The sequence below is a fragment of the Kitasatospora sp. NPDC052868 genome, from assembly GCF_044547105.1.
GTDB lineage: Bacteria > Actinomycetota > Actinomycetes > Streptomycetales > Streptomycetaceae > Kitasatospora.
On record NZ_JBITZW010000007.1, the window covers coordinates 223,308 to 338,650 of the forward strand.

The following is a 115,343-nucleotide window of genomic DNA, read 5'->3' on the forward strand; positions in this document are numbered from 1 at the left end:
GCGGGGGGGCCCTCCGGGCCCGGCGCCCCCCGCCCCCCCCCCGGCCCCGCCCCCCCCCCCCCCGCCCCCCCCCCCCCCCCCCCCCCCCGGGGGGGGGGCGCCGCGGCCGTCGACGGGGCAGGTCCGCGGTCGACGCGGTGACCGGAGGTGCCGAAGCCCGATCATCGTGGAGGCGATGGAGCCGGCCCGGGTGCTCGGGCTGGACTGACCGGGCCCTGGCCCTCTACGGCGCGTCCGCGGGGTCGGCCGCGCTGACCGGGACGTCCGGGTGCCTGAACCAGGATCCCTGCACCGCCCACTGGACGAGCATCAGCACGACGCCGAGGAGCAGCGCGCCGATCCCGATCACGGTGACGCCGCCGGTCTCGCCGAAGATCGGCAGGTCGATGGAGGTGGAGCCGTAGTCGGGGTCGGCGTAGACGTCGAAGGCGCCGTAGCAGAAGAAGTACAGCAGCATCAGGCCGCCGAGCAGCGGTGCGAGGCCCTTGAAGACGAAGTCGCGGACGCTGCGGGTCAGCACCTTGCGGTAGTACCAGACGCAGGCGAAGCCGGTCAGGCCGTAGTAGAAGGCGATGGCCAGGCCCACCGAGGCGATCGAGTCGGCGAGCACGTTGCCGCTGATCGCGGTGAGCAGCACGTAGAAGGCGATGGAGGCCAGCCCCATGGCGACCGTCGACCAGGTCGGGGTGCGGTGCCGGGGGTGCACCCGGGCGAACTGGGTCGGGATGGCCTTGTGCGCGGCCATCGAGAAGGTGGTCCGGGCGGTCGGCAGGATGGTGGTCTGGGTGGAGGCCGCGGAGGAGGTCAGCACCATGAAGATCAGCAGTTTGGTGAGGAACCAGCCCAGACCGGTACTGCCGAAGACGGCGCCGCCCAGGGCGGACAGCACGTCCCCGGAGTTCTCCTCGTTGCCGAGCCCGATGCCCTCGGTGCCGATGCCCGCGAAGGCCTGCGAGGAGACGGTGACCAGCGCGTAGATGAGCAGCAGCAGGACGGTGGAGATGACGGCCGCGCGGCCGGGGGTGCGGGCCGCGTCGGCGGTCTCCTCGTTGACCGAGACCGCGGTGTCCCAGCCCCAGTAGATGAAGACGGCGGCCAGGACGCCGGCGGTGAAGGCGGTGCTGGAGGCGATCTCGAACGGGTTGAACCACGAGGCGGCGACGTGGATCGCGGTGTCGGGCGGATGGTCGCCGTAGACCTTGACCAGCGCGGTCACCGACAGCAGCACCAGCATCACGACCTCGACGCAGAGCAGCCAGCGCTGCAGGGCGGCCGAGATCTCGATGCCGACGTAGCAGATCGCGGTCATCACGATGATCCACAGCACGCCGGCCACGGTGGTCCACGCGGTGCTCTCGGCGAGGCCGTCGAAGCCGAACAACCGGAAGCCGTACACGCCGGCGATCTGCGCCAGGTTGGCCATCACGATGATGTCGGCGACCACGATGCCCCAGCCGCCCAGCCAGCCGGTGCGCGGCCCGAAGGCGCGGGCGCCCCAGGTGAAGGTGGTGCCGCAGTCCGGGTCGGAGGCGTTGAGCTCCTTGTAGGCGTAGGCGATCAGCAGCATCGGGATGAACGCCAGGACGGTGATGATCGGGGCCTGTAGGCCCACGCCGGCCACGATGATGCCGAGGGTGGCGGCCAGGCTGTAGGCGGGCGCGGTGGAGGCCAGGCCGATGGCGACCGAGGAGACCAGGCCGAGGGCACCGGTCTTCAGGCCTTTTTCACCTGCCCGGGAGCTGACCACGGTGGGTGCGGAGGGCGGAGGCGGCGTGTGGCGTCCAGGAGGGCCACTCATCGTTCCCACCTCCTCATCTTGTGCGCGGAGGTACGGACGGGGGCCGGACCTCAGCGTAAGCCCGGGGCCGGACCATCTCAGCGTACGCCCGGGGCCCGTGGGTTTCCTGGGGGGGTGAGGGGCGGCGCGGAACCGGGCCGGGGCGGCTCCCCCCGAAGGAGGAACCGCCCCGGCCGGTGCGCGGTCGCTCAGGCGGCGATGCCGCAGTACTGCTGCTGCTTGCCGATCGCGCGGTACATGCAGTCGGCCGTCTCCACCAGCCGCAGCACGGCCTCTCGGTTGCGGCTGGTCTCACGCCCGATCACCTCGTCGGGCGGGTAGAAGCCGCTGCTGCCGTTCGGGCCGGGGTACATCTCGAAGGTGTAGGCGAACACCCGCTGCGCGCCCCACAGCCAGTCGTCGATCGCGCCGTCGGTGATGTACAGGTCGCTGGACTGTTCGGGGGTGTAGCCGTTGGTGCCGGCCATGGTCCGGCCGAAGGTCGCGAAGGTGTTGTACTCGTCGGCGGTCATCCCGGTGGCGGTGTTGGCGGTGGTCCAGCCGAACGGCCAGAGCACCAGCTGACTGTAGGTGTGGAAGTCGATGGCGGCGGTGATCTGCTGCTTGCCGCCGACCACGCGGGTGCGGACGAAGTCGGCGACCACCTTGGTCTCCTTGGCGGACTCGGGGGCGCCGCCGCGGTAGGTCTCGCTGGAGGTGGAGCCGGAGGAGCCGCCGCAGCAGCCCCACTTGTAGTCCCAGTTGCGGTTGAGGTCGGTGCCGGTGCTGCCGCCGCTGTTGGGCTGGCGGTCCTTGCGCCAGCTGCGGTAGCGGCCGGTGGCGATGTCGTACTCCCCGCCGTCCGGGTTGAGGTCGGGGACCACCCAGATCTCGCGGCTGTTGACGGCGTTGGCGATCCGGCTGTCGGTGGCGTACTTGTCGCCGAACTCGTGCAGCAGGTAGAGGGCCATCTCGACGGTCAGGTGCTCCCGGGCGTGCTGGTGGGCGGTGAAGAGCACCTCGGGTTCGTTCTCGTCGGTGCCGACGTTGTCGCTGATCTTGACGGCGACGATCGGGCGGCCCTCGTAGGAGGTGCCGATGACGCGCTTGCTCATGATGTCGGGGTGCGCCGCGACGACGGCGTCGATGTCGGCGGTGGCCTCGGCGTAGTTGTGGTACCCGGAGTCGGCGCTCGGGAAGTCGTACACCGCGGCGCCGAGCGACTCCTCGCCGGCGGCGGCGCCCTGGACCGGCAGCGGGGTGGGGAGCCAGCCGAGGGCGCGCAGCCGGGCGAGCTCGGCGGGGGTGGCGGTGACCACCACCGAGTCGGTCCGGACGGCGTCCACGGAGGCGCCGGTGGCGGCGACGGCGGTGCGTTCGGCGACGGTGCGGGGGCCGTCGAGGAGGTACTGCCGGGCGGTGTCGGCGGTGACGGCCGTGTCGGTGGGGACCGGGTGCGCGGAGACCTGGGCGGTGAGCGGGGAGGCGAGTGCGAGGGCCAGCAGGACCGCGGTGACCGCGGCAGGCCGCCCTCGGCGGGGCAGTCGCATGACTGTCCTCCTGTGGGGGGTCCGTAGGGACGGAACAGGGGAGGAACTGAGGCGCGCGCCAGCATGATGGTCCGTCAGTGTCATGGATTCGTCAATGTGTTCGGCAGGCTCTTCCCGTCGCCCCGGCCCGGGGGTTCTGCCGCCTGGTCGCCCGAGGCCCGAGGCCGCGCCCGGCGCCCGGGGATGCCCCGGTCGGCGCCGGATTCCGCGAGGCGGCTGCGAGGTGACCGCGAGGTGGTCGGGGGCTCGGGACCGGGGCGGATGGGCGCCGGATCGATGCGAGGTAGCGCAACGTGGATGTGGCATGTACGCTGCGTGTCGCTGGGAGAACATTATGCGGGCCTGGTCGCTACTCCGTGGGGGAAGTCACGTCCAGGCCCGGCCGCCAGCCAGGGGCCCGGTTGCGCTCGTGGGGGAGCTTCAGCCGGGCCCATCGGCGGGTACTGAGGGTATGCCCGGTCTGACGCCGTTTCAGTCATGACAACTGCTCAAGAAAAGGGCGGACCCGGTCGCGGTCCAACGGTGACGGTCTTTCGGGTCGGCTCTGCGGGTGCGACGACGACGGCCCCGCCGGTCGACGGGGCCGCGTGTGGTCTGCGTGTTCTGCCCGCCGGACCGACCTGGTGCCCGGCATTGTGAGACACGGTCAGGCGCTGTCAGGCGCGTTGCCGGAGCGCCGGACCGGTAGGCCGGCGAGCGGGGCGGCGGGTCGAGCGGATCAGCAGGTCACCGGGACATCGGTGGTGATCGGGGTGCTGTACCGGCCGAAGGACGAGACCGAGAACGAGGCGTGCGCGGTCGAACCGCACGCCACTGCGCCGCCCACGGCGCCGACCTCCACCGGCTGGCTCTGGAAGGTGACGGTCCGCTGCAGCGTCCCCAGCGCGGCGTCGGCGCCGGCGTCGGCGGTCAGGACCACGCTGAGCTGCTGCTGCTGGGGGAACGGGCTGCCGGGGCTCGGCGGGCCGGCCAGGCCGATGTGGCCGGTGAACTGGACGGTGCCCCCGCTCACCGTGGTGCACAGCTTGGTCGCCAGACCGACCTGCAGGCGGTAGGTGCAGGTGGTCGTGGGGGTGTCGGCCGGGTCGGAGGCCGCCGTGGCTGCACCGGCCGGGGCCGCGACGATCAGGGCCGTCCCGAGCGCGCCGAGGGCGGTGGTCGTCGTGAGCATCCTGTGGATCATGAGGTCCTCTTCCTGGGGTGTGCGGAGGCCGCCTGGACCCTCCAGGGAGCCATTGCAATGTGATATTGCACTATGGACTGTAGCTGAGTCATCGTCAGATTGAAAATCGGGCGGCGAGTTGGCGTGGGACTGCGGCGCTGTCGGCCGTGCCGTGTGGCACGAGTACAACTCATGGGCGCGGAGTAGGAGTTCACCGGGGGCGGCGCGCTCGCGGCCCCCCCGGGGGGGGGGGCTGTCGGCGAGGCGGGGAAGGCCCGGGGGGCTCCTCGTGCCCGCGGGGACGGCCCCGGTGGTGGGCCGTCGGCTGTGCGGCCCACCACCGGTGCGTTCCGGCGGCTCAGTAGAGGACTGCGGAGAGCCGCGCGGGGCCGGTCTCGGTGGTGGTGTCGCAGAAGTAGACGATGGCCTGGTGGCTGTTCACATACGCCTGGCCGGCCGCGTGGCAGGCGGCGGCGGTCGGGTAGATGCCGATGTAGGTGTAGGTGGACGCCTGGGCGGCCGGGGCGGCGATCAGGGCGCCGCCGGCCACGAGCCCGGCCACGGCCGCGGCGGAGAATGCCTTGCGAAGCGACATGAGTGGTCTTCCTCCCATTGGTGAGCGCCGGGGTTGGTGTCCCTGCGCTTCGTCGAGGAGCCTCCTCCGAATGTGAAGGCGGTGCAATGGTCGAGACCAATTCCGACCGGAAGCGATGTGGTGTTTCTGTGACGGTGCAGGTCAATGGCTCGCCTGACGGGCTGACGATCATCTTCCGGACAGTTCTTGCAGTGGCAGGAACCTGACAGTCCATCAGTGACGACGACTCCCCGTGGATCCCGGCGCGCCGACCGGGGGCGGTGGCGACCGCCCGCCGCCGGATCGCATCCGGCCGACCCCGCCGACGCGGGGGGCCGGTGGCGGCATGGCGAACGGCTGTGGCCGCCGGTTTGAATGTGGTCCTCATCACGTGGAACTGTGCGCCCGTGACTGGCGGAGATGGGTATGGATCCAGGATTTCGGGCCCGTATACGGGCAGGTGACGAGGGCGCCTTCAGCGTGCTGTTCCGCCGGCACGGCAAGGCCGTGTACAACCACTGCTTCCGGTTGACCGGTGACTGGGCAGGGGCGGAGGACTGCGCCTCGCTGGTGTTCCTCGAGGCGTGGCGGTTACGGGAGAAGGCCGAACCGAGCGGCGGAAGTCTCCTGCCGTGGTTGCTGGGGATCGCGACCTTCGTGGTGCACCGGCGCCGCAGGGTGGCGCGCCGGCACCAGGCGCTGATGGAGCGGATGCCCCGGCCCGGGCTGCTGCCCGACTTCGCGGACGAGGTGGTCGGGCGCTTGGAGGACCGGGAGCGCATCGCGGCGGTGCGGCAGGTTCTCGACCGTCTTTCCCGGTCCGACCGCGAGGTGCTGGCCCTGTGCGTGTGGGCGGGGCTGGACTACGCGGCGGCCGCCCACGCACTCGGAGTGCCGGTGGGCACGGTCCGTTCCCGCCTGTCGCGTGCTCGGCGTCGGCTGGACAAGCTCGCTCGGAAGAATCTTGGTCTGACCATGGAACCCGCAGCCGCAGGCTGGCAGCCAACAGATGACCGCACCAATGCGGTCGGGCCGCAGGAGAGGAAAGCGTGATGAACCGGGACCAGGACGACGACCTGCAGACGCTGCGTCGGATGCTGCCGGTGCCCGCGGAGCGCGAATTTCCGGCCGGCCGCCGACACCAGCGTGAGGAACACCTGATGACCAGTTGGCTGACCATGTCCCGCCGCAACGACAAGCGCCGGAATCCGGCTGTACGCATCGCACTGCCGGCAGGTCTGGCCGCCGCCGCCGCGGCTGTCGCCCTGACCGCGCTGCCGGCCCAGACCGCGGCCGCCTACACCCTGCAGACCGCCGATGACGGCACCGTCAAGCTCACCATCGTCAACCCGGCGGGCCGGATCGACCTGGACGGGCTGCAGAAGGACCTGGACCGGCTCGGTGTCCGCAGCCGCATCTATGCCGGTGACCCCGACTGCCAGGCCGCGCTGCCCGGCCAGGCGGATCCCTCGCCGTCCGCCTCGGCCGGCGCCGCACCCGAGGCCTCCCCTTCGGCCTCCGCGAGCCCCTCCCCCGGGGCCGGGGATCAGGGCTGGGGGATCGACAGGGAGGACGGCAGGCTCGTCCTGTCGGTCAGCCCCGGCAAGATGCCCGCGGGCAAGCAGCTGCGGATCGTCTTCCCGCTGGCGAAGACCGACCCCGCCCACGCCGCCGGCATCCTCACCGGGCAGCTGGCGGACGGCCCGGGCCCCGACTGCGTGCCTGCCCCGCCGGCCGGCTCCGTCGTCTTCCCGGGTCAGCAGAAGCGGTGACCTGGCCCGGGCAGGGACGGCCGTCGCGGGTGTAGGTGGACCATTGGTCCCGTCGGGGGACCTGCCTGCCGATCCGGTCCACGGAGTCCGCGCCACCGCCCCCGCCCCCGCCGTCGGCCGACGGCGGCGGGGGCGCCAGGGTCAGGGCTTCGGCCAGGCGTCGGTGTAGTAGCCGAACAGGTCGGCGATGACGTCGGTGCTGCCGACGTGGTTGTAGATGTCGACGCTGCCGTTCGCGCCGACCGGGGTGGTGACGTGGTTGGGCACGGTCTGGCCGGCCAGCAGGTTGAGGTTGCTGGTGCCGGGACGCGGGGCGCCGTGGGCGTGGACGGTGAGGTAGCTGTCCTCGGTGGTGTTGGTGGACGTCACGTTGAGGACGGCCGCCCGGGCGCCGGCGGGGATGCCGGTGACGGTGGTGGTGCTGTCCGGGCCGGGCTTGGCGAACGGGGTGGTGCGGGTGTCGGTCAGACGCACCGGCACGGTGGGCGTGTACTTGGCCTGTCCGTTGGGGGAGTAGTACCCGAAGACGTCGAGGATCACGTGGGTGGAACCGTTGTGGTTGTACACGTTGACGGTGCCGTCCGGGCCGACCGGGACGACGACCTGGTTGGACTTGTCCTTGCCGGGCTCCGGGTTCAGGTTGGAGCTGACCGGCTTGGTCCCGCCGCCCGCGTACACCTTCAGGTGGGTGTCCACGGCGGTCTCGGTACTGGTCAGGTTGAGCACCACGGAGGTCGCGTCCGCCGGGACGCCGCCGACGCCCGCGACCTTCACCGCACGGGTCTCGCCCGACCCGAGCTTGCCGCTGTCGCGGGTGTCCGCCAGTCGGCTCGGCGACAGCGGGGTGAAGAGGTGGCCGCCGTTGGGCCGGTAGAAGCCGACGACGTCGACGATGACCTCGGCGCGGCCGGCGTTGAGCAGGGTGCTGATCCGCTTGGCGTCGCCGATCGGCACGGTGACCAGGTTGGACGAGGTGTGGCCGGCGGCCACGTTCACGTTCGAGGTGATCGGGCGGGCCTGGCCGGTCGGCCAGACGGTGAGGTGGGTGTCCTCGGTGGCGCCGGTGACGGTCACGTTCAGGACGACCGTGGTGACGTTCCCCGGCACGCCGTTCGCCCCGGGCGCGGTGCCGGTCGGGAGCGTGAAGGGCACCTCGCGCCCGCCCGCGAGGTCCAGGTTCGGGTCCTCCCGGGTGTCGGCGAGCCGGTACGGCTCCGTGCGCAGGAACCCGGTCGGGGCGTACGCGGCCCGGAAGGGGTACGCGGCGGTGCTGGTGCGGCCGGCGGTGTCGGTGACGGTCACCGTGACGGTGTAGTCGCCCGGCGAGGCGTACCCGTGGACGGTCGCGTCCAGGGTGTTCCGGGTGACGGCGGGGGAGCCGTCGCCGTAGTCCACCACGACGGTGGAGACCGGCCACGGAGAGGAGGTCGCCGACGGGTCGAGCTTCACACCCAGCGGCGGGGCGTCGGCCGTGTCGAACTGGTCCGGGACGACCTGCTGGACGGTGGCGCGGGCGGTCAGCGGCCCCGGGGTCGTGCTCTGCACCTGCACCGCGTACCGGCCGGTGAACGGCTGGCCGCCGCCGGTGTCCACGGTGACGTTCGCGTAGAAGGTGCCCGCCTTGGCGTAGGTGTGCTTGACGACCCGGGAACCGGACGTGACCTGCGGGGTGCCGTCGCCGAAGTCGTAGCGGTAGGACATCACGGAGGTCGGCCAGTGCGCCGAATCGGAGCCGGTGGTCGCCGTCATCGTGACCTCGGTGCCGTACGGGGCCTGCTGGTGGTCGACCGTCAGCTGGGCCACCGTTATCGGCTCCTGGCGCTCGCTCGCCCCACGGTCGTGGTAGCCCAGACCGGTGCCGAGGTTGGGCCGCGACGGGTCGTCGGCCGGATGCGCGGCAGGCACGAAGCCCGGCGCGGTCTCGTCGGCGGAGTCGACGACCTCGCTGTTCGCCGCGTTGCCGGGCACCCAGCGCGCCACCACGTAGTCGTGCCCGCCCGCCCGGCCGTCCGTCGCGGCCGCCAGTGACCCGGGCGTCTCGTGCCGGGTACCGGCCCAGAGGTACGGCGTACCGTTGCTGAAGTTCGTCCAGTACGGCGCGACGGTGTTCGAGCCGGCCCGGGTGTCCTTCGCCGAGAGGGTGGAGACCGCGATCTCCGCGCCCGCGGGGTCGGGGCAGGAGTACGGCGCGGTGGGCGAGAAGTGGTTGCCCACCACGTTGTTGAAGATGTTCGAACCCGAGGAGTCGCCGGCCAGCTCGATGCCGGCGGTGCAGCCGTCGGTCACCGTGTTGTTGGTGAGGGTCGTGCCCGGGGAGTCGGTGACCTTGATCCCCGAGGCCTCGGTGCGCACCACGGTGACCCGGCTGGAGCCGGTGATCTGCACCTCCCGTGCGTCCATCGACTCCACGACGACGTCGTGCACACCGGACAGCCGCACATCGCCGCCGACCGCGGTGCCGGCCGCGGTGCCGGCCGCGCCCCGGATGGTGAGGGGCCGGCCGGGCTCGCCCGACTTCGTGATCACGGTGTCGGAGCCGAACGCGCCCCGGGCCACCTCGACGGTCTGACCCGGCAGGGCCGCCGCGGTGGCCGCGTTGACGGAGCAGAACGGCTTCGCGGCCGTGCCAGTCCCGGAGTCCGAGCACGCCGGGTCCCAGCCGTCGACCCGCAACACCCCGCTCGCCTCGTCGGTGGGGCCGGTGGTGGTGGCGGAAGCCGTGGTGGCGGTGGGGAGGCCGCCGAGCACGGTGACGAGGCCTGCGGCGAGCAGGCCCTTGGCGCGATGGGGACGCACGGTGCGGTCCTTCGGGGTGGGGACAGGGGGTCGACCCGGCGGGCGGGGCCCGGTCGGGCGGGTCGGCCCGCCAGGAGCGCGGGCACAACGATTATCGCGAGGCCCTTCCGACGGCTGCGATCGCCCCCCCACCTGCGGTGACGCGTCTGCGGGCACGCGCTCGGGCCCGGGGCGCAGGGCACTGGCCGCGCTCGGGCGGAGGGCAGCGCTCAGGCCCAGGGCAGCGCGGCCCGGGTGCGCCAGTAGGCCTCGGCGGGCCCGGCGAGCGGGGCGAGCGCGGCCAGGTCCGCGGGGGAGGGGTGGAGGCCCGCGGCGGTGAGGTTGGAGGCCAGCTGCGCGGAGGTGGCCGCGCCGGAGAGCACGACGTCCGCCCAGGGCTGGGCGGCGGCCGCGGCCAGGGCCAGCGCGTCGCAGGAGGTGTCGGCCCGGTCGGCGGCGGCGCGCAGCGCGGCCGTGTCGGGACCGGTGGCGTTGCGGTCGGCGAGCCGGCCGTTGGCCATGCCCTCCTTCACCACCACCAGCCACCCCGCCGCGTGCGCCTCGGCCAGCGCCGGTCCGGCGGACGGCTCCAGCAGGTTCCAGGTGGACTGGACGGCGGTGAAAAGCGGTCGGCCCGCCACCGTCACCTCCAGCGCCGCCCGGACGGTGGCCGCCTGCGCCGGACCGCTGGTGGACAGGCCGACCCGGACGCCCTCGGCGGCCAGCTCCGCCAGCCGGGCGTGCAGCGCCGGGTCGGTCAGCGCCGGGCTGTCCGGGGTGACGGAGTGCACCAGGTACACGTGCAGCCGCGGGCCCAGCAGCGCCCTGGTCTCCTTGATCTGGCGGTCGAACACCGCCGTCGAGTGCTCCTTGACCTCGTGCACGGGCACCCCGGAGGCGCGCCAGTCGGCGGTGTAGGTGTAGCCCCACTTGCTGCCGACCACCACGTCGGCCGCGCACTCCGGCCGGGCGGCGAGCCACGCGCCGAGGAACTCCTCGGCCCGGCCGTACGACCGGGCGGTGTCGAAGTACCGCACCCCCGCCGCGTAGGCGGCGTCGAGCAGGGCGTGGGTGCGGGCCTGCATCGCCTCGACGGTGCGCTCGGCCGGCAGGTCGAGGTCCCGCCCGAGCGTGATGTACCCGGGTCGCCCGACCGCGGCCGTGCCCAGGCCGAACCGCGCGAGCGTCGGGTCGGTGGCGGGTCCGGTGGCGGGTGCGGTCGGCATGGCGGAGGTCCCTTCGAGAGCTGCGGTGGGCGGCGGCCGGGGGCCCCGCCCGTACCCGACCCTATCCGCCGCCCGTCCGCGGACCTGCCCTGACCTGCCCTGACCTGCTCCGACCGGCCCTGACCTGCTCCGACCGGCCCTCACCTGCGCCGATCCGGAACAGTCTGCTCCGGATGCGGGCCGCCGGAGGGCGGTGGGTAGGTTGGTGGCCATCGACCGAGGAGACCCGCCGTGCCCACCCGCCCCAGCGTGCTGTTCGTGACCGATCTCGCCTACCAGGCCCGCGGCCGGCGGTACTGCGACGAGGACATCGAGCTGTCCTCCCGCCTCCGCGCGGACTTCGACATCGCCCTGTGCCACCCGCTGGAGGCGGCCGCGCTGATGGACGCCTTCGACGCCGTGGTGGTCCGCAACAGCGGTCCGGTGCTGCACTACCAGGAGCAGTACGAGGCCTTCCGCGAGCAGGCCGCGGCGCGCGGCACCCGGGTCTACAACCCGCTGTCCGGCCGGGGCGACATGGCGGGCAAGCAGTACCTGCTGGACCTGACCGCCGCCGGGTACCCGGTCATCCCCACCGTCGACCGGCCCGAGGACCTCGGGCTTCTCGCCGGGACGGGCCGGTACGTGGTGAAGCCGAAGGCGGGGGCGGACTCCATCGGCCTGCGCTTCGTCGGGGAGGACGAGCTGGCCGCCCTCGCGTACGGCGACGTGCTGGTCCAGCCGCACGTCGACTTCCGCTACGAGGTGTCGTTCTACTTCGTCGACGACGCCTTCCAGTACGCCCTGCACGCCCCCGACCCGGACCGGCGCTGGGTCCTCGAACCCTACGAGCCCAGCGAGGCGGACCTCGTCTTCGCCCGCCGCTTCGTCGAGTGGAACACCCTCGACCACGGCATCCAGCGGGTGGACGCCTGCCGTAGCCGGGAGGGCGAACTCCTCCTGGTCGAGCTGGAGGACCTCAACCCCTACCTGTCCCTGGACCGCGTCCCCGAGCCGGTCCGCGACGCCTTCGTCATCGCCCTGACGGCCTCGCTCCACCGCTTCCTGGGCACCCCGAAGACGGCCTAGAGCCAGGCCCGCAGACCGGCCGGGCGGCGGACTCCGCGTCCGCCGCCGGGCCGGATCGGTTCGGCGCCGGGGGTCCGGCGCCGAGGGTTCAGCACTGCGGCCGCCTGCCGTGGTTGGCTGCGTGCTTCCGGCGGCCCTTCTTCTTCCTGCGTCGCTTCGACGACATGGCCACTCCTCCCTGCTACGCCCCCCGTCCAACGTCTCACACCGGCGCCCGGCCGTCGCGCCGACGAGGGCGGTCCACGCCGTCCGCACCCGGCGGGCGCCGTTACCGACCGCAGGCCCGGCAGCGGCCCCGGGCGGACCGGTCGTGGCGGGCCCGCGACACCGGTTACCCGCAGGTCGGAGGTGGTGGGGAGGCTCGGGCCGGAAGTTCTGCCCGAAGGTGCCGTGGAGGTTGCCCCGGGTGACCAACCGTCAGAATTCGTCACATTCGGGAGATAGGATCCTGGTCCGCGCGGGGTCGCCGCGTGAGGTGACGAGGTAACAGGAACAGGGGTCCAGCGGCATGGTGAAGACCGGGTTTGTGCGTTCGGCGGCGGTCGCGGTGGTCGGCGCACTGCTGGTGGCCGGCGCCGGGGCGGGGAGCGCCGCCGCCGAGCAGGTGACGGCCGCGGCGCCCACGCCGGACCGGACCGCGGTGCGTGCGGCGCTGCAGAACACCCTGAACGCGGGCGCGCCGGGCGCGTTCGCCGTGGTCCGGGACCACGGCAACCCCGAGCTCGGCTGGTCGCTCAGCCTCGGCAAGGCCGACCTCGACGGGACGCCGATGAACGCCGACTGGCGGTTCCGGGTCGGCAGCAACAGCAAGATGTTCGGCGCGGTCCTGGTGATGCGGCTCGTCGAGCAGGGCCGGATCGACCTGGACAAGCCGCTGCGCGACTACCTCCCGGAGGGCACGCTGCCGGCCGACTGGACGATGACCGTCCGCCAGGTCATGCAGCACCGCGCGGGGATCTACGACCACACCAACGACCTCCTCGAGCAGTCCGGCGAGGAGACCACCAGCGCCTTCGAGGCGCGCATCCGCAACAACGTCTACACGCCCCAGGAGCTGGTGGCCGACTCGGTCCGGCACGGGGTCCAGTACACGCCGGGCAGCCGGTACTCGTACTCGAACACCGACTTCGTGCTGCTGGGCATCGCGGTCGAGCACCTCACCGGCCGCCCCTACGCCGACGTGCTGCGCGACGAGGTGATCGAGCCGCTGAACCTGCGCCGGACGTCCTTCGTCGTCCCGGACAAGGGCATCTCCGGCTCGCACATCACCGGCTACCTCACCAACGACGACCGCGCCAAGCCGCTGCTGGACTCCACCGAGCAGACCGCGTCCTGGCTGTGGAGCGCCGGTGCGGTCATCTCCTCCGCGGGCGACATGGACCGGTTCCTGACCGCGCTGCTGGCCGGCAGCGCCGGCGGGCTCGTCACGGACGCGTCGCTGCAGCAGATGACCAGCGCGCTCCCCACGCCCACGGCGACGATCGGCTACGGGCTCGGCCTGCGCCGGATCACGCTCTCCTGCGGCACGGTCTTCGGCCACGGCGGCATCGTCCAGGGCTACCAGACCCAGAGCTTCGCCACCCCGGACGGCAGGCGCAGCGTCGTCGTGTTCGCCAACGCCTCCAACAACGGCGCGGTGACGCAGGGGCTGATGGGCGCGCTGGAGCCCGCCTTCTGCGGAAAGAAGCCGGCCGCCGCCGCGCCCCGCAGCGCCCTGACCGCGCCCGGGTCGGGTGCGCAGCAGGACGGCGCGGGCGCGGCGAACGGCGTCCCGGTGGTGGAGGACACCCGGATCTGACCGCAAGGGCCCTCGGGGTCGCCTCGGGAACGACTCCGAGGCGACCCCGGGGCGATTGCGGGGGGACTTCGGGGCGACCCCATCGGCTCAGGGCCTCAGCGGGGCGCTCCGTGGCCACAGCGGAACAGCGGCTCGCGGGTGTCGAAGGGGACGTCCTCGCGGGCGGCCTCGACGGCGGCCATCGAGGACGGCAGGTCGAAGGGGAGCACGCCGGGGAGGCCGGCGCGGCCGAGCGCGGCGTCCAGTACCACCTCGTCCGAGGCCCCGAACTCCCCGACGAGCAGGGCGGCGTGGGGCGCCAGCGGGGTCAGCACGGCCGGCCGGTCGAGGTGGACGACGAACGCGGTGGGGACGGCGGCGGCGATCGCGAGCAGCCGCTCGGCCTCCGCGGGCGGGTACTCCAGCGAGCCGCTGTGGAAGTAGGGCTCCAGGAAGCCCTCGCGCGGCTCGTAGGGTGCGGCGATCCGGACGACGGCGGCGTCGGCGTCCTCGGGCCGGTCGACGAGGGTGCCGTAGGCCGCGGCGGTCGCGGCGTCGACCCCCTCGACGTAGAGGCGCGGTCCGGTCACCGGCGCTCCGGCGAGGTGGACCAGGGAGCGCTGCTGCATCCGGCGGCCGAGGGCGCGTCCGGCCGGGGTGCCGACCGTCTCGGCGGCGGCGTCCGGGTCGACGTACGGGTCGTCGAAGAGGCCGAGGCGGAACTTGTCGCGCAGGATGCGCCGGGCGGACCGGTCGATCCGGTCCTCGCCCACCGCGCCGGAGCGGACGGCGGCCAGGATCAGCTCCGGGTCGGTCTCCCCGCCGAGCTGGTCGGCGCCGGCGTCCAGGGTGAGGACCACCTGCTCGGCCACCGAGAGCTGCTCGACGCCCCAGTGGCGCGGGGGCAGCGTGACGATGCCGGGGACCTCCATGCCGGTGATGGCGTTGAAGTCGGTGCAGACCACGCCGTCGAAGCCGTAGCGACCGCGCAGCAGACCGGTGATGACGTCCCGGTTGAAGTTGGCGCCGACCTCGGCCATACCGGTCCTGGACGGGATCGCGTAGGCGGGCATGATCTGGGCGGTGCCGGCCGCGAAGGCCGCCTCGAAGGAGCGCAGGTGGTGCTCGAACGCGCCGCCCGGGTAGACGAGTCGGCGGCCGACGGCGAAGTGCGAGTCCTCGCCGCCCTCCTGCGGGCCGCCGCCGGGGAAGTGCTTGGTCATGCAGGCGATGCTGTCCGGGCCGATCCGCTCGCCCTGGAGGCCGCGGATGTAGGCGGCGATCATGCGGGAGGCCCGGTCGGCGTCCTCGCCGAAGGTGCCGCTGATCCGGGCCCAGCGCGGTTCGGTGGCGAGGTCGGCCATCGGGTGGATGGCGAGCCGGATGCCGACGGCGCGCAGCTCGCGGCCGATCAGGGCGGCGTACTCCTCGACCAGGGCGGGGTCGTCGGTGGCGGCGAGGCCGATCGGCTCCGGCCCGGCGCTGAAACCGCCGCCGGTGAAGGCGGTGGCGGGGTTGGTGGTGAAGCCGTGCCGGGGGTCGGAGGCGAGCGTGACCGGGATGCCCAGGCGCTCGGCGGCGGCGAGGTCCTGGACGTGGTTGTTCCAGTCGGCCATGGTGCGGGCGTCGGGGACGGCCATCATGGCGAAGGCGGTGAGGCCTCGGTCGCCGATCAGGGCGGAGCCGGAGGGGAACGGGCCCTGATCGCCGGGGAGCATCCGGGCGTGGCACATCAGGGCGGCCTTCTCGGCGAGGGTCATCCGGCCGAGCAGGTCGTCGACGCGCTCCTCGACGGGCAGCCGGTGGTCCTCGTAGGGCTCCATGGTGCCGTTGTGGTTGAGGTCGCGGAACGGGGTGCCGTCGTGGTGGCGCAGGGTGGTCAGCATGCGACGGCCTCCGCGGCGGCCTTGGCACGGAAGGCGTCCAGGGTGGCGGGGGCGACCCCGCAGGCGGCGAGGAAGGCGGCGGAGCCGCCGTGCCGGGTGCGGACGAGGTCGAGGAAGACGGCCATCGCCTCGGCGGGGGCCTCCAGCAGCGGGGCGGGCACGTGGAACTCCCGGCCGTCGTTGAGGGCGGCCCGGTGGCGCGCGGCCAGGCCCGCGAAGATCTGCGGCAGCGCCTCGGCGGTGCGGGCGTAGTCGGCGACGATCCGCTCGGCGGGCACGTCGAGGAGGTCGAGCAGCAGGGCGGTGAGCAGGCCGGTGCGGTCCTTGCCGGCGGCGCAGTGCAGCAGGACCCCGCCGGGGCGGGCGGCCGCCTCGACGGCGGCGGCGAGGGACGCGGGGGCGGACTCGGCCAGCAGCAGGTAGAAGGCGCCGAGGTCGGCGGCGGTGGTCATGCCGCGCATGGCGGCGTCGAGGGCGTCGTTGGTCGGCTCGACCCGGGCGGCGACGACGGTGAGGCCGGCGGCCTCGGCGGCGGCCCAATCGGCGGTCTCGCACTCGGCGGCGCCGCGCAGGTCCACGATGGTGCGGATGCCGGCGGTGTGCAGCTGCTCGACGACGGCCTCGTCCGCGGCCGGGAAGGGCTGGGCGGAGCGGTAGAGCGCACCGGGGCGGATCCGCAGGCCGTCGGGGTCGGTGAGGACGGCGGGGTCGCGGAAGTTGACCAGGGACATGCGGGACCTCTCGGTGGAGCGGGCGCGGGCGAGCGGTTCTCGCGTCGCGGGGCGGGGCCGGTTCACTCGCGGTGTGGCGGCCGACGAATGGGGGGCGGCCAACGGGGGACCGGCGCAGTGGGCGACCGGCGCAGCGGGGGCCGGTGAGCAGGGACGCACGGCCCGGACGGGCCGGCGGGGCCCGGGGCGGTTTTCGCCGCCGTTGGCAGCGAATCACGCCCGGTCAGGGCCGTTCAAGCCGCGTGCCAAGTCTTCGATGGCCCGTCACCCGAAGTTTGCACAACTGCCTTTTGGCAGTACTGCCACTTCTGGAGCGAGGCTGCGACCAGGGGACGAAACGGTCGGCCGCAGGTGCGAAAACGCCACCGCCGCACCGGTGCAGACCGCCCGTCGGGCGCCGGTGCGGCGGTGGGTCCTACGGCTTGTCAGGCGGGCCCGGCAGCGTCCCGGGCGCAGCGGAAGCCGGTGTGGCCGCTGGAGCTGTCGGGAGTGTTGGCGCTGCGGGCGGCGACCCGGTACCGGTTGCAGTAGGACTTGTGGCACATGTGCGAGCCGCCGCGGATGACCTTGGCCGAACCGGTCGCCGGGCCGGTGGGGCCGGGCAGCGGCCGCTGCGCCGGGTGCTCGGTGGTCCACCAGTCGGCGCACCACTCCCAGACGTTGCCGGACACGTTGTACAGGCCGAAGCCGTTCGGCTCGAACGCGTCGACGGGGGCGGTGCCGCGGTAGCCGTCCGCGGCGGTGTTCCTGGTGGGGAAGGTGCCGCGCCAGATGTTGCAGCGGTAGGTGTCGTCCGGGTTCAGTTCGTCGCCCCACGGGTAGCGGGCCTGTTCGAGGCCGCCGCGCGCCGCGTACTCCCACTCCGCCTCGGTGGGCAGGCGCTTGCCGGCCCAGGAGGCGTAGGCGTGGGCGTCGTTCCAGGAGACGTGGACGACCGGGTGGTCGCCGCGGTCCGCCACGGAGCTCCCCGGCCCCTCCGGCCGGTCCCAGGCGGCGCCGTTCACCGCGCACCACCAGGGGGTGCGCTCCACCCGCGCTGCCGCGCGGCGGTGCGCGGCGGGGAGGAAGCCGGCGAAGACGTAGGACCAGCCGATCTGTTCGGTCTCGGTCCGGTAGCCGGTGTCGGCGACGAACGCGGCGAACCGGTCGTTGGTGACCGCGCAGGTGTCGATCAGGAACGGGTCCAGCCGGACGCGGCGCACGGGGCCCTCGCCGTCGTCCGGGAAGCCCTCGCGGTCGTCGGTGCCCATCAGGAACTCGCCGCCGGGCAGCAGGACCATGCCGTCCGGGGAGCCCCCGGTGCGGACGGGGGCGACGTCGAGCAGGCGGATCGGACCGCCGCCTCGCGAGGGCGTGCAGCAGGACGCCGGGAGCGGGGACGAAGGCATGGGCTACTCCGGAGGTCGGCCCGGCCGGCCGCGGTACGGCCGGCCGGGATCGGGGCGGGCGGGGCGGGTGCGGGCGGGGCGGCCCTGGATCAGAGCGCGGCGAGCTCCTCGGCCACCAGGCGCAGCGCGGACACGTCCGTCAGGCCGCCGGCCATTGCGGCGACGTCGATCAGCGGCGTCGGGCCGAGGAACTGGAGGAACTCGGAGTCGGCGATGCCGGGCAGGTGCCTGCGCATCACCTCGACGGCGGCCGGGTCGGAGAGCAGGGCGAACAGCGGGGTCCGCAGCGAGAGGCGCCCGGCGGGGTAGTCCTCGGGGCTGGGCAGCGGTTCGGCGGCCTTGCGGGCCTGCTCCTGCTGGGCGCGTACCAGCAGGTGCTGCTCGCCGACCGGTCCCTCGGGCGGCAGGCCGAGCCGCTCGTACTGGCTCGGCGGGGCGTCGCCCGCCCGCAGCAGCTCCACCAGCAGGGTCGCCATCCGCAACTCGACCGCGTCGTCGGCGATCGGGGTGCGCTGCTCGGGGTCGGTCTCCAGGTCGAACAGGAGCGTGCCGTGCTGGTGGGGGTTGATGAACGTGCGGCCCTTCAGCCGCAGTGTGCGCACGCCCTTGGTGAAGGTGAACGGCTCGGCGAGCTCCAGGTCCGCCAGCTCGGCGGGGGTGAAGCGGCCGCGCATGTGGGTGGGCATCAGGGTGTGCTCCAGCAGCGGCGCGTTGTCCGGGGAGGCCGGGGCACGCATGTAGACGTACCGCCCGTCGGTGGCGTTGACGTGGCCGCCGTGGACGCCGAACAGCGCCGCCTCGCGCACCGCGGTGTCGGCGGCGACCGGCAGCGGGCTCCCCTGGACGTCCGCCGGCCGGTCGACGCCGAAGTACTCCAGGAGCGTCGGCGCGAGGTCGATCGTCTGGACCAGGGCCTTCCGGCGCTCGCCGGCGGCACCGGCCCGCGGGTCCCAGACGAACAGCGGGAGATGGACGAGTTCGTTGTACCAGGGCTGGACGTTCTTGCCCCACCAGCCCTTCTCGCCGAGCAGCAGGCCGTGGTCGGTGTTGACGATCAGCAGCGTGTCGTCCCAGAGGCCCTGCTCGTCCATCAGGTCGAGGACCCGGCCCAGTGACCGGTCGCACATCGACAGCAGCGCCGCGTACTCCAGGCGGGCGTGTTCGACCTGGCCGGGGGTCTCCACCACGCGCTTGTAGTCGGGCCAGTCGAAGTGCGGCCCGTCGTAGTCGTGCGGGTAGAGGTCCTTGTAGCGCTGGTGGCTGAAGAACGGCTCGTGGGGGTCGAAGGTCTCGATCTGGACGAACCACCGGTCCGCGTCCCGGTTGGTGCGGATGAACTCCAGGCCGGCGTCGAAGGTCAGCGTCTGCGGGTGCCGGTCCTCCGTGGTCAGGTACGAGCGGTTCACCCAGTCCTGCCGGTAGACCTCGTGGCGCAGCTTCTTCAGGTCCTCGGGGACTTCGGGATCGGCCACGTGCCCCTTCCAGGCGTCGCCCTCCTGGCCGCGGAAGAACTCCCAGGTGTTGTAGCGGCCGTGGTACGTGGCGCCGCCGTCCTCCCAGTAGTGCGGGTGGTCGCTGACCAGGTGGGTGTACACGCCGTTCTGCTTGAGCAGTTCGGGCATGGAGTCGTCGAACGGCTCCAGCGGGCCCCAGCTGCGGTGCAGGAAGTTGTACCGGCCGGTGTGGATCTCGCGGCGGGCCGGCATGCAGGGCATCGAGCCCGCGTAGGCGTTGTCGAAGGTGACGGACCGCTCGGCGAGACGGGCGAAGTTCGGGGCGTGCGTCCAGTCCCCTCCGTACGGCGGCAGCATGTGCCGGTTGAGGCTGTCGAACATGACCATGATCGCCTTCATCGGGCGTTCTCCTCTCCAGCCGGCGTGGCGTTCGCCTCCGGCTGTCGGTGCTCAAGAGCGGGGGAGCGGGTGCTCCGGCCGGTCGACCCGGGCGTCCTGGTCGACCCGGGAGTCCACCGGCGGGCCGGGCGTCCACCGGGCGTTCCGGGCAGGCCGGATCGCCGCCTCGCGGTTCGGCGACGAGGGCGAAGGTCATCCGGTGCCCAGTGTTCTGGCCGCAGGCCGGGGGCCGTCAACGGCTGCGGCGTTCATTTATCAGGCCGTTCACCGGGCGAAACAGGCTGCCGCCCGGTGGGGTGGTGCGAGGTGCCCTGGTGGAGCCGGGGGCGCAGGGCTACGGCGCGGTCAGCTCGCGGAGCGCCGCCGTCCAGGCGGCCAGCAGCCCCTCCTCGCTGCCGACCATGATGTGCCGGCGGATCAGCCCGCCGAGTGCGGTGCCGAGCACCTGCGGCCGCAGGTCGGTCGCCGGGTCCACGCCCAGCCGCCGGCCGGCGATCACCGCGGCGCGCTGGGCGAAGGTGTCCACCAGGATCAGGGCGTGGTCGTGGACGGTGCGGATGCCGAGGAAGCGCAGGCGCAGCGCGCGCCGGCGGGCGGTGTGCTCGGCGGGTTCCTCCATCCGCCCGCCGGTGGCGGTGAGGGCGTGTTCGAGCGCGGCCCAGGGGGTGAGGCCGGCGGGGGCGGCGGCGAAGGCGTCGAGGATGACGTTGCCGAAGTCCAGGCCGAAGAGGAGGGACTCCTTGTTGGCGTAGTAGCGGAAGAAGGTGCGGTGGGCGACGTCGGCGCGGCGGCAGATCTGGTCCACCGTGGTGCCCTCGAAGCCCTGCTCCTCGAAGAGGTCGAGTGCGGCCGTGCGGATCGTCTCCCGGGTCCGTGCCTTCTTGCGGTCGCGCAGCCCGGTCTCCGCCGCGCTGTCCGTCCCCTGCCCCTGCATGCGTGGTCGCTCCTTCTGCCGCTGTCTGCTGCTGTCTGCCACTGTCGGTCGTCGCCGGAACGCCGGCCGTTCCGGGTCGGACCAGGTCGGGCGAGGTCGCCCAACTGTCCGCACCCTTAAGGAATCACGGTTGGCGAGGCGCGCTCAAGGCGAGTGCCGATTCTTCGACAGCTCGTCATTCGAAGTTTGCACAACTGCCTTTTGGCAGCTGTGCCACTTCCCAAAGGTGTTCCACGACGGCGGCCGAGCACCGCCGTCCCACCCCCCGATCCGAGGAACCCCGAGGAACCATGAAGCGGCACAAGCACGTTCTGGCAGCGGCCGTCTGTACTGCGGCCATCACCCTCACCTCCTGCTCGGCCTCCGACGACGCCGTGTCCGGCGGCGCCGCCGCGGCCTCCGCCGCGAAGGACGGCCCGGCGGCCGACGGCGGCACGCTGAAGGTCGGACTGGACCGCCCGTTCGCCAAGCTCGACCCGGCCGACACCGGGCTGACCGCGATGCCGATGATGATCCTGGCCAACGCGCTGTACGACCCGCTGATGGTCAACGGTGACAACGGGACCGTCCAGCCCTACCTGGCCAAGGCGTTCACCCCGAACGCCGACGCCACCGCCTGGACCCTCGAACTGCGCGAGGGCGTGACCTTCAGCGACGGCAAGCCGCTGGACGGGCAGGCCGTCGCCGACCACGTCGCCCGCCTCGCCAAGCCGGAGAGCAAGTGCTCCTGCGCCGCCGACGCGGCCGCCATCGGCGGCGTCACGGTGAACGGCCCCACCTCCGTCGCCTTCACCCTCAAGGCGCCGAACGCGGCGTTCCCCAACCTGTTCACCCGCTCCCTCGGCTACGTCTCCGAGGCCCCGGTCGGTGACGCCCCGGCGGTCGGCTCCGGCCCGTACACCGTGGAGAGCGTCCAGCCGGGCGTCTCGGTGACCGTCACCCGCAACGCCTCCTACTGGGGGGCCAAGGGCCACGCCGACAAGGTCGTCTACCGGGTGCTGCCGGACGCCGACAGCCGCTACCAGTCGCTGCGCTCCGGCGACGCCGACGTGGTCTGGGGCGAGACCCCCTCCCAGCTGAAGCAGGCCGCCGCGGACGGGCTGCGCACCGCCACCGGCCCCGGCTCCACCTCCACCGTCCTGTTCAACACAAAGGCCGCGCCCTTCGACGACCCCCGGGTCCGCCAGGCCCTCCAGTACGCGATCGACCGGGAGGCCGTCGAGAAGGTCGTCTACCTCGGCCAGGGCAAGGTCTCGGACGGCCCGGTCAACTCCGCCTCCCCGTACCGCGCCGCAGGCGCGAACGGCTACCCGGCGCACGACCCGGCCAGGGCCCGCGCCCTGCTCGCCGAGGCCGGGCACCCGGACCTCGCCTTCGAGTACCAGGTCGACAACCGCCCCGAAGGCCAGCAGCGCGCCACCGTCCTCCAGCAGATGCTCGGCGAGGCCGGCGTCAGGATGACCGTCAAGCCGCTCGACCCGGCCGGCCTGGGCACCGCCCTGATCCAGCGCAAGTTCCAGGTGATGGACTTCGTCACCAGCATGTTCGGCGACACCGACACCGCGCTGAGCAACCTGTACAGCACCAACGCCCCGTACAACTTCACCGGTTGGAGCAGCCCGAAGGCCGACCAGGCGATCGCCGCCGGGCGGGCCTCGGTGGACACCGCCCAGCGGGCCGCCGCCTACAACGAGGCCGCCAAGGCCGTCGTCGAGCAGGCCCCGATGCTGTTCCTCACCGAGAACCCGGCCGGCTTCATCGCCTCCGCCAAGGTCGGCGGCCTGCCCGACCTCTCCAAGCGGACCGTCATCAACGTCTCCCCGGCCGCGCTGTGGGTGAAACCGTGACACCGCGGATCACCGACCTCGCCGGACGGGCCGGCCGCGCCGCCGCCGTCCTGCTGCTGGTCACCGTCGCCGCGCTCGCCCTGCCGCACCTGATGCCCGGCTCCCCGGCGGCCGCCGCCCTCGGCGCCACCGCCACCCCCGAGCAGATCGCCGCCTACGAGGCCGGACTCGGCCTGGACGACAACGTGCTCACGGCCACCTGGCGGTGGCTGGCCGCCGCCCTGCACGGCGACCTCGGGCACTCGCTCGCCAACGGCGCGGCCGTCACCACCGAACTCGCCCACCGGATCCCCGTCACCCTCGAACTCTTCGTCGCCGCCCAGCTGGTGGCGCTCTGCATCGCCGTCCCGGTCGCCCTGCTCTCGGCCTGGCGCCCGGGCGGCGCGGTGGACCGGATCGCCACCGCCGGCGCCTTCGTCTGGCTCGCCGTCCCCGGCTTCGTGCTCGGACTGCTGCTGATCTGGATCGCCGCCGTCCAGCTGAAGGTGCTGCCCGCCACCGGCTGGGTGCCGTTCACCGAGGACCCGGTGGAGAACCTGCGCCACCTCGTGCTGCCCGCGCTCACCCTCGGCCTCACCGAGGCCGCGGTCTTCACCCGCACCCTGCGCGGCCAGTTGCTGGAGACCCTCGACCAGACCTACGTCGCCGCCGCCCGCAGCCGCGGCATGGGCGCCGCCCGGCTCCTGCTGCGGCGCGCCCTGCGGCCGTCCTCGCTGCCGCTGGTCACCCTGATCGGCATCGGAGTGGGCACCTCGCTCGGCGGCTCGGTCCTGGTCGAGACCCTCTTCGCGGTGCCCGGCGTCGGCAACCTGGCCTCCACCGCCATCGCCGGCCGTGACTTCCCCGTGGTGCAGGCCGTCGTGGTGGTCAGCGCCGTCGGAGTCGTCGCGGCCACCCTCGCGGTGGACCTGCTGTACCGCACGATCGACCCGAGGATCGCCCATGACCACCGTTGACACCGTTGACACCGCCCTGGCCAAGCCGGCCGCCCCCGCCCGCGCGAGCCGGCGCCGGCCCCCGTCCGGCGTGCTCGCCGCGACCGGTTGGCTGGCCGTGGTCGCCCTCGCGGCGCTGCTGCTCCCGCTGCTGCCCGGCTTCGACCCGCTGCACGGCGACTTCGCCCACCCCTCCGCGGCCCCCGGCCCCGGCCACTGGCTGGGCACCGACGCCTCCGGGCGGGACGTCCTGCAGCGGACCGTCGCCGGCGCCCGGGCCTCCTTCGCGGTGGCCGCCCTGACCATCGCGGTCGGCCTGCTCGGCGGGGGCGCGCTCGGCGTCGCCGCCGGGTGGTTCCGCGGACCGGTCGACAAGGCCATCGGCTTCGTCACCGACCTGCTGATGTCCGTACCCACCCTGATCCTGGTGATGATCGTGGTCGCCCTGCGCGGCCCGAGCCTGCCCGTGATCGGCGCCCTGATCGGCCTGTTCACCGTCCCGCACTTCACCCGGGTGGTACGGGCGGTGGTGCTCTCGCTCACCGAACGCGGCTTCGTCCTGGCCGCCCGGATGATCGGCACCGCGCCGCTGCGCATCCTGCGCCGCGAGATCGTCCCGCACGTCGCGCCGATCGCGCTGACCTTCGCCTTCACCGCCACCACCGTCGCCATCGTCGCCGAGGGCTCGCTCAGCTTCCTCGGCTTCGGCCTCCGCCCGCCGGAGCCGTCCTGGGGCGGCATCATCGCCGAGGGCCGCACCACCCTCGGCAGCGCGCCGTGGATCTCGCTGGCCCCCGCCGCCGTGCTGTGCGCGACCGTCCTCGCCCTCAACTACCTCGGCGAACACCTGCGTTCGCCGTCCCCCGCGTCCGCACCGAAGGGAGCGTCGAAGTGACCACCCCGGTCCTGGAGATCCGCTCGCTGAACACCGCCCTGGTCGCCCCCGACGGCCGGGCCGTGCAGATCCTGCACGACATCGACCTCTCGATCGGCGCCGGCGAGTGCCTCGGCGTGGTCGGCGAGTCCGGCTCCGGCAAGTCCGTGCTCGCCCGCACCGTCCTCGGGGTGCACCCCCGCACCACCCGGGCGCGGTCCACCGGGCAGGTGCTGCTGCACGGCGAGGACCTGCTCGGCGCCACCCCCGCCCGGCGCACCGAACTGCTCGGCACCGGCATCGCCATGGTCCACCAGGACCCGATGACCTCGCTCAACCCGGTGGTCCGGATCGCCGACCAGGTCACCGAGTCGCTCACCAACCGCCGCCGGCTCGGCCGCCGGGCCCGGCTGGAGACCGCCGCCGAACTGCTCGCCGCCGTCGACGTCCCCGACCCCGCCCGGCGCGCCCGCGCCTACCCGCACGAGCTCTCCGGCGGACTGCGCCAGCGCGTCGGAATCGCCGCCGCCCTCGCCGGCAGCCCCGCCCTGCTGCTCGCCGACGAACCCACCACCGCCCTCGACGTCACCGTCCAGCGCACCGTCCTCGACCTGCTCGACCGCCACCGCGAGACCCGCGGCCTGGCCACCCTGCTGATCACCCACGACATCGGCCTGCTGTACGGGCGGGCCCGGCGGATCGCCGTCATGTACGGCGGCCGGGTCGTCGAGACCGGCCCCACCGAGGCCGTCACCGAACGGCCCGCCCACCCCTACACCGCCGCGCTGCTGCGCTCGGTGCCGCGGGTCACCGGTCCGCTGCGGCGCACCCTGCCGGCCATCCCCGGCTCGGCGCCCGACCTCTCCCGCCCGACCGCCGGCTGCCCGTTCGCGCCGCGCTGCGAACGCGCCGAGTCGGTCTGCGGCACGACGGCCCCGCCCGTCCACCGGGCCGGCCCCGGGCACACGGCCGCCTGCCACCTCCCGCTCACCGCCGCCCCCACCCCGTCTCCAGGCCCCTCCCTCACCCCGTCGGAGCACCCCGCATGACCGCCGTCCTGCACGCCACCGGGCTCTCGGTGGTCCACCGCACCCGCTCCGGGCCGCTGCACGCCGTCAGCGACGTCGACCTGACCCTGCGCGCGGGCCGCACCCTCGCCCTGGTCGGCGAGTCCGGCTCCGGCAAGAGCAGCATCGCCAAGGCCCTGCTCCGGCTGCCCCCGCCCACCGCCGGTACCGTCACCCTGGACGGCACCGACCTCGCCGCGCTCACCCCCCGCGCGCTGCGGGCGCTCCGGCCGCGGATGCAGATGGTCTTCCAGGACCCGCTCTCCTCGCTCAACCCGCGCCGCCGGGTCCGCGACCTGGTCGCCGAAGCGCTCGACGCCCACCCCGACCCGGCGCGCGACCGCGAGGCCTTCGCGGCCGAGCAGCTGGACGCCGTCGGCCTGCCGCCCGCCCTGTTCGCCGACCGGCGGCCCGGCCAGCTCTCCGGCGGCCAGGCCCAGCGGGTCGCCATCGCCCGGGCGCTCGCCGCCGAACCCCGGGTGCTGATCGCCGACGAGGCCGTCTCCGCACTGGACGTCTCCGCCCAGGCCACCGTGCTCAACCTGCTCCGCCGGCTCACCGAGGAGCGCGGCCTGGCGAGCCTGTTCATCTCGCACGACCTGGGCGTGGTCCGGGCCGTCAGCGACGACGTCGCCGTCCTGCAGCTCGGCCGGCTCTGCGAGCAGGGCCCCACCGAGGAGGTGCTGGCCGCCCCCGCCCACCCGTACACCGCCGCCCTGCTCGCCGCCGTCCCCGAGCCAGGCCGCCCGCTCGGCGACACCGGCCTGCTGCCCGCCGACCCGCCGTCCCCGCTCGACCCGCCCTCCGGCTGCCGCTTCCGCACCCGCTGCCCGCTCGCCGACGCCCGCTGCGCCACCGAGACCCCCGCCCTGCGGGAGGTCGCCCCGGGCCGGACGGCGGCCTGCCACCGGCCGCTGCCCACCGGCCCCTGAGGCGCGGCGCCGACCCGTCCGACCTGCCCTTTGAGGCAGCGCTGTGCCGGACGCCCGGGCGCTTACCGGGCGTGGATGTTGACCGCGGGTCAGCCGGGCCGGGAGTCTTGCGGAAGGGGAGTCCTGCGGAAGAGCCCGTTCCGCCGGAACCGCCGCCTCCAGTGCCCGGCCGGCAGCCGCCCGCCGGTCCGGCGCCCCACAGACCAGGCAGGCCCCGCCACCTCCTCCCCCGGGGTGGCGGGGCCCAGCCGGTCTTCCACACCCGGGCGGCTCCAGCGCCGCCATCGCGCACCGGCGCCGACCGGGCGTTGACGTCGCGTCAACAGCGGGTGTCGGCACCGGACGGCCTTCGGTAGGAGGGTGCCCTCCGCACCCGAACGGCGTAGTGTGGAGGCAGAACACTTCGTCCGGAGCGTCGCCCATTCGTGCCCTCCGGATCTTGGTACCCCGTGTGAGTGGCGCACCCCGTCGCGCCGGCCCGACCCACGCCCCGGCCCGATCCGGGACGCGGTTCGTCGGCTCGGGGCGGTACGCCCTCGCGAGAGTCCGTGACGTGCGCTGGAAGCGACATGACCGGTTTCTCCGATCAGCTGATGATCCGCTATCTGGACCCCGCCCGGGTCGCCCGACTGCTGGAACCCGAGGACGATCCGGACCGCACCCGGCTGCGGTCCTTACTGGCGGCCGTCTACGAACCGCGCCTGCTGGAGGTCCGGTCCGTGGACTCGGTCGCCGTCACCGCGACCCACTTCCAGGTCCCGGTGAGCGCGCCGCTGACCGCCAGGGGCAGCTGGGAGAAGCTGCTGCCGGACACCGCCCAGGCCAGGGCCGTCGTGGACGTCCCGGCCCTCGCGCCGCCGCAGTGGATCGACCTGTCCCTGGAGACCGTCGTCACGGCGCGGGTCGCGCTCACCGAGGGCGCCCTCGACGCCTTCGCCTCCGAGGACCTCCCCCGCCTCTCCGAGGAGGAGTTCGCCGCCCGTTTCGCCTTCCTCGACCTCGCGGAGCTGAAGCGCCGGACCGGGGTCGCCGACCTCCGGGAGCTGCAGGAGCAGTTCCCCCGGCTGTACCGGCTGCACTACGCGCAGCCGCCCCCGTTCGACCCGGCCGCGCCCGGGCGCGCCTACCGGCTGCGCGTCTCGGTGCTGGCCTTCCCCGAACTGGACCTCGGCGCCGCACTGCGCCGGCTGGTCCGGTGCCGGCGGGCGCTGGACGACTCGTGCCCGCGGCCCGACGAGTACGACGGCGGGGACCTGCTCGCCGCCAGTGCGTGGCTGGCGGTCTTCCCCGCCGCCGCGCTGGTGTCCCCCTCCGCCCCCGGAACCGCCCGGCAGGTGTCCGACCTGCTGGCCGCCGAGGGCTTCACGACCGCGTTCGAGGACCCGATATGAGCCGGGGCCCGGGCATCGGAAGGAGCTGACGCAGCGTCCGGCCGAACGGCCCGCGCCGACCGGCCGTCACAGCCCACCACAGTCACACCCCATCACAGTCGCGCCGCGGCGCATCCGCCCCGCGGGTCATCCCGTATCACGTAAGGAGCGGTCGATGGCGGTCAAGTACATCGATGTCACCGCCACCAGCGACCTGTTCGCCCCAGCCGTCCGGGCGTACGGGGACATCGCGATCATCGGCAGGGGCGGCGGCTTCGCGGTCACCGACGCGCGGCCCAAGGATCTCAGCAGCCCGGCGGGCACCGCCACGGCCTTCCCGCCCGGTGCGACGGTGCTGACCGCGCCCTCGGCCGACACCGCGGCCGCCGGCACGGTCAGGGTCGACGCGCAGGTGCACCCGGGCACCGTCCTGAGCATCGGCACGGACGACTCCGCGGAGGTCCGCACCGTGACGGCCACGGGGGCGGGCGGAGGCGACTTCCAGCTCACCCTGGACCACCCCCTGGGGGCGGAGCACCCGGCCGGGACGGACGTCCGGGAGGTCCCCGGCGGGGACGACGAGCTCGTCCGGGCGGTGCGGATCGCCTTCCGCCAGTCGCCGCCCCCGACGAAGGTCTGGGGTGTCCCGGTGGACCGGGAGAGCCCGCAGTGGCAGACGGCGCTGGACGAGGTGGGCAAGCTCGACGTGCAGCTCGTGGTGCTGGCCGACACTCCGCTCAACACCGCCAACAGCGCGGTGATCGGCGCCCTCGCGGGCCACGTCGCCGGCGATCTCGGCGACGGCAAGGAGCGCATCGGCGTCGCCATGTTCGACCGCACCCTCGGCGCGGCCGCCGCGGTGCAGCTGATCACCGGGCCGATCAGGAGCGACCGGATGGTGCTGGTCGCCCACAAGTCCGACGAGGACGTGGCGGCGGCGACCGCCGGGGTCATCGCCGGGTACCGCCCGCACATCTCGATGCTGCTCAAACCGATCAGCATCGCCATGACCGAGGCGTTCTCCGACTCGGAGATCGACGTGTACGACCGCCACCTGGTCAACTGGATCACCAGCCCGGTCCTGCTGCCCGGACAGGCGCTGTACCTGGGCGAGGGCTACACGGCGGACGCCGGCGGCGGGAAGAAGTACATCGACATCGTGCGGACGCTCGACGACGTCGACTTCCGTATCAAGGCCGTGCTGATCGAGGCGATCGGCACGCTCCGGATCTCCCGGGTGGGGCTGCGCTCGGTCGCGACCCTGGTGCAGTCCGTGCTCTCGCCGCTGGTGGCGCAGGAGGTGCTCGAGGACTTCACCATCGTGATCCCGCTGCTGACCCTGCTCGACAAGACGGACCGGCTTCCGTCGGAGGACCACCAGATCGCGGCCGCCCGCGCCGCGCGCTCGGTCGACATGACGGTCCAGGTGGTCTACGCCGGAGCCATCCACCGGCTGAAGATCGACCTCGTCTTCACGGGCTGACCGAAGCCGAGTCAGAGGGAGTGAGAGACCATGCCCGAGGCCCTGAAATGGGACACCCGACTGACGGTGATGCTGAACGGCGCCCCGGTGACGCCCATCGACTCGTTCAATCCGACCTTCAACGTCCCGGTCCAGCCGCTGCACTCGCTGGAGGCCGACAACGTCGCCTACATCGTCCAGCCCAAGGCGTTCACCTTCACCATGGCGGTCAAGGCGATCGGCGCGACGGTGGCCACCCTGACCGCGCTGGCGATCGCCCACACCAGCTTCACCATCGCGGTCCAGCAGGCGAAGGGCACGGACTGGGCGTTCCAGGGCATCGCCTTCAACAGCTGCTACATCACGTCCGTCGCCAGCACCATCGTGATCGACGGCGTGCCCACCACGACCTTCAACTGCATCTGCCTGGAGGTCCTCCCGGAGGGCAAGGGCGGTGGCTGACCCGATGGACGGAGGAGCCGTGTCGCAACCGGACCAGGAGGTCCCGCAGTCCGTCGAGGGCCCCGGACTGATCGCGGTGCACGAGGGCGACCGGATCGTCCCGGCGCCGGGATCGGAGGCGGCCGTGTCGGCCCGCTCCGGCGCCGAGGTCCACTACTACTTCCCGATCCACGTGGTGCTGACCGGGGACATCGGACCGGAGGCCAGACAGGCCATCGAGGAAGGGATCTGGGAGCAGCTGTACCAGGCGTTCCGCTGAACGGGCGGCCCGCCGCGTGGGCGTCCCACCGGGCCTGTACCGCCCGGGGGACGCGTCGCCCCCGAGGAATCCGAGGAACGGGAATGCCGCGGATATCGTGCCACTTCCCGATCACGGTGTCGGTCGTCGGACAGCCGTCGGCAGCGGATCTGGAGGAGCTCGGACGAGTCGTCGAGGAGGCGCTCGCCGATCGGTTCAGACTGGCCCGGCGCCGGCTGGAGGCGGTCGCCGGCCAGGAGCCGGCCCACCCCGTCGAGGCCGCGGAACCCCTGCGCCCCGACCGGCTCGGCGCCACCGGACGGGTCTACCGGGTGCCCTCGTACGACGGCGGCGGCGCGCTCAGCCCCGTCAGGCTGGAGACCGCGCAGCCGCAACCGGGCGACCCGGCCCTCCTCTCGGACGCCGAGCTGGAGGCCGAGCACGGACACGCCCGCGACTGGCTGCTCGGCCACCCCGCGACGGACCCGGCCTACGCCGGCACCAAGGCGTACCTGGAGGCCCTGGAGGAGGAACTGGGGCGCCGGGCGGCGGCCGCCGCGCCGCCCAAGGGCGGCACCCCCGCCGGGAAGGCTCCGCCCGCCGCCACCGTGACCGCCCCGCCGAAGGCGCCGCTGGGGGTGTCGTCGGCCGTGCGGGCCGCGGGACCGCCACCGCCGCCGCCACCGAACGACCGGGCCCGCCGGATCACCGCCGCGCACGCCGGCGGCGCCTACGGCGAGCACGACCTGGCCTTCCTGCTCGGCGAACGCGGCTTCCGCCTCGTGGTCACGGCCTCCGGCCCCGGCGCGCACCGGCTCACCGGCCGCGGCATCGACGCGATCGCCGTCCACCCCAAGACCCGCGTGATCTGGCTGATCGACAACAAGGCCTCCGGATCCCTTGGTGCGGCCAAGGGGGAGTCGGCGACGGCACTGGGCGTCAACCTGCGCCCCAGCCTGGAGGAGGCCGTCGAGAAGATCCGCGCCATGCCCGCCTTCGAGGACAAGGCCCAGGTGCTGAGTCGGATGGAGGCCGCGCTGGCGTCCGTCCGCGCGGGCCACGGGATCCCGGCCGCGCTCGACGTCAAGCTGAAGGTGACCAACGCCGGCGGCTTCGCGCCCGATGCGGCGAGGCTGCCGCCGGGGGTGGAGTTCGAGGACCTGGTCGGTCCGGGCGTCCGGGCCGCCCGGGAGGCGGACGTCGCCAAGGCCGAGGCGGCCGGAGCGGCCACCGGGCGCCCGGCCGACCACGCCAGGACGGAGGCCATGCGCCGCCGGGTCGGCGGGGCGATGTCCCGGCAGCCGTTGAAGGTACCGGTCAGGGTGCGGATCGCGCGGGGGCTGCGCAGCGGCGGGATCGGCCTGGCGAAGCTCGTCGGGGCGCTGATCTGGGCGACCGTCGCGGCCAGGATCCGTCAGGAGTACGAGACCCGGAAGATCCGGGAGTGGACCGAGCCGAAGCTGGCGGCGATGGAACCGGAGATCCAGGCCCGGATCGAGGACCGGATCGAGGAGCTGGTGGACCTTCAGCTGGCCCGGCCGGGCACACCGCTGTACGCCGTCGTGGGCCTGCTCACCACGGTCTACCGCCGCGGCGGGGGCCAGGCGCTGATGGACGCCTCGGTCGAGCTGACCTCGGTGACCGTCTCGGCGGAGCGGGTCGAGCGGGTCGAGGAGTCGCGGGTGACCGGCGGCAGCCGCTGGTGGAGCGGGGAGTGGCAGCACGACCTGACCCGGACGACCTACGCGGTCGAGCTCGAACCCTTCGACAAGGCGGAGCTCGCGGCCGTCCTGCACGCGCGGATCGGCGCCGAGGAGGCGTGGACGGCCGAGAGCTCGATCAGTGCGGAGCAACTGCTCGACTCGCAGCGCCGACGGGACCGGCTGCTGCGTCAGCTGGCCGGGTTGGGGACGTCATGAGCCCGGCCGGAGACCTCCTCAACATCCGGCCGCACCTGCCGGACGCCGACTCGGTGACGTTCGAGGGGACGCCCGTCGGGGAGGCCGGGCAGGACCGGCAGCGGGAGCTGGCGCAGGTGCTGCTCCGCGCGGTCGCCCGGGCGGTGGAGGGGCTGCAGCCCGCCGATCTGCAGGCGCTCGGCGCCCTGCCGCCGGCCGGTCCCGCGCGGAGCGCGGCGCGGGCGGTGGACGGGGGCGGGCTCGGGGGCGGTGCCCGGTCGGCCTTCCTGTCGGCGGACCTCGCGGACGCCGCGGACGCCGCGGACGCCGCGAACGCTCCGGATTCTGCGGACGGTGGGGACACCTGCGAGGTCACCGGCCTGACCGACGTCACCGGCCCCACCGACCTCACCGGCTTCGCCGATACGGCGGATGCGTCGGCCGCACCCGCCCCGGCCGGCCCGCCGGCACCCGCATCCGTCGCTGCACCTGCTGCCATACCCGCTCCCGCACCCGCACCCGCCCCCGCGGCACACCCGGAGCCGTCGGACCAGCAGCAGCCGGAGCCCCCCGAGTACCCCGAGGAGCCGGTCGACGAGGTGGTCGAGGGCCTCAGCGGCCTGGAGGGCCGGGCGGTGCTGATCCTGCCCGGCACCAGGATCGTCGTCGTCGGCGGCCCGGCCCGGTACGTCCTGGCGGCCAACCTCACCCGGGCCCTCCAACTGGGCCGGGCGGTGTTCGGCACCACGTCGTTCGCGCTCCTGGAGGGCCCGGTGGGGTCGCAGGACAGCCGGATCCGGGTGGTCGGCACGGATCCCCCCGTCGCCAACCAGGACCTGGACGTGGCCGGCGGCCGCCTGCCCACGGGCCAGGAGACCCGTGGCGTCCAGGGCTTCTTCCCGCGGGCCGTCACCGATCCGGCCGGGCACCGCTACGACATCCTCGCGGTGCTCTCGAAGGAGCGGAACCCGCTCACCGCGGACCGCGAGGCCGCCCGCCGGTTCTCCGAACGGGTCCAGGACGGCGGGACGCAGCTGCCGCAGGAGGAGGTCCGCGCGCTGGTCTTCGACGAGCTCGACCGGCTGGTCGCCCTCGCCCTCGCGGGCGACGAGGACCGGCTCCAGCAGGCCGCGGACCGGCTGGCGGAGCTGAGCGCGGAGGCGTTCCGCCTCGTCGACTGGCCGACCAAGGCCTGCTACCTGGAGGTTCTGATCAGGGCCTGGACCTGGGCGGAGCAGGAACGCGCGATCGTCGAGATCATGTGCTCGCTGGAGAGCCTGGCCCAGCTGCGACTGGTCCGGGCGAGGCTGGCCGACGCCGGGGTCGCCACCCGGCTGTTCGAGGACATCGGGGACAACCTCTGGGACCTGGCCGTCACGGTGGGAGCCCGCTTCGGCACGAAGGAGGAGCTGACCGCCGCCGCCGTCAGGAGGCTGATCGAGGAGTCCGTCGCACTGCCGCCGAAGACCCGGGAGGCCATCCGAAGGAGCGTGCTCGCGGGGACGGCCGGACTCCTGGCCGACGAGGTGTGGGTGGAGGCCACCGCGGCCGCCGGCGCACTGGCGGGCCTGGTCGAAGGGATGCTCGACGGCGTGAAGCTGATGCTGACACGGCCCGAGCAGGTGATCGCGGGCCTCGGCGAACTCGCGCGGATGCTGGTGGCGTTCGAACTCGCCGGCTGGGGCTACGCCCCCGCGCAGGAGGAGTGCGAGCTGGTGGTCCGGCAGATCGGCCCGAAGCTGGCGGACGGTCTGCGCGGCGCGGCCATCCTGAACATCGGCGAGCGGGCCGTCTCCAAGATCAGGTGGGCCGTCGCGGTCGAGGTGGCGTCCTGGTTCGTCGGCTTCGGCGAGATCAAGGCGGCCGCCGAGGCCCTCGGCCTGACCGAGAAGCTGGCACTGCTGGCCCGCCTGCTCGGCCTGGCCGGCGAGGTCGCGAAGGCGGCCGAGGGCGAGGCGGCGCTCGCCCGGCTGAGCCGGGTGGTCCGGGCGATGCACGCCGGCAGCGCCGTGCTCCGCGAGGTCGCCGGCGAGACCGAGGTACTGAGACTGCTGGACCACCTCCCGGCCGAGGACGGCGCGGCGCTCGCCGCGGTGGTGAGGCGCGTCGAGGTCGCCGAGGGCAGCACGCTGGCCGAGCTGGCCGCGCACCCGGAGCTCGGCCCGGTGGTCGGGCGTGCGGTGCGCCGCGCGGAGATCCTGCAGACCTTCGCCGCGAAGTCCGGGGGCCTGATCGAGGAGTTGGGGCCCGCGTTCCGGCGGCTGATCGGACCGGGCGGCTTCGAGGAGCAGGAGGTGTTCGCGATGGCGCAGGCGCTCGCGCCCGGCGAGGGCGGGGCCTTCCTGGCCACCCTGGAGCGGATCGGCTGGCACCGGATCGGCCCGGGGGCGGAGGCCGGCGCGGTGTTCCTCACCGCGCTCGCCGCGAGCCCCCGGGCGATGGACGGCGTACGGGTGGTCGGCGTGCGGGTGGTGCGGGCGGCGTTCCGCCGCTCCGGCGGCGACGCCGCGCTGTTCGAGGCACTCCTGCTGGACATCACCCGCGCGGAGGACATGGCCCGGCAGACCGACAGGTACGCCGACTTCGCCACCCTGCTGGAGCGGCTGGAGAACGGTGACAACCTGGCCTGGAACGTGGTCTCCGGCGGCAAGGCGCTGGCCGCGGTCGAGCGGACGGCCGTCCTGGAGCGGATCGCGGCGATCCGCAGTCGCTACGGGCCGCTGTCGGTGCGACGGGACGCGATGAACCGGCAGCTGGACCGCCTCCGCGACCTCTCCAGGACGGACCCGGACCGCGCGATGCAGGCCCTGGAGCTGTTCGAGGGCCGCCGCCCCGACCGGGCCGGCGCACTCAGCATGGAACAGGAGCTCGCCGAGGCCTTCGAGGAGGCCGGGCTCTGGGCCGGCCGCGACGACCGGCTGCTGCTCTCCCTGCCGGGCGAGATCCCCCCGGACGCCCTGGTGGTGGTCGAGACACCGCACCGGCGGCTCGGCCGTGCCCGCCCCACCGAGGCGATGGAGCGCGGGATGCCGGGGGCCCGCCCGCCCGGCCACCCGCTCCACCACATCATCGAGGCCGGCGACCCGCGCTCGGCGCTGGTCCGGCAGATCCTGGACGAGGCCGGGATCGACGCCCGCGAGGCCGCGGCGAACGGCATCTACCTGCCGCAGACCACGATGGATCCGGCCACCGTCCCCGAGGCGCTGACCCGCCACCCGCCGCTGCACACCAAGGGCTACCGCAAGGAGCAGGTCCGCCGGCTGGTCGAGGCCCGGCGCAACGGCATGGTCGACACCGAACTCGCGCGGTTCAAGCGGGAGATCTCCGAGGGACGGTTCTTCCACATCGAGTCCGCCGCGGACCGGCGGGAGAGCATGGTGGACTGGCTGCTGCGCAACCGGGAGGAGTTCGACTTCGTCCCGGACGACGAGTTCGACGAGATGGTGGAGTCGCTGCGCCGCCGGCCCCGCGCGCCCGCTGCGCCCGCGACGCCTGCCGCGCCCGCCGCGCCGGGGACGGAAGGGTAGGGCCCCGCCATGGCCGCCGGATACAACGTCCCCGTCCTGATCGGCGCGGTGCCGCTGTTCACCGTCACCAGCCTGACCCTGAACGAGGGTTACCAGGTGGCGCGGATCGCCGGCAGCCGGCTGGCCCAGCTGGTCTCGCCGACCGCCCGGACGATCTCGGTCGAGGCGGTGCTGGTCGGGCGGACCAGGCTGATCTACAAGAAGGGCCTGGAGGCGATGGCCCTGACCTCGCGGATGCTGGCGCCGGCGGCCGCCCCCGCGATGAACTTCGCCGGGCTCCCGGTGGTCTGCGGGATGACCATCAGCCTCGACATGCAGATCACCAGCCTGAAGTTCACCCAGTCCAACCAGAAGCGCGACGCCATCGACGTCAGCATCACGCTGGAGTACGTCCCGCGCTCCAGCGTCACCGCCGTCCTCGGGGAGGCCATGGACCTGCTGCTGGCCGCCGGCCTGGCGGCGACGCCGAGCGTCAGCGAGATGGTGCCGGTCTCGCGCCAGTTGGGAGGCAAGCTGTGAGTACGCTCGAATTCCGCCGGCTGCCGGTGGAGCCGGACGAGGGCCTTCCGCAGGCGTTCAACTGCCCGATCGGCGGCATCGGTTACGACTTCGGCCTGTACGCCGCAGTCCGCACCGGCGCCGACGATCCGCCGCAGACCCTCTACGACCTCGCCGCACCCGCCCGGCCCGGCGGGGAGAGCGGACCGCCGGGCTACCTGGTCCTGCGGGTGGTCGGCCCCGGACCGCAGGGCCCCCGGGTGGTGTTCCTGCGCAAGCTGGTCGCCGAACCGGACCTCGTCCACTACGCGGACCGGCTGGCGATCCGGCTGCTGGAGGCGAGACTGGCCCGCGGCAACCTCAACGGCGGCGGCCACTTCGGCAGCAGCATCGTGATCGGGGTGGCGCTGCGATGGGCGTGATCCTCTGGTACCAGGTCGACTTCCCCGAGCTCGGGCTGAAGGTCTCCAACGACGCCTCGAACGAGGTGGTGCTCAGTGACGCGGAGATCACCGTCGGCTACGGCTTCGGGCAGCCGGGGGAGTTCCAACTCCACCTGGCGGCCCTGCCGTTGGCGGCGCACCGGAAGCTCGGCAGCGCGCTCAAGGGTGAGCGCGGCGACCAGCAGGGCGGTGTCGCGGTGGAGATCGGCCTCGGCTACCTGGAGTCGCGGGCCTCCCACCGGACCGTCCTGCGCGGCCGGGTCGACTCGATGACCGCCTCCCGGCGGTTCCCGCCGCTGGGCGTGCGCCTGAGCGGCTACGAGGAGGCCGCGTTCAAACTGCTGACCACCCGGAAGGTCGACGACGAGGGCGCCCGGCCGGAGATGGCCAGGGCCGCGGGGAAGGACACCACGCCCGCGGCGATGGCCGAGCACATCCTGGAGAAGGCCGGCGTCGCGCTGGCCGGCGAGGCGACCCCGACCAGCCCGGAGCACGCCGGCATCAACGCCGACGCGCAGAACGCCTTCGGACTGCTGGAGGAGATCGCGCGCCGGTACGGCGCCGAGCTGCTGGTCCAGGAGGACGCCGTGCAGTTCGGCACCGCCGTCACCTACCCGCCGACGACCGGGCTCCCCGCGCTGCCCGACCCGGCCGCCGTGCTCGCCCTGCTCAGCGGCGAGGACAGCCTGATCGTGCCCCGGCGCATGACCAGTACCCGGCTGGCGGAGTTCCAGCCGATCCAGGTCGGCGCCACCGGGAAGCAGCGGGTGGTCACCGACCTGCCGACGCAGAGCTCGGTGTCCGCCTTCGACTTCACCGTGCTCGGCCTGCCCGAACTGCGGGCCGGCGAGCGGGTGGCGGCGAGCGTGGACGGCTACCAGAACCCGCTGGAGGGCTTCCGGATCCTGCAGCTCACCCACTCCTTCTCGCCCACCACCGGCTACGTCTGCACCGGGCGGGCCGCCGCCTTCAAGGAGGGCGGCGGCAACCGGCCCGACACCGAGGCCGCCCGCAAGGCCGGTCCGCCGGCGATCGCCGACGCGATCGCCGGGAGGATCCGCGACGAGCGCAGGCTCGCCCCCTCGGTGGACGTGGGCCAGGTGCGCGGTGCCAAGCCCGCCGAGCGGCTGGCGAGCCTGGGCTACGGGCAGGCCCAGACGGAGACGGTGGCCTCGCCGAGTACCGGCCTGCCGATCACGGCCGGCGGCCCGGTCCTCGGCGACAAGCCGCTGGCCTCGCCGTTCGCCTGGCACCGCGTCGGCCTGTCCGTCCCCGTCTACGAGGGCATGCGGGCACTGCTCAACCAGGTCCGCGACGCCCGCGAGGACGCCGTGGTCACCGGGTTCCTGTGGGCCGACGACGCGGCGATGGACCGCCCCGAGGCGGAGGCCGGCGACTGGTGGCTCTGCCTGCCGACCGGGCTGTCGCCGGGCGCCGACCCGCGCCCGACCGGCAAGGGCGTCAACGACCTCACCGGCGCCGACGGCCGCCGGGTGGTGGAGGCGATCGGACTGAAGCTGTCGGTCGGCAGGTCCGGGTGCTCCGAGGTCGGCGCACGACCCCGGGAGGGTCCCGCGGAGGAGTTCCTGCTGAGCCACGCCTCGGGCGCCCTGGTGCGGATCGACGACGGCGGGAACGTCACGGTCAAGGCCGCCCCCGGCAAGGCGGTGACCGTCGGCGCCGGCCAGGCCGGCGTCACCGTCGGGGACGGCAAGGCGACGCTCACCGACGGCCTGGTCACCCTGGTCGTCGGGGACGGAAAGGTGGCGATCAAGTGATGCCCCTCGTACTCGTGGAGGGCGCGCTCCTCCGCTGCTCGCACGGCGGGCAGAGCAGACTGCTCGGGGGCGACCAGCGGGTCACCGTCCGCGGCCTCGGCGTGCTCACGGGCGGCGCGGAGACCGGCTTCGTGTTCGGCGGCACCGACCCCCCGCCGCCACCGAACATGGTCACCCCCTGTCCGATCAGGACGCCCGACGGCAGCAAGGCGGTGCCCTGCACGATCGCCGTCCCGGCGGCGCCGCCCGGCCTCGCCCGGACACTCACGGTCGGCGGCACACCCGTCCTGCTGGCCGCCGCCGGCGGGCCCACCGTCAGCGTCCCGGTGCCCGGCACCTGGAGCGTCGCCGACCCCGGGCAGACCGTCCTGGAGGCGAGCTGATGACCGACCTCGGCACCGACCTGCCCGGCATCCCCGACTTCCGGCTGCCCGAGGGACCGGACGCCGCCGGTCCGGGCGCGCCCAGCCTCGGCCGCAGCCTCGCGGTCGACGCCGGCGACCTGGTCGTCGACACCCGGACCGGCGGCCCGGCGCTGGTCGAAGGCCTGGACGCACTCGCCCAGGCGCTGGTCCTGACCATCGAGACCCAGCTGGGCAGCGACCGGATCAACACCGGCTTCGGCTTCGACCGCCTCGCCGTCGGCCGCTACGCACTCGGCGTCCACGCGCGCAAGGAGTACATCCGGATGCAGCTGGTCCGCTGCCTCGGCGCCGACCGCCGGGTCGCCGACGTCCGGGAGGTCTTCTTCGAGGACGACCCCCGGTACTTCGAACTCCGGCCGGGGCTCGACGAGGCCGCCCGCGAGCGGATCGTCGGGTCGGCCCGGGCCCGCCGCGGCTACACCGCCTACGCGATCATCGAAACCGTCGCCGGCTCCACGCTGACCCTCGAGTCAGGAGGACGCCTTGAGTGAGCACGCCCCGACCGACCGCGCCCTGCCCGACCAGGCGCCGGACGGCCACGACCAGTACGGCGTGACCGCGGACGGCTTCGTCATCAAGGGCATCGACCGCGTCATCGCCGACCAGCACGCCCGCGCCAGGGCCATGTTCGGCAGCGACGTCGACCTCACCTCCGGAAGCGCCCTGCGCAAGGTGCTGGACGCCGCCGCCCTCCACGTGCACGAGCTCTGGCGCGGCCTGGAGGACCAGTACTACGCCAACTACGCCACCACCGCGCAGGGCCCGAGCCTGGACCTGCTCGGCACCGACCTCGGGGTGGAGCGGCGGCTGCTCCAGGCCACCGGAGAGGTCGCCCTGACCCTGACCGGCTTCGAGGCCGAGCGCCCGTTCGTGCTGCCGCAGGGCACCGTCATCGAGACCGTCGACCCGCCCAGGACCAGCCTGCGGACCACCGCCGCCGTCCGCCTCCAGGTCGACGCGCCCCCCGTGGCGGTCGGCGTCCAGGCGGTCCTGCGCGGCCCCGACGGCGACGTGCCGGCCGGTGCGCAGCTTCGGCTGGAGCCCACCTGGGCCCGCGTCCACCTCAACCTCGGCCCCGCGACCGTCGCGGTGGCCAACCGCGAGGCGGTCCTCGGCGGCAGGCTCGCCGAACCCGACGACGTCTACCGGGCCCGGCTGCTGGGCGTGCCCCGCACCCTGTGGACCCAGGACGCCGTCCTGGCCAGGATCCTCGACCTCCCCGGGGTGCGGGACGCGGCGATCTTCGACCCGCTCGGCGGCGTGGACGCCTCCCGCAGCCGCTTCACCACCTACCGGTTCGGCCAGCGGCCCTTCTCCGCCGAGCCGCCGACCGGCTCGCCGTACTACTTCGACGTGGTCGTGGCGGTCGAACCGGGCTGGCCCTGGGACACGGCGGACGGCGACATCCCGCCCGTCCACGACGCCGTGGTGGAGGTCGTCCGGCAGTGGCGGCCGGTCTCCGTCTTCCCCGACATCAAACCGGCCAACCAGGTCGACGTCGGATTCCGGGCCACCCTGGTGGTCCAGGCCGGCCACGACCCGGACGCCATCCGCGGCGAGATCCTCGCCGCCGTCCACTCCGGGGTGGACGGCCTGCGGATGGGCCGCGGCGTCCTGCACTCGGACCTCGTGCTGACCGCCCGGTCGATCGCCGGGGTGGCCGACGTGCAGAACCTGCGCCTGCGCCGCTGCGCCCCCGCCTTCGGCGAGGTCGGCTTCGGCGGCGCCGGCTACGGCAGCGCCGAGGAGCTGTCCGTCGGCGAGAACCTCCGGCTCGCGCCCGACGAGATCGCCCGCTTCGCCATCGACGGCCCGCTGATCGACGTCCAGGTGTCGGTCCGATGAGCGCCGACTTCCTGGACGTCATGCGGGGCGGGCTCACCGCGGCCTACGACCGGGGCATGGAGCGGCTCCCCATCGGCCTGGCGCCGGACCCGGACCAGACGCTGCACGCCGTTCACGACGCCGGCTTCCAGGCCTATCTGGACCGCTACGGACGGCTCCCGGACTCCCCGCGCTACCTGCTCGCGCCGCGCGCCCGGACCACCGGACCGCTCGTCGTCAGGGTCTGGTTCGCCCGGACCGCCGGGCCGGCCGAGGAGTCCGTCGAGGTGCGCTTCCCCGCCGGCTGGCCGGCCGGCCGGGACCAGGCGGTGGAACTGCCCGGCACCGCGGCCGGGCTGACCCACCGCGTCCGGTTGACCCGGGTCGAGCCGCTCGCCCCGGCCCCCCGGACGGCGGCGGACTGGGAGGTCACCGCGCTGCTCGGCAACCTCGCCAAACTCCTCTGGGTGATCGGCCGGGACTACGAGGAGCTGACCGGCCGGCTCGCCGAGGTCTCCGCCCAGCGCCACGCCTCCACCGCCCGCGGCATCAGCCTCGACCTGCTCGGTGAGGACCTCGGCGCCCCGCGCTTCCCGCCCAGGCCCTACGCCTGGGACGAGCAGACGCTGGCGCTGTACCACCTGGACGACCGGGCCGGGCCCGGCGGCGAGCCCGCGGACGTCGCCGACGCCGCGGCCCTGTTCGGCGCCACCGACCATCCGGGCCACAACGCGGGCGCGCTCAGCGGGCGCACCGGCCGGTTCTCGGCCGCCTTCGAGTTCGCCGGCACCGGAAGTATCACCATCGACCCGGATCCGGTCCTCGACACCGGGCCGGACGCCCCGCTCACCGTCGAGGCCGTCGTCCGGCCGGCCCGCGCGGACGCCCCGGTCGGGGCCGCCACGCCGCCGGGGGCGGTCGTCGCCAAGCGCGCGCTGCTGAACTCCGCCGACTCACCGGGCTGGTCACTGACCGTCGGACCGTTCCGCGGACTCGAACGCAACCTGCGGCTGTCACTCGCCGACGACCGCGGCCACTCGATTGACCTCTTCGCGGACCGGGACCTCGGCGACGGCCTCTTCCACCACGTCGCCCTGGTGGTCGAACGCCTGCCCCGTGCCCCCGGCGAGCCCTCCGGGCTGCGGCCCGCCGCCGTCCGGCTCCACCTCGACGGCGCCGAGGCGGCCCGCGGCTGGCTGGAGCACCTGGGCTCGCTCGCCGGCCCGGAGGGGATCGTGCTCGGCCTGGGCCGGGAGCAGACCGCCGACGGCCCGGTCGACGCCCAGTACTCCGGCCTGATGCAGGAGGTCCGGATCTCGCGTGCCGCCCGGACCGGCTTCGAACCGGTGACCGGAGAGGGCGACGCGCACTACCGGATGCGGCTGGCGCTCTTCCAGAGCTGGCTGGTGCCCACCGTGGACGCGCTGCGCCGGGCGCTCAACGGCCCGGGCCCGGACGGGACCGCCCAGGCCCCGATCGAGATCGTCGAGGCGGCCGAGACACCGGCGACCGGCACGCTGCACCTGCGGGTCCTGCCCGGCCCGCTCGTCCGGGGCCAGAGCATCACGGCCGACGGCGACCAGCGCGCGGGGGAGGCCGACACGGTCGGCTCCCCGGACGACGAACCCGACTTCGACCCGGGCTGGCTCTGCGCGTACGAGGGGAAGGACGCCCGCGGCCCCGACCCGGGCGGGGCCGCGGGCGGCCCGGTCCTGATGCAACTCGGCGTCAAAGTGGCCCTGGAGGCGCTGCTGGACCGGCTCGCGGCGCAGCCCGGGGCGCTGCACGTCCTGCGGGCCCACGACCCGGCCGCCACCGACCTGCACAAGGTCGGACGGGCCCTGCTGCTGCGCCACGACGCCGTCCCGCCCGGCGAACTCGCCGTCCACGCCCACGCCGTCGGCTTCGGCTGGGTCCAGCACACCGGCGAGGGCCTGGTCCACGTCGCCCAACCGCGCGGCCCGGCCTTCCGCATCCTGGTCGACCCGCCCGGCCACCGGGTGCGGGCGGGCGAGTCGGTGTCCCTCGGGCTGGAGCCGAGCCCGGCCCGGTCGGCCGGAGCCGACATCCGCTGGTCGGTCACCCGCTGCGGGCCGGGCCGGGCCACCGTCGGCCAGGGCGTCCCCGCCACCCTGACCGCCGAGGCCGCCGGGGAGGTGACCGTCCAGGTGGAGGTCGCCCGGGCCGGACACGTCCGCGGCGGCAGCCTCGTGGTGCGGATCTCCCCGGCCGTCGGCGGGCCGGCCGTCGGGGAGTCGATCAGCCGAGCCGGACTGGCCGGGGCCACCGAGGAGCAGGCCGCCGGCCCGCGCTCCGCGGACTTCCACCCGGACTACCTGCTGACCCGCACCGACGATCTGACCGGCGGCCCGGGCCCCGCCGTCGACTACGGCACCGACCCGGCCGACCGCCGGATGCAGTGCGTCACCTCCCGCGCCCTGGACCGGCTGCTCGCCCTGCTGCCCGCGGCCGGCACCCTGTCCGTGTCCGGGGCCTTCGACCCGGCCGCGCCCGGGCTGCGCGCCCAGGGCCGGGCGCTGGTACTGCGCCACTCCGCGCTGGCCGCCGGCGCGCTGGCCGCGCTGGCCTTCGACGCCGGCTTCGACTTCGTCAAGGTCGCCCGGCCGCCCGCGTCGGCGGACCCGCCGCAGGTCGAGGCCGCGGTGGCCGCGGGTGAGCGGATCGAGGTGCGCGGCCCGTCCGAGCTCGCCGTCGGCGAACAGGCGAAGGTGACCGTGGAACCGCACGCCGCGCCGGTCGACGCCTGCTTCACCCCGGACGGGGCCCGGGCACTCCTCGCCGACCGGGGCAGCCACCGGGTGGCCGCCTTCACGGTGGCCGCGGACGAGGCCGACGCCTTTCCCCGGCTCCGGTTCGACCGGGCGGCACCGGTCGCGCCCTTCCCCGGCCCGCTCGCCCTGGCGGGCGGCCGGCTGTACGTGGCGCACGAGCTCGCCGGCTCCGTCTCGGTGCTCGACCCGGTCACCCTGGCCGCCGTCGCCCCCGCCATCACCGGCCCCCGCCCGGTCGCCGTGGGCACCGACGGCAACCGGCTCTTCGTCGCGTACGCGGGGGAGCCGAGCCTGCGCGCCTACGATCCGCAGACCCAGCAGCAGGCCGGAGCAGCCCTGCCCCTCCCGGGCGTTCCGCTCGGTCTCGCCGTCAGCGCGAACAGCCCCGCCCTGGTCGTTCTGCTGGACGGCGGCCGGTTCTGCCGGGTGGTCAGATCCACCCTGAAGGTCCAGGGCGCCCCCGTCGGTACGGGCACGGGAACCGACCCCGGCACCACCGACACCGCCCTCGCCGCCGCGTTCACCCCGGACGGGGCCAAGCTGTACGTGGCCCGTCTGACCAGGGGCCCGGCCGGCCGGGCCGCCGCCTCCGTGCTGGTCTACCCGGCGGGCGCCACGACGGCGGCCGTGACCATCGGAGGCTTCCCCGGCTCCACCGCGCTGCTGCTGCTGCGGCCCGCGCCGGACGGGCGGCACCTGTACGCGGCGACCGCGGGCTCCGGCCCGGTGGCCGGGCGGCTGCACGTGATCGACACGGCCGGTGACACCCTGCTGCCGCGCGCCGCCGCACTCGGCGGCGACTGCCGGGCCCTCGCCGTCAGCCCGGCGGCGGCCCCGTACCCGCCGTGCCTGCTGGCCGCACCCGAGGGCACGGCCGAGGTGCTGCTCGCCGACCCGGCGCCGCTCGGCGAATCCCCGCCCCGGCCGCCGCGGCCGGTCTCCCGCCGGGTGCTGGGCCCCGGGGGCGCCCGGGAGCTCTCCTGGTCGGTCACCCCGTCCTCCTACGGCCGGGTGGTGCCCGACTCGCAGACCGCACCGGTCAACCGGATCGAGGGCAGGGCCCCCGGCGTCGTCCCGGTCCGGGCGAGCTACCTGCCGAGCGGGGGGCTGCGGCCCTACCAGTGCGAGGTCCGGCTCGCGGCGGACCTCGACGGCGACCGCGACGTCCTGATCAGCAAGGACCGCTACGACCTGGTGCTCAACATCCTCAACTGGTTCCACCCGATCGGCGTCGAGTTCCGCACCGACCGCCTGCGCGCCCACGTACGGGAGCTGTCGGGGGACGCGGCCGACACCGACCTGCTGCCGGCCTACACCTTCCCCACCTACCACCGCTCGGACGAGCTCCCGTCCCGTTCCCCCGCCCGATTCCCCGCCCGATTCCCCCGCCCGGACAAGGACGACCAGCCATGATCAACGAATACGTCCCGAAGTTCTCCCACACCGACTGGATCGACAACGAGGACCGGGTGCAGGCAGGCGGGGAGAAGGGCATCAACATCCGGTTCCACGACCTGGAGGACGAGTTCAAGTCCCTCGCGGACAAGCACCTCAACCCGCTGATCAGGGCGACGGTCCGGGAGGAGTCGTTCCTCTCGCTCGTGCCGATCCTCACCCCGACCAAGGTGCCCGACTCCGGCACGCAGCCGCCGCTGCCCTGGCTGCTGGCGACCGACGTGGCGCAGAAGGCGCCGGGGGCCGAGGAGGCGCACGGCCTGATGAACGTCGTCCTGCCGGAGGGCGCCGAACTCAAGTCGTTCCTGGTGCGCGGCACGAGGCCGAGCGACACCAGCATCATCACGGTGACCCTCTTCCGGAAGGACTTCTCCGGCGCGGGGGCAGACCCTCTCTTCAGGGTCGGCACGCTCGGCACGGCAGCCGACCCACTGGTCCCGGGGGCGACTGTCACCAACCGGACGCACCGGTACTTCATCACGGCGGACCTCACCAAGGCGGCCACCGCGGTCGGTGCGGACTCGGTGAAGCTGTCCTGCTTCCAGATCTCCTACCAGTGACCGGGGCCGACCATCGGAAGGAGGTGGCGGGATGCCGCTCGGACCGCCGCAGACGCAGGGAGGGATCCCCAGTTCCTTCGACCCGGGACAGGAGGATCCGCCGATCAGCTTCGGCGTGCACGGGGACAACGGGTCCGGTCCGGGGGTCGTCGGAAGCAGCAGCACTTCGGCCACCACCGCTTCCGACGCCGCCGAGAGCGCAATCGAAAGCGGGGCGGGTGTCCTCGGCATCAACATCGCCGTCCGGGGCATCGGCGTCCACGGAGGATCGCCGCGATCCGGGAGGCGTCGATGCAGCGCACGCACCGGACGGAGGGCGACCGGTAGGAGTGAACCCGGGAGACCGAGAAGGGGCCGGGAAGGGACCGGGAAGGGACCGAGAAGGGACCGAGAAGGGACCGAGAAGGGAAGAGGCCATGCCCATCAGACCGCCCGAATCACAGGACGTGCCCAGTAGTTTCGACCCGGCGCAGGAGGATCCGCCGATCAGGTTCGGGGTGTTCGGGGACAGCAACGTCGGCCCGGGAGTGCTCGGGTGCAGCGGACAGGCCGGTGGCGACGGCGTGCTCCGGAGCGGGGCCGGCGTCCTGGGCCTGAACATCGCCACGCAGGGCGTGGGGGTGCGCGGTGTCTGCCGCCTCGGCACGGGGGTCTCCGGGAAGGGCGGCGGCTCGGGCGCCGGCGTCGAGGGCGAGGCGGGCGCAGGCCCGGGGGTGTCCGGCACCAGCGCCCTCGGTGTCGGCGTGACAGGACTGAGCAACGGCGCGGAGGCGGGTGTATCCGGCACGAGTGCGCAGGGCGTCGGGGTCAGCGGGACGGGTGGCGCCAACGGCGCGGGAGTGGCCGGGACGGGGGTCAACGCTCCCGGGGTGTTCGGCGAGAGCGAGAAGGGCGCCGGGGTGGCCGGTACCGGTCACCAGGGCGCGGGCGTGCTGGGGCAGGGGCGCGGGTCCGGCCCCGCGGTGCTCGGTGAGGCCGGGGACGGACCAGGGGTGAAGGGCGTCAGCAGCCGGAACACCGGCGTGCAGGGCGTGGCGGAGGCCGGCGACGGGGTGTCCGGCACCTCGACCGGCGGGACCGGGGTGTCCGGGTCGTCGGCGATCGGGACGGGGGTGTCCGGCGCGAGCACCCAGGGCATCGGTGTCGAGGGCAGGGGCGGCCCGACCCAGGCCGGGGTGGTGGGGACGAGCGACGAGACGACCCCCGATGCGGAGGGGGCGACCGGGATCGGTACCGGGGTCCTCGGCAGCGTCGAGGTGGGCACCGGCGTGGCCGGGACCTCCGTCGAGGGGCAAGGCGTGTCGGGCTTCTCCGTCGATGGACCGGGCGTGAGCGGGACCAGCAGGACGCGTGTCGGGGTGTGGGGCGAGAGCGGCGACGACGGCTTCGAGCTCAGTCTCGGGATTCCCTTCGGGGCCATCGGGGTGGCCGCGGTGGGAGACGTGGGCCTGGTCGCCAGCGGGGTCACCCGGGCGGCCGACTTCATGGGCGATGTCAACGTCTCCGGCAGCATCAACAAGTCCGCGTGCAGCTTCCGGATCGACCACCCCCTCGACCCGGCGCACCGCGTCCTCTCGCACTGCTCCGTCGAGTCCTCGGAGCGGAAGAACGTCTACGACGGCACGGTGACCCTTGACGCGCAGGGCCGGGCGACGGTCGAACTGCCGGACTGGTTCGAGGCGTTGAACGAGGACTTCCGCTACCAGTTGACCGCGCTGGGGGCTCCGGCGCCGGAGCTGCACGTGAGTCGCGAGGTCGGCGACCACAGCTTCGCGGTGGCGGGCGGCGGCCCGGGGCAGCGGGTGAGCTGGCAGGTGACCGGCGTCCGGGCCGACGCCTGGGCGCGGGGCCACCCGCTGGTCACGGAGGAGGAGAAGCCGCCGGCCGAGCAGGGCTACTTCCTGCATCCCGGTGAGCACGGGGAGCCGCCCGAGCGGGGGATCGTCGCGGCGCGTCGGCAGGTGCCGCTGCGCCAGGTGAGTTGGAGGTGAGGGCGGTGGTGATCAAACCGCCGGCGTCGCAGGACGTGCCCAGCGGTTTCGATCCGGTGCTGGAGAACCCGCCGATCAGGTTCGGGGTGTTCGGGGACAGCAACGTCGGTCCGGGGGTGCTGGGGTGCAGCGGTCGGACGGCCGGTGACGGGGAGACCCGAAGCGGTGCGGGCGTCCTGGGGGTGAACATCGCGGTGCAGGGCGTCGGCGTCGAGGGCGTCTGCCAGAACGGCACCGGCGTCCTGGGCGAGGGCGGCGCCGACGGGGCCGGGGTGTCCGGCACGGCCGACCGGGGGCCCGGGGTGTCGGGGCGTAGCGCGCGGGGGCCGGGGGTGTCGGGGACGGGGGTGACCGGTCCCGGGGTGTCCGGCGCGAGCCGGAACGGCGTGGGAGTGGAGGGGGTGAGCGACTCCTCCTTCGGCGTGCGGGGTGTCGCCGGGAGCGGCGAGGTGGGTAGCTGGCTCACGGAGGCTGACGTCCTCGCGGTGTTCGGTCAGGGCAGGGGAGCCGCCCACGGGGTACTGGGCACCTCGGGCTCGGGGGTGGGCGCGGCGGGCGCCAGCCTGACCGGAGTCGGGATCGTCGCCAGGGGGGCCATCGGAATCGTCGCCCAGGGGGACCAGACAGCCGGGGAGTTCAACGGCGACGTCCAGGTGAACGGCACCATGACCACGACCGGCGGGGGTTTCCGGATCGACCATCCGACCCATCCGGAGGAGCGGTTCCTCGCGCATTCGCTGGTCGAGTCGCCGGAGCGGAAGAACCTCTACGACGGCACGGCGACCCTGGACGACAAGGGCGAGGCGACCGTCACCCTGCCGGACTGGTTCGCGGCGCTGAACAGCGGGCTCTGCTACCAGTTGACGCCGCTGGACGGCCCGGCTCCGAACCTGCACGTGGTCCGCCACCCCGGCGGCGACGGTTTCACCATCCGGGGCGGCGTGCCGCAGGGGGAGGTCTGCTGGCTGGTCACCGGTGTGCGCGAGGACGCCTGGGCGAAGGCCAACCCGCTGGTCGTCGAGGTGGAGAAGGCACCCGGGGAGCGCGGCCGCCTCCTGCACCCCGAGGCCTACGGGCGCCCGCCCGAACAGGGCATCCCCGCGCTGCGCCAGGCGAACGGTGCACTGCCGGGCCGGGACGGGACCCGGTAGGCGGCAGCCTGAACCGCGTCCATCCCCGCGACGCGGTTCAGGCTATGAGCAGGCGGAGGCCGAGATCCGCCGCGTCGAGGTCGGCGAGGTCGCTGTTGCGCTCGGCCCAGCGGCCGGAGTCGAGGTCGTCGCCGAGGCTTCGTACCGCCCGCTGCTCGGCCTCCGGCCCGACCCTCGTCCACACGGACATCGCACGGCGCACGTGCTCCTCCAGATACGCCCCCGGTCGGCGCCAGTACGCCTCGAACAGGCCGTCGGCGCAGTCCCACGGGATGGGGACAGGCTCAGCGCGGGCGCCGATCGCGTCGGCCATTGCGGCAAGCGAGGGGAACTCCGTGAGGACGGTGGCGAACTCGGGCAGGTAGTCGCGGGTCAGCCAGAACCGGTCCTGCCATCCGGGCTCGTCGGTGTCGAACGTGAGCACCACCACGCGGCGGGCCACGCGCCGCATCTCGCGCAGCCCCGCTATCGGGTCCCCCCAGTGGTGGACGGTGGAGACCGCCATCGCGACGTCGAAGGAGTGGTCCTCGAACGGCAGGCTCTCCGCGGCGGCGGCCATGCACGGCGCGGCGCCGGCAGGCCGCTGTCCCCGCATGACCGCCGATGGCTCCACAGCGGTCACGTCGCGATCGGCAGGCTCGTAGGAGCCGGTACCGGCCCCGACGTTCAGCACCGTCCGGGCGTCCCCGATCGCGTCCCAGATCTGCGCGGCGATCCGCGGCTCGGTACGCCGTGTCGCGGTGTAGGCGCCGCCGATCGTGTCGTACAGCCGTGCACCGAGCATCTCCAGCTGTTCCTCCGGTGTCACCTTCAGTCCCTTCGCCCGTGCCTTGAGTTCCCTGTCGATGGCCGCCACCATGGCGTCGGCCCGATCACGCCGTTCCAGCAACAGGGCGCGCAGCCGACCCAGGTGTGCGACCGCGTCGGTGGCCGGGTCGCCGACCAGTTCCGCGACCTCCCGCAGGCCGAAGCCCAGACGCCGGTAGGCCAGCACCTCCCGCAGCCGCTCCACGTCGTCCGCCGAGTAGGCCCGGTACCCGCCCGCGGTTCGCGCCGACGGACACACGAGCCCGATCCCGTCGTAGTGATGCAGCGTGCGTACGCTCACATCGGCAAGCTCTGCCACGCGCCCCACGGTCCAGTGATCGTTCACGGCACCGACTATGCAGCCTGACGCCACGTGAGGGTCAAGCGCCGATGTGACCGGAACCGGGGGTCGGCCTCCCGCGCCGCGCACGGGACGGCACCGGCTCGACGACCGGGTGCGCGGAATCCGGTTGACCCGGGGGTGAAGGATGAGACCGTGATCTCCAAGGAACGAGCGGTCGAGCTGGTCGAGTCCCTGCTGGCGCGGGACCGGCCGACCTGGGGGTGGGCGAGGCTGATCCCGGCGCTGGCGGTCTACGCCGTCGAGGAGCGGTCGGTCGGGTGGCTCTGCTACTGGACCTCGGCGGAGGGGGCCCGTGACCCCGCTCTGCGCGGGAACCTCCTCGGTGGCCCTTACCTGGTCGACCGGGAGGACGGGAGCATCCACTTCGTTCCCGGCAGCCGCTGGACCGACGACTGGGAGGAGGACTACCTCTGGCAGGTCAAGGGCATCAGGGCGCCCGACCCCCTCGCCGCGGCCGTCCGCCACCTCGCGGACTCCGTCGGGACCGCCGCCGCCATGCAGCACCTGCGCAGGCAGGCCCCGCGGATGGGCCTGCGGGAGGCCAGGGCCTACGTGGCGATCGTCAGGGACGGGAGTGAACCGCCCGAGGAGCTGGCGAGCCTCACCCGCAAGCCCGATCCGGACCTGGGCCCGATCGAGACGCTGGCCGGCCAGGTCCGGTAACAGTCCGGGCTGCACGGCCGGTCGGGCCCGCTTCACCTGTGGCTGTGGCCAACTCCGGCTACGGGGCTCGGGTTGAAACAAGCAGGCATGATTGCTTTTTTCCCGGGCCGGTGCCACGCTGCTGCCCGACGGCAAGCGTTGGGCCACCGGTTGGGGAGGCGCTCCTGTGGGGTCGCGTTCGGTACTGCGGATCGGCAATGCCTCGGGTTTCTACGGTGACCGCTTCGCGGCCGTCCGGGAGATGCTGACGGGCGGGCCGCTGGATGTCCTGACCGGTGACTACCTCGCCGAGTTGACCATGCTCATCCTGGCCAGGGACCGGCTGAAGGATCCTTCGCTCGGCTATGCCAGGACCTTCCTGCGGCAGTTGGAGGAGTGCCTCGGCCTGGCGCTGGAGCGCGGGGTGCGGATCGTGGTCAACGCGGGCGGCCTCAATCCGGCCCGACTCGCTAACCAAATCAGGGAACTGGCGAAGAGTCAGGGACTGGAACCGGCGGTCGCCCACGTCGAGGGGGACGACCTGCTGCCCCGCCGGGCCGAACTCGGGCTGCCGGATGGATTGTTGGCGGCCAATGCCTACCTCGGGGCCTTCGGCATCGCCGAGTGCCTGGCCGCCGGAGCCGACCTGGTGGTCACCGGGCGGGTCACCGACGCGGCCCTGGTCGCCGGGCCCGCCATCGCCCACTTCGGTTGGGGCGCGGGGGACTTCGACGAGCTTGCCGGGGCGGTGGTCGCCGGGCACGTGCTGGAGTGCGGAGCGCAGGCCACCGGCGGCAACTACGCGTTCTTCCGGGAGCACGACGTCACCCGCCCCGGCTTCCCGCTCGCCGAGCTGCACGCCGACGGCTCCAGCGTCATCACCAAGCACCCGGGCACCGGAGGTGCCGTCACCACCGGTACCGTCACCGCCCAACTGCTGTACGAGACGGGCGGAGCGCGCTACCTCGGCCCGGACGTGACCGCCCGGCTGGACACCGTCCGGCTCACCCAGGACGGCCCGGACCGGGTGCGGATCGACGGCGTCCGCGGCGAGGCGCCGCCGCCGACCCTGAAGGCCGGGTTGAGCCGGCTCGGCGGCCACCGCAACGAGGTGGTGTTCGTCCTCACCGGGCTCGACATCGAGGCCAAGGCCGCCCTCGTGCGGCGACAGTTGGAGGAGTCGCTCGCCCCGCGGGACCGCCCGGCCGAACTCCGCTGGACCCTCGCCCGCACCGACCACCCCGACGCGGACACCGAGGAGGCGGCCTCCGCGCTGCTGCGGCTCACCGCCCGCGACCGCGACCCGGCCCGGGTCGGCCGCGAACTCGGCCGCGCCGCCGTGGAGCTGGGCCTCGCCGGCTACCCGGGCTTCCACCTCACCGCGGTGCCCGGCGCGGGTGCGCCGTACGGGGTGTTCACCGCCGCCTACGTCGACCCCAAGGCGGTCGAGCACACGGCCGTCGTCCCGGACGGCCGCCGGGTCGCCGTCCCGCCCGCGCCCGTCACCCGTGCGGTGGAGGACGTCCCCGCGCCCGCGCTGCCCGAGCCGCTGCCGCCGGGCCCGACCCGGCGCGCCCCGCTCGGCCTGGTGGCCGGGGCCCGCAGCGGGGACAAGGGCGGCGATGCCAACCTCGGCGTCTGGGCCCGGACCGAGGACGCCTGGCGCTGGCTCGCCCACACCCTCACCATCCCAAAGCTCCGCGAACTCCTCCCCGAGGCATCGGAGTTGGAGATCACCCGGCATCTGCTCCCCAACCTCCGCGCGGTCAACTTCACCGTCACCGGCCTGCTCGGCGAGGGCGTCGCCGCCCAGGAGCGGTTCGACCCGCAGGCCAAGGCCCTGGGGGAGTGGCTGCGCTCCCGCCACCTCGACATCCCGGAGGCGCTGCTGTGACCGTCCTGCCCACCCGCCTCGACCCGGCCGGCGCCGACCACGCCGAACACCGCGCCGCGATGCTCGGCAAACTCGCCGACCTGGCCGCCGAGCACGCCAAGGCGCTGGCCGGCGGCGGCCCCAAGTACGTCGAACGCCACCGCTCCCGGGGCAAGTTGCTGCCGCGCGAGCGGATCGAGCTGCTGGTCGACCCGGACTCGCCGTTCCTCGAACTCTCCCCGCTCGCCGCCTGGGGCAGCGACTACCCGGTCGGCGCGGCCCTGGTCACCGGCATCGGCGTGATCGAGGGCGTCGAGTGCGTCATCACCGCCAACGACGCCACCGTGCGCGGCGGCGCCAGCAACCCCTGGACCCTGCGCAAGGCCCTGCGCGCCAACGAGATCGCCCTGAACAACCGCCTCCCGCTGGTCAACCTGGTCGAGTCCGGCGGAGCCGACCTGCCCAGCCAGAAGGAGATCTTCATCCCCGGCGGGGCGCTGTTCCGCGACCTCACCCGGCTCTCGGCGGCCGGGATCCCCACCGTGGCCGTGGTGTTCGGCAACTCGACGGCCGGCGGCGCCTATGTGCCGGGGATGTCCGACCACGTGGTCATGGTCAAGGAGCGCGCCAAGGTCTTCCTCGGGGGCCCGCCGCTGGTGAAGATGGCCACCGGCGAGGAGTCCGACGACGAGTCGCTGGGCGGCGCCGAGATGCACGCCCGCACCTCCGGCCTCGCCGACCACTTCGCCGTGGACGAGCCCGACGCGCTGCGCCTGGCCCGCCGGATCGTCGCCCGTCTGGACCACCGCCGCCACGGCCCCGCGCCGGACCCGGACGCCGAGCCGCCGAAGTACGCCGAGGAGGAGCTGCTCGGGATCGTCCCCGGCGACCTCAAGGTGCCCTTCGACCCGCGCGAGGTGATCGCCCGGATCGTCGACGGCTCGGACTTCGACGAGTTCAAGCCGCTGTACGGGACCAGCCTCGCCACCGGCTGGGCCCGGCTGCACGGCTACCCGGTCGGCATCCTCGCCAACGCGCAGGGCGTGCTGTTCAGCGCGGAGTCGCAGAAGGCCGCGCAGTTCATCCAACTCGCCAACCAGCGCGACATCCCGCTGCTGTTCCTGCACAACACCACCGGCTACATGGTCGGCCGGGCCTACGAGCAGGGCGGCATCATCAAGCACGGCGCGATGATGATCAACGCGGTGTCCAACTCCCGGGTCCCGCACCTGTCCGTGCTGATGGGCGCCTCCTACGGGGCCGGGCACTACGGCATGTGCGGCCGGGCGTACGAGCCGCGCTTCCTGTTCTCCTGGCCCAGCGCCAAGTCGGCGGTGATGGGGCCGCAACAGCTCGCGGGCGTGCTGTCGATCGTCGCCCGGCAGTCGGCGGCGGCGAAGGGGCAGCCGTACGACGAGGACGCCGACGCGGCGGTCCGGGCGATGGTGGAGCAGCAGATCGAGGCGGAGTCGCTGCCGGTCTTCCTCTCCGGGCGGCTCTACGACGACGGGGTGATCGACCCGCGCGACACCCGGACGGTACTCGGCCTCTGCCTCTCCGCGATCCACAACGCGCCCGTCGAAGGCGCGCGCGGCTACGGCGTCTTCCGGATGTGAGGGGTACCACCGTGCTGACCACCAACCTGCCGACCACCGCGGCCTCGATTACCGCGGCCTCGACCACCGAGACCGCTACCACCCACGCCTCGACCACCCGGGCCGCTACCGCTACCGCCACCGCAGCCGCGCCGACCACCGGCCCGCTGATCACCAACCTGCTGGTCGCCAACCGCGGCGAGATCGCCCGCCGGGTCTTCCGCACCTGCCGGCGGCTCGGCATCGCCACCACCGCCGTCTACTCCGACCCGGACGCCGACGCCCCGCACACCCGGGAGGCCGACTCCGCCGTCCGCCTCCCCGGCGCCGCACCCGCCGACACCTACCTGCGCGGCGACCTGCTCATCCGGGCCGCGCTCGCCGCCGGCGCCGACGCCGTCCACCCGGGCTACGGCTTCCTCTCCGAGAACGCGGAGTTCGCCCAGGCCGTCCTGGACGCCGGCCTGCTCTGGGTCGGCCCGCCGCCGGCGGCCATCGCCGCGATGGGCTCCAAGACCGAGGCCAAACGCCGGATGGCCGCCGCCGGCGTCCCCGTCCTGGCCGCCGTCACCGCACCCACCGAGGCCGACCTGCCCCTGCTGGTCAAGGCGGCGGCCGGCGGCGGCGGGCGCGGCATGCGGGTGGTCCACCGCCTCGCGGACCTGGCGCAGGAACTCGACGCGGCCCGTGCGGAGGCCGCCAAGGCCTTCGGCTCCGACGAGGTGTTCTGCGAGCGCTACCTCCCGACCGGCCGGCACATCGAGGTCCAGCTGCTCGCCGACACCCACGGCACGGTGTGGGCGGTCGGCGAGCGCGACTGCTCGCTCCAGCGCCGCCACCAGAAGGTGATCGAGGAGGCCCCCGCCCCCGGCTTGGACGAGGCGCTGCGCACCGCGCTGCACGCGGCCGCCGTCGCCGCCGCACGCGCGATCGGCTACACCGGCGCCGGCACCGCCGAGTTCCTGCTCGGCCCCGACGGCCGCTTCCACTTCCTGGAGATGAACACCCGGCTCCAGGTCGAGCACCCCGTCACCGAGTGCGTCACCGGCCTCGACCTGGTCGCCCTCCAACTGCGCGTCGCCGAGGGCGAACCGCTGCCCGCCCCGCAGCCGCCCGCCCCGCGCGGCCACGCCATCGAGGCTCGGCTGTACGCCGAGGACCCGGCGCACGGCTGGCAGCCCCAGACCGGCACCCTGCACCGCCTCGAACTGCCGGACACCACTGTCGAGTTCGGTACCGCCCCGGGCGACACCGGGCTCCGGCTGGACTCCGGCGTCGAGCCCGGCAGCACCATCGGCATCCACTACGACCCGATGCTCGCCAAGGTCATCGCCTGGGCGCCCACCCGGGCCGCCGCCGCCCGCCGCCTGGCCGATGCCCTGACCCGCGCGCGGATCCACGGGCCGGTCACCAACCGGGAGTTGCTCACCGCCGCGCTGCGCCACCCGGCCTTCCTCTCCGGCCGGGTGCACACCGCCTTCCTCTCCGAACACGCCGCCGACCTGCTGCCCGCCCCCAAGCCCGATCCGCTGCCCGCCCTCGCCGCCGCACTGGCCGACGCCGCCGCCCGCCGCGCCGGCCTGCCGCTCCCCTCCGGCTGGCGCAACCTGCCGTCCCAGCCGCAGGTCAAGCGGTACACCGACCTGCACGGCACCGAGTACGAAGTCCGCTACCGGCTCACCCGGGACGGCCTGGCGGCCGAGGCGCACCCCGGCACCGCCCTGGTCCTCGCCACGCCCGAGCAGGTCGTCCTGGACGTCGACGGACGGCGGCTCGGGTACCGCCTCGCGGTCCACGGCGCCCAGGTGCACATCGACAGTCCCACCGGGGCCACCGTGCTCACCGCACTGGACCGCTTCCCCGATCCCGCCGCCCACACCGACCCCGGCGCGCTGCTCGCCCCGATGCCCGGCACCGTCGTGCGCACCGCGGCCGCCGCCGGGGACGTCGTCACCGCGGGCCAGCCGCTGCTCTGGCTGGAGGCGATGAAGATGGAGCACCGCGTCACCGCACCCGCCGACGGCGTCCTCGCCGAACTGCGGGTGGCCCCCGGCCAGCAGGTCGAGCTCGGCACCCTGCTCGCCGTCATCCAGCCGGCCGCCCGGCCCACCACCTGACGACCGGCACCCGCCTGACACCACCACCCGGCCGTCCACCCGACGCCCGAAACCCCCGCCCGGAAGGACCCCAGGATGTCCGCACCGCGCACCACCGCCCCCGGCAGCCCGCTGATCGAGACCCCCGAACGCCAGGCCCTGCGCCGCGCGGTGGCCGACCTCGGCCGCCGCTACGGCTCCGACTACTACCTCGCCAAGGCCCGCGCGGGCCGGCCCGCCGACGAACTCTGGTCCGAGGCGGGCAAGTCCGGCTACCTCGGCGTCAACCTGCCCGCCGAGTACGGCGGCGGGGGCGGCGGCATCACCGACCTCGCCATCGTGCTGGAGGAACTCGGCACCGCCGGCTGCCCGTTGCTGCTGCTGATCGTCTCCCCGGCGATCTGCGGCACGGTGATCGCCCGCTACGGCACCGAGCAGCAGAAGCGCCAGTGGCTGCCCGGACTCTCCGACGGCACCCGGAGGATGGCCTTCGGCATCACCGAGCCGGACGCGGGCTCCAACTCGCACCGGATCACCACCGTCGCCCGCCGTGACGGCGAGGACTGGCTGCTGACCGGCCGCAAGGTCTTCATCTCCGGCATCGACCACGCGGACGCCGTGCTGTTCGTCGCCCGCACCGAGGACGCCAGGACCGGCAAGCTGAAGCCCGCACTGTTCATCGTCCCGCGCGACACCCCCGGCTTCGAGTACCGCCCGATCCCGATGGAACTGATCGCCCCCGAGAAGCAGTTCCAGGTCTTCCTGGACGACGTCCGGCTGCCCGCCGAGGCCCTGGTCGGCGACGAGAACGCCGGACTGCTGCAGTTGTTCGCCGGCCTCAACCCCGAGCGCATCATGACCGCCGCCTTCTCGCTCGGCCTCGCCCGCCAGGCACTGGGCAAGGCCGTCGAGTACGCCCGCACCCGGACGGTGTGGGACACCCCGATCGGCGCGCACCAGGGCCTCGCCCACCCGCTCGCCCAGTGCGCGGTGGAGATCGAGCTCGCCCGGCTGATGACCCAGAAGGCCGGACTGCTCTACGACGCGGGCGAGGACCTCGCGGCCGGCGAGGCCGCCAACATGGCCAAGTACGCGGCCGGCGAGGCCGCCGCCCGGACGGTCGACCAGGCGGTGCAGACCCTCGGCGGCAACGGCCTCACCCAGGAGTACGGGCTCGGCGCCCTGCTCACCGCCACCAGGGTCGGCCGGGTCGCCCCGGTCAGCCGGGAGATGGTGCTCAACTACGTCGCCCAGCACACTCTCGGCCTGCCCAAGTCGTACTGACCCGGGCGTGCCGCGCGCCCGCCCCGCTCGTTCGTCACAGGGGCGCGGCGCACTCACCCCGTCCGAATGCCCCCTGGCCGTGCGCCCGGACGACCCGGCAGTCTTGGTCCGGCCGACGGATCCGACTGACCGTCACATATCCAACTGGAGGCATGCCTTGGTGTTCCACAGCGAGTTCCCGGACGTCGACATCGTCGATCTGCCCATCCACGACGCGGTGCTGGGCGCCGCGGAGCGCTTCGGGGACCTGCCGGCACTGGTCGACGGCATCACGGGGGAGACGGTCAGCCACGCCCGGCTGGCCACGGCGGTGCGCCGGGTCGCCGCCGGGCTGGCCGAGGCGGGCGTGCGCCCCGGCGACGTGGTGGCGCTGTTCAGCCCCAACACGATCGGCTACCCGATGGCGTTCTTCGGCGCCACCCGGGCCGGTGCCACCGTCACCACCGTGTCCTCCCTGGCCACCCCGCCCGAGCTGGCCGCCCAGCTGTCCGACAGCGGCACCCGCTGGCTGCTCACCGTCTCGCCGTTCCTGCCCACCGCCCGCCAGGCCGCCGAGAAGCTCGCCGCCGACGGCCGCCCGCTCGCCGAGATCATCGTGCTGGACGGCGCCGAGGGCCACCGCTCGCTGGCCGACCTGCTGGCCTCCACCGGGCCCGAGCCCGAGGTGGCCATCGACCCGGGCGAGGACATCGCCGTGCTGCCCTACTCCAGCGGCACCACCGGCCTGCCCAAGGGCGTCATGCTGACCCACCGCTCGATCGCCACCAACCTCGCCCAGACGGACGCCCTGTACCGGCCCAAGGTCGGCGAGCGGATCCTCGCCGTCCTGCCGTTCTTCCACATCTACGGCCTCGCCGCGCTGCTCAACCAGCCGCTGCGCTGCGGTGCGACGATCGTGGTGCTGCCCCGCTTCGACCTGGAGCAGTTCTGCCGCACCATCGAGGAGCAGCGCGTCCAGGCCCTGATCGTGGCCCCGCCGATCGCGCTCGCACTGGCCAAGCACCCGGTGGTGGACCGCTTCGACCTGTCCTCGGTGGAGTACCTGCTGTGCGCCGCCGCCCCGCTGGACAGCGAGCTCTCCGAGGCCTGCGCGCGCCGGCTGGGCCTGCCGCACCTGCTCCAGGGCTACGGGATGACGGAGCTGTCGCCGGTCTCCCACATCGTGTCGCCCGAGGAGAGCGACCCCTCGCCCGGCTCGGTCGGCCGGATGGTCCCCTCCACCGAGCTGCGGGTCGCCGCGCTGGACGGCTCCGGCGCGGACCTCGGCCCCGGGGAGCCCGGGGAGCTGCTGATCCGCGGCCCGCAGGTGATGAAGGGCTACTTCGGCCGCCCCTCCGACACCGCCGCCACCATCGACGAGGACGGCTGGCTGCACACCGGCGACATCGGGTTCGTGGACGACCGCGGCTACCTGCACGTCGTCGACCGGGTGAAGGAGCTGATCAAGTACAAGGGCTACCAGGTGGCCCCCGCCGAGCTGGAGGCCCTGCTGCTCAGCCACCCGCAGATCGCCGACGCCGCCGTGATCGGCGTGCTGGACGCCGAGGGCACCGAGTGCCCCAAGGCCTTCGTGGTCCGGGCGCCCGACTCGACGCTCACCGAGCAGGAGGTGACCGCCTTCGTGGCCGGCCAGGTCGCCCCCTACAAGAAGGTGCGGGCGGTGGAGTTCCTGGAGGCCGTCCCCAAGTCGGCCGCCGGCAAGATTCTCCGCCGGGAGCTGCGGGCCCGCGAGGCCGCCCGCTGAGCCGTCCCCGCGGATCTGCGAGGATCGACCCGCGACCCAGCCGGAACACCCGTACGAACAGGACCAGCCCCCGCCGATGACCGCCCACGCCGCCGCCCGCACCCCCCAGCAGGACCGCAGCCGCGCCACCCGCCGGCGGCTGCTGGCGGCGGCCGTGGACTGCCTCGCCGAGGTGGGCTGGAACGGCAGCACCGTCGCCGCGGTCGCCGAGCGGGCCGGCGTCTCCCGGGGCGCGGCCCAGCACCACTTCCCGACCCGCGAGGACCTCTTCACCGCGGCCGTCGAGCACGTGACCACCGAGCGGCTGGCAGCCGTCCGCGCCCACGCGGACGAGCTGCCGGCCGCCGGCCCGGACCGTACCGAGGCGGTGGTCGACATGATCGTCCGCCTCTACACCGGCCCGCTGTTCCGCGCGGCCCTGCACCTGTGGACCGCCGCCGCCACCGAGGACCCGCTGCGCGAGCGGATCATCGCCCTGGAGGGGCACGTCGGCCGGGAGGCCCACCGGGCCGCCGTGGAGTTCCTCGACGCCGACGAGACCACCCCCGGCGTGCGCGAATCCGTGCAGGCCACCCTGGACCTCGCCCGCGGCCTGGGCCTGGCCAACCTGCTCACCGACGACAGCGCCAGACGAGCTGGCGTGATCCGGCAGTGGGCGAGCGTTCTGGAGGGTACGCTGCGCCCGGTACGCCCATGACGCCCGGGCACCCAGGGCGCCCGGCCCACTCCTGACCAAGGGGTCGCCGGGCGGCCGATGTCCGTGCAGTCTGGAGAAGAACCCCGGCCGGTACGGACCGCAAACGCCCCGGCCGGGAACGAGCCGAACCGGGGTGCTGCCTGATCATGCACGGACACGAGCGGGATGCGACCGACGCCACCGGCCCTGCACCGGGTGCCACCCCCGCACGCCTCGACGGCCATCGGCTCGTCCCGCTCGCCACCGCCCTGCTCCAGGACGACGGACTGATCCTGCACTGGAGCGAGGACGCCGAGGCGTTGCTCGGCTACCCCGCCGACGAGGTCGTCGGCAGCTACGCCGCCCGGCTGCTGGTCGACGACTCCGGGCGCCCCGAGGTGCTCGCCCTGTTCGAGCGGATCATGAGCGGCAAGGGCTGGTCCGGCGTCTTCCCCGTCCGCCACCGGGACGGGCACCTGGTCGAGCTGGAGCTGCGCACCTACCCGATCGCCGGCCCCGGCGGCAGCCTGCTGCTGCTCGCCACCGCCTCCGACGTACAGGCCCTGCACCAGGTCGAGGCCGACCTCGCCGTCCTGGACGGCATCTTCGGCCAGTCCCCGATCGGCATGGCCGTCTACGACACCGACCTGCGGTACGTGCGGCTGAACGAGGCACTCGCCCGGATGAACGGCGTCCCGATCGCCGAGCACGTCGGCCGCCGGATCAGCGTCGTCCTGCCCGGCATCAACAGCGCCGAGATCGAGCAGACCATGAGACAGGTGCTGACCACCGGCCGGCCCGTGGTCGACGCCCGCTCGCACGGCAGGGTCCCCGGCGACCCGCGCCGCGACCGCGCCTGGTCCGCCTCCTACTTCCGGCTGGAGGACTCCACCGGCCGGGTCTTCGGTGTCTGCTCCTCCATCATCGACGTCACCGAGCGGTTCCAGGCCGAGGCCCGCGCCTCCCGCGCGCAGGAACGTCTCGCCACCATCGCCGAGGCCACCGCCCGGATCGGCACCACCCTGGACCTCCAGCGCACCGCCGAGGAGCTGATCGAGGCGGTCGTCCCGCGGTTCGCCGACTTCGCCACGGTGGACCTGCTGGAGCCGGTCCTGCGCGGCGCCGAGCCCACCACCATCCCGCTGGACCGCCCGATCAAGCTGCGCGCCGTGGCCGTCGGCGAGTCCTACGAGTCGGGCCTCACGCTCGCCGTCGACACCGTCGGCGAGGTTTCCGAGTACGCCCCCGACCGCAGTTACACCCAGTGCCTGCGCAGCGGCCGCCCGCTGCTGCGCTCGCACGTCGACGAGGACGTGCTGCGCGGGCTGGTCGCCACCGAGGAGCGGGTCGCCCCGGGCATGGAGGCCGGCATCCACTCGTACCTGATGGTGCCGCTCACCGCCCGGGGCATGGTCCTCGGCGGCTCCGAGTTCATCCGGATGCGCAACCCCGAGCCGTTCACCGCCGCCGACGTCGCCCTCGCCGAGGAGCTCGTCGCCCGGACCGCCCTCGCCATCGACAACGCCCGGCTCTACCGGCGCGAGCGCGAGACCGCGCTCACCCTGCAGCGCAGCCTGCTGCCGCAGGAGATCCACCGCACCCTCGGCCTGGAGATCGCCTACCGCTACCTGCCCAGCAGCGTGGTCAGCGAGGTCGGCGGCGACTGGTTCGACGTCGTCCCGCTCTCCTGCGGCCGGGTCGCCCTGGTGGTCGGCGACGTGATGGGCCACGGCATCCGGGCCGCCGCCACGATGGGCCAGCTGCGGACCGTCGCCCGCACCCTGGCCACCCTGGACATGCCGCCCGAGCAGGTGCTCACCCGGCTCGACGAGACGGCCTCCGGCATCGGCGAGGGCCAGTTCGCCACCTGTATCTGCGCCGTCTACGACCCGCTGGAACGCACCGTGCAGGTCGCCTCGGCCGGCCACCTGCCACCGGTCTGGGTCGCCCCCGACGGCACCGCCAGCACCGTGGAGATACCGCCCGGCGTCCCGCTCGGCGTCGGCGGCGTCGCCTTCGAGAGCATCGAGTTCACGCTCCCCGAGGGCGCCATGGTCGCCCTCTACACCGACGGCCTGGTCGAGCGGCGCGGCCAGGACATCGACAACGGCATCGACCTGCTCGCCCGCACCCTCTCGGGGCCCGGCCGGACCCTGGAGGAGAACTGCGACGCCGTCCTCGGTGCCCTGGTCACCGACGGCACCGACGACGACATCGCGATGATCATGGGCCGGGTGCTGCCGCTGCCCGCCGACCGGGTCGCCACCCTCCCGCTCACCGGCGGCGGCCGCCTGCCCGGCAAGGCCCGCCGCTTCACCCGCGCGACCCTCGCCGACTGGGGCCTGTCCGCGCTTGCCGACTACGCCGAACTGCTGGTCAGCGAGCTGGTCACGAACGCCCTGCTGCACGCCGACGCCCCGCGCCGGCTGCGGCTGTTCCGTGACCGGGTGCTCACCGTCGAGGTCGCCGACTCGGGCGGCCAGGCCCCCCAGCTGCGCCCGTTCGCCGAGCAGGACGAGGGCGGGCGCGGCATGTTCCTGGTCAGCGAGCTGGCCCAGCGCTGGGGCAGCCGGCTGACCAGGGACGGCAAGGTGGTCTGGGCGGAGCTGGAGCTGCCCTTCGGCACGAGCTGACGCCGCTGCGCCTGCGCCGCATGCACGGCCCTACCAGGGAATCGGCCCGTCCTCGGCCACGAAGGTGCCCGTCGGGCCGTCCGCGCCCACGGTCGCCAGGTCGACCGCCACGGCCGCGCCCTGCTCCGGCGTGCGCATCCCGGTGTGGCGGTTGAGGTCGGTCGCGCAGTAGCCGGGGCTCACCGCGTTGACCAGGATCCCTTCGGCGCGCAGTTCGTTGGCGTAGAGCACGGTGATCGCGTTCAGCGCGCTCTTCGAGGTGCAGTAGGGGAGGAGGATCGAGTAGTAGGCGGACCACGGGCTGCCCGGGTCGGCGAAGTGGGTGAGGGAGCCGAGTTCGCTGGACATGTTGACGATGCGTGCGGCGCCGGAGCGGCGGAGCAGCGGCAGCATGGCGTGGGTCACCGCGATGACGCCGAACACGTTGGTCTCGTAGACCTGCCGGAGGGTGGCGGCCGGGGTCTCGCTCGGCTTCTGCGGTGCGGCGGCGATCGCGGCGTTGTTGACGAGGATGTCGAGGCGGCCGAACGTGGCGTCGATGTGCTTGGCGGCGGCCTGGACCGACATCTCGTCGGTGACGTCCAGCGGTACGAACCGCACGTCGGCGCCGTCGGCACGGAGCTCCTCGGCCGCCGCCTCGCCGCGCTCGGCGTTGCGGGCGCCGATCAGGACGGTGATGCCGAGGGCTGCGAGCCCGCGCGCCGTTTCCTTGCCGATGCCCTTGTTCGCTCCGGTGATCAGGGCGGTCTTCTGTGAAGTCGTCATGGCAGCCAGCCTCCCCTCCCGCATGGTCGGCAGGGAAAGACCGGGAGGCTCTGGATCTATAGTCCACAGGTATGAGTGAGCTAGAGGTGCGGGAGCTGAGGTACTTCATCGCGGTCGCCGAGGAACTGAACTTCAGTCGGGCCGCGCAACGCCTGGGGATGGCGCAGCCCCCGCTGTCGAAGGCGATCGCCCAGGTGGAGTCCCGGCTCGGGGTGCGCCTGCTGGAGCGCACCACCCGTCAGGTGAGTCTGACCACGGCCGGTCAGGTGCTGCTCGGCCAGGCCCGGATCGCGGTCGACGCGGTGCACGCGGCGGGCCGGCGTGCTCGCCGGGCCGGTCAGCCGACACCCCAGCTCGTCGTGGCGGTCAAGCCGGGAGGCGACGCCGGGCTGCTGCGGGGGATCCTCGCCGCCTACCGGGAAGCGGGTGCGCATCTGCCGCCGCCGGAGGTCGTCGTCGGCGGCAGCGGAGAGCCGATCGCCATGCTGCGGGACGGCCGTGCCGATGTGGCGCTGCTGCGCAGCCCGTTCGACGGTCAGGGGCTGGATTCCGAGACGCTGGTGGTCGAACCGCGGCTGGCCGTCCTCCCCGCCGGGCACCGGCTGGCCGGACGCCGGCGACTGCGGCCGGCCGACCTCCAGGGCGAACCGATCCCGCGCTGGAAGGGGGCCTCCCCCTCCAACACCGCCTACTACACGGGATGCGACGGAGCGGAGGCAGGCGACGGCCGCACGGGCCCGGCGCCGGCCGACACTCCCGAGGGGCCGCTCGTGGCCAGCGTCGAGCAACTCCTGGAGGTGGTCGCGCTGGGCCAGGCGGTGGCGTTCCTGTCGCTGTCCACCACCAGGCAGCACCAGCGCCCGGACGTCGTCTACCGGCCGGTCGCCGGCCTCAGCCCCAGCGCGGTGATGGTCGCCTGGCCGGAGACCTCGCGATCCACGGCCGTCGCCGCCTTCGTCCAGGCCGCCCACGACGTCGCCGCCCACCACCCCGACCACGTGACCGCCCTGGCCTCCTGACCGGGGGTCACTCGCCCCTCACCCGCCACCGCCATCGCAGCCGCCCCGTCCCCGCGGGCGAGGGTGCGGAGTCGGGGCTGGTACGGCGGCGGGGCACTCCGGGCCCCGGGTGTTCCGGCCCGTCGCCAACCTCACGGGCCGGAACACCCAGGTCCTGACAGGGGGCCTAGACGCCGGTCTTCTCCAGGGCCGGTCGCTCCTGCGGCTCCTGCTGCGAGGCCGGGCCGGGCAGGCCGCGCAGCAGCCGCCAGGCCGCGGCGGAGGCGGCCAGCAGCAGGGCGCCGGCCAGGAACGCCGCGATGTTCATGCCGTGCAGGAAGGAGTCGCGGGCGCTGGCCAGCAGCGGGCCGGCCAGCTCCGGCGCCAGGCCGTGCGCGGCCTCGACCGCGCCGCCCAGCGACTCGCCCGCCTGGGCGGCCGCCGCCGGATCCGCTCCCGCCGGGACGGCCAGCGAACCGGCGTAGAGCGAGGCGACCACCGAGCCGACCAGTGCGATGCCGAGCGCGGTGCCCAGCTCGTACGCCGTCTCCGAGACCGCCGAGGCGGCGCCGGCCTTCTCGGCGGGTGCGGCGCCCAGCACCAGGTCGGCCCCGAGCGTGTAGACCACGCCCTCGGCGGTGCCGACGATCAGGAAGGCGACCGCCAGCAGCAGGTAGATGGTGTCCTGCTGGACGAAGCCGAGCAGGCCGATGCCGGTGCCCATGCCCAGCAGGCCGAGGGTCAGCGCCAGCCGGGCGCCGGTGCGCCGGGCCAGCCGGGCGGTCAGCAGACCGCCGACCACCGCGCCGGCGAAGGCCGGCAGCTCGGCCAGGCCCGCCTTCAGCGGCTCCCAGCCGCGTACCAGCTGCAGGTACTGCGAGGTCACGAAGACCACGCCGGAGAGTCCGACCAGGGCGGTGAGCGAGGCCAGCACGGCGCCGGTGAAGCGCCGGTCGGCGAAGAGCCGGACGTCCAGCAGCGGGGTGTCCAGACGCAGCTGGCGCCGGACGAAGACGGTCAGCGCGGCGGCGCCCAGCAGGGCGGTGACGGGGACGTCCCAGCGCACCAGGCCGTGGGCGGCGGCCTCCTTGATCGCGTAGACCACGCCGATCACCCCGGCCAGCGAGAGCAGCACGCTCAGGACGTCCCAGCGGCCGGGCTCCGGGTCCTTGGACTCGGGCAGCAGCCAGCCGCCGAGGACCAGCAGCAGCAGGACGACCGGCAGGTTCAGCAGGAACACCGAGCCCCACCAGAAGTGCTCCAGCAGGACCCCGCCGACCACCGGGCCGAGAGCGGCGCCGGCGGTGGCCGCCGCGCCCCAGATCCCGATCGCGGTGGCCCGCTCGCGGTCGTCCGGGAAGAGGCCGCGGATCAGCGACAGGGTGGAGGGCATGATCGTCGCCCCGGCCACGCCGAGCAGCGCGCGGGCCACGATCAGCCAGCCGGGGCCGGGTGCGTAGGCCGCGAGCAGCGAGGCGGCGCCGAAGGCCGCGGAGCCGGTGAGCAGCAGCTTCTTGCGGCCGATCCGGTCGCTCAGCGAGCCCATGCTGACCAGCAGGCCGGCCAGCACGAAGGAGTAGACGTCGCCGATCCAGAGCAGCTGGGTGCCGCTGGGGCGCAGGGTCTCGCTGATCGAGGGGATGGCGAGGGAGAGCACGGTCGCGTCGACGGCGACCAGGGTGACGGCCAGGACGAGGACGGCGAGGCCGGTCCAGCGCTGGTGGTGGCGGGTGTGGACGGTGCTGCTCATGGTGTATCGGTGTCCGGTTTCCGGTCCGAGGTGCTGTGGGGTGTGGTGTCGGGGGCCGGGGCCCGGGCTGGAGCCGTGGCCGGGGGTGTCCGCAGGGCGCCGCCGAGGAAGAGCTCGGTCAGGGAGAAGGCGCCGTCGCGGGGGGCCAGCCGGCCGTCCTGGACGGCCCAGCCGATGCCGGCCACCAGGTCGAAGAAGGCCTCGCTGAGCCAGCCGGCGGCGAGCTCGATGCGGAACACCCCCTGCTGTTGGCCGCGCAGGAAGAGCGCCTGCAGCCGGGTGATCTGCGACTCCCAGAGCTCGTTGATGCCCTCGTCGTCGTAGAGCTGGTTCTCGCCGGCCAGGAAGGCGCAGAGCGCGGCGTCCGGGACCACCGCGTCCACCAGGCGGCGCAGTGCGAGCTGCGCGTCGCCGTCCTCGACGGCGGCGGTGTCCAGCGCGGCGGCGAACTTCCGCAGGCCGAGCAGGCCGACCTCGCGGATCAGCGCCTCGCGCCCCGGGAAGAGCCGGTGCAGGGTGGCGCGGCTGATGCCCGCGGCGCGGGCGATCTCGTCCAGGTGGGCGGTCGGGCGGCGGGAGAGCACGCCGACGGCGGCTTCGAGAACGGCATCGCGATCGGTGGCCATACGGCAAGTGTAGGTCAAATGAGACATGGATGTCTCAATATTTTCTCAGGTGATGCAGATGAGGCCTCTGTGGTGGAGGCTTCAGTCGCCAAAGGCCGAGGTCGGGGCCGGTGCGGCCCTGGGCCGGGCAGCAAAAAACCGGGGACGGCGGTTGCCGTCCCCGGTCGCGGGCCGTGGTGCCTCAGCTCTGGTTGTAGAACCCGGTCTCGTCCAGCGGCCGGTCGATGACCATGACCTCGACGTCGGCCGGGGTGAGCAGGAACACCCGCCGGGCGATCCGCTCGATCCCGCCGCGGGTGCCGAAGATCAGCCCGGAGGCGAAGTCGACCATGCGCTTGGCCTCGGCCTCGTCCATCTCGGTGAGGTCCATGACCACCGGCGTGCTGGCGCGGATGTGCTCGCCGACCGCCCGAGCGGCCTCGAAGCCGGTCGGCCGCAGGGAGACGATCTTCGTGGGGGCGGGGGCGGCGGACACCGTCTCCTGCTCGATCCACTCGTCGTCGTACACCGCGGCCGGGTAGTTACCGGAGGGCATCAGCCACCCGTTGTGGTGCTCGTCGCGAAGTGCTCCCATGCCGCGCCTCCCTGCCTCGTCCCGTACGCGTCCCCGGTGCGCGTGTCCTTTTGACACGTCATCCACTCGTCGGAACTGTCCGAGTATCGCACTGATCACCGGTCCCGTGCCCGCTCGCGACCCCCGTCCGAGTCGTGCCGCGCCGGAAACCCGGGCGAACCCGGGCAACTGTTGCGACGCAGCAGCTCGCCGTACGGTTGCGCGCGTAGACCATATCGGTCGCGGTCACCGCTTAATTGACCTTCTGTCAACAATGCGGAAACGATTTCACTCGCCGGTGACGCCGTCCACGAGCTCGCGGAGCAGATCGGCGTGTCCGTTGTGCCGCGCGTACTCCTCGATCATGTGGACCAGGATCCATCGCAGCGTCACTTCCTCGCCCCGGCGCAGCCGCTTGCCGACGGTCTCCAGCGGAAGGCCCTCGGCGGCCCGGCGGGCGGCGTCGATCTCGGCCCGCCAGGTGGCGAAGTCCTGCTCGGCGTCGGCGGTGTCGACGTTGTCGAAGTCGCCGTCCGGGTCCGCCTCCGTCCAGTAGTGGCCGGTCTCGAAGGACCCGCCGAGCAGGATGCCCTGGAACCAGTGGCGCTCGACCTCCGCCATGTGCCGGACCAGGCCGAGCAGCGAGAGGCCGGACGGCGGGACGGAGCGCAGCCGCAGCTGCTCGGGCGTCAGGCCCTCGCACTTGACGGCGAGGGTGGCGCGGTGGAAGTCGAGCCACGCGGTCAGCATGGCCGTCTCGTCCGCGGCGAAGGGGGGATCGATCCGAGGGGTGGTGGTCGTCATGGCGGACATCCTGGCGCAGCCGCGCACCGGAGGCGACCGAATAGTCGGTCTCCCGGCATCGGGCTGTTCCCCCGGCTTCAGGCGGCCGCCGTGCGCCGGCGGGCGGCGCGCCAGAGCGTGACCACGCTGCCCAGGGTGAAGGCCGCTATCACGCCGGCCGACACCAGGAACGCCGCCGAGCCTGGCTCGCTCGCGCTGGCCGCCGCCGTGACGTAGACGGCGGTGGTCGGCACCACGCCGAGCGCGGTGGCGGTCAGGAACGGCGTGAAGCGCACGCCCGAGAACGCCGCGCCGTAGTTGGCCGCCTGGAAGGGCATCCCGGGGAACAGTCGCAGCAGCAGCACGCTGCGAAAGCCCTGCTCGGTGAAGCGCCGGTCCAGCGCGGTCAGCATCCGCCCGCGCAGGTACGGCCGCAGCGCCTCGCGGCCGAGCAGCCGGCCGAGCGCGAAGGCCGCCGCAGCCCCGAGGGTGGTGCCGAGCACGGCCATGAGCAGGCCCTGCTGGATGCCGAGCAGCAGCCCGGCCGCCGCGTTCAGCGCCGGGCGCGGCACGAAGGCGAGCGTGCCCACCGCGTACACCGCGGTGAGCAGCGGGAGCCGCCAGTACCCCGGCACCCCGTCCGGCAGCCCGCCGGTCAGCAGGGCGGTCGGGCTCCAGAGCAGCAGCGAGCCGGCCGCCGCGCCGAGGACGGCGACCAGCAGGGCGAACCGCAGCCACGGTGAGCCGGGGGCACGCCGGGCCGGGGCGGCGGGCTGCGGAGGCGCGGGCGGCGTGGCGTCGGGCATGGGCCGAGCCTAATCGGTGCCCGGCGGGGGAGCCGCGGCGGCCGACGGGCCGGTCGGTCGAGCTCAGCGGGCCGGGCGGCCCGCGGCGGCGAGGAAGCCGAGCAGGCGGTGCCAGGCGTCGGACGCGGCGGGGGCGTGGCCGGTGGCGGCCAGCTCGAAGAAGTTGTGCGGGGCGCCGGGGTAGGTGACGAACTCGTGCGGGCAGCCGGCCGCGGTGAGGGCGGCCTCGAAGGCGGTGACCGTGGCGGCCGGGATCGCCTCGTCCGCGCCGCCCCAGAAGGCGAGGACCGGCGCGCTGAGGCCCGGGGCGAGCTGGGTGGGGCCGGGGGAGCCGTTGAGGGCGTCGGGGTAGCCGTAGAAGCCGACCGCGCCCGCCAGGCCGAACCGGGGTGCCGCGGTGCGGAACGCCTGGCGGCCGCCGAAGCAGAAGCCGAGGGCCACCACCTCGCCGGCGCCCTCCTCCCGCAGCCGGTCGGTGGCGGCGGCGATGTCGCCGTCCAGGCCGTCCGGGGTGAGGGCGAGCAGATGCGGTAGCAGCTGCGGCATTTCCCCGAATTCCGGTGAACGGGTTTCCGGGTCGGCGCCGGCGGTTCGGCCGAAATAGTCGACGGCGATCGCCGGGTGCCCCTGCCCGGCCAGCCGAAGCGCGGTCTGCCGGTAGAAACCGGAAAGGCCCCTGTTGTCCGGCAGCACCAGCACGCCCGGGCCCGCGGGGCGCTCCGGAAGGGCGAGGAAGGAGGCCACCGCGGTGCCGTCCCCCGCTACCAGGGTGAGTGCCCCGGCTTCGGCCACGGCGGTGGTGGCGGGGCCGAACACGGGCGGGGTGGCGGTTGCCTCGTAGCACACGGCTGGGAATCCCTTCGCTGGGTCGCACGACTGCCGGGCGCGCAGCGGTGCGCGCCCGGCAGTCGGCGATATTAGCGATAAACTCCCCGGAATTCATGCATCATATCGCCGGGGGATTTCTTTTGGAAGCCTTTTCCGGTGACGGTGTGGTCACATTTCCGCCGGTCGGGAAATCCGCGGCCTGCATTTCCGTGGCGGCGAGGTCGGCGTCGCCCGGTTCGGCCCGGCGCAGGGCGCCCGCGCTGAGGGTGAGCGCGAGGGTCAGCGCGGTGACCAGACCGAAGGAGACGGTCAGCGAGGTGGCCTGGGCGAGGGTGCCGATGATCGCCGGTGCGATCAGGCCCGCGGTGTAGGTGACGGTCGCCACGCCCGCGATGGACTGGCTGGCGTTGGAGCCGATCCGGCCGGCCGCCGCGAAGGCCAGCGGGACGACGACCGCGATGCCGACCCCGATCAGGGCGAAGCCCGGGATGGCCAGGGCCGGGGTGTCGGCGGCCACCACCAGGAGGCCGCCCGCGGTGGCGATCGCCCCGCTCAGCCTGGTCGCCCGGACGGCGCCGAGTCGGCGGATCACCGCGTCGCCCGCCAGCCGGCTGACCGCCATGGTGAGCGCGAACGCGGTGTAGGAGACGGCCGCCAGGGTGGCGGAGGCGCCGGTGACGTCCCGCAGGTAGACACCGCTCCAGTCCATCGACGCACCCTCGGCGAACACCGCGCAGAGGCCGACCAGGCCGATCACCAGCGAGCTGCGCGGCGGCAGCGCGAACCGCGGCGGCGCCTGCTCCTCCTCCGCCGCCCGGAGATCCGGCAGCCCCCGGCAGACCGACTGCGCCAGCGCGAGCAGCACCAGCGCGGTGACGGCCAGCTGGAGGCGGGCGTCCAGGTCCCGGTGGGCGGCGAGGATGCCGAAGGCAGAGGCCAGCAGGCCGCCCGCACTCCACATCCCGTGCAGGCCGGACATGATCGAGCGGCCCAGCCGCTGCTCGATCTCCACGCCCTGCGCGTTCATCGCCACGTCCGCCATGCCGGCCGTCGCCCCGAACGCCAGCAGTGCCAGGCAGAGGACGGGCAGCGAGGGGGCGAGTGCGGGCAGCGCGAGCGCGAGGCACCAGAGCGAGAGCAGTCCGCGCACCGCCGCCCGGCCGCCGTAGCGGTGGACGAACCGCCCGGCGAGCGGCATCGCGAGGGACGAGCCGATCGCCGGCATCACCAGTGCCAGGCCGAGCTGGCCGGTGGAGAGGTCCAGGCGGTCCTGGATCCAGGGGATGCGGGTGACGAAGCTGCCGCTCACGGCGCCGTGCACGGCGAACACGAGGGCGATGCCGATCCTCGCCCGGCTCGGGGATGCCAGGGAGTCGAGCGGTGGTCGTGTGGTCAGGCTGTCGGTCATCCGTGCGTCCCTCCCGGTCGCGCGTCCGGCGCGACGGTGCCCTGGTGGTTGCCGTTGATATGTGCCCGTGTGGTGCGGTTCGCGCACCCCGGGCCCATTCGATAAATTATCAGGAAGGGACCCTGATAGAAACACTCTGGAAGGATGCTCTTCCATGACCACCGCGCGTACGGCCACGCCGAGCACGGCCCGGGCGATCAACGACCGGCTGGCACTGGACCTGCTGCTCGAACAGGGCCCCCTCACCGCGACCGAGCTGCGCGAGCTCACCGGGCTGTCCCGGCCCACCGTCGCCGACCTGCTGGAACGCCTGCAGCGCGGCGGCCTGATCGCCGTCGTCGGCGAGCGCGGGGAGCAGCGGCGCGGCCCCAACGCCCGGCTCTACGCCCTGGTCGCCTCCCGGGCCCACCTCGCCGCCGTCGACGTCCGCGAGGGCGGCGCCAGCCTGGTCGTCGCCGACCTCACCGGACACACCCTGGGCGCCGCCGAGGTACCGGTCGAGGGCCTCGGCGACGACGGCACCGCCGCGCGGATCGTCCGCACCCTGCTCGACACCGCGCGGGAGGCCGGCGTGGAGCAGCTGCACACCGTCGCCGTCGGCGCCCCCGGACTGGTCGACCCGGCCACCGGGCGGCTGCACAGCACCGGCGCGCTGCCCGCGTGGCACGCCGAACTGCTCGCCGCGCTGCGGGAGCTGCCCGGCACCGAGGTCATCCTGGAGAACGAGGTCAACCTGGCCGGCCGCGCCGAGTACCGGATCGGCGCCGCCCGGGACCGCGACACCTTCGTCCTGATGTGGCTCGGCCACAGCGTCGGCGCCGCCGTGATCCTGGACGGGAAGCTGCGCCGCGGCGCCTCCGGCGGCACCGGCGAGATCTGCTTCCTGCCCGTCCCCGGCACGGTCGGCCTGCCGGACGCCACCAGCTGCGAGGGCGGCTTCCACGACCTGGTCGGCAGCGCCGCCGTCTGCGGGCTGGCCCGCGCCCACGGCCTGCCCGCCGACCCGGCCGACGACGCCTCCGCCGCCGAGGCCGCCGTCCACGCCGCACTCGGCGCGCTCGGCGAGGGCGAGCCCGGCGGGCCCTTCCTGGACGAGCTCGCCGAGCGGATAGCCATCGGGGCCGCCTCCGTCTGCGTCGTCCTGGACCCGGGCTGCGTCGTCCTCGGCGGCGAGACCGGCCGGGCCGGCGGTGCCGAGCTCGCCGGGCGGGTCGAACGCCGGCTCGCCGTCCTCTCCCCGCTGCGCACCGAGGTCCGGGCCGGTACGGCGGGCGGCGGCGCGGTGCTCGGCGGCGCGGTCCTCACCGCGGGCGACGCCGTCCGGCGGGACCTCTTCGGGGAGCCGTAGACCCGGTCCGACCATGCCTTGGCCCCCGTCGCGGTGCTCCGCTTCGCGGAGCCGGCGCCCGGTACGGCAGGATGGCGGCGGCGGGCCGGCGCACACCGGCCGCGCCCCGTTTCGAAGCGCCGCCCCCGAAGCGCCGTCTCCGAACCGCTGTTCCCGAACCCCTGTTCCCGAACCACCGTCAGGAGTCGCACATGGGCCAGCCCGAGGTGCCGGTCAACCCGTACCGCATCGGCGAGGCCGCGGCGATGCTCGGCGTCAGCGCCGACACCATGCGGCGCTGGGTGGACGCCGGCCGGGTCGCCGCCGAGCGCGACGAGCACGGCCACCGGATCATCCCCGGCGCCCAGCTGGCGGCCTTCGCCCGGGAGCTGGCCCGCCCGGAGAACGCCGAGGCCGAGGGCCGGCCGTCCTCCGCCCGCAACCGCTTCCCCGGCATCGTCACCGATGTGCTGCTCGGGGACGTCGCCGCACAGGTGGAGATCCAGGCCGGCCCGTTCCGGGTGGTCTCGCTGATCAGCCGGGAGTCCGCCGAGGAGCTCCGGCTGGTGCCCGGCGCACCCGCGACGGCGGTCATCAAGTCGACCAATGTGATGATCGAGCTGCGCTAGGGCCTGTCAGACGCGGTCCAGCCTCGTCAGACGCGCCGCAGTCCCGCCGGTCCCGCCCGATTCCTCCGAACCGCCCCGTGAGAGGCCAGGTATCGATGCCCCGTCCGCCGCTGCCGTCCACCCAGAGCGCCGTCTTCGCGGTCGAGGCGATGGCCGCCCGGCACGGCCGGGAGGTCCGCGCCGTCCACGACATCGGCCGCGACCAGACCTTCGCCGGACTGGTCGGCGACGGCGGCGGCGAACCGGACGCGATACCGCACGAGGCCCTGCTGGAGCTCGGCGGCCGCCCGGCGCTCACCGTCCGGCTCTTCGCCCACGAGGACGCCGTGGTCCGCGTCGAGGGCATCGACTTCGACGTGCCGCGCGACAGCGTGCCCGCCTTCCTGCACGCGGTGTGGAGCGGCCTGGTCCAGGTCAGGACGCGCACCTTCCCGCCGTCCACCACCCTGGTCGTCACCGTGCCCGGCGAGGACGCCTACCGCGAGCACATCGGCGTCCATGACCTCACCCCCTGGCTCGCGGGGCTGATCCGATGAGCGCCCCCGCCGACCGCCACCCGGTACTCGCCGTCGCCCACCGCGGCGACCCCTACCGGTACCGGGAGAACACCCTGCCCTCCGTCGAGTCCGCGCTCGCCGCCGGCGCCGACGCCGTCGAGGTCGACGTCCAGCTCACCCGCGACGGCGTGCCCGTCCTGCTGCACGACGAGACGCTGGAACGCCTCTGGGGCGATCCGCGGCCCATCCGCCGGGTCACCCTCGACCAGCTGGACGAGCTGCGCGACGGCCACCTCGCCGTCCCCACCCTCACCGAGGCGGTCAAGGCCGTCACCGCGACCCCGGCCGCCCGGCTGCTCATCGACCTGGACGACCCACGCCCCGCCGCCGCGACCTGGGCCGCCGTCACCGGCCTCGGCGCCGAGCGGCGGGTCGCCTTCTGCGGCCCCGCCACCGCCATGCTCGCCGTCCGCGCCCTCGCCCCCGAGGCCGAGATCGCGCTCACCTGGAAGCAGCCCCGGCTGCCCGCCGCCGAGCTGCTCGCCGACCTGCGGCCGCGCTTCCTGAACCCGCCGTTCGGACTGGTCACCACCGACTTCACCGCGGCCGCCCGGGACGCCGGCCTCGGCGTCTCCACCTGGACCGCCGACCTGCGCCGCACCATGCGCCGACTGCGGTCCGCCGGCGTCGACTCCATCACCAGCAACCGGATCGGTGTGCTGCGCAGCGTCCTGGACGGCCGCCGATGAGCCCCGCCGACCCCGCCGTGCTGAGCACCCGCGCGCTCGGCCGCGCCCTGCTGGCCCGTCAGCACCTGCTCGCCCGCACCACGACGGCCCCGGCCGCGATGATCGAACACCTCGGCGGGCTGCAGGCCCAGGCCGCGCCGCAGCCGCCCTACCTCGGGCTGCTGGCCCGCCTGGACGGGTTCACCCCCGAGCAGCTCAGCGGGCTGATCGAGCGGCGCGAGGTGGTCCGGATCGCGCTCCAGCGCAGCACCATCCACCTGGTCACCGCGGCGGACTGCCTGACGCTGCGCCCGCTCGTCCAGCCCGTCCTGGCGAAGGGCCTGCTCAGCAGCTACGGCAAGCTGCTGGCCGGCCTGGACCTCGACGCCCTGATCGCCGAAGCCCGGGTGCTGCTGGAGGAGCGCCCGCGCACCTTCCAGGAGCTCGGGCCGCTGCTCGCCGCAACCCGGCCGGATCGCGATTCGGCCGCCCTGGCCCAGGCCGCGCGCTGCCTGCTGCCGCTCGTCCAGGTGCCGCCCCGCGGCCTGTGGGGCCGGGGCGGGGCCGCCGCGCACACCACCGCCGAGGCCTGGCTCGGCCGCCCGCTCGACCCGGCGCCCTCGATCGACGCGCTGGCCCTGCGCTACCTCGCCGCGTTCGGTCCGGCCCGCGCCGCCGACCTGCAGAAGTGGTGCGGCCTCACCGGGCTGGCCGCCGTGCTGAAGCGGCTCGCGCCGCAGCTGGTGACCTTCCGCGACGAGCAGGGGCGCCTGCTGTACGACCTGCCCGACGCGCCCCGGCCGGACGCCGACACCCCGGCGCCGGTCCGGCTGGTCGCCCCCTTCGACAACCTGCTGCTCTCGCACGCCGACCGCACCCGGGTGCTGCCGGAGGAGTACCGCGGCCGGGTGATGACGCAGAACGGCATCGTGCACGGCAGCGTGCTGCTGGACGGCCTGGTCGCCGGGAGGTGGGAGCTGACGGAGGGCCGGGGCGGCGGGCGCACGCTCGTCGTTCACCCGTACGGCTCAGTGAGCCGGGCCGACCGTAGTGCGGTGGAGGCGGAGGGCGAGCGGGTGCTGGCCTTCGCCGGCGGGGGAGAGGCCGTCCGGATCGAGGCGGTGGAGTAGTCGGGCGTCCGACCGCCGGGGCTCAGGCTACTGACGGTCCCTCCCGGCGGGTGCCGTTCCGAGGCAAGGCGTGGCGAGCAGGTGATCAGATCATCTGTTGAGATTGGTGAATCCGGACCAATCGACCCAGGCGGAGGTGGGCATGCCGGGGGAGCCTCCGCCCAACGGTGCACCGCAGGAGCGTCCGGTGGACGACCGCAGGCCGTACCTGATGCTGCCGCCGGCGCTGCGGGCGGCGGCCTCCTGGTCGGTGGCGGTCATCCTGCTCATCACCGTCGCCTCGCTGGTGGTCTTCGCCGTCGTCGAACTGCGCGCCGCCACCATCCCCGTCCTGCTCGCCCTGCTGGGCACCTCGCTGCTCTACCCGGTGATGCCCTGGATGGTGCGGCGCGGCGTCGGCCGGGGGCTTGCCGCCGGGCTGACCTGTGCGGTGCTGGTCCTGGCCGTCGGCGGGGTGATCGCCCTGCTGGTCAACTCGCTGGTGCACAGCGCTCCGCAGATCACCGAGGCGCTCAAGCAGGCGGGGGACCGGCTGGCGGACTGGCTCGGCCCGGTCGGCGAGCAGATCCAGCACGCGCTGGACAGCAGCACCGGCGAGGGCGGTTCGCTGGTCTCCGCGCTCGCCGGCGGGGTGCTCTCCGGCCTGGGCTTCGCCACCGAGGTCCTGACGGGGGCGGTGCTGGCGCTCGCCCTGGTCTTCTTCTTCCTCCGCGACGGCCACCGGGCCGAGGAGACCGTCCGCGCCCACCTCTCCCCGCGCAACGCCGAGACGGTCGTCGCCTGCGGCCGCCAGGCCTTCGACGCGATGGCCGGCTTCATGCGCGGCACCAGCCTGATCGCCCTGATCGACGCCGTGTTCATCACCGTCGGCCTGGTGGTCCTCGGCGTCCCGGGTGCCCCGGGGCTCGGCGCCCTGGTCTTCATAGGCGCCTACATCCCGTTCGTCGGGGCGTTCCTCAGCGGCACGGTGGCCGTGCTGGTCGCGCTCGCCGACGGCGGACTCGCGATCGCGCTCTGGGCGCTGGGCATCGTCCTCGCCGTCCAGGCGATCGAGGGCAACATCCTGCAGCCGCTGATCCAGAGCCGCACGGTGGAGCTCCACCCGGCCACCATCATGGTGGCGGTGGTGGCCGGCGCCGGAGTCGCCGGCATTCTCGGGGCCCTGCTGGCCGTCCCGCTCTCGGCCGCGGGCGTCGGCATCGTCTCCGTGCTGCGCGGCACCGACGGGCGCTCCCGCCGCCGCACCCGCCGGGCGGGCAAGGGCGGCGAGGCGCCGGACCCGAGTGGGGAATAGCCGGCCGCCCCCGGCGTCCGGGCCGCACGGCATCGCCGCGGGCCCGGACGGTGGAGCCGTGACGGGCGGTCACGGCCGGCTGCGCAGCAGGTCCTCCAGGTCGGCGAGGAGGCTGAGCGCGGCGCTGCGGTCGGCGGGGGCGACGGGCGCGGGGGTGCGCTCGGCGATCACCCGCAGGGCGGCGGCGGCCTGCCGGGCGAAGAGCGCCAGCAGGTCCAGCTCCGGAAGGCTGGAGCGGGCCTGCGGGGCCGGGTCGAGGACCTCCAGCACGCCGAGGACCCGGGTGCCGTGCACCAGCGGCGCCGCCATCAGGGAGTTCGGGACGTAGGCGGTGGACTCGGCGAAGTCCCGGTCGAAGGTGGCGTTGGCGGCGAGGTCGTCGACCACCATCGGCTCGCCGGAGGCCGCGACCCAGCCGGCGATCCCGCTCCCGGCCGCGAAGCGCCGGCCGACCAGGGACTCCTCGCCCCGGCCGGACACCGCCTGGAAGACCAGCTCGCCGGCCGCCTCGTCGAGCAGGCAGACCGAGCCCGCCTCGGCGTCGAAGATGGCCCGTGCGACGTCCACCACGGACTGCAGCAGCTCACGGGCGAGCGGGTCGGGGGGCTCGGGGGTGCCGGTGGCGGTCACGGGTTCAGTACTGCTGGTCATCGGGCGACTCCGTGGTGGGGGCGGACGGGCGCGGGCCGAGCCGGACGTTGGCCGCGGTGAGGTAGAGCGCGTCCTTCAGCTGGAACGTGGTCAGCCTCGGGTGCCGGGACAGGATCCGGGCGCAGAGCCCGGCGACGTACGGGGTGGCGAAGCTGTTGCCGGTGGTGCGGATCGTGGAGCCGCCGAGCCAGGGCACCCGGACGTTCTGGCCGGGCGCGAAGAACTCCACCGGCGGCTCGGGGTTGTAGAGGTGCAGGTCCGGGTCGTCCTCCTGGTGGCTGCCGACCGAGATCACCGAGGAGAACCGCCAGGGGAAGCTCTCCACCGGCGTGTTGTGGGCGGAGGCGACGATCGCGGTGCGGGCGAAGTACGCGTCGTCGGCGAGCGCGTGCAGCTCCTCCAGGAAGCGGGTCCGGGTGGTGGAGAGGCTGAGGTTCACCACGTCGAAGCGCTGCTCCACCGCCCAGCGCAGCCCGGCGAGCAGCATCTCGCCGGTGCCGGAGAAGCGCTCGCCGAGCACCCGGACGCTGTACAGCTCGCAGTCCGGCGCGGTGCGGCGGATGATGCCCGCGCAGGCGGTGCCGTGGCCGCAGGTGTCGCCGGTGGTGGTGGGGCGGACGACGGTCTCCTTGGTGTGCGGGTCCTTGCCCACCACCCAGGAGCCCTGCAGCGGACCGACCAGCGGGTGGTCGCGCTCGATGCCGGAGTCGACCACGCAGACCCGCACCCCGCGGCCGGTGCCCTCGTCGGCGCCGGTGGGGGTGCCGGTGTCGGCGAGCACCGGGACGTCGTCGGCGCCGCGGCCGCGCAGGCTCCAGGTGAGGCCGGCCGGGGCGGTCATCGCGGCGGCTCCCCGGTGGCGGCGGCCAGCCGCTCGGCCCGGCGGACGCCGGGCAGGTGCCCCTTGGCGGCGTACCGGGCCCGGGCGGTGTCCGCCGAGGCGGCCGCCTCGGCCGTCCGGCCGAGCAGCAGCAGGGTGTGCGCCCGGTCGAGCGCGGTGAGGGCCTGCAGCAGCGGGGAGTCGGTGTCGGCCGCGGCGTGCACGGCGGCGTCGGCCAGGACGAGCGCCGGGTCGGCCTCGCCGCGGGCGGCGGCCAGCCGGGCCCGCAGCCCGTCCAGTTCGATCGCCGCGATCGGCGGGAGGTCCTCGGGGGCGCCGAGGCCGTCCAGCCGGCGGGCGGCGAGCGCCGGGCTGTCGGTGTCCAGCAGCAGCCGGGCGGTGTCCAGGCCGATGCCGGTGAGCAGGGTGCCCGCGCCGAGCCGGCGGCCGTTCTCGGCGGCCTCGCCGAGCAGGTCCAGGGCCTGCGCGGTGCGGTCGGTGAGGGCGGCGACCTGGGCGGCGTAGGCCGGCAGGAAGACCAGCGCCTCGGCGAGCGAGAGCTCGCCCGCGAGGTCGCCCGCCTCGGCGAGCAGGATCTCGGCCTCGGCGGACCGGTCCTGGAGGGCGAGCAGCACGGCGAGCGGGCCGTTGAGGGCGATCCGGACGGCGCGTCGGCCGCCGCCGTGCCGGGCCAGCAGCGTGCGGCACTGGGCGGTGGCGGCCGCCACCGGCTCGGGGCCGCGCAGCAGCGAGGCGCCCAGTACGCCGAGGACGGCGGCGCGTTCGGGCTCGCCGTCGGCGCGTACCGCGTGGGCGAGGGCGTGGTCGAGCAGGCGGTCGGCCTCGCCGTGCCGGCCGGCCAGGCGGTGCCGCTCGGCGAGGTGGAGCCGGGCGCGGGCCTGGCCGGTGTCGTCCCCGGCGGTCTCGAAGAAGGGAAGGACGGCCTCGGCGGTGGCGGCGGGCTGGTCGGGGCCGGGCGGCAGGCCCAGCGCGGCGAGGGCGAGTCGGGCGTGGGCGGCGTCCAGCCGGCTGCCGGCCGTGTCGCGGACCTGGATCAGCACCGCGCGGCCCTCGTCGGTGCGGCCGAGCGCGATCCGGGCCTCGCCGAGCCGGCGCAGGGCGGGGCCGGCACCCGGTTCGCCCGGGTAGTGCAGCCCGGCGGCGCGCTCCAGCAGCTCGGCGGCCGCGGGCAGGTCGGTGTGGGCCAGGGCGCGTTCGCCGGCCAGGCCGAGGGCGGTGGCGGCCCGGGTGCGCAGCGCCTCCGTCCGGCCGTCGAGCAGGCCGAGTTCGAGGCGGTAGCGGTGGGCGCGCTCCAGGTGCCCGCCGACGGCCGCGTCACCCCCCTCGCGCACGCTGGGCAGGCCGGCGGCGCGCTCGTGCCGCTCGGCGCGGGCCCGCTTGGACATCGACTGGTAGGCGCTCTCCTGGACGAGGGCGCTGCTGAACCGGTAGGTGCCGGGGCCGGCCGCCTCGACCAGGGAGCGGCGGGCGAGCTGGGCGAGGGCGGCGTGCAGCCGCGGCGGGGTGGCGGGGCCGTCGGGCGCCTCGCCGTCGGCCGGCAGGCCGTCCAGCGGGCCGGTGAAGACATCGTCCTCGGGGTCGGCGAAGGCGTCGTTCTCGGCTCCGGTGCGCGCCAGTTCGGCGATCTCGGCGGTGCTGAAGGCGCGGCCGAGGATGGCGGCCAGGTCGAGGGTGGCGCGCTCGTCGCGCTCCAGCTCGTCGATTCGGGCGCTCAGCAACGCCCGGCCGGTGGGCGGGAGTTCGTCGTCGAGGGTGGGCTCGTCGGCCTCCGCGAGGGCGGCCAGCAGCTCCTCCAGGTGCAGCGGGTTGCCCTCGGCGCGTTCCAGCAGGCGGACCGGGACGGCGTCCTGGTGGGCGCTGAGCTCGGTCAACTCGGCGGCCAGCAGGGCGGATTCGTCCCAGGAGAGGCCACCGAGCGGGAGCGTCGGCAGGTCGGGGCGGGAGGAGGCCAGCTCCGGGCGGGCCGCGCAGAGCAGCAGCACGGGGGCCGGGCCGAGCTCGGCGACCAACTGCTCGACCGCGTCGAGCAGCACGGGGCCGGCCCACTGGCAGTCGTCCAGGACCAGGACGGCCGGGCGGGTGCGGGCGTGGGTGCGCAGCAGTGCGGCCAGGGCGGCCCGGATCCCGTCGGGGGAGGCCGCGGCGGCGAGGGCCTGGTCGGCGGCGGCCCGGTCGGCCGGGGCGACGTCGGCGTCGGCGAGCAGCGCGTCCACCGCCTCGACCAGCGGGGTGAGCGCTCCGGCGGCGCCGTGTCCGCCGTAGCTGCGGCAGCGGCCGGTGCCGACCGCGGCGCCGCGCCGGCCGGAGCGGTCCAGCCAGTCGCGCACCAGCCGGGTCTTGCCGATCCCGGCCTCGCCGCTGACGACCAGCAGCTCGGCGCCCTCGCTGCGCGAGACCCGCTCCAGCGCGGCGTCGAGCAGGGCGAGTTCCCGGGTGCGGCCGACCAGCGGAACGTCGAAGCGGCGCAGCAGCTCCGGGTCGTCCTCGTCGAGCCCGAGCAGCCGGTAGCCGGTGACCGGGTCGGTCTTGCCCTTGAGCTGCAGCGGGCCGACCTCGTGGACCTGGGCGGCCGGCCCGGCCGCGCGCAGGGTCTGCGGGCCGATCAGCACTTGGCCCGGGGCTGCGAGCTGCTGCAGCCGGGCGGCGATGTTGACGGTCTCCCCGGAGATCAGCGCCTGCCGCGCCGAGGCGTCCGAACCGGCCACCACCTGACCGGTGTTGACGCCGATCCGGACGTCCAGGCGGACCCCGAGGGTGGCGTCCAGCTCGGTGTTGAGGTCCTCCAGGTCGTCCAGCATGGCGAGCGCGGCGGCCAGCGCCCGGCGGGCGTCGTCCTCGCGGATCACCGGGACCCCGAACACCGCCATCACCGCGTCGCCGATGAACTTCTCCAGCGTGCCGCCGTGGGCCTCGATCTGGCGGTGCATCTGCTCGAAGTAGCGAAGGGTGACGGCCCGCAGGGTCTCCGGGTCGAGGGTGCCGGAGAGCGGGGTGAAGTCGACCAGGTCGCAGAAGACCACCGTGACCAGCTTGCGCTCCTCGGCGGCCACCTCGGGCGCCGCGCCGCGGGGCGAGCCGCAGGAGGGGCAGAACTGGTCGGTCGGGTTGGGAAGATGGGCGCAGAGTGGGCAGGGCATGGTGGCAGTCCTTCGCTGTGCGGAGTCGGCGTGGCGCGGGGAGGGCGGGGTGCGCTGGCCGGGCGCGGGCGCCGGGTCAGCCTGCCGCCGGGGGCTTCGGGCCCGGTTCGAAACCGCCTAGCCGGCGGTATGTCCGCAGCTGGGAGGGGGTGCGGGCCGGGCCGGGGCCGTCCCACCGGCCCCAGCCGTACCGCTCCCGGCCCGCTGACCTGCGGCCATACCGCTTGCCAACCGCTTTCGAAGCCCTGGCCAGGCCGGTCTTCCTACCGTCGGTGCAGCGGCGGGCACCCGTCGGCCGCTCCGCTGCGGGTACGGGCAACCGGCGTGCCGTCGGCGGGAGTCGGGTCAGATCGAGCCGACCGGTCCCGGTCGGGTCGTCCAGCGAAGGGGAACGCCATGAACGAGAACATCGAGCCCGTCGTCGGCGAGGACAACGAGGGGACCCCCGAGGTCGTGGCGCACGCCGCCGGCGTCCTCGACCTGCAGAGCCTGAAGGCCTTCAAGGACGCCTCGGACGACGGCTGCTTCAGCCTCATCAGCTACGTGAACTCCGGCGACACCACCGCCTGAGGGGTACCTCGCGCACGGTTCCCCGGTACGGGGGCGGTACCGCCACCCCCGTCCGGCGGGCCGTCGGACGGCACCGCGGCATCGGTCGGCACCGGCCGGCACCGGGGCGGCCTCGTCGGGGCGGGGCCGCCCCGCCCCGCTCCCTCTCCCGCCACCGGAGGACCCGTTGAAGAGCCTGCCGAGGACACCGCCGCAGACCGTCCAACCGCAGACCGTGCAAACGCAGACCGCACCGCCGCACACCGCCCAACCGGACATCGCACCGCCGCTCACCGCCGAACCGCAGAGCGCCCGACCGCCGAGTGCACCGCCCGCTCCGCCGGCCTCCCCGCTCGGCGCCAACCGGGACTTCCGCCTGCTCTGGGCCGGCGGCCTGCTGGCCTCGCTCGGCGCCCAACTCTCCTCGATCGCCCTGCCGCTGCTGGTCCTGCGGGAGACCGGCTCGGCCGCCCGGGCGGGCGCCATCGGCACCGTCTCGGTCGGCGCACTGCTGCTCACCATGCTGCCCGGCGGCGTGCTCGCCGACCGGATCGAACGCCGCCGACTGATGCGGCTGTGCGACGTCGGCAGCCTGCTGGCCGTCGCGGCGCTGGTCCTGGCCGTCCTGCACGGCCACGCCCCGCTGCCGCTCGTCCTGCTGGTCGCCGCCGCCGGGGCGCTGATCTCCAGCGCCTACGGCCCGGCCGCGTCCGGACTGCTGCGCGCCGTGGTGCCGCCCGAGCAGGTCCGGGCCGCCGCCTCCCGGATGCAGGCCCGCGGCGCGGCCGCCCGGCTGGCCGGGCCGCTCGGCGGCGGCGCCCTGTTCGCCTGGCACCCCGTGCTGCCCTTCCTGGCCGAGGGCGTCGGACTGCTGCTCTCGACCGTCTGCGTGGCCCTGATGCGGACCCGCTCCCACCCCGCCAAACGGGCCGGATCGGCCTTCAGCAAGGCCGAGTTGACCGCCGGACTCGCCTTCATCTGGCACCGGCCCTATCTGCGCACCCTGCTGCTGATCTTCGGGCTGGGGATGAACTTCGCCTTCAGCGCCCTGATGTTCGCGACCCTGGCCGTGGCCTCCGACGGCGGCCGGTCCGGCGTCGGCGGCGGCACCGTCGTCTCCTGCACCGCCGCCGGGGCGCTGGCCGGCGCCCTGCTGGCACCCCGGCTGGACGCCCGGGCCCGCAACGGCAGCCTGGTCGCGGTGAGTTGCTGGGCCGCGGCGCTGACCGCCGGCGTCCTGGTGGTGATCCGGCTGCCGCTGCTGATCGGGCTGCTGTGCGCGGTCTGCATCTGCCTCTCCACGGTGGCCAGCATCGGCTTCGTCTCCGGCATGCTGCTCGCCGCGCCCCCGGACCGGATCGGCCGGGTGCAGAGCGCGGCGGGCTTCCTGTCCACCCTCGTCCAGCCGTTCGGCCCGCTCGTGGGCGGCCTGCTGCTCGGCGCGCTCGGCGGCGGCGCGACCTTCGCCCTGCTGGCCCTCGTCATCGCGCTCTGCGCCGCCGTGGTGACCTGGGCGCCCCCGGTGCGGCGCGGCCCGGCACCGCAGCCCGCCGGGGCCTGAGCCCGCTCGGGAGCCTACGTGCAGGCCCCGGGCACCCACCCCGACCGGAACGTCCACCCGTGCGAAGGAGGCGCGCCATGGCCGGCGCCCAGGAGACCCAGCTGTACTGCCTCGCCGACCGCACGTACTACGACACCCCCGGCCGGCTCCGCGACCGCGCCACCCGCTACCCGCTCGCCCAGGCCGAGCCGCCCGCCGGCTGGCGGCGCACCGGCCGCGGCCTGTGGACCGTGCTGCGCCCGGACGGCGTCGAACTCCCCGAGCAGGGCTGGAAGATCCACGTCTCCACCGTCCCCGCCGAGGCCGAAGGCACCCTCGCCGAGCTGTACCGGATCTGCGTCGCGGCCCGGGTGCCGTTCAAGTTCCTGCGCAGCGCCCAGGCCCTGAGGCTGGCCAACGGCAAGCACATGCCGCGCGGCGGCAGCGGGAAGTTCGCCGCCGTCTACCCGGCCGACGAGCGGTCCTTCCTCGCCCTCGCCCGGGAGCTCGCCGAGGCGCTCGACGGCCGCCCGGGCCCCTACGTGCTCACCGACCTGCGGATCGGCCGCGCCCCGGTGTACGCGCGCTACGGCGCGTTCGTCGAACTCTGGTGCCAGGACGAGCAGGGCCGGCCCGTGCCCGCACTGCGCGCGCCCACCGGGGAGCTGGTGCCGGACCGGCGGGACCCGGTGTTCCGGCTGCCCGCCTGGGTCACCCTCCCCGAGGAGCTGCGCCCGCACCTGGCGGCCCGCCAGACGGCCGGGGCCGGCGACGACCTCCCGTACCTGATCCGCGAGGCCCTGCAGTTCTCCAACGCGGGCGGCATCTACCTCGCCGAGCACCGGGAGACCGGCGAACGCGTGGTGCTGCGCGAGGCCCGCCCGCACGCCGGGCTCGACGCGGCCGGCGACGACGCCCTCACCCGGCTGCACCGCGAGGACCGCGCCCTGCGGCGGCTGGCGGGTCTGGACTGCGTCCCGAAGCCGTACGGCGTCCACACGGTCTGGGAGCACACCTTCCTCGCCACGGAGTACATCGGGGGCGTCCAGCTGTTCCGCGAGGTGATCCGCCGCTACCCGCTGGTGCACCAGGACTGCACCCCCGGGCAGCGCGCCGAGTACGTCGCCTGGGTGGACGGCGTCGTCGCCGGGCTGGAGAAGGCGCTCGGCGCGCTGCACGAGCGGGGCGTGCGCTTCGGGGACCTGCACCCCGCGAACGTCCTGCTCCGGCCGGACGGCTCGGTCGCTCTGGTCGACTTCGAGTACGCCGACGAGCTGACCTCCCGTCTGGTCCCGCAGGCCGGTGCGCCCGGCCTCCAGCCGCCGCCCGGGCTGGACGGCGCCGAGGCCGACCGGTACATGCTCTGGGCCACCTGGCTGATGATGCTGATGCCGATCATGGAGATGGCCGACCGCGAGCCGGCCAAACTGGCCGGCCTCGAACGGCGGGCCCGCGCGTGGTTCGGGCTCGGACCGGACGCCGGACCGCCCCGCCCGGCCGTACCGGCGCCGGCCGCCCACGGCGAGGACCGGATCCGGCTGTTGCTGGACGCCGACCGCCCCGACCTTCCCGCCGTCCTGGCCGACCTGGTCGCCGGCATCCACGCCGGGGCCACCCCCGAACGCGCCGACCGGCTCTTCCCCGGCGACCCGGCCGGCTTCACCGGCGGCGGCACGGGCGTCGCCCACGGCGCCGCCGGGGTGCTCTACGCCCTGCACCGGACCGGGTCCCGCCACCCCGCCGAGTACACCGACTGGCTGGTGGCCGCCGCCCGCCGCACCGGCCGGCCCGGCACCGGAGGGCTGTTCGACGGACCGCTCGGCACCGCCGTGGTGCTGGCCGCGCTCGGCCGCCGCGAGGACGCCGCCGAACTCGCCGAGCGCGGCCGGCGCACGGCCCCCGGGCCGAGCGCCGCCCTGTTCGGCGGCCGCGCCGGGGCGGCCCTCGCCCGGCTGCGCCTGGCCACCGCGCTCGGCGGCGCCGCCGGGCCGGACGAGGCGCTGCTCGCCGAGGCGCTCGCCGACGCCCGGGCGCTGGACGCCGCGGTCCGCGGCGAGTCGGTCGAGGGCCCGGCCGCACCGGAGGCGGCCGGCCTGCTCTACGGGGTGGCCGGCCTCGCCCTGCTGCACCTGCGGCTGCACCGGCAGACCGGCGAGCCCTGGCTGCTGGACGCCGCCCGGGTGGCGCTGGAGCGGGCGAGGGCGCAGTGCGTCCGGGTGCGGGACGGCTCGGTGCAGGTCAAGGACGGCAAGCGGCACCTGGTCTACCTGGACCGGGGGAGCAGCGGCATCGCCCTGGTCGCCCAGGAGTACCTGGCCGCCCGGCCCGAGGCCGCCGACGACCCGGCCTGGCGGGGCTTCGCCGCGGATGTCCGGAGGGCCTGCGCCCCCGGGTTCCTGCGCGAGCCCGGCCTCTTCCGCGGGCGCTGCGGGCTGACCCTCGCACTCGACCGGCTCGACCGGCTCGACCGGCTCGACGGACCCGACCTGCCCGACGGACGGCAGGCCGACGTCCGCGAGCAGGTCAGCAACCTCGGCTGGCACCTGGTGTCCCGTCCGGAGGGCCTGCTGGTGCCCGGCACCAGGCTGCGCCGCTTCTCCGCCGACCTGCACACCGGCGCCGCCGGGGTGCTGCTCGCCCTGCACACGCTGTCCGCGCCGTCGGCCGACAGCCTGCTGGACGTCCTCACCCTGGGCTGAGCGGCCTGGGGACTCCACCCCGGCTACCCGACATTGCCCCCTTCGGCGGACCCGTTCGGGGTGCCGGTGTCCTTGCAGAACCTGACGGTGCCGGTGTTGTCGACATAGCGGGCTGCCACCCAGCCCTCCCGGTCGCGCAGCAGGTACCAGATGTCATTGCCGAGGACGTCCTGGGCGCGGACCTTGCAGCGCAGGCCGACCTGGGCCCCGGAAGGCAGGGTGCCGATGACGGAGGAGTCGGTACTGGGGAACTGGCGTACGTTGGACCCGTCATTGCTGACCACGGTGCCGTACGGTTCGCTGGGCGTGGAAGCCATCTGTTCCTCCGTGCATGCGGAAAACGGCTGCGCCCGGGGAAGGGCATCCTCCCCGGTCGGCGGCGGACAGGCCCGCCGCGTGGAACATGATGCCGGGCCCGGCATCCGCGCAGGGCATGACCAAGCGGACCCTGCCCCGAAAGGATGAAGACGGCCGCGACCGGTCGGAAAGCCCTATCGACAGATCAAAGAGGCGGGCCCCTACGCCAGGTCGCCCTCGGTGATCCCGGCCTGCTCCCGGGCGTGCAGCTGGGTGAGCCGGGGCAGCGCGTACAGCGCGGCGTGCGCGGTGACCTCGCCGACCGGGGAGGTGACCGCTCCGGTGTCGGCCAGGGCCTCGAGAGTCCGCAGCGCGACCCGTTCGGGCCGACCGAGCGCCGTGGCGGCCTCCGGCAGGGTGAACAGCAGGGACAGCGGCAGCGCGGCCAGCCGTCCGAGCGCGAGCCGGCCCTGGTCGGTGAGGTCCCGCCAGCCGGAGTCCAGCCGGGAGCGCACCGCGACGTCCCCGGCGACGAGTTCGTCCAGCGCGGCGGCCGGATCGGCCAGCCGGGCCGCGTACTCGCCGAGCGGCAGGTGGCGCAGCACGGCCAGTCTGGTCCCGCTGACCCGGACGGCCAGCGGCAGCAGTCCGCAGGCCTCGACGATCCGCCCGGCGGCGGACCGGTCGGTGCCGATCCGGCCCGGTCCGATGATCCGGCCGAGCAGCTCCAGGGCCTCGGTCCGGTCGAAGAACGGGACGCTGACCCGGTGGACGGAGGCGAGTCCGGCGAGCTGGCTGCGCGAGGTCACCACGGCGGCGCTCGGTCCGAAGCCGGGCAGCAGCTCGCGGACCACCGCCTCGCCCGGCGCGTCGTCGAGGATCAGCAGCATCCGCCGCCCGGCCAGCGAGGCCCGCCAGAGTGCGGCGGCCTGCGCCGGGTCGGCCGGTCCGTGCTCGGACTGGCCGGTGAGCGCGGCGAGTTCGGCCAGGACTTCGGTGACCGGCCGGGGCGTGCCGTCCTCGGTGCGCAGCCGGACCAGCAACCGGCCGTCGGGGAAGCGGTCGGCCAGCAGGTGGCCGGCCCGTACGGCGAGTGCCGTCTTGCCGATCCCGGCCGGGCCGGAGAGTACCGCGACCCGGCCGCCGCCGTTGCCCAAGGCGTCGAGCAGGTCCCGCAGTTCGTCGGAGCGGCCGGCGAAGTCGACGGTGTCGGCGGGCAGTAGTGATCCGCCCTGGCCGGCGCCCTGGGCCGGTCTCGCGGCGCCGGCCGGGCGGGCCCGGCCGCGGGCCAGCAGGGAGCGGTACAGGGCGGTCAGGGCCGGGCTCGGCTCCAGGCCCAACTCCCGTGCCAGCAGCTGGCGGTGGGTGTCGTAGACGGCGAGTGCCTCGGCCTGTCGGCCGGACAGGTGCAGGGCGTTCATCCGGGCCGCCTGGAGGCGTTCGCGCAGCGGGTGGCGCTCGGCGAGCTCGGCGAGCTCCTCGGCCACCGCCGCCGCGTTGCCGAGCTCCAACTCGGTCTCCGCCCAGTCCTCGTGGACGCCCAGGCAGCGGGCCTCCAGGCGGTCGGCCTCGGCCCCCACGGCGGGGGAGCAGCGCAGGTCGGCCAGCGGCGGGCCCTGCCACAGGTCGAGGGCCTGTCGCAGCAGCCGGGCGGCCGGGGCGAGGGCGCCGCCGTCGGCCGCGGCCCTCCCGGCCCGGGCCAGCGCGCGGAAGTGCAGGACGTCCAGCTCCGGTTCGCCGACCTTCAGCAGGTACCCGCCGCCCGAGTGCAGCAGCCGGCCGGGTTCGTCCTCCCGGCCGAGCAGGGCGCGCAGGGTGCTGACGTACACCTGGAGGTTCTTCCGGGCGGTGCGCGGCGGCTCCTCCGGCCAGACGGCGTCGGTGAGCAGCTCGACCGGGACGACGGTGTTGGCCCGGCTCAACAGAACGGCCAGCACCAGTCGTTGCTTGAGCGGCCCGAGGGCCAGCGGCCGTCCGGCGGCCTCGCCGGCGAGCGGGCCGAGGACGGAGAACCGCAGCCGGGTGGGCTGCGCTGCGTCGGCGGGCGGTGCCAGGGGCATCGGCTGTCTCCGGGGGCCGTGGGGCGGACGGGGGGTCGGGGCGTGCGGGGTGGTTCCAGGTGCCGGGTGGTGCTGTCGGGCCGGGCGGACACCTGCGCCTGCCCGCTGATGATCTCGGTCGGCAGGCGCCCGGTCATCGGTGGGGCGCCCGCATGTTCCGGACGGGGGCCCGGCCGAACCCGTCGGTGCACCCCCATAATGCCGGTCGGCCGGTCGGTCCCCGGCGGCTTTTCCCGACGGCCGCCCGACGGTTCGCCTGACCGCCCACCTCACGGCCCGGTCGGGCCGGGGCGCGGCTACCCGCCGGTGTCGAGTTCGGCCGCGAGGTCGCAGAGCGCGGCGCGGTCCGGGCGGCCGGTCTTGCTGAGCAGGTTCGCCATGTGCTTCTCCACCGTGCGGGGCGAGATGGACAGTTTGCGCGCGATCTGCTGGTTGCCGGGGCGTTCGGCGAGCAGGACGAAGACCTCGTACTCGCGCAGCGTCACCCCGCCGGCCCGCAGCGGCGCCGGGATCTGGTCGCGGCCGCCCCGGTGCTGGGCCACGCTCGCCCCGGCCCGGCGCAGCAGCGCCCGGCAGGCCCCGGCGACCGGGGGGATCCCGGCGGCGTGGAAGTACTCCTCCGTGGTGCGCAGCCAGCCGACCGGGTCGCCCCAGCCGTCGGCGAGGGCGGCCTCGGCGGTGATGCGCAGGGCCAGTTGGTGGGCCAGCGGGAACGGCGCGGCGGTCGCGCGGGCCTCGGCGACGGCCCGGGCGGCCTCCTCGGGGAGGCCCTCGCGGCCGAGCAGGACGGCCCGGGCGAAGCACAGGAACTGCCGGTTCCAGGCGAGTTCGGCGGCGGGCGAGGCGCAGGCCTGCTCGAACTCGGCCCGCTGCCAGGCGCCGCCCGCCACCTCCAGCAGCGGGTGCAGGCCGTGCCGGCCGGCCAGGTAGAAGACGCTGGGGTGCTCCTGCTCCCAGGCGATCCCGGCGGCCAGTTCGGCGCGGGCCCGGTCGCGGTCCTCCGCCAGCAGGGCGCCCACCGCCCGGCAGAGGCCGAACCGCAGCGGCATCAGGAACGACTCCTCGCCGCCGGCCTGCCGGAACCGGGCCAGCTCGCTCTCCATCGCACGGCTGCGGCCCTGGTGGGCGGCGAGGGTGGCGGCCGTGAGCAGCAGATAGCGGTGGGCGGCGAGGTTGCGCAGCCGGGCGGTGGCGTCCAGGCAGCGGTCGACGATCTCCCGGGCGGTGGGGAAGTCGCCGCGCAGCACGGCGTTCATGGCGAGCAGCCCGTCCAGGGTCTGGGTCAGCACGATCGCGCCGAGTCCGGCGGCGGCCTCCCGGGCCTGCTCCAGCCGGCTGCCGTCGCCGGTCCGCATGAAGGCGTTGGCGCCGAGCCGCAGCAGTGCCTCCACCCGCCAGACCGGCAGCGCATGGGCCTCGGCGACCGCGAGCATCCGTTCCAGGCAGGCGTCGGCGGCGTCGAAGCCGCGCTCGCGGGCCAGCAGGGCGAGCAGCTGCCAGGCCTGGCAGGCGACCACCGGCAGCCCGGCCCGCTCGGCGACCTCGGCGGCCCGGCGGGCGAGCCGCTCGGTCTCGGCGAGGCGGCCAGGGCCACCGGAGCCCCCGGAGCCACCAGGGCCACCGGGGCTGTCGGACCTGCCGGGGCCGCCAGAGTCGCCGGGCGCGCCGGCCCCGCCGCGGCCCCGGTCGGGCAGAAGGGCCAGGTGTCCCTCCACCACGGCGAGCGCGGCGCCCTGCTCGGGGCGCGGATCCTCGCCCAACAGGGCTCGGGCGGCGGCGATCTGCCCCACCGCCTCGGTGACCCGCTCGGCCATCACCGCCACCCAGGCGAGCCTGGTGTGCAGTTGGACCCGGAGGTCGACGGGCGCGGAGCGGCCGGCCGCGCGGTCCGCGCGGTCCGGGTGGAGCGGCGGCAGCGTGCGGACCAGCTCGAAGGCCCGGTCCAGTTGCCCCGACTCGGCCAGTGCCGACAGCAGCTGTTCGGTGACGGCGGCCCGCTCGGCCTCCCCGGCGAGTTCGTGGCCGCGCTCCAGCAGCACCACGGCCGATCCCGAGGCGCCCGCCTCCAGCATCCGCCGGCCGGCCTCGGCGAAGTGCACCGCGGCCCCCGCCCGGTCCCCGCCGGCCAGCAGCAGCGAGCCGACCAACTGCCGCCGCTCGTCCAGGAGGTCCGGGTCGGCGCGGATGATCGCCTGGGCGGCCCGGCGCGCCACGGCGGCCCGTTCGGCGGGGGCCAGCGCGGCGGTGACGGCGTCCGCGGTGAGCGTGTGCCGGAAGGCGTAGCGGTCCGGGGCGGCGCCGTCCGGGACGATCACGTTGGCCTCGGAGGCCGAGCGCAGGTGACTGAACAGCACCCGGTCCTCGTACCCGGTGATCAGCTGGACGGTCGCCACCGAGAAGCGGCTGCCCAGGGTGGCCGCGATCAGCAGCAGTTCGCGCACCTGCGGGTCGAGCCGGTCGATCCGCCGGCCCCAGCTGCGGACGATCGTGCTGGGCACCCCGGCGCACAGGCCCTCGGTGACCTCCCACCGCCCGCCGTCGCGGCGCAGCGCCCCCGAGGCGAGCATGTCGGCGAGCAGCTCCTCGATCAGGTACGGGCAGCCGTCGCCGCGTTCGGCCAACTGCGCCAGCACCGCGGCCGGCACCTCGGCGACGTCGCTCTCCAGGCAGGCGGCGGCCATCGCCCGGACGTGCTCGGGCGGCAGCGGCCGCAGCTCCGCCACCGCGGCGGCGCGCCGGCGCTCGGCCGCGCGCACCAGGTCCAGGGCCGGGCCCGGTTCGGCCCGCAGGGTGGCGACCAGCAGGACCGGCAGGCCGTCCAGGTTGTCGACCAGGTACTCCAGGACCGCCACCGTCTCGGCGTCGGTGTCGTGCAGGTCCTCCAGCAGGAGGACGCAGCCGTGCTCCCGGCCGAGGACGGCCAGCAGCCGCAGCAGCGCCTCGGCGAGCTCGACCACCGTCTCCGGGTAGGCGCGGGCGGCGGCCGCGGAGGCGGTGCGCCACTCGGGCACCAGCCGGGCGAGCGCGGGGCGGTACGGGTCGAGCTCCGGGTCGGTGGGCGGTCCGGCGGCCCGGAAGCGGGAGGAGAGCGCCTCGATCAGCGGACGGAACGGCGTCACCGTGCCGGTGGAGCTGCCCCGGCCGCGCAGGACGGGCAGACCGAACCCGTACGCCTGGAACGCGCACTCGCCGGCCAGCCGGGACTTGCCGATGCCGGCCTCGCCGAGCAGGAAGACCGCCCGGCCGGACCGCTGGCGGGCGGCGGTCAGCGCGCTGCCGAGCAGGCCGAGCTCGGCTGCCCGGCCGACGGTGATCGACGAAGTGGTCCGCATGGCCGCAGGCTACTTGACGGCTCATCTGATCTGTAGAGTAGCGAACCGGCCACTGCGCAGTCGCCCTGTCATCACGGGGAGTCCGCAGCGGTCCCACATGGCGGACGCCGGGCGCCGGTCCCGGCCGCCACCGGGGCGCTGCCCGGTCCCCGGTGGCGGTGGTCCCGGCCGGCCGCGTCCTATTCGACGGGTCGTCCGGACGGATCGTGCGATCCCCCTCGCGGGGGTGTTCCCTCAGGTCAGATCGGTACCGTCATGGTGGGGAACTCGAAGATCGGCGGCACCGCGCCGCCGCCTCCGGCCAGCAGCTGGGACCGCAGTCCGAGCCCGCCGCCGGCCCGCAGGCGGATGTCACCCGCCGGGTGGTCGACCGCCTCGTCCGGGCGGGCGTCGGGCTGCTTCCAGCTCAGCACCAGGTCGCTGTCGTTCATGTGTTTCTCTACTCCCATTCGTCATTGAAGTGAGCGGTTCACGAGAAACGGTGCCCCCCGGATCAACGGGCACCGGTGGTACCGGGGCGGATGGTGCGTCACCCCGGGGCGCCGGTCCGCCCGTGGTGGATGCTTCCGGTGAGCGGTCAGGCGGTCAAGGGGGCGGACGGTGCGGACGGGGGGAGCGACAGGGGGTGGAGCAGCAGCGCGGAGGGCACGCGTTCGGGGAAGCCGAGGCGCAGCAGCCCGTGCCCGATGCCGGCGAGGCCGGTCAGCAGGCCGGGGTGCGCCACGTGCTCCGGGGTGCCGCAGCGCGGACCGTCGTGGTCGACGGTGGCCAGCAGTCCGCCCGCGCGCCGCACCCACGGCGTGCGCCCGTACGGTGTCCGGGTGCGGCCGAGCAGTTCGAGCACGCCCAGTTCGCCGTGGCAGAGGCTGTGGTCCGCGAGCGGGGCGGCGCGCGCGGTGTTCCGCACGGCGCGCTGCGCCCAGTCGGCGAGCCGCTGGTCGGCGAGGGCGCCGGGGTTGTCGGTGACGGCGAGGGCGATGCCGGGCCGGCCGCGGCACCAGGAGGACTCGCGCGAGCGGACGGCGGTGGCCGTGTGCAGGGCTGCCAGACCCGCCCGGTGGTGCGGGCCGTCGGCCGGTTCGCCGACGGCCTCGGCGAACCGCAGCAGCGCCCAGCCGGTGCCGGCCGAGCCGTGGGCGAAGCCGGTGGTGGGCGGCGGCGGGATCGCGGCCAGCCGGTCCGCGCAGAGCCGGGCGGCGCGCAGCGCGGCGGGCCGGCCGGTGGCGGCGTGCACGGCGAGCAGCGCCGCCAGACCGCCGGCCGTACCGCTGTGCACGCCGGTGTCGGCCTCCCGCTCGGCGGCGGCCGCGGTGAGCGCCACCGCCGGGTCGATGCACTGCCGGATCAGCGGGTCGTCGAGGATCCGGGCGAGCTCGGTGAGCGCGTAGGCGATGCCGCCCAGCCCGGCGAAGGCGCCCGAGCCGACAGCGGCGGGCCGGTCGGGGTGCCCGCCGAGGGCCTCCAGCAGGCCGGGGACGGGTGCGAGGGCGCGGCGGGCCACCTCGGCGTACCGGTCGGAGCCGGTGAGGCCGGCCAGTTGGGCCAGGAACAGTGCCGCCCCGGTGTAGCCGCCGGCCAGGTCGGCGCCCAGCGGGCGGACCCGCCAGTACCGCTCGCCGAGCAGCTCCAGACCGAGCCAGTTGGCGCGGGCCGGGCCCGGGTGGGAGCGGGCGTGATCGCGGTCGTGGGGCTGCGGCCCGCCGGGCCGGTGCGCGCGCTGCGGGGAGCGGCCCGGGCCGGTCGGGGCCTGGTAGGCGAGCGCCACGAGCTGGTCGCCGATGCCGCGCGCGGCGGCCAGCAGCTGCTCGGGCTCCGGCGCGGTCGCCCAGATGTTCTCCGGGGCGGGCCGCCCGGGCCGGTGCGGGGGCGTGGCGGCCGCGCCCGCCATCGCGGCGCGGACGATCCACTCCTGGTCCTTGCGGTCCACCCCGTTCAGTGCGGCGAGCTTGGCCTCGGCCCGGGCCAGCCCGGGCTCCGCCAGGGCGCCGGGCAGCCGGTCGCCGGCCGCGGTCCACAGGTCGCGCTCGCCGGGGCGGGCGGTGAACAGCGGGATGTCGCCCGCCCAGAGGTCCGCGAGCTCGTGGTCGGCGAGTTCGGCCCGGCCCGGGTCGCCGACCGCGTCGGTCCGCAGCAGGTCCAGCACCGAGCCCCGGGCGGCGGCGTCGCGCAGCACGTCCGGGTGGGTCGACTCGTCCAGCAGCCGCGCGTACACCCGGGTGGCGCGGGGCACCACCCGCACCTCGTCCTCGGCGAAGCCGCGCAACAGGCCGGTCGGGCCCAGGAGTTGGGAGCGCCCTGCGGCGAGCGCGGCGTAGCCGGCGCGGAACCCGGCGACCAGCGCCTCGGTGTACCCCGCCGGGTCGACCGGGGCGCCGTTCAGCCGGGGCCGGTTGCGGGCCTCGCCGAACGGGCGGGCGCGGCGGATCAGCCGCATCTCGTCGGTTCCGGCCCCCGCCCAGTCCACGCCCTCCACCGGGGAGGTGCCGGTCCGGCCGCCGCCGCCGATGCCGGAGACGTCCAGCGCGCCGTCGTCGCCCAGCAGCAACTGCGGCAGCAGGCCGACCCGGTGGACGGACTCGTGCAGGGCGCGGGCCGCCGGGTCCTCCGCCGGGGAGGGCTGCGCGGGCGGGTGGAACAGCGTCTCGACGTCCACCAGGACGGGCTGGTCCCCGCAGGCGACGAGGTTCTCGAAGTGCAGGTCGGTGCCGTCCAGGACGTGCAGCAGCGCCAGCAGCGCCCCCTGCCGCCGGTAGAACCGCTCGACCTCGTACCCGGTGTGGCAGGGCCGCGCGTCGACGAACTCCGCCCAGCCGTAGTCGCCCCGGTCCAGCAGGGCGAGGGCGCGCAGCCGGGGGACTCCCGGCTGGTCGTTGTACCAGCCGAGCACGCCGTTGAAGTGCCGGTGCGCGGCCGGGGGCCGCGGGCGGTGGACGACGGCGGCGCCGCCCGCGAAGTGCAGCACCGCGACGGCCCGGCCGCGCCGGTGGCGGTCGCCCGCCTCGGACTCGACGGCCACCAGCCGCCCGGGGTCGGCGCCGCGCAGCAGGGCGGTGACCAGCAGCGGCCGGTCGGCGGCGAGGCGGATGAGCAGCTCGGCGTACGCGTCGGCGGCGTCCAGGCAGGTCCGGCCGAGCAGCCGGGCCAGCACGGGGTACTCGCGCAGCAGGGCGGCGAGGCCGTCGCGCCGCGCGGTGTGCGCCAGGAAGGCGCGGAACCGCTCCTGCGGGGTGGCGCCGGAGAGCCGTCCGTTCACCCGGGCCACGTTCAGCTCCAGGACGAGCGTGCGGGCGGCGAGCCGGGCCAGCCGCTCGGTGAGCCGGGCGGTGAAGCCGGCCCGTACCGCGGGCAGGTCGATCCGGTCGCAGGCCCGGACGGCGGCGGGCAGCGCGGCGTACATCCGTACCGCGGCCCGTTCGGCGAACGGCGCCAGGACGAGGGCGAACCCGGTCAGCCCGGGATAGGCGGCCCTCGGCACGACCGCCCGCAGCGGCGCGGCGGCCACGGCGGCCTCGGTGAAGGCGGCCCAGTCCGGCCGGCCCGAGGGGGCGGGCCGACCCGGTGTCAGGCCGGCCTCCCACCATGCGGGGTGCGGGCCGCGCCGGTGCGCCGCCTCACGCGAGGGGGCGTCACCGGGCATCGGAGTGTGCGGGGTTGATACGGCGGCGGTGGCCACCGGTGCGACCGGGCCCTGATCCGGTACGCCGCCCCCGTCGGGGCGCGCTCTGCGCACGGCGTTCACCTCTGCCACCACCGCACCTCCGATGCCGGGAGAGGGCGGCGCTGCCGTCGAAGTCGCCGCCCTCGGTGCTGATCCTTGTCCTGCCGCGGCCACCGGGGCATGGGGGACCGGCCCCCATCTTTGTGTCGCCGTTCCCGCATGATCCGGTCCTCCGCTGATCCGGTCCTCCGCGCGCTCGGGGCCCCGGTACCGTCCGGTGGCCTCCGGTCCGCGCGCGGCCTGGGCCCGGTACCGCACGGCCTCCGGCTCCCGCGGGTCAGGGCTTGGTGAACGGCGGTCGGGCGGCCACCGCGGGGCGGCCGTGGCCGCAGCGGTGGCCGGGGTGCAGCGGGTGCCCGAAGGTCTTCGCCGACCCGGTGGAGTTCCAGTGGTCCGTCCGGCGGTCGAGATCAGCCATGGCCGGATCATCCCACGGCCTGCGCGGGCGCCGCCGGTGCTCCGAACTCCCGGGCCCGGACGGGCCGCAGACTGCCTTCTGCCGCAGGTCCGAGTACCGGCTCCCGGGCGTCGGCGGGGACCTCGCGCCCGCGAATGGGGTCGTTGGGCCCTGGAGCGGCGCCCGGCGATCGACGATGATGCCCGTGGACCCGCAGCGGCGGGCCGGGAGAGTGCAGAGGGTGGGCCACGGGATGGCGAGCAGGTCGGCGGCGGCCTCGACGATCCGGTGGAGGGCCTGGCCCAGGTCGAGCCCGCGCCCGACCGCGAGGACCGCCTCCAACAGGCTGTGAACCCGGTCCCGGGTGCCGTGCGCCGCGTCGATCCGCCACTGGAGTTCCTCCAGCAGCTCGTCCAGGCGCAGTTGCGGCATCCGGGCCGGCCTCCCGCTCGCGCCGTCCGCTCGCGCCGTCCGCTCGCGCCGTCCGCTCGCGTACCGCTCGCGCCGCCCACCGATGTCCTCGTCGTCCCGTACCGGCGCGGCCGATCCAGTCGGGGTGTGCCCGGTCCGTCCGTACCCTACCCAGGTCGCCCGACCAGGGGGACCGCCGGATTCACGGTAGTGCCCGGCCACCCCCGCCCCGAACGCCGGGGCCCCGCCTGGCGTGGTGGCGGAAGCGGTTTCCCGGGTGGGTCACGGCCCAGCCACAGGCGCCACGACCCCTGGTTGGTGGTCGCCCACGTGTCCCGCGCCCGCTGCGGGCTCACTCCCGGGTTCACGACCGGGCCGTCTCCCGGAGCGCGGCCACGAGCCGGGCGAGGGCCGGCTGTCCCCAGGCGGTCTGCCGGACGGCGGCGTGGATGGTGCGGACCGGTTCCGGCGCGCGCAACCTCCGGACGGTCACGTCGGGGTGGCGCCGGGCGGTGAGCCCCAGCAGGGGGATGAGGGCGACGCCGAGGCCGGCCGCGACGAAGCCCTGGGCAGTCGGGTAGTCCTCGCTGTCCACCGTGAACCCGGGGCGGAAGCCGGCGGTGCTGCAGGCGTCCAGGACGGCGTCCTGGCAGGGGCCCGGCCGTCCGCTGCGGACCCAGGGTTCGTGGGCGAGGTCGGCGAGGTCGAGGACGCGCTTCGCGGCGAGCGGGTGGTCCTTCGGCAGCACGGCGCGGTACGGGTCGTCGAGCAGGTGGACGAGGCGCAGGCCGGGGTGCTCCTCGGCCCGGGGCCGGACCACGACGGCGAGGTCGGCACGGCCCTGGAGCACCTCGTGCAGGGGGTCCTCGGGGTCGGTCATGCCGAGGTCGAGCCGGACGCCCGGGTGGTCGGCGCGGAATGCGGCGATCGCGGGGGCGACGAGGGCGGCTCCTGCGGTGGCGAAGTAGCGGACCGTCAGCGACCCGCTCCGCCCGGCCAGCAGGTCGGCGAGCGCGGCCCCGGCTTCGGCGACCTGCCGGTCGATGACGGCGGCGTGTTCGGCCAGCAGCCGCCCGGCGGCGGTCGGCCGGACGCCGCGGCCGGCCCGCTCCAGCAGCGCCGTCCCGGTCTGCTTCTCCAGGGCCGCGACCTGCTGGCTGACGGCGGACGGGGTGTAGCCGAGGGCCGTGGCGGCCGCGCTGACCGAACCGCCGCTGACCACGGCCCGGAGTACCTGGAGACGTCGCACATCGATCATGTAGTCCAGCTTAAAGGTGGTTCAGAACATTTCACTTGTCCTGTCGGATTCCGGCAGGCAGCGTTCGTACCACCACCTCTGACACGTCCGACGAAAGGCAGGTGCCCCGTGGTACGGATGGCCGTCCTCGCGCTGCTCTGGGGCTCGGGCTTCCTCTGGACCAAGCTCGCGCTGCGCCACGGGCTGTCCCCGTTGCAGATCACCGTGCTGCGCTCCGCCCTCGGGGCGGCCGTGCTGTTGGTCCTCGCCCGTTCCGCCCGTCAGCGCCTGCCGCGCGGCTCCGCGATCTGGCTCCGCCTCGTCGTCGCGGCCTTCCTCTGCAACACCCTGCCGTTCTTCCTGACCGCGCTGGGTGTGCAGAGCGTCGGCTCGGGGCTGGCCGGGGTGCTCAACGCGACGACCCCGCTCTGGTCCCTGCTGATCGGCCTTGCCGCCGGTACGGAGCGAGGCCGGCATCCGCTGCGCTTCGGCGGCCTGCTGCTCGGCTTCGCGGGCGTGCTGCTGATCTTCTCGCCGTGGCAGGCGGCTTCGGCGCAGCACGGCGCCGGGTTCGGCTGGGGTGCGCTGGCGTTGCTCGGCGCGGCCGCGAGCTACGCGGTCGCGTTCACCTACATGGGGCGTGTGCTCACCGACACCGGCACCGAGCCGCTCGCCCTCTCCGCCGCCCAGCTCGGCGTCGCGGCGGTGCTCAGCACCCTGGCCCTGCCCGCCGGCGGCGGCACCACGGACGGGTTCGACGTTCTGGCGCTGGCGGCCGTCGCCGTCCTCGGGGTGTTCTGCACCGGGCTCACCTTCCACCTCAACTACCGGCTCATCGCCATCGAGGGCGCCACGGGTGCGGCCACCGTCGGGTACCTGCTGCCGGTCGTCTCGACGGCACTCGGCGTGCTCGTCCTCGACGAGGCATGGAGCATGCGGACCGTCGCGGGAATGCTCGTGGTGCTGGCCGGGGTTTTCCTGACCCGGTACCACCGTGAACGACCCACCCGCTCCACGGCGCCGGTGCCGGCCCGGGCTCCGACACCCACCACCGCGACCGCCATCGTGGCCGCAACCACGGCCGGCGCCGCCGAGACCACCACCACCCGCGACCGAGCGAACGGACCATGAGCCCCGAATCACCCTGGCGGACAGCCGACTTCCGCACCCTCTTCACCGCCACCGCGCTCGCCCAGCTCGGTACCAACATCGGCTACGTCGCCCTCCCGCTGATCGCCGTCACGGCGCTGGACGCGAGCGCCGGCCAGGTCGGGGCACTGGCCACGCTGAGCACCCTCGCGTTCCTGCTGATCGGACTGCCCGCCGGGGCCTGGGTGGACCGGATGCGTCACCGCCGCGTCCTCATCGTCGCGGACCTGGTGAAGGCCGCGCTGTACGCGTCCGTCCCGCTCGCCTGGTGGCTGGGCGGGCTCACCCTCTGGCAGCTGTACACCGTCGCCCTGCTGAGCGGGTGCGCGACCGTCTTCTTCGACGTCGCCTCACAGAGTGTGCTGCCGCAACTGGTCGGCCGCGGCCACCTGGTGCAGGCGAACGCGGCCGTGGTGAGCCTGATGGCCGTCGGCAACATCGCCGGCCGCAGCGCGGGCGGTGCGCTCGTCCAGTTGCTCACCGCACCGGCCGCCATCGCCGTGACGGCCGCCAGTCACCTTGGTTCGGCGCTGCGTCTGATCGCCCTGCGCCGTACTCCCGCGCCTGCGCCGCCTCCGGTGCGCGGCAACGGGCCCGGTCTGGGCGCGCAGGTCGGGGAGGGCCTGCGCCACGTCCTCGGCAACGCCGAACTGCGGGCGCTCGCGCTCACCGCCTCCCTCACCAACCTCGGGTTCCAGATCGTCAACACCCTGCTGCCGGTGCTGTTCGTGCGGGAGCTCCACCTCCCCGCCGGCGCGCTGGGCCTGTACTGGGCGGTCGGCGGCCTGGGCATCCTGCTCGGCTCCCGCTGCGCCCGGCCGATCGCGGCCCGGGTCGGCTACGGCCGGGCGCTCGGCCTGGCCGGTCTCTGTGCCGCACCGGCCGGTCTGTTGATCCCGCTGAACGGTGCCGGCGTCTGGTTGTACGTGGCGGGGTTCGGCTCGCTGGTGCTGGCCTTCAAGACCGGGATGGACAACGTGCTCGGCGTCAGCCTGCGTCAGCGGATGACCCCGGACGCCCTGCTCGGCCGGATGAACGCCACCTTCCGTTTCCTGCTCACCGGTTCGCTGGCGATCGGGGCCGCCCTGGCGGGTCTGCTCGGCGAAGTGGCCGGCCTCCACCCCACCCTCTGGCTCGGTGGTGTGCTCCTCGCCTCGGCGTTCCTCCCCGTCTACCTCTCGCCGATCCGCACCCGCCGCCACCTCCCGGACCATCCGGCGGTGGCCGCGGCGGTGACCGTGACCGGCGTCGCCGCTCCCGGCGAAGCGAGGCCTGCCCTTGACATCAAGTGCACTTGAAGTTCCATCATGGTCGCCATGGACACGGACACGAAGCAGAGCGCCACTGTCGAGATCGAAGCCACCGAAGCCATCAAGCAGGTCGTGGCCGCCGTCGAGCACGCCCAACTGAACGAACTCACCGAGGAGTTCATCGGCCTCTTCCGCGAGGACGCGATCTGGACCACCGGCCACGGCAAGCGGCTCACCGGCCGCGACGAGATCGCCGAGTTCACCCGCAAGGTGCTCCCCGGCTCCTTCACGGGCACCGGGAACACCGCCAGCTACGAGGTGGTGCACATCCTCTTCATCCGCCCCGACGTCGCCGCCGTGAAGGTCCGCCAGCGCTACCTGGGCGCGGACGGCGAGCAGATCGGCGACGAGGGCAGCCCGCTCTACGTCATGGCCAAGGAGAACGACCGCTGGCTGTTGACGGCCAACCAGAACACCATCGTGGTGGGCGACTGAGCGGGCGGCTCCTGGGCGGGCGCGGGCGTACGCGGCCTCACCGGGTGGTGCCCCTGTGGGCACCTCACCCGGTGCGCCGCGTCCCCGGCGGGACCACCTCGGCCTTCACCCGGATGTCCGGGCTGTTGCGGAAGCTGAGGGTGAACTCCACCCACTGCCCGACCCGCAGCGCCGGCGGATTGGTGATCATCAGATCGGAGTCCTCCGGCGACAGCACCAACGAGCCCCTCCCGGGCACGGGCAGCGCCGCGACCGCCTCCCAGCGGCCCGAGGCGCCCTGGTGCCGATGCCGCTTCAGCGTGATCCGGCCGCCGAGCTCCCAGCCGGCCCCGACCAGTTCGTCGGGCACGTCGCCGGGGTTGCGCACCGTGAAGAACGCGGCCGTGGCGGTGGACGCGCCGGTCGTCGGCAGCAGCACCCAGCCGGGGGCGGCGACCTCCACCGGGCGCTGCCGACCGGCCCCGCCGACCGCCGTCCACCCGGAGAGCAGTCCCAGCGCCACCGCGGCCGCCGCGACCGGCGGTCCGACCGCCCGCAGGTGCTCCACCGCCCGCCCTCCTGCCACTCGCCGCCGCACCTTCCCGCTCACCGCGCCGCCCCCGCCGGGGACCGCCGCGCGGGCCCGCGCCGACCGTCCGAGGCGCCGGTGCCGGACCCGCCCGAGGCGCCCCGCCCCGGTTGCCAGGCCCGCAGCCGCAGGCTGTTCCCCACCACCAGCAGCGAACTCAGCGACATCGCCACCGCGGCCAGCATCGGGTTCAGCAGCCCGACCGCCGCCAGTGGGATCAGCACCACGTTGTAGCCGAACGCCCAGAGCAGGTTGGCCCGGATGGTGGCCAGCGTCCGCCGGGCCAGCCGGACGGCGTCCACCACCGCCTCGATGTCCCCGCGCACCAGGGTCAGTCCGGCCGCGCCGATCGCGGCGTCGCTACCCGAGGCCAGCGCCACCCCGAGGTCCGCCGAGGCGAGGGCGACCGCGTCGTTGACGCCGTCGCCGACCACCGCGACCGTCCGCCCCGCCGCCTGCAGTTCGGCCACCACCTCGGCCTTGCGCTCCGGTGAGGCACCGGAGTGCACCCGTTCGATGCCCAGCTCCCCGGCCACCGCCCGGGCCGCACCCGGGCCGTCCCCGGTGAGCAGGACGGTCTCCAGCCCCATCCCGCGCAGCCGGTGGAGCGCCCGCCAACTGCCGGACCGCACCGTGTCCCCGACCGCGAGGACGGCCACCGCCCGACCGTCCAGCTCCACCACCACCGGCGTCCGGCCGGCGTCCCCGGCCGCCGCGAGCGCCTCGGTCAGCTCGGACGCCAGCGGACCCCGCGCGTCGTCCGGCCGGACGACCCGGACCTCCCGGCCCTCGACCGTGCCCGACACCCCGATCCCGGCGGTGGCGGCAAAGCCCGCCACCGCCGGGAGGGACCCGCACCGGTCCCGGGCCGCCCCCACGACGGCCCGTCCGATCGGGTGCTCCGAGCGGAACTCCACGGCCCCGGCCAGCCGCAGCACCTCCGCCGCGTCCACGTCCGCCGCGCACACCTGCGCGGGCCCGGTCCCGGCAGTCCCGGACCCAGCACTACCGGCCCTCGGCGCCACCGTGACGGAGACCAGCTCCATCCGCCCGGTCGTCAGGGTCCCGGTCTTGTCCAGTACGACGGTGTCGATCCGCCTGAGGCTCTCCAGCACCTCCGGCCCGCGCACCAGCACACCCAGCTCCGCGCCCCGCCCGGTCGCCGCGAGCAGCGCCGTCGGCGTGGCCAGCCCCAGCGCGCACGGGCAGGCGACCACCAGCACGGACACCGCCGCAGTCACCGCCGCCTGCGGATCGGCGCCCGCGCCCAGCCAGAAGCCCAGCACGCACACCGCGACCGCCAGCACGCACGGGACGAACACCCCGGCCACCGCGTCCGCCAGCCGCTGCGCCCGGGCCTTCCCGGCCTGGGCGTCCGCCACCAGCGCGGTGATCCGGGCCAGCTGGGTGTCCGCGCCGACCGCCGTCGCCCGCACCACCAGGGCGCCGCCGACATTCACCGTCGCACCCGCCACCCCGTCCCCGGGACCGACCTCCACCGGCACGCTCTCCCCGGTCAGCAGGCTCAGGTCGAGCGCCGAACCGCCCTCCACCACCACCCCGTCGGTAGCCACCCGCTCGCCCGGCCGGACGACGAACTCCCGCCCCGGCAGCAGCTGTTCGATCGGCAGCAGGCGTTCCTCGCCGGACTCCGGATCGCGGACGCAGACCTCCTTGGCACCCAGCTCGGCCAGCGCCCGCAGCGCCGACCCGCTGCGCCGCCGCACCCGGCCCTCCAGCAGCCGTCCGGCCAGGACGAACAGCGGAACGCCGACGGCCGCCTCCAGGTAGACGTGCGCCGCGCCGCCGCCGTCGGCCGTCAGCGAGAACGGCATCCGCATGCCGATCTCCCCGGCCCCGCCGAACACCAGCGCATAGCCGGACCAGCCGAAGGACGCCACCACACCGAGGCTGACCAGCGTGTCCATGGTCGCCGCGGCGTGCCGCAGCCCCTGCCAGGCCCGCCGGTGGAACCCGGCCGACCCCCAGCTCACCACCGGTACGGCCAGCGCGAAGCAGACCCACTGCCAGGCCGCGAACTGCAGCGCGGGCACCATCGACAGCACCACCACCGGTACCGCCAGGAGCGCCGTCACCAGCAGCCGCCGGCGCTCCGCGGAGTCCTCCTCCGGGCCGGTCGGCGCCTGGCCCCCGGTCACCGGCTCCGCGGTGTAGCCGGCGCGTTCGACGGCCGCGACCAGGTCCGCCACGGCCACCCCGGCCGGGTGCAGGACCCGGGCCCGCCCGGTGGCGAGGTTGACGCCGGCCGTCACCCCCTCGATCCGCGCCAGCCGCTTCTCGACCCGGCCGACGCAGGCCGCGCAGGTCATCCCGCCGACCGCGAGGTCCGTGGTGACGGGCGTCCCGGTGTCCGCGTCCGCGACCGGGCTCACTGCCCGGCCCCCATGTCGTGCCCGCTCATCCCCGGCTCGCCCCCGCCGCCGCTCCCGGGCACCAGCCCCGGCGACACCGGCCCGGCACCCCGCCCCACGGCGAAGGCCACCACGAACACCACCACCAGCAGCAGGGCGAACCCCGCCAGCACACTCAACGGCCGGCCACCCGGCGACTTCGCACTCACCCCCCAGCAGTCGGCCCCCCACCCCCTTTGGTTCCCGTACGTTCCGAATTGCCCGACCCGTAACCCGGCCCGGGTATCCCGACCTGCGGTCCCGTGCCCGGCCCGGGCGCCCCCGGCTGGCATCCCCGCCCGCCGCCGGCACGCGAACGGGCCCGAAGCGCGGCGCGCTCCGGGCCCGGACCGGCCGACCGTCCCCGCGTTACGCCCGCCGGGCCGTCCGCCGGTCGAGGTGGGCGACCACCTGCGTGTGGAACCGGGCGACGGCGTCGTCGACACCCCGGATGAAACCCGTCTCGGCGTTGCCGCGCGTGCCGCCCACCGACTTCGACAGCGAGAGCCGGAACCCGGTGATCTTCGAGGAGTCCTTCGGCAGCAGGTCGCCCGGCTCGGGCCGCAGCCGTTCCAGGGTGCCGCGAGGCCCGGCGGCGGCGCCGTCCGTCAGCGTCTCGACGTGCAGGTCGGCCGGCGCCTCGGCGAGCTGACGGACCAGCCGCTTGACCCAGCTGAGCGGGTAGCCCTGCTCGGGGGCCGGGATCTCGATGGAGGTGCGCAGCTTGCCGACCCGCAGGTCCGCCGTGATCCCGATGGTCCCGACGGTGTCGTCGATCCGGATCTCCGCGTTCAGCCGGCCCTCGGCGCAGAGGCGGTCGGCCAGCGCCGAGCGCCGCGCCCGCGGGTCCTCGCCGCGCCGGTTCCGCTGGGCGGGCAGCACGGTGACCCCGAGCTCGCCGCCGAGCTGGAGGCAGACCTGGCGGATCAGCCGCTCCCAGCTCTCGATGACCTGCGTCGCGCGCTCGTCGCCCGCGGCCAGGGTCTCGTCGTCGATGCCCTTGCGGACCGGCACCCAGGCCGGGCCCATGTTCTGGAACCCGTGGCAGCCGGAGTTCTCGTGCTGCAGGTAGTGCAGGAGCTCCTGCAGCAGCCAGGCGTGCGCCGGGTTGCCGACGCCCTCGTGGCGGATCAGCATCCTCGCCTGGTAGGCGACCTCGGCCCAGGACAGGTGGCAGAGCATCACCTTGTGCTTGCGGCGCCCGTCGATCTTCACGGAGACCAGCGGGCTGCCCTCGAGCGCCACGTCGTTGGAGAGGGTGATGACCGCCTCGTAGCCGCGCCGGGCGGCGATGTCCATGTAGTCCTGGACCTGGTCGGCCTTGAGCGGGTTGCCGTTGGTCTTGCTCTCCAGCAGCGCCGTCCACAGCCGCCCGGCCCGCTCGACCCGGATGACGCCGTCGGGGCGCTTGGGGGAGTCGCCGTGGGGGAGCGAGACCTCGGCGAAGGTCTCCATCCGGCCCGCGGGCGCCCCGAACGCGGCGGTGAGCCGACGGCCGAACTCGGGCACCTCGGACATCACCGACAGCAGGACGGACGTCGCCCGGACCTCGCGCTCGCGGTCGCTCTTGAGACTGGTGGCGGGGAAGAGCCGGGCCCGGCGCCAGCCGTCGTTCTCGGCGAGCGACGGCTTGGCGGTCTTCGGCAGGGTCACCTTCTTCCGCGCCGTCCGCAGCCGCTTGGGCGCGGCCGGTGCGGCCGGGTCCGCGGGCACCGCGGGCTCGGCCGCGGGAGACGGGGCCTGGGCCGGGACCAGCACCTTGGCCTGCGGGTCGGCCGTCCCGGCCGGCTCGGCTCCGACGGCCGGCGCCCCGGCCCCGGCCCCGGCCGACGGGGTGTCGTCGCCCGTGGTGTCGTCGTTCGGGGTGTCGGCGTCGCCCTCGTCGTCCTCGATGTCGATGCCGAAGTCGGTGGCCAGCCCGGCCAGTCCGGTGTCGTACCCCTGTCCGACGGCGCGGAACTTCCACTCCTCGTTGCGCCGGTAGATCTCGCCGAAGACGAACGCGCTCTCGCTGTCCGCGTCGGTGATGGAGAAGCCGAGCAGCCGCTCGCCGGTGGCGTCGGCCAGTTCGAGCCGCAGGTCGTCCAGCCGGCCGAACGCGGCCCGCTGGTGGCGGCTGGCGGCGATCACCAGGCGCTCGACCTCCGCGGGCACGGCGGCCAGGTCCAGCCGGATGCGGTCCTCGGTACCGGCCTCCGTCGGGGTCCGCCCGAGCAGCTCGACGCTCCCGTCCCCGGCGGCCGGGTGGTTGTAGAAGAAGAAGTCGGCGTTGCTGCGCACCTTGCCGTCCGCGGTCAACAGCAGCACCGACACGTCGGCGTCCCCGTCACCGTCGGGGCTGCTCCAGCCCAGGCTCACCAGGACGGAATCGGCGCTCTCGCTCAGCGCCGCGAGCCCGACGTTGGCACCCTTGACCATGTCCTGCACGGATGTCCCCCAGAGGAACGGGGCCACGCCGACGGAACCGGCGCAGCCGTCAACTGTTGCTGCCGCTGGCGTCCGACCGGTCCGACCAGTCCGACCAGTCCGACCGACAGCGAGCCTAGTACCTCTGACGAGTGCTCTGGCCAGGCTTCATGCAGATTGTCTGCACGCAATCGGAATGTGATCTTTCTGTCCCCCCTCGCACACCGCGACCCCGAGAACCTTCGGCGGTGCCCACCCGAACGGGTCAGCACGCCTCGCCGTCACGGCGGTTGTTGCGAAGCATGGGGGAGGTACGGGCCCTGGCCGTCGGACACCGATTCAGGAGAGCGATTCCCGGTGCGCGAACTCCACACCCTCCCGAAGAGTCCCCCGAGCCGTGCGCGAGGTGCGGGCGCGGCCGGCCGCCGGTGGTGGACGGCGCCACGGGCGGTGGCCCTGCTGGCGATGGTCACCGGCGTCGGCGTCCTTGCCGCCTGTAGCAGCTCCTCGACCAATCCGTCGATCAGCTCGTCCTCCGGGCCGGCGCCCGAGACGACGCTGAGCACCACCCCCAACCCGTCGTCCTTCTCCGGGGAGCCGCCCTCCGCGCTCGCCTCGACGGCCGAGTCGGCGCTGGCCTCGGTCTCGGCGGCGGCCGCTTCGGCCGCCGCGGCCGCGGCCTCCTTCGAGGCGTCGGTGTCGGCGCAGGGCGTCCAGGCCCGGGAGCGGGCGGCGGCGGCGCTGGGCGTGCTGGAGAACGGCGGCAACGCGCTGGGCGACGTCACCATCACCGGGTTGTCGCGGGCGAACACCGGTGGGCTGCACGCCGTCGTGGTGACCATCACCAACAGCGGGCTCGACACGGCCTCCTACGCGGTGCAGGTGGACTTCACCGACACCAGCGGAAAGTCGGTGGACAGCGCGGTCGTCGGCGTCGAGAACCTCCCGGCGGGGGAGACGGCGGCACCCGTCGCGTTCAGCCGCAAGCCGCCGGACCAGAAGCTGCTCCCGGTCGTGGTGAAGGCCCTGCGCTACTGACGGCCCCCACCGACGCCGACCCCGCGCCGGTCGGCGCGGGGTCGGCGTCGCAGGCCGCTACGGCAGCGGGATGCGGACGATCTGCGGGTCGTGGTCGCTGAGTTGGGCGGCGAACTCGCTGTTGAGGTGGACGATGTCGTACGCGTAGGCCTTCGCGGCCAGCGCGGGCGAGATCAGGATGTGGTCCAGCACCTGCGAGTTGCCCTCGTACACGTAGGTGTAGCGCTCGGTCAGGGACAGGGTGCGCGGCAGGTCGACCAGCGCGCCGCCGGCGGTCAGGATGTCGGCGGTCTGCGAGAACTCGAAGTCGTTGAGGTCGCCGAGCACGATCACCGAGGCGTTCGGGTCCACCGCGAGGATCTGGTCGGTGAAGGCGCGCACCACGGTGGCCTGGGCGTGCCGCTGGGTCTCGGAGGGGCGGGCGGGCTGCTGGTAGCGGCCGAAGAGGGGCTGGTCGCCGCCCTTGGAGTTGAAGTGGTTGGCGATCACGAAGACCGGTCGGCCGTTCCACCGGAACTCGCCGGCCAGCGGCTTGCGGCTGGCGGCGAAGGCCGGGTTGCCGGGGTCGATCCGGCCGGGGGAGTAGGCGAGGGAGGGGGTGCCGGCGGTGGCGACCACCGAGTCGGCGGTGGTGGCGCCCGCGCCGGGCCGGTCGGTGAAGCTCAGGCCGCGGTCGGTGCGGTACAGGAACACCTGGCGGATGTTGCCGCCGGGCTGCCCGCCGTCCTGGTCGTTCTGCGGGTTGATCTGCCGGTAGGAGTACGCCGGGCCACCCGCCGCGGAGATGGCGGCGACGAGCTTGGCCACCGTCTGGTCGGCGGCGACCGTGCCGTTGTCGGTGGCGCCGTTGTTGTCCTGGATCTCCTCCAGCGCGACCAGGTCGGGCGCGCGCAGGTTGGTGACCACGCCGGCCGCGAGGCCGTCGAACTTGCTCTGCGGGTCGCCCGGGGCGAGGTTCTCCACGTTGAACGTGGCCACGGCCAGCTGGTCGGCGGTCGGCGCCGCCGTGGTCTCGGGTGCGATGCCGCCGGGGGTGACCGTCGGGGTGGCGGTGACCAGCAGCTTGAAGTTGCCGAAGGAGTAGTCGAGGACGCCGACCGTCGCGCCGGCCAGGGTGTCCCCGGTATCGGCGGTGGGGGTGGGGGCCAGTACGTCGTCGACGATCACCCGCTCGGGGTTGCCGTCGGTGGCCTGGAGCAGGACGCCGCCGCGGCCGGTGCGGGTGGTGCTGCCCTGCGGCACCACCGGGATCTCGCCGAACGAGGTGCGCGGCCCGACCACGGCCGCGTTGTCGAGCTCGACCCGCATGCCCTCCAGCGACTCCCAGAAGTCGATGCCGTCGGTGGCGGGCTTCAGGGGTCCGGCGCTCTCCACGTCGCCGGAGGCCGTGCCGGAGATCAGTGCGGCCGGCGGCACCCGGCCGCCGCTGCCGACCACGGTCGGCGCGGGCAGCGGGGCGCCGTGCGCCAGGACGGCCACGGCGGGGGCGGTCAGCTCGGTGGTCGTCAGGTTGGTGGCGCCGCCGGTACCGCCCGGGCGGTACTCGCTCACCGTGCCGCCGACCGTCACCGAGTCGCCGACCGCGACCCCGGGCGCGCCGGTCGTGTAGACGTAGAGCGCCTCGCTGGTGGCCGGGTCGGCGTCCGGCACCGGGTCCTGGTACCAGAACCCGCTCGCGCCGACCGCCGTCACCACGCCGGGCACGGCGCTGACGGACTGCCCGTTGCGGGGGGACAGGTGGGCCGCGCCCTGCACGTCGTGTATTCGGGTGCCGCCGCCCGAACCGCCGCCGGGGGAGGAGGAGTTGCGCGGGGCGGGCGCGGTGAGTGCGAAGTCCGCCGCGTTGCTGTCGGTGTCCGTGGCGCCGCCGCCCGCGCGCAGGGCGGCGGTGGTGTTGGACAGGTTGCCGGTCGGCGTGCCCTCGGCCGAGCTCGCGGTGCCGCCGTACCCGAGCAGGTCCTTCACCCCGGGTTGCGTCGCACAGCCCGAACCACAGGTCAGGGCGGTCGAGTTGGTCACCAGCGCGACCTTCCCCGCGGTCGCGCTGAGCGCCAGCGTCCCGGTGGCGTCCGGGGTCGGGAGCGCCGCACCCGCGCCGGCTCCGGCGGCCTCCTGTACCAGGTAGTACCGGCCGGGGGCGATCGACCCCGACAGGGTGGTCCGCGACCAGGACGATCCGGCCGCCGAGGCGTACTGCACGGTCCAGCCCGTCACGGACACCGCGGTGGTGCCCCGGTTGTACAGCTCGATGAAGTCGTTGGTGTAGGGGGCGCCGGAGTTGCCGCCACCGCCGTACACCTGGCTGATCACGATGTCCGGCGAGACCGCCTGCGCGGTGCCACCGGGAAGGGCCAGCAGAGCACCGACCACGACGGCGGCGGAAGCCCCCGCCACGGTGCGGAGCCGGACTCGGTCATTACGCCGCATGGGCGTCCTCCTGACGACCTGACGACCAGTGGAACTTCGGGCGCTGCGTGTCTAGCAGTGCCATCCCTGCCTTACCGCGGGCTGGGCCCAACGGCCAGACGTACAGCGGGAGAACAGTTCGGCGGGCCGTCGCGCGCGGCGTAGCGGCGGCCGCCTCTTGCCGTGGAGGCTACCGGTGGGTAATTCTTGCTGACTCCACGTCCAACAAAGGAGCCGTATGCCTCCCGTCGAGTCCGCCGCCGCCACCGGCCCCACCCCCGCGGCCGACCCCGCCGAGGTCGCGGAGGTGGCCGTCCCGCTGCCCGCCCGCTACGGCCCGGGCGAGGCGGTCGTCCGCTACCGCCGGCTGGGCACCGGCACCCCGCTCCTGCTGCTGCACGGCATCGGCCACCACTGGCAGGCCTGGGATCCGGTGCTGCCCGCGCTCGCCGAACGGCACGACGTGATCGCCGTCGACCTCCCCGGCTTCGGTACCTCGCCGGCGCTGCCGTCGGGCGTGCCCTACGGGCTGGACGCGGTCGTCCCGGTGCTCGGGGAGCTGTGCGCCGCACTCGGCGTCGAGCGGCCGCACGTGGCGGGCAACTCGCTCGGCGGCCTCCTGGCGCTCGGGCTCGGACGGGCCGGGCTGGCCCGGTCGGTGACCGCGCTCTCCCCGGCCGGGTTCTGGACCGAGGCGGAACGCCGGTACGCCTTCGGGGTGCTCGCCGGGATGCGCCTCGGCGCCCGGCTGCTGCCGGAGCCCGCCGTCGAACGGCTCTCCCGCTCCACCGTCGGCCGCACCCTGCTGGTGAGCACCGTCTACGCCCGCCCCGGCCTGCGCTCGCCCGCCGCGGCCGTCGCCGAGACGCGGGCGCTGCGCCTCGCGACGGGCTTCGAGGAGACCCTCGCCGTCGGCCGCACCATCCGCTTCACCGGGGACGTCACGGCCGCGCCCGTCACCATCGCCTGGGGCACCCGGGACCGCATCCTGCTGCGCCGCCAGGGCGTCCGCGCGCTGCGCGAGATCCCGGCGGCCCGACTGGTCCGCCTGCCCGGCTGCGGGCACGTGCCGATGAGCGACGACCCGGGGCTGGTCGCCCGGGTCGTCCTGGACGGCTGCGCCCGGGCGGAGGGCGGACGGCTCAGTCGGTCAGAGTGATCCGGATGCCGATCGTGCCGCGCTCGCCGCGCCGCAGCCGGCTGCCGAGCAGGGTGAGCACGCCCAGCAGGCCGTACTTCTGCCGCAGCAGCGTCCGGTAGGCCGCCGCCCGCTCGGGGGCGAGGATCTCGGCGGTGGCCGGGTACGCCTCACCGGTCGGCTTGCCCCGGACGTCGCACGGGCCGACCAGCACATCGGCCCGGTTGCGGATCCGCTTGACCTTCCAGGAGTCGGCGACGGTCCAGATGCCGAGCGCCTCGCCGTCGCGGACCACCCAGACCGGGGTCGGCACCGCGGTGCCGTCCTTCTTGTACGTGGTGACCAGCAGGTAGCTCCCGGCGGAGAGCCTGACGAGCCGTTCGAGGCGGTCCGGCGGCGGGGTGGCGGCGTTCATAGCCGGTGAGTCTAGGGCCTGTCCGTCCCGGGTGCCCGCCGCCTGCCACCCGGGCCGGCGGCGGGCCGGGTGTCAGGGGGTGACGATGGGGAACGACTTGTCGGCCGTGGTGACCAGGCCGAGCAGCCGGGCGAGCAGCGCCGGGTCGCCCTCGTGCTCGATGCCGGCCAGGCCCCCGCCGACCAGCAGCCCGAGCAGCTGGGGCCTGGTCAGGGTGAGGACCAGTCCGGCGGGCGCCCGGCGGCCGCCGTCGAGGGCGATCGGCCGGTGGGTGAGGGCGCCGTTGCGCAGGGTCAGTCGGTACCGGCTCTGCTCGTCGGTGAGGACCAGGTCGATCGTCAGGTCCTCCTCCCAGGCGCGCGGGCCGTCGATGCGGATCGCGACGGAGTCCAGCAGCATGGCGACGGTCAGGGCGGTCACCAGCTCCGGGCTGGCCGTGTCCAGCAGGACCGGGGTGGCGCCCTCGCGCAGTTCGACGGCGGCCATCAGGTAGAAGTTGCGCCAGGGGCCGTTCTCCGCGCCCTGGCCGAGCCGCCGGTAGACGTCCGCCAGGGCCTCCTTGGCGGCGGCGTTCGACGCGTCGGCGAAGACCACGTGGTTGAGCAGGGTGGCGGCGAACCGGAGGTCCCCCGCCTCGGCGTAGCCGCGGGCCTTGGCGATCGCGGCCGCGGGTCCGCCGGCCACCTCGACGTACCGGACGGCCTGCTCCACCGGCGGGTGCTCCCACAGATGGGCCACGTTGCCGTCGAACCAGCCGAGGTAGCGCTGGTAGACGGCCTTGATGTTGTGGTTGAGCGAGCCGTAGTAGCCGCGCGCGTGCCAGCGCCGCTCCAGACCGGGCGGCAGCCGGAGCTCCTCGGCGATCTCCGGCCCGGTCAGGCCGTCGTTGAGCCGGCGCAGCGTCTGGTCGTGCAGGTACGCGTAGAGGTCGCGCTGTTCGGAGAGGAACGCCACCACGTTGTCGTGGCCCCAGGTGGGCCAGTGGTGGGAGGCGAACGCCACGTCGTACCGGTCGTCGAAGTACTCGATCGCCTCGTCCAGGTAGCGGGACCAGATCCGGGAGTCGCGCACGACGGCTCCGCGCAGCGTCAGGATGTTGTGCATGTTGTGCGTGGCGTTCTCGGCCAGGCACAGCGCCCGCAGCTCGGGGAAGAGGAAGTTCATCTCGGCCGGCGCCTCGGTGCCGGGCGTGAGCTGGAAGACGATCCGCACGCCGTCGACGGTCTCCTCCTGCCCGGTCCGGGTGATGTCGACGGTCGGCGGGATGAGCGTGATGGTGCCCGTCGAGGTGGTCATGCCCAGGCCGGCGCCGATCTGGCCGTCCGGGGCCTTCGGCAGCCGGTCGCCGTACATGAAGGTGGCCCGCCGGGTCATCGCGTTGCCCGCGTACACGTTCTCGCTGACCGCGTGCTCCAGGAACCCGGTCGGGGCGATGACCGGCACGCCCTCCTCGGTGCCCCGGGGCAGCACCCCCCGGGCGCCGCCGAAGTGGTCGCCGTGCGAGTGGGTGTAGATCAGGCCGGTGACGGGCCGCTCGCCCCGGTGCACGCGGTAGAGGGCGAGGGCGGCGGCGGCCGTCTCCGCGGAGATCAGCGGGTCGATCACGATCACCCCGCGCTCGCCCTCGACGAGCGTCATGTTCGACAGGTCCAGGCCGCGGACCTGGAAGACCCGGTCGGTGACCTGGTAGAGGCCCTGCCGTGCGCAGAGCTGCGCCTGCCGCCAGAGACTGGGGTGGGCGGTGTCCGGGCAGTCGGCCTCGAGGAAGTCGTACGCGTCGTTGTCCCAGATCACGCGCCCGTCGGCGGCCTTGATCACCGCCGGGACCAGCGCGCCGAGGAAGCCCCGGTCGGCGTTCTCGAAATCCGTGGTGTCCTCGAAGGGCAGGGCGGTCATATGTCGCTCCGTTCCAAGGCGGCGGGCTGCGGCGACCCGCACACATCACGCCATCAGAACACCTTGGAATGAATGCCGCATTTCGGACATCTGTGCGGGTTTGAGCCCCGTTCGACAAGGCCCGGACCGGGCGGGCCGGGTCAGGCCCAGAGGTGGGAGCCGAGGGTGGTGCCCTCCGGGGCGCCGGGCAGGACGTAGGCGACGGCCGAGGCGGTGTGCTCGACGAAGGGGTTGAGCGCGTCGCGCTCGGCGAGGCGGTTCTGGACCCGGGTGAACTGGCCGGGGTCGCGCATGAAGGCGCAGAACAGCAGGCCGCTGTCACCGGGGCCGTCGTCGTAGCTGTAGCCGCGGCGCAGCATCCGGGCGCCGCCGTCGAGGCGGGGGCCGGTCAGGCGGACGTGGGCGGTGGCGGGGATGACGTAGGCGCCGTCGGGGTGCTTGGCGTAGAGGTCCGGCTCGTCGTGCTCGGCGGTGCCGGTCAGCGGGGCGCCGTCACCGGCCCGGCGGCCCATCACGAGGTTCTGCCGCTCCTCGGGGAGGGCGGCGAACGCGGCGGTGTCCATCCGGATCCGCCGGTAGACCAGGACGGTGGCGTTCTCGTGCGGTCCGGTCGGGCCCCAGACCCACTGGCGGGCGGCGTCCTCGTCGGGGTTGGCGGTGCCGTCCTTGAAGCCGAGCAGGTTGCGGGGCGTGGCGCCCGGTGCGGTCCGGGGCAGGAAGCCCGACTGCGCCCAGCGGGGCGCGGCGCCGGCGGACCGGGCGGCCGTGGTGGCGAGTTCGGCGACGACGGCGAGCGTCCAGTGGTCGGCGGCGCACAGCTGGAGCAGCAGGTCGCCGCCGCTGCGGGCCGGGTCGAGGCGGTCGCCGGGGAAGGCCGGCAGGTCGGCGAGTCCGGCCGGGGCGGCGAGGGCGAGCCGGGTGGCGAGGGCCGGGCCGAGGCCGACCAGCGAGGTGAGCCGGGGTGTGCCGTCATCGGTCCGCAGCCGAGGGTCGGGCGTCGGTCCGGCCGTCGCCGCCAGGGTGCCGGTCCAGGCGGTGAGGACTGCGCGCAGGGCCTCGCGGTCCGCGGCGGCGGAGGCCTGCGGGAGGTCGAAGGCGAGCAGCTTCGTCGCCGGGAGCTGTGGATGCGTCAGTCCGGCCTGCCGGGCGCCGTGGAAGGGGATCGGCGCCTCGGGCGGCGGCGCACCGGTGGTGGCGTCGGACCGCCCCGGCGAGCGGTCGCCGTCCGCGACTTCGCCGACCGCCGCGCCGACTCCTGCGGCGAGTACCGCACCGGCCGCCAGCAGCGCCCGCCGCCGCAGCCCGACACCGGACCTGGCGGACGGGTTCGACGGCGCATTCTCCGGTTCGGTCGGCATGCACCCTATTGGAGGCGATAGAACACGTACCATGCAAATCACGTCTTCTGATCGCCAGTCACCTCGCAGGGCCGCTGTGGCCGTCGCGACCGCCGGGGCCGTCGCCGTCGCCGTCGCCCTGGCGGCCGCGGGGTGCTCCTCCACCGGTCCGGCGGCGGAGGACGCCAAACATCCGGCCGGGACCGTGGTCCGCGTGCCGGAGGACTTCCCCAGTGTCCAGAAGGCGGTGGACGTCGCGCGCGAGGGCGACACGGTGCTGATCGGCCCCGGCACCTACCGCGAGAGCGTGCACCTCGCCAAGCGGAACGTCGTGCTGCGCGGCACGGACCGCTCCGCGGTGGTGTTCGACGGCGGGCTGAAACTGGCCAACGGCATCACCGCCACCGGGCCCGGCTCGGTGGTGGAGAACCTCACCGTCCACGGCTACCTCGCCAACGGCGTGCTGTTCACCGGCGTCACCGACGAGAAGCTGCAGCAGCGCGGCGCGGGCGGCTCGGCGTACGACCCGCTGGACACCGCGCGCTTCCCGCCCGTGGAGGGCTTCCGGGCGACCAGGGTGACGGCGTACAACAACGGCCTGTACGGCATCTACGCCTTCGACGCGCGCGCCGGGGTGATCGAGGAGTCCTACGCCTCCGGGCACGCCGACTCGGGCATCTACGTCGGCCAGTGCAAGCCGTGCGACACCCTGGTGCGCGGCAACACGGTGGAACGGAACGCGGTCGGCGTCGAGTTGACCAACGCCTCGGACGGGCTGTCGATCCTGGGCAACCGCGCGGCGGGCAACCGGGTGGGCGTCACGGTGAACTCCAACGACCTGGAGGCGCTGGCCCCGCAGCACGGCGCGGTGATCGCGGGCAACGTCGTCGTCGACAACAACGCCGCCGACTCTCCCGAGCAGGCGGACGGCGGCTTCGGCATCGGCATCGGGATCGGCGGCGGCACCGCGAACCGGGTGGAGCGCAACCTGGTCCGGGGCAACCGCGCGGCCGGTGTGGTCGTCACCGACCCGGCGGGCCACCCGGCGAGCGGCAACCGGGTCGAGGGCAACCAGGTGGACGGCAACGGCGCCGATCTGGTGCTCGCCTCCGTCGACCCCGGAAACTGCTTCAGCGGCAACCGGCCGGCCAGGCAGAGCCCGGACGGCCTGGAGGCCGCGGCGGCGTGCGGCGGACCGGGGCGCGGGCCGCTGGCCGCCGGTCGGCCGGCTCCGGTGCAGGCGCCACCCGGCGTCCCGTTCAGCCGGGTGCCGGCGCCGCCCGCGCAGCCGTCGCTGCCGGACCCGGCGGCGCCCGGCCGACCGGCGACCGGCCTGCCGGGGGCGGTGGACCCGGGGGCGTACCCGCTCCCGACGGACCCGGGCGCGCTCCCGCCGCAGCCGGCGGGGTGACGTCCGGCGTGCGGGGTCAGGCAGGTGGGAGGCCTCAGCCGGTGAGCCAGGGGGCCTCGGGGAGCTTGGCGGTGTCGTCACGCCCGGCGAAGTCGACCGTGGCCGGGGTGCCCAGACCCGGCATCCGCATCGTCACCCGCCGCAGCCCGCCGTCGCCGTCGACCCAGTAGGTCAGCGGCGACCGCTCGCCGTCGGGCGCCGCACCCTGGGCGCGCGGCCCGGCGAACCGGTCGTAGCCGCGGCCGTCGATGCGGTCGTGGCCGAGCAGGCGCGCGCCGGACTGGGCGAGCAGCAGCGGGTTGTCGGGCCGGTCGGCGCCGAGTTCGACGATCAGCTGGAGTCCGGCGTCCAGCGGGTCCGCGGTGTAGGTGCGCGGGGACCAGCCCTGCCGGGGGATGCGCTCGGCCTGCTGCCAGGCCGGGCCGCCGGCGCCGGCCGGTTCGGGGGCGAGCCCGAGGCCGCCGGCGTCCCAGACGACCAGGCCGTGGTCGAGCGGGCCGTTCGCCCCGGTGACCTGGTAGCGGCCGGTGCCCCGGCGGGTGCGGTAGTCCACGACGCCCTCGACCCGGACGTCGACGCCCCCGCCCTCGGCGGCGGTGAGCGTCACCGCGACCGGACTGGCCTCGAAGAGGTTCAGCCGCGACAGGGCCAGCCGGGAGGCCTCGTCGACGGTCACCGGCCGCTCCTTCGGCCCGTCGTCGGCGGCGCGGTAGGCG

87 protein-coding genes and 1 pseudogene (1 of these 88 only partly in view) are annotated in these 115,343 nt (G+C 74.7%); 49 read left to right on the forward strand and 39 right to left on the reverse strand.

Features of this window, described 5'->3' with window-relative positions; all coding sequences use genetic code 11:
- Positions 1-223: 223 nt before the first annotated feature.
- From ACIGZJ_RS14780 to ACIGZJ_RS14795, 4 genes are all read right to left on the reverse strand, one after another.
- Positions 224-1,798, reverse strand: a complete 1,575-nt coding sequence (locus ACIGZJ_RS14780; protein ID WP_396457548.1) for an APC family permease — start codon at positions 1,796-1,798, stop codon at positions 224-226.
- Between the two features lie 188 nt (positions 1,799-1,986).
- The gene (locus ACIGZJ_RS14785) at positions 1,987-3,327 is read right to left on the reverse strand and encodes a M14 family metallopeptidase (protein ID WP_396457549.1); all 1,341 of its coding nucleotides are present in this window, start codon (positions 3,325-3,327) and stop codon (positions 1,987-1,989) included.
- Between the two features lie 718 nt (positions 3,328-4,045).
- A complete protein-coding gene (locus ACIGZJ_RS14790; RefSeq protein ID WP_396457550.1) occupies positions 4,046-4,498 on the reverse strand; it encodes a hypothetical protein in 453 nt (150 codons plus the stop codon).
- A 349-nt stretch (positions 4,499-4,847) separates the two neighbouring features.
- Positions 4,848-5,084 (reverse strand): hypothetical protein, encoded by a 237-nt coding sequence (locus ACIGZJ_RS14795; protein WP_392939469.1) that lies wholly within the window; start codon positions 5,082-5,084, stop codon positions 4,848-4,850.
- A gap of 405 nt (positions 5,085-5,489) precedes the next feature.
- On the opposite strand from ACIGZJ_RS14795, the gene ACIGZJ_RS14800 reads away from it, so the two are divergent.
- Both ACIGZJ_RS14800 and ACIGZJ_RS14805 read left to right on the forward strand, forming a co-directional pair.
- A complete protein-coding gene (locus ACIGZJ_RS14800; RefSeq protein ID WP_396457551.1) occupies positions 5,490-6,116 on the forward strand; it encodes an RNA polymerase sigma factor in 627 nt (208 codons plus the stop codon).
- Positions 6,116-6,835, forward strand: coding sequence for a hypothetical protein (locus tag ACIGZJ_RS14805; protein WP_396457552.1), 720 nt, complete (start codon positions 6,116-6,118; stop codon positions 6,833-6,835). The genes ACIGZJ_RS14800 and ACIGZJ_RS14805 overlap by 1 nt, the downstream gene beginning before the upstream one ends.
- Positions 6,836-6,976: 141 nt before the next feature.
- Here ACIGZJ_RS14805 and ACIGZJ_RS14810 read toward each other — a convergent pair whose 3' ends face one another.
- Complete coding sequence (locus ACIGZJ_RS14810; RefSeq protein ID WP_396457553.1) at positions 6,977-9,631, reverse strand: PKD domain-containing protein; 2,655 nt, start codon at positions 9,629-9,631, stop codon at positions 6,977-6,979.
- Positions 9,632-9,840: 209 nt separating this feature from the next.
- Positions 9,841-10,836, reverse strand: a complete 996-nt coding sequence (locus ACIGZJ_RS14815; RefSeq protein WP_396457554.1) for an aldo/keto reductase — start codon at positions 10,834-10,836, stop codon at positions 9,841-9,843.
- 231 nt (positions 10,837-11,067) lie between these two features.
- Here ACIGZJ_RS14815 and ACIGZJ_RS14820 point away from each other — a divergent pair, with 231 nt between their 5' ends.
- Positions 11,068-11,904, forward strand: coding sequence for a hypothetical protein (locus ACIGZJ_RS14820; protein ID WP_396457555.1), 837 nt, complete (start codon positions 11,068-11,070; stop codon positions 11,902-11,904).
- A 508-nt stretch (positions 11,905-12,412) separates the two neighbouring features.
- Positions 12,413-13,702: a serine hydrolase domain-containing protein gene (locus ACIGZJ_RS14825; RefSeq protein WP_396457556.1), complete on the forward strand. Its 1,290-nt coding sequence runs from the start codon at positions 12,413-12,415 to the stop codon at positions 13,700-13,702.
- A 95-nt stretch (positions 13,703-13,797) separates the two neighbouring features.
- Here ACIGZJ_RS14825 and ACIGZJ_RS14830 read toward each other — a convergent pair whose 3' ends face one another.
- The 5 genes from ACIGZJ_RS14830 to ACIGZJ_RS14850 form a co-directional block, all read right to left on the reverse strand.
- Positions 13,798-15,567 carry a glycoside hydrolase family 3 protein gene (locus tag ACIGZJ_RS14830; protein WP_396457557.1) on the reverse strand — a complete coding sequence of 590 codons (1,770 nt, stop codon included), beginning with the start codon at positions 15,565-15,567 and terminating at the stop codon, positions 13,798-13,800.
- Positions 15,561-16,298, reverse strand: coding sequence for a tyrosine-protein phosphatase (locus ACIGZJ_RS14835; protein WP_396457558.1), 738 nt, complete (start codon positions 16,296-16,298; stop codon positions 15,561-15,563). The genes ACIGZJ_RS14830 and ACIGZJ_RS14835 overlap by 7 nt, the downstream gene beginning before the upstream one ends.
- A gap of 425 nt (positions 16,299-16,723) precedes the next feature.
- Positions 16,724-17,686 carry a formylglycine-generating enzyme family protein gene (locus ACIGZJ_RS14840; RefSeq protein ID WP_396457559.1) on the reverse strand — a complete coding sequence of 321 codons (963 nt, stop codon included), beginning with the start codon at positions 17,684-17,686 and terminating at the stop codon, positions 16,724-16,726.
- 89 nt (positions 17,687-17,775) lie between these two features.
- Complete coding sequence (locus ACIGZJ_RS14845; RefSeq protein ID WP_396457560.1) at positions 17,776-19,539, reverse strand: sulfatase; 1,764 nt, start codon at positions 19,537-19,539, stop codon at positions 17,776-17,778.
- A gap of 334 nt (positions 19,540-19,873) precedes the next feature.
- Positions 19,874-20,473, reverse strand: coding sequence for a TetR family transcriptional regulator (locus ACIGZJ_RS14850; RefSeq protein ID WP_396457561.1), 600 nt, complete (start codon positions 20,471-20,473; stop codon positions 19,874-19,876).
- A gap of 290 nt (positions 20,474-20,763) precedes the next feature.
- Between ACIGZJ_RS14850 and ACIGZJ_RS14855 the strand changes: the two genes are divergently transcribed.
- The 21 genes from ACIGZJ_RS14855 to ACIGZJ_RS14955 all read left to right on the forward strand — a co-directional run bounded on the left by ACIGZJ_RS14855 (position 20,764) and on the right by ACIGZJ_RS14955 (position 48,002).
- Positions 20,764-22,320: an ABC transporter substrate-binding protein gene (locus tag ACIGZJ_RS14855; RefSeq protein ID WP_396457562.1), complete on the forward strand. Its 1,557-nt coding sequence runs from the start codon at positions 20,764-20,766 to the stop codon at positions 22,318-22,320.
- On the forward strand, positions 22,317-23,276 hold the full coding sequence (locus tag ACIGZJ_RS14860; RefSeq protein WP_396457563.1) for an ABC transporter permease: 960 nt from the start codon (positions 22,317-22,319) through the stop codon (positions 23,274-23,276). The genes ACIGZJ_RS14855 and ACIGZJ_RS14860 overlap by 4 nt, the downstream gene beginning before the upstream one ends.
- Complete coding sequence (locus ACIGZJ_RS14865; RefSeq protein ID WP_396457564.1) at positions 23,263-24,150, forward strand: ABC transporter permease; 888 nt, start codon at positions 23,263-23,265, stop codon at positions 24,148-24,150. Before ACIGZJ_RS14860 ends, ACIGZJ_RS14865 begins: the two co-directional genes overlap by 14 nt.
- Entirely contained in the window at positions 24,147-25,178 is a 1,032-nt protein-coding gene (locus ACIGZJ_RS14870; RefSeq protein WP_396457565.1) for an ABC transporter ATP-binding protein, read from the forward strand. The genes ACIGZJ_RS14865 and ACIGZJ_RS14870 overlap by 4 nt, the downstream gene beginning before the upstream one ends.
- Positions 25,175-26,128, forward strand: coding sequence for an ABC transporter ATP-binding protein (locus ACIGZJ_RS14875; RefSeq protein ID WP_396457566.1), 954 nt, complete (start codon positions 25,175-25,177; stop codon positions 26,126-26,128). The genes ACIGZJ_RS14870 and ACIGZJ_RS14875 overlap by 4 nt, the downstream gene beginning before the upstream one ends.
- 569 nt (positions 26,129-26,697) lie before the next feature.
- A complete protein-coding gene (locus ACIGZJ_RS14880; RefSeq protein ID WP_396457567.1) occupies positions 26,698-27,519 on the forward strand; it encodes a hypothetical protein in 822 nt (273 codons plus the stop codon).
- Between the two features lie 154 nt (positions 27,520-27,673).
- Complete coding sequence (locus ACIGZJ_RS14885) at positions 27,674-28,981, forward strand: hypothetical protein (RefSeq protein ID WP_396457568.1); 1,308 nt, start codon at positions 27,674-27,676, stop codon at positions 28,979-28,981.
- A 30-nt stretch (positions 28,982-29,011) separates the two neighbouring features.
- Positions 29,012-29,422, forward strand: a complete 411-nt coding sequence (locus tag ACIGZJ_RS14890; protein WP_396457569.1) for a hypothetical protein — start codon at positions 29,012-29,014, stop codon at positions 29,420-29,422.
- Positions 29,423-29,441: 19 nt separating this feature from the next.
- Positions 29,442-29,681 carry a hypothetical protein gene (locus tag ACIGZJ_RS14895; RefSeq protein WP_396457570.1) on the forward strand — a complete coding sequence of 80 codons (240 nt, stop codon included), beginning with the start codon at positions 29,442-29,444 and terminating at the stop codon, positions 29,679-29,681.
- An 83-nt stretch (positions 29,682-29,764) separates the two neighbouring features.
- Entirely contained in the window at positions 29,765-31,579 is a 1,815-nt protein-coding gene (locus ACIGZJ_RS14900) for a hypothetical protein (protein ID WP_396457571.1), read from the forward strand.
- Entirely contained in the window at positions 31,576-35,085 is a 3,510-nt protein-coding gene (locus ACIGZJ_RS14905) for an AHH domain-containing protein (protein WP_396457572.1), read from the forward strand. The genes ACIGZJ_RS14900 and ACIGZJ_RS14905 overlap by 4 nt, the downstream gene beginning before the upstream one ends.
- A gap of 9 nt (positions 35,086-35,094) precedes the next feature.
- Positions 35,095-35,604, forward strand: coding sequence for a hypothetical protein (locus ACIGZJ_RS14910; protein WP_396457573.1), 510 nt, complete (start codon positions 35,095-35,097; stop codon positions 35,602-35,604).
- A complete protein-coding gene (locus ACIGZJ_RS14915; RefSeq protein WP_396457574.1) occupies positions 35,601-36,005 on the forward strand; it encodes a hypothetical protein in 405 nt (134 codons plus the stop codon). Before ACIGZJ_RS14910 ends, ACIGZJ_RS14915 begins: the two co-directional genes overlap by 4 nt.
- On the forward strand, positions 35,996-37,804 hold the full coding sequence (locus tag ACIGZJ_RS14920; RefSeq protein ID WP_396457575.1) for a hypothetical protein: 1,809 nt from the start codon (positions 35,996-35,998) through the stop codon (positions 37,802-37,804). Before ACIGZJ_RS14915 ends, ACIGZJ_RS14920 begins: the two co-directional genes overlap by 10 nt.
- Complete coding sequence (locus ACIGZJ_RS14925) at positions 37,804-38,187, forward strand: hypothetical protein (RefSeq protein WP_396457576.1); 384 nt, start codon at positions 37,804-37,806, stop codon at positions 38,185-38,187. The genes ACIGZJ_RS14920 and ACIGZJ_RS14925 overlap by 1 nt, the downstream gene beginning before the upstream one ends.
- Positions 38,187-38,720: a hypothetical protein gene (locus tag ACIGZJ_RS14930; RefSeq protein ID WP_396457577.1), complete on the forward strand. Its 534-nt coding sequence runs from the start codon at positions 38,187-38,189 to the stop codon at positions 38,718-38,720. Before ACIGZJ_RS14925 ends, ACIGZJ_RS14930 begins: the two co-directional genes overlap by 1 nt.
- Positions 38,713-40,074, forward strand: a complete 1,362-nt coding sequence (locus ACIGZJ_RS14935; protein ID WP_396457578.1) for a baseplate J/gp47 family protein — start codon at positions 38,713-38,715, stop codon at positions 40,072-40,074. The genes ACIGZJ_RS14930 and ACIGZJ_RS14935 overlap by 8 nt, the downstream gene beginning before the upstream one ends.
- On the forward strand, positions 40,071-44,258 hold the full coding sequence (locus tag ACIGZJ_RS14940) for a hypothetical protein (RefSeq protein WP_396457579.1): 4,188 nt from the start codon (positions 40,071-40,073) through the stop codon (positions 44,256-44,258). The genes ACIGZJ_RS14935 and ACIGZJ_RS14940 overlap by 4 nt, the downstream gene beginning before the upstream one ends.
- Positions 44,255-44,860, forward strand: a complete 606-nt coding sequence (locus tag ACIGZJ_RS14945; protein ID WP_396457580.1) for a hypothetical protein — start codon at positions 44,255-44,257, stop codon at positions 44,858-44,860. The genes ACIGZJ_RS14940 and ACIGZJ_RS14945 overlap by 4 nt, the downstream gene beginning before the upstream one ends.
- A 416-nt stretch (positions 44,861-45,276) precedes the next feature.
- On the forward strand, positions 45,277-46,851 hold the full coding sequence (locus ACIGZJ_RS14950) for a hypothetical protein (RefSeq protein ID WP_396457581.1): 1,575 nt from the start codon (positions 45,277-45,279) through the stop codon (positions 46,849-46,851).
- A 5-nt stretch (positions 46,852-46,856) separates the two neighbouring features.
- Positions 46,857-48,002, forward strand: a complete 1,146-nt coding sequence (locus ACIGZJ_RS14955; RefSeq protein WP_396457582.1) for a hypothetical protein — start codon at positions 46,857-46,859, stop codon at positions 48,000-48,002.
- 37 nt (positions 48,003-48,039) lie between these two features.
- Here the strand turns inward: ACIGZJ_RS14955 and ACIGZJ_RS14960 are convergent, their stop codons facing one another.
- A complete protein-coding gene (locus ACIGZJ_RS14960; RefSeq protein ID WP_396457667.1) occupies positions 48,040-49,137 on the reverse strand; it encodes a MerR family transcriptional regulator in 1,098 nt (365 codons plus the stop codon).
- A gap of 168 nt (positions 49,138-49,305) precedes the next feature.
- Here ACIGZJ_RS14960 and ACIGZJ_RS14965 point away from each other — a divergent pair, with 168 nt between their 5' ends.
- From ACIGZJ_RS14965 to ACIGZJ_RS15000, 8 genes are all read left to right on the forward strand, one after another.
- Positions 49,306-49,836, forward strand: coding sequence for a YrhB domain-containing protein (locus tag ACIGZJ_RS14965; RefSeq protein WP_396457583.1), 531 nt, complete (start codon positions 49,306-49,308; stop codon positions 49,834-49,836).
- Positions 49,837-50,002: 166 nt separating this feature from the next.
- A complete protein-coding gene (locus ACIGZJ_RS14970; RefSeq protein WP_396457584.1) occupies positions 50,003-51,709 on the forward strand; it encodes an acyclic terpene utilization AtuA family protein in 1,707 nt (568 codons plus the stop codon).
- Positions 51,706-53,304: an acyl-CoA carboxylase subunit beta gene (locus ACIGZJ_RS14975; protein WP_396457585.1), complete on the forward strand. Its 1,599-nt coding sequence runs from the start codon at positions 51,706-51,708 to the stop codon at positions 53,302-53,304. The genes ACIGZJ_RS14970 and ACIGZJ_RS14975 overlap by 4 nt, the downstream gene beginning before the upstream one ends.
- Positions 53,305-53,450: 146 nt before the next feature.
- Entirely contained in the window at positions 53,451-55,400 is a 1,950-nt protein-coding gene (locus tag ACIGZJ_RS14980; RefSeq protein WP_396457668.1) for a biotin carboxylase N-terminal domain-containing protein, read from the forward strand.
- A gap of 75 nt (positions 55,401-55,475) precedes the next feature.
- A complete protein-coding gene (locus tag ACIGZJ_RS14985; RefSeq protein ID WP_396457586.1) occupies positions 55,476-56,663 on the forward strand; it encodes an acyl-CoA dehydrogenase family protein in 1,188 nt (395 codons plus the stop codon).
- 157 nt (positions 56,664-56,820) lie between these two features.
- On the forward strand, positions 56,821-58,407 hold the full coding sequence (locus ACIGZJ_RS14990) for a 4-coumarate--CoA ligase family protein (RefSeq protein WP_396457587.1): 1,587 nt from the start codon (positions 56,821-56,823) through the stop codon (positions 58,405-58,407).
- A gap of 76 nt (positions 58,408-58,483) precedes the next feature.
- A complete protein-coding gene (locus ACIGZJ_RS14995) occupies positions 58,484-59,104 on the forward strand; it encodes a TetR/AcrR family transcriptional regulator (protein WP_387942989.1) in 621 nt (206 codons plus the stop codon).
- A gap of 146 nt (positions 59,105-59,250) precedes the next feature.
- Positions 59,251-61,716, forward strand: coding sequence for a SpoIIE family protein phosphatase (locus ACIGZJ_RS15000; RefSeq protein ID WP_396457588.1), 2,466 nt, complete (start codon positions 59,251-59,253; stop codon positions 61,714-61,716).
- A gap of 30 nt (positions 61,717-61,746) precedes the next feature.
- Here the strand turns inward: ACIGZJ_RS15000 and ACIGZJ_RS15005 are convergent, their stop codons facing one another.
- A complete protein-coding gene (locus tag ACIGZJ_RS15005) occupies positions 61,747-62,481 on the reverse strand; it encodes an SDR family oxidoreductase (protein ID WP_396457589.1) in 735 nt (244 codons plus the stop codon).
- A gap of 71 nt (positions 62,482-62,552) precedes the next feature.
- Here ACIGZJ_RS15005 and ACIGZJ_RS15010 point away from each other — a divergent pair, with 71 nt between their 5' ends.
- Complete coding sequence (locus ACIGZJ_RS15010; RefSeq protein WP_396457590.1) at positions 62,553-63,500, forward strand: LysR family transcriptional regulator; 948 nt, start codon at positions 62,553-62,555, stop codon at positions 63,498-63,500.
- Between the two features lie 166 nt (positions 63,501-63,666).
- On the opposite strand, the gene ACIGZJ_RS15015 is transcribed toward ACIGZJ_RS15010, so the two are convergent.
- The 7 genes from ACIGZJ_RS15015 to ACIGZJ_RS15045 all read right to left on the reverse strand — a co-directional run bounded on the left by ACIGZJ_RS15015 (position 63,667) and on the right by ACIGZJ_RS15045 (position 70,233).
- Positions 63,667-65,229 carry an MFS transporter gene (locus ACIGZJ_RS15015; protein WP_396457591.1) on the reverse strand — a complete coding sequence of 521 codons (1,563 nt, stop codon included), beginning with the start codon at positions 65,227-65,229 and terminating at the stop codon, positions 63,667-63,669.
- Positions 65,226-65,855: a TetR/AcrR family transcriptional regulator gene (locus ACIGZJ_RS15020; RefSeq protein WP_396457592.1), complete on the reverse strand. Its 630-nt coding sequence runs from the start codon at positions 65,853-65,855 to the stop codon at positions 65,226-65,228. Before ACIGZJ_RS15020 ends, ACIGZJ_RS15015 begins: the two co-directional genes overlap by 4 nt.
- A gap of 181 nt (positions 65,856-66,036) precedes the next feature.
- Positions 66,037-66,429, reverse strand: a complete 393-nt coding sequence (locus ACIGZJ_RS15025; RefSeq protein ID WP_392932626.1) for a cell division protein SepF — start codon at positions 66,427-66,429, stop codon at positions 66,037-66,039.
- A gap of 267 nt (positions 66,430-66,696) precedes the next feature.
- On the reverse strand, positions 66,697-67,212 hold the full coding sequence (locus tag ACIGZJ_RS15030; protein ID WP_396457593.1) for a DinB family protein: 516 nt from the start codon (positions 67,210-67,212) through the stop codon (positions 66,697-66,699).
- A 77-nt stretch (positions 67,213-67,289) separates the two neighbouring features.
- Complete coding sequence (locus ACIGZJ_RS15035; RefSeq protein ID WP_396457594.1) at positions 67,290-67,997, reverse strand: TVP38/TMEM64 family protein; 708 nt, start codon at positions 67,995-67,997, stop codon at positions 67,290-67,292.
- A 63-nt stretch (positions 67,998-68,060) separates the two neighbouring features.
- Positions 68,061-68,843 carry a dienelactone hydrolase family protein gene (locus tag ACIGZJ_RS15040; RefSeq protein WP_396457595.1) on the reverse strand — a complete coding sequence of 261 codons (783 nt, stop codon included), beginning with the start codon at positions 68,841-68,843 and terminating at the stop codon, positions 68,061-68,063.
- Positions 68,844-68,943: 100 nt separating this feature from the next.
- Positions 68,944-70,233 carry an MFS transporter gene (locus tag ACIGZJ_RS15045; RefSeq protein WP_396457596.1) on the reverse strand — a complete coding sequence of 430 codons (1,290 nt, stop codon included), beginning with the start codon at positions 70,231-70,233 and terminating at the stop codon, positions 68,944-68,946.
- Positions 70,234-70,387: 154 nt separating this feature from the next.
- Here ACIGZJ_RS15045 and ACIGZJ_RS15050 point away from each other — a divergent pair, with 154 nt between their 5' ends.
- From ACIGZJ_RS15050 to ACIGZJ_RS15075, 6 genes are all read left to right on the forward strand, one after another.
- Complete coding sequence (locus tag ACIGZJ_RS15050) at positions 70,388-71,581, forward strand: ROK family transcriptional regulator (protein ID WP_396457597.1); 1,194 nt, start codon at positions 70,388-70,390, stop codon at positions 71,579-71,581.
- Between the two features lie 191 nt (positions 71,582-71,772).
- Complete coding sequence (locus ACIGZJ_RS15055; protein WP_392932639.1) at positions 71,773-72,189, forward strand: molybdopterin-binding protein; 417 nt, start codon at positions 71,773-71,775, stop codon at positions 72,187-72,189.
- A 95-nt stretch (positions 72,190-72,284) separates the two neighbouring features.
- Entirely contained in the window at positions 72,285-72,725 is a 441-nt protein-coding gene (locus ACIGZJ_RS15060; protein ID WP_396457598.1) for a hypothetical protein, read from the forward strand.
- A complete protein-coding gene (locus tag ACIGZJ_RS15065; RefSeq protein ID WP_396457599.1) occupies positions 72,722-73,435 on the forward strand; it encodes a glycerophosphodiester phosphodiesterase in 714 nt (237 codons plus the stop codon). Before ACIGZJ_RS15060 ends, ACIGZJ_RS15065 begins: the two co-directional genes overlap by 4 nt.
- Complete coding sequence (locus ACIGZJ_RS15070) at positions 73,432-74,544, forward strand: winged helix DNA-binding domain-containing protein (RefSeq protein ID WP_396457600.1); 1,113 nt, start codon at positions 73,432-73,434, stop codon at positions 74,542-74,544. The genes ACIGZJ_RS15065 and ACIGZJ_RS15070 overlap by 4 nt, the downstream gene beginning before the upstream one ends.
- A 211-nt stretch (positions 74,545-74,755) precedes the next feature.
- A complete protein-coding gene (locus ACIGZJ_RS15075; RefSeq protein ID WP_396457669.1) occupies positions 74,756-75,838 on the forward strand; it encodes an AI-2E family transporter in 1,083 nt (360 codons plus the stop codon).
- A 69-nt stretch (positions 75,839-75,907) separates the two neighbouring features.
- Here the strand turns inward: ACIGZJ_RS15075 and ACIGZJ_RS15080 are convergent, their stop codons facing one another.
- From ACIGZJ_RS15080 to ACIGZJ_RS15090, 3 genes are read right to left on the reverse strand one after another with little or no spacing between them, the layout of a single operon-like run.
- Positions 75,908-76,489 carry a GAF domain-containing protein gene (locus tag ACIGZJ_RS15080; protein ID WP_396457601.1) on the reverse strand — a complete coding sequence of 194 codons (582 nt, stop codon included), beginning with the start codon at positions 76,487-76,489 and terminating at the stop codon, positions 75,908-75,910.
- Positions 76,473-77,330, reverse strand: a complete 858-nt coding sequence (locus ACIGZJ_RS15085; RefSeq protein ID WP_396457602.1) for a S8 family peptidase — start codon at positions 77,328-77,330, stop codon at positions 76,473-76,475. Before ACIGZJ_RS15085 ends, ACIGZJ_RS15080 begins: the two co-directional genes overlap by 17 nt.
- Positions 77,327-80,467 carry an adenylate/guanylate cyclase domain-containing protein gene (locus ACIGZJ_RS15090; protein WP_396457603.1) on the reverse strand — a complete coding sequence of 1,047 codons (3,141 nt, stop codon included), beginning with the start codon at positions 80,465-80,467 and terminating at the stop codon, positions 77,327-77,329. Before ACIGZJ_RS15090 ends, ACIGZJ_RS15085 begins: the two co-directional genes overlap by 4 nt.
- Before the next feature lie 396 nt (positions 80,468-80,863).
- On the opposite strand from ACIGZJ_RS15090, the gene ACIGZJ_RS15095 reads away from it, so the two are divergent.
- The 3 genes from ACIGZJ_RS15095 (at position 80,864) to lanKC (ending at position 85,255) form a co-directional block, all read left to right on the forward strand.
- Positions 80,864-81,037 (forward strand): hypothetical protein, encoded by a 174-nt coding sequence (locus ACIGZJ_RS15095; protein WP_396457604.1) that lies wholly within the window; start codon positions 80,864-80,866, stop codon positions 81,035-81,037.
- Between the two features lie 214 nt (positions 81,038-81,251).
- Positions 81,252-82,577 carry an MFS transporter gene (locus tag ACIGZJ_RS15100; protein ID WP_396457605.1) on the forward strand — a complete coding sequence of 442 codons (1,326 nt, stop codon included), beginning with the start codon at positions 81,252-81,254 and terminating at the stop codon, positions 82,575-82,577.
- Between the two features lie 77 nt (positions 82,578-82,654).
- On the forward strand, positions 82,655-85,255 hold the full coding sequence (gene lanKC / locus ACIGZJ_RS15105; protein ID WP_396457606.1) for a class III lanthionine synthetase LanKC: 2,601 nt from the start codon (positions 82,655-82,657) through the stop codon (positions 85,253-85,255).
- Positions 85,256-85,278: 23 nt separating this feature from the next.
- Here lanKC and ACIGZJ_RS15110 read toward each other — a convergent pair whose 3' ends face one another.
- The 7 genes and pseudogenes from ACIGZJ_RS15110 to ACIGZJ_RS15140 form a co-directional block, all read right to left on the reverse strand.
- Complete coding sequence (locus tag ACIGZJ_RS15110; RefSeq protein ID WP_396457607.1) at positions 85,279-85,572, reverse strand: SH3 domain-containing protein; 294 nt, start codon at positions 85,570-85,572, stop codon at positions 85,279-85,281.
- A 201-nt stretch (positions 85,573-85,773) separates the two neighbouring features.
- Positions 85,774-87,612 (reverse strand): BTAD domain-containing putative transcriptional regulator, encoded by a 1,839-nt coding sequence (locus ACIGZJ_RS15115; protein ID WP_396457608.1) that lies wholly within the window; start codon positions 87,610-87,612, stop codon positions 85,774-85,776.
- 296 nt (positions 87,613-87,908) lie between these two features.
- Positions 87,909-90,944 (reverse strand): AAA family ATPase, encoded by a 3,036-nt coding sequence (locus ACIGZJ_RS15120; RefSeq protein ID WP_396457609.1) that lies wholly within the window; start codon positions 90,942-90,944, stop codon positions 87,909-87,911.
- A 239-nt stretch (positions 90,945-91,183) separates the two neighbouring features.
- Positions 91,184-91,375, reverse strand: a complete 192-nt coding sequence (locus tag ACIGZJ_RS15125) for a hypothetical protein (protein ID WP_387949753.1) — start codon at positions 91,373-91,375, stop codon at positions 91,184-91,186.
- Positions 91,376-91,521: 146 nt separating this feature from the next.
- Positions 91,522-94,581, reverse strand: coding sequence for a type 2 lanthipeptide synthetase LanM family protein (locus tag ACIGZJ_RS15130; RefSeq protein WP_396457610.1), 3,060 nt, complete (start codon positions 94,579-94,581; stop codon positions 91,522-91,524).
- Positions 94,582-95,296: 715 nt separating this feature from the next.
- A pseudogene (locus ACIGZJ_RS15135) lies at positions 95,297-95,491 on the reverse strand (histidine kinase); the annotation flags it as partial.
- Between the two features lie 343 nt (positions 95,492-95,834).
- Positions 95,835-96,728, reverse strand: coding sequence for a LysR family transcriptional regulator (locus tag ACIGZJ_RS15140; RefSeq protein WP_396457611.1), 894 nt, complete (start codon positions 96,726-96,728; stop codon positions 95,835-95,837).
- A gap of 117 nt (positions 96,729-96,845) precedes the next feature.
- Here ACIGZJ_RS15140 and ACIGZJ_RS15145 point away from each other — a divergent pair, with 117 nt between their 5' ends.
- From ACIGZJ_RS15145 to ACIGZJ_RS15155, 3 genes are read left to right on the forward strand one after another with little or no spacing between them, the layout of a single operon-like run.
- Positions 96,846-97,838, forward strand: a complete 993-nt coding sequence (locus ACIGZJ_RS15145; protein WP_396457612.1) for a DMT family transporter — start codon at positions 96,846-96,848, stop codon at positions 97,836-97,838.
- Positions 97,835-99,154 (forward strand): MFS transporter, encoded by a 1,320-nt coding sequence (locus ACIGZJ_RS15150; protein ID WP_396457613.1) that lies wholly within the window; start codon positions 97,835-97,837, stop codon positions 99,152-99,154. Before ACIGZJ_RS15145 ends, ACIGZJ_RS15150 begins: the two co-directional genes overlap by 4 nt.
- A gap of 18 nt (positions 99,155-99,172) precedes the next feature.
- A complete protein-coding gene (locus ACIGZJ_RS15155; RefSeq protein WP_396457614.1) occupies positions 99,173-99,601 on the forward strand; it encodes an SgcJ/EcaC family oxidoreductase in 429 nt (142 codons plus the stop codon).
- 64 nt (positions 99,602-99,665) lie between these two features.
- Here the strand turns inward: ACIGZJ_RS15155 and ACIGZJ_RS15160 are convergent, their stop codons facing one another.
- From ACIGZJ_RS15160 to ACIGZJ_RS15175, 4 genes are all read right to left on the reverse strand, one after another.
- Positions 99,666-100,166 (reverse strand): copper chaperone PCu(A)C, encoded by a 501-nt coding sequence (locus ACIGZJ_RS15160; RefSeq protein WP_396457615.1) that lies wholly within the window; start codon positions 100,164-100,166, stop codon positions 99,666-99,668.
- Positions 100,167-100,186: 20 nt separating this feature from the next.
- A complete protein-coding gene (locus ACIGZJ_RS15165) occupies positions 100,187-102,562 on the reverse strand; it encodes a heavy metal translocating P-type ATPase (RefSeq protein WP_396457616.1) in 2,376 nt (791 codons plus the stop codon).
- Positions 102,559-102,720 carry a hypothetical protein gene (locus tag ACIGZJ_RS15170; protein WP_396457617.1) on the reverse strand — a complete coding sequence of 54 codons (162 nt, stop codon included), beginning with the start codon at positions 102,718-102,720 and terminating at the stop codon, positions 102,559-102,561. Before ACIGZJ_RS15170 ends, ACIGZJ_RS15165 begins: the two co-directional genes overlap by 4 nt.
- A gap of 229 nt (positions 102,721-102,949) precedes the next feature.
- Positions 102,950-104,998: a TerD family protein gene (locus ACIGZJ_RS15175; RefSeq protein WP_396457670.1), complete on the reverse strand. Its 2,049-nt coding sequence runs from the start codon at positions 104,996-104,998 to the stop codon at positions 102,950-102,952.
- 345 nt (positions 104,999-105,343) lie between these two features.
- Here ACIGZJ_RS15175 and ACIGZJ_RS15180 point away from each other — a divergent pair, with 345 nt between their 5' ends.
- Complete coding sequence (locus ACIGZJ_RS15180; protein ID WP_396457618.1) at positions 105,344-106,024, forward strand: hypothetical protein; 681 nt, start codon at positions 105,344-105,346, stop codon at positions 106,022-106,024.
- Between the two features lie 57 nt (positions 106,025-106,081).
- Here the strand turns inward: ACIGZJ_RS15180 and ACIGZJ_RS15185 are convergent, their stop codons facing one another.
- On the reverse strand, positions 106,082-108,451 hold the full coding sequence (locus ACIGZJ_RS15185) for a lamin tail domain-containing protein (RefSeq protein ID WP_396457619.1): 2,370 nt from the start codon (positions 108,449-108,451) through the stop codon (positions 106,082-106,084).
- A gap of 217 nt (positions 108,452-108,668) precedes the next feature.
- On the opposite strand from ACIGZJ_RS15185, the gene ACIGZJ_RS15190 reads away from it, so the two are divergent.
- The gene (locus tag ACIGZJ_RS15190; RefSeq protein WP_396457620.1) at positions 108,669-109,589 is read left to right on the forward strand and encodes an alpha/beta fold hydrolase; all 921 of its coding nucleotides are present in this window, start codon (positions 108,669-108,671) and stop codon (positions 109,587-109,589) included.
- Here ACIGZJ_RS15190 and ACIGZJ_RS15195 read toward each other — a convergent pair.
- The 3 genes from ACIGZJ_RS15195 to ACIGZJ_RS15205 form a co-directional block, all read right to left on the reverse strand.
- Entirely contained in the window at positions 109,573-109,983 is a 411-nt protein-coding gene (locus tag ACIGZJ_RS15195; RefSeq protein ID WP_396457621.1) for a PPOX class F420-dependent oxidoreductase, read from the reverse strand. The two genes, ACIGZJ_RS15190 and ACIGZJ_RS15195, sit on opposite strands and share 17 nt — an antisense overlap.
- A gap of 72 nt (positions 109,984-110,055) precedes the next feature.
- Positions 110,056-111,879, reverse strand: a complete 1,824-nt coding sequence (locus ACIGZJ_RS15200) for an alkyl/aryl-sulfatase (RefSeq protein WP_396457622.1) — start codon at positions 111,877-111,879, stop codon at positions 110,056-110,058.
- Between the two features lie 140 nt (positions 111,880-112,019).
- On the reverse strand, positions 112,020-113,237 hold the full coding sequence (locus ACIGZJ_RS15205; RefSeq protein ID WP_396457623.1) for a Dyp-type peroxidase: 1,218 nt from the start codon (positions 113,235-113,237) through the stop codon (positions 112,020-112,022).
- Between the two features lie 76 nt (positions 113,238-113,313).
- Between ACIGZJ_RS15205 and ACIGZJ_RS15210 the strand changes: the two genes are divergently transcribed.
- Entirely contained in the window at positions 113,314-114,627 is a 1,314-nt protein-coding gene (locus ACIGZJ_RS15210; protein ID WP_396457624.1) for a right-handed parallel beta-helix repeat-containing protein, read from the forward strand.
- 34 nt (positions 114,628-114,661) lie between these two features.
- Here ACIGZJ_RS15210 and ACIGZJ_RS15215 read toward each other — a convergent pair whose 3' ends face one another.
- Positions 114,662-115,343 carry the 3' portion of a hypothetical protein gene (locus ACIGZJ_RS15215; RefSeq protein WP_396457625.1) on the reverse strand. The gene runs 107 nt beyond the window's last position, so 682 of the gene's 789 nt are visible here — the last part of the coding sequence; the start codon falls outside the window, past its right edge; the stop codon is at positions 114,662-114,664.

What these genes read in the sequence shown, in the direction of transcription:
- ACIGZJ_RS14805 (WP_396457552.1), top strand. Translation starts at nt 6,116, where the DNA reads ATGAACCGGGACCAGGACGACGACCTGCAGACGCTGCGTCGGATGCTG.
- ACIGZJ_RS15200 (WP_396457622.1), bottom strand. Translation starts at nt 111,879, where the DNA reads ATGACCGCCCTGCCCTTCGAGGACACCACGGATTTCGAGAACGCCGAC.
- ACIGZJ_RS14910 (WP_396457573.1), top strand. Translation starts at nt 35,095, where the DNA reads ATGGCCGCCGGATACAACGTCCCCGTCCTGATCGGCGCGGTGCCGCTG.
- ACIGZJ_RS15005 (WP_396457589.1), bottom strand. Translation starts at nt 62,481, where the DNA reads ATGACGACTTCACAGAAGACCGCCCTGATCACCGGAGCGAACAAGGGC.
- ACIGZJ_RS15130 (WP_396457610.1), bottom strand. Translation starts at nt 94,581, where the DNA reads ATGCCCGGTGACGCCCCCTCGCGTGAGGCGGCGCACCGGCGCGGCCCG.
- ACIGZJ_RS15035 (WP_396457594.1), bottom strand. Translation starts at nt 67,997, where the DNA reads ATGCCCGACGCCACGCCGCCCGCGCCTCCGCAGCCCGCCGCCCCGGCC.
- ACIGZJ_RS14890 (WP_396457569.1), top strand. Translation starts at nt 29,012, where the DNA reads ATGCCCGAGGCCCTGAAATGGGACACCCGACTGACGGTGATGCTGAAC.
- ACIGZJ_RS15060 (WP_396457598.1), top strand. Translation starts at nt 72,285, where the DNA reads ATGCCCCGTCCGCCGCTGCCGTCCACCCAGAGCGCCGTCTTCGCGGTC.
- ACIGZJ_RS14900 (WP_396457571.1), top strand. Translation starts at nt 29,765, where the DNA reads ATGCCGCGGATATCGTGCCACTTCCCGATCACGGTGTCGGTCGTCGGA.
- ACIGZJ_RS14945 (WP_396457580.1), top strand. Translation starts at nt 44,255, where the DNA reads ATGATCAACGAATACGTCCCGAAGTTCTCCCACACCGACTGGATCGAC.
- ACIGZJ_RS14845 (WP_396457560.1), bottom strand. Translation starts at nt 19,539, where the DNA reads ATGAAGGCGATCATGGTCATGTTCGACAGCCTCAACCGGCACATGCTG.
- ACIGZJ_RS14790 (WP_396457550.1), bottom strand. Translation starts at nt 4,498, where the DNA reads ATGCTCACGACGACCACCGCCCTCGGCGCGCTCGGGACGGCCCTGATC.
- ACIGZJ_RS15000 (WP_396457588.1), top strand. Translation starts at nt 59,251, where the DNA reads ATGCACGGACACGAGCGGGATGCGACCGACGCCACCGGCCCTGCACCG.
- ACIGZJ_RS15125 (WP_387949753.1), bottom strand. Translation starts at nt 91,375, where the DNA reads ATGAACGACAGCGACCTGGTGCTGAGCTGGAAGCAGCCCGACGCCCGC.
- ACIGZJ_RS14985 (WP_396457586.1), top strand. Translation starts at nt 55,476, where the DNA reads ATGTCCGCACCGCGCACCACCGCCCCCGGCAGCCCGCTGATCGAGACC.
- ACIGZJ_RS14785 (WP_396457549.1), bottom strand. Translation starts at nt 3,327, where the DNA reads ATGCGACTGCCCCGCCGAGGGCGGCCTGCCGCGGTCACCGCGGTCCTG.
- ACIGZJ_RS14855 (WP_396457562.1), top strand. Translation starts at nt 20,764, where the DNA reads ATGAAGCGGCACAAGCACGTTCTGGCAGCGGCCGTCTGTACTGCGGCC.
- ACIGZJ_RS15045 (WP_396457596.1), bottom strand. Translation starts at nt 70,233, where the DNA reads ATGACCGACAGCCTGACCACACGACCACCGCTCGACTCCCTGGCATCC.
- ACIGZJ_RS15175 (WP_396457670.1), bottom strand. Translation starts at nt 104,998, where the DNA reads ATGGTCAAGGGTGCCAACGTCGGGCTCGCGGCGCTGAGCGAGAGCGCC.
- ACIGZJ_RS15050 (WP_396457597.1), top strand. Translation starts at nt 70,388, where the DNA reads ATGACCACCGCGCGTACGGCCACGCCGAGCACGGCCCGGGCGATCAAC.
- ACIGZJ_RS15020 (WP_396457592.1), bottom strand. Translation starts at nt 65,855, where the DNA reads ATGGCCACCGATCGCGATGCCGTTCTCGAAGCCGCCGTCGGCGTGCTC.
- ACIGZJ_RS14795 (WP_392939469.1), bottom strand. Translation starts at nt 5,084, where the DNA reads ATGTCGCTTCGCAAGGCATTCTCCGCCGCGGCCGTGGCCGGGCTCGTG.
- ACIGZJ_RS15090 (WP_396457603.1), bottom strand. Translation starts at nt 80,467, where the DNA reads ATGCCCTGCCCACTCTGCGCCCATCTTCCCAACCCGACCGACCAGTTC.
- ACIGZJ_RS15190 (WP_396457620.1), top strand. Translation starts at nt 108,669, where the DNA reads ATGCCTCCCGTCGAGTCCGCCGCCGCCACCGGCCCCACCCCCGCGGCC.
- ACIGZJ_RS14865 (WP_396457564.1), top strand. Translation starts at nt 23,263, where the DNA reads ATGACCACCGTTGACACCGTTGACACCGCCCTGGCCAAGCCGGCCGCC.
- ACIGZJ_RS14905 (WP_396457572.1), top strand. Translation starts at nt 31,576, where the DNA reads ATGAGCCCGGCCGGAGACCTCCTCAACATCCGGCCGCACCTGCCGGAC.
- ACIGZJ_RS14815 (WP_396457554.1), bottom strand. Translation starts at nt 10,836, where the DNA reads ATGCCGACCGCACCCGCCACCGGACCCGCCACCGACCCGACGCTCGCG.
- lanKC (WP_396457606.1), top strand. Translation starts at nt 82,655, where the DNA reads ATGGCCGGCGCCCAGGAGACCCAGCTGTACTGCCTCGCCGACCGCACG.
- ACIGZJ_RS14940 (WP_396457579.1), top strand. Translation starts at nt 40,071, where the DNA reads ATGAGCGCCGACTTCCTGGACGTCATGCGGGGCGGGCTCACCGCGGCC.
- ACIGZJ_RS15145 (WP_396457612.1), top strand. Translation starts at nt 96,846, where the DNA reads ATGGCCGTCCTCGCGCTGCTCTGGGGCTCGGGCTTCCTCTGGACCAAG.
- ACIGZJ_RS14850 (WP_396457561.1), bottom strand. Translation starts at nt 20,473, where the DNA reads ATGCAGGGGCAGGGGACGGACAGCGCGGCGGAGACCGGGCTGCGCGAC.
- ACIGZJ_RS14835 (WP_396457558.1), bottom strand. Translation starts at nt 16,298, where the DNA reads ATGTCCCTGGTCAACTTCCGCGACCCCGCCGTCCTCACCGACCCCGAC.
- ACIGZJ_RS15080 (WP_396457601.1), bottom strand. Translation starts at nt 76,489, where the DNA reads ATGACCAGCAGTACTGAACCCGTGACCGCCACCGGCACCCCCGAGCCC.
- ACIGZJ_RS15140 (WP_396457611.1), bottom strand. Translation starts at nt 96,728, where the DNA reads ATGATCGATGTGCGACGTCTCCAGGTACTCCGGGCCGTGGTCAGCGGC.
- ACIGZJ_RS14995 (WP_387942989.1), top strand. Translation starts at nt 58,484, where the DNA reads ATGACCGCCCACGCCGCCGCCCGCACCCCCCAGCAGGACCGCAGCCGC.
- ACIGZJ_RS14875 (WP_396457566.1), top strand. Translation starts at nt 25,175, where the DNA reads ATGACCGCCGTCCTGCACGCCACCGGGCTCTCGGTGGTCCACCGCACC.
- ACIGZJ_RS15085 (WP_396457602.1), bottom strand. Translation starts at nt 77,330, where the DNA reads ATGACCGCCCCGGCCGGCCTCACCTGGAGCCTGCGCGGCCGCGGCGCC.
- ACIGZJ_RS14950 (WP_396457581.1), top strand. Translation starts at nt 45,277, where the DNA reads ATGCCCATCAGACCGCCCGAATCACAGGACGTGCCCAGTAGTTTCGAC.
- ACIGZJ_RS15070 (WP_396457600.1), top strand. Translation starts at nt 73,432, where the DNA reads ATGAGCCCCGCCGACCCCGCCGTGCTGAGCACCCGCGCGCTCGGCCGC.
- ACIGZJ_RS14840 (WP_396457559.1), bottom strand. Translation starts at nt 17,686, where the DNA reads ATGCCTTCGTCCCCGCTCCCGGCGTCCTGCTGCACGCCCTCGCGAGGC.
- ACIGZJ_RS14925 (WP_396457576.1), top strand. Translation starts at nt 37,804, where the DNA reads ATGCCCCTCGTACTCGTGGAGGGCGCGCTCCTCCGCTGCTCGCACGGC.
- ACIGZJ_RS15030 (WP_396457593.1), bottom strand. Translation starts at nt 67,212, where the DNA reads ATGACGACCACCACCCCTCGGATCGATCCCCCCTTCGCCGCGGACGAG.
- ACIGZJ_RS15155 (WP_396457614.1), top strand. Translation starts at nt 99,173, where the DNA reads ATGGACACGGACACGAAGCAGAGCGCCACTGTCGAGATCGAAGCCACC.
- ACIGZJ_RS14885 (WP_396457568.1), top strand. Translation starts at nt 27,674, where the DNA reads ATGGCGGTCAAGTACATCGATGTCACCGCCACCAGCGACCTGTTCGCC.
- ACIGZJ_RS15115 (WP_396457608.1), bottom strand. Translation starts at nt 87,612, where the DNA reads ATGCCCCTGGCACCGCCCGCCGACGCAGCGCAGCCCACCCGGCTGCGG.
- ACIGZJ_RS15120 (WP_396457609.1), bottom strand. Translation starts at nt 90,944, where the DNA reads ATGCGGACCACTTCGTCGATCACCGTCGGCCGGGCAGCCGAGCTCGGC.
- ACIGZJ_RS15150 (WP_396457613.1), top strand. Translation starts at nt 97,835, where the DNA reads ATGAGCCCCGAATCACCCTGGCGGACAGCCGACTTCCGCACCCTCTTC.
- ACIGZJ_RS15015 (WP_396457591.1), bottom strand. Translation starts at nt 65,229, where the DNA reads ATGAGCAGCACCGTCCACACCCGCCACCACCAGCGCTGGACCGGCCTC.
- ACIGZJ_RS15205 (WP_396457623.1), bottom strand. Translation starts at nt 113,237, where the DNA reads ATGCCGACCGAACCGGAGAATGCGCCGTCGAACCCGTCCGCCAGGTCC.
- ACIGZJ_RS14880 (WP_396457567.1), top strand. Translation starts at nt 26,698, where the DNA reads ATGACCGGTTTCTCCGATCAGCTGATGATCCGCTATCTGGACCCCGCC.
- ACIGZJ_RS15025 (WP_392932626.1), bottom strand. Translation starts at nt 66,429, where the DNA reads ATGGGAGCACTTCGCGACGAGCACCACAACGGGTGGCTGATGCCCTCC.
- ACIGZJ_RS15110 (WP_396457607.1), bottom strand. Translation starts at nt 85,572, where the DNA reads ATGGCTTCCACGCCCAGCGAACCGTACGGCACCGTGGTCAGCAATGAC.
- ACIGZJ_RS14780 (WP_396457548.1), bottom strand. Translation starts at nt 1,798, where the DNA reads ATGAGTGGCCCTCCTGGACGCCACACGCCGCCTCCGCCCTCCGCACCC.
- ACIGZJ_RS15055 (WP_392932639.1), top strand. Translation starts at nt 71,773, where the DNA reads ATGGGCCAGCCCGAGGTGCCGGTCAACCCGTACCGCATCGGCGAGGCC.
- ACIGZJ_RS14920 (WP_396457575.1), top strand. Translation starts at nt 35,996, where the DNA reads ATGGGCGTGATCCTCTGGTACCAGGTCGACTTCCCCGAGCTCGGGCTG.
- ACIGZJ_RS15195 (WP_396457621.1), bottom strand. Translation starts at nt 109,983, where the DNA reads ATGAACGCCGCCACCCCGCCGCCGGACCGCCTCGAACGGCTCGTCAGG.
- ACIGZJ_RS14830 (WP_396457557.1), bottom strand. Translation starts at nt 15,567, where the DNA reads ATGCTGACCACCCTGCGCCACCACGACGGCACCCCGTTCCGCGACCTC.
- ACIGZJ_RS14800 (WP_396457551.1), top strand. Translation starts at nt 5,490, where the DNA reads ATGGATCCAGGATTTCGGGCCCGTATACGGGCAGGTGACGAGGGCGCC.
- ACIGZJ_RS15095 (WP_396457604.1), top strand. Translation starts at nt 80,864, where the DNA reads ATGAACGAGAACATCGAGCCCGTCGTCGGCGAGGACAACGAGGGGACC.
- ACIGZJ_RS14930 (WP_396457577.1), top strand. Translation starts at nt 38,187, where the DNA reads ATGACCGACCTCGGCACCGACCTGCCCGGCATCCCCGACTTCCGGCTG.
- ACIGZJ_RS15185 (WP_396457619.1), bottom strand. Translation starts at nt 108,451, where the DNA reads ATGCGGCGTAATGACCGAGTCCGGCTCCGCACCGTGGCGGGGGCTTCC.
- ACIGZJ_RS15075 (WP_396457669.1), top strand. Translation starts at nt 74,756, where the DNA reads ATGCTGCCGCCGGCGCTGCGGGCGGCGGCCTCCTGGTCGGTGGCGGTC.
- ACIGZJ_RS14825 (WP_396457556.1), top strand. Translation starts at nt 12,413, where the DNA reads ATGGTGAAGACCGGGTTTGTGCGTTCGGCGGCGGTCGCGGTGGTCGGC.
- ACIGZJ_RS15010 (WP_396457590.1), top strand. Translation starts at nt 62,553, where the DNA reads ATGAGTGAGCTAGAGGTGCGGGAGCTGAGGTACTTCATCGCGGTCGCC.
- ACIGZJ_RS15065 (WP_396457599.1), top strand. Translation starts at nt 72,722, where the DNA reads ATGAGCGCCCCCGCCGACCGCCACCCGGTACTCGCCGTCGCCCACCGC.